Annotated in this window: 112 protein-coding genes, 2 tRNA genes, 2 rRNA genes and 3 pseudogenes (2 of these 119 cut by a window edge); 70 read left to right on the forward strand and 49 right to left on the reverse strand. The window is 61.7% G+C overall.

Going from position 1 to position 107,549, the window contains the following annotated elements; genetic code table 11:
* On the reverse strand, positions 1–621 hold the start of the coding sequence (locus tag ABEB22_RS03875) for an ABC transporter permease (protein WP_406870867.1). The gene continues 1,887 nt to the left of window position 1, outside the view; only the first 621 of its 2,508 coding nucleotides appear in the window; it begins with the start codon at positions 619–621; its stop codon lies beyond the left edge, outside the window.
* Positions 618–1,301, reverse strand: a complete 684-nt coding sequence (locus tag ABEB22_RS03880; RefSeq protein ID WP_406870868.1) for an ABC transporter ATP-binding protein — start codon at positions 1,299–1,301, stop codon at positions 618–620. Before ABEB22_RS03880 ends, ABEB22_RS03875 begins: the two co-directional genes overlap by 4 nt.
* Positions 1,302–1,416: 115 nt before the next feature.
* On the opposite strand from ABEB22_RS03880, the gene ABEB22_RS03885 reads away from it, so the two are divergent.
* Entirely contained in the window at positions 1,417–2,025 is a 609-nt protein-coding gene (locus ABEB22_RS03885; RefSeq protein ID WP_350936431.1) for an arylesterase, read from the forward strand.
* On the opposite strand, the gene ABEB22_RS03890 is transcribed toward ABEB22_RS03885, so the two are convergent.
* The 3 genes from ABEB22_RS03890 to hemC form a co-directional block, all read right to left on the reverse strand.
* Positions 2,013–3,242 carry a hypothetical protein gene (locus ABEB22_RS03890; RefSeq protein ID WP_406870869.1) on the reverse strand — a complete coding sequence of 410 codons (1,230 nt, stop codon included), beginning with the start codon at positions 3,240–3,242 and terminating at the stop codon, positions 2,013–2,015. The two genes, ABEB22_RS03885 and ABEB22_RS03890, sit on opposite strands and share 13 nt — an antisense overlap.
* A gap of 91 nt (positions 3,243–3,333) precedes the next feature.
* Positions 3,334–4,767 (reverse strand): FAD-binding oxidoreductase, encoded by a 1,434-nt coding sequence (locus ABEB22_RS03895; RefSeq protein ID WP_406870870.1) that lies wholly within the window; start codon positions 4,765–4,767, stop codon positions 3,334–3,336.
* A gap of 30 nt (positions 4,768–4,797) precedes the next feature.
* Positions 4,798–5,763, reverse strand: a complete 966-nt coding sequence (gene hemC / locus ABEB22_RS03900) for a hydroxymethylbilane synthase (protein WP_406870871.1) — start codon at positions 5,761–5,763, stop codon at positions 4,798–4,800.
* 130 nt (positions 5,764–5,893) lie between these two features.
* On the opposite strand from hemC, the gene hemE reads away from it, so the two are divergent.
* Together hemE and ABEB22_RS03910 are read left to right on the forward strand one after the other, a co-directional pair.
* A complete protein-coding gene (hemE, locus tag ABEB22_RS03905) occupies positions 5,894–6,925 on the forward strand; it encodes a uroporphyrinogen decarboxylase (protein ID WP_406870872.1) in 1,032 nt (343 codons plus the stop codon).
* Between the two features lie 78 nt (positions 6,926–7,003).
* Positions 7,004–7,171, forward strand: coding sequence for a hypothetical protein (locus ABEB22_RS03910; RefSeq protein ID WP_339114161.1), 168 nt, complete (start codon positions 7,004–7,006; stop codon positions 7,169–7,171).
* Positions 7,172–7,245: 74 nt separating this feature from the next.
* Here the strand turns inward: ABEB22_RS03910 and ABEB22_RS03915 are convergent, their stop codons facing one another.
* A complete protein-coding gene (locus ABEB22_RS03915; RefSeq protein ID WP_406870873.1) occupies positions 7,246–7,896 on the reverse strand; it encodes a GcrA family cell cycle regulator in 651 nt (216 codons plus the stop codon).
* Positions 7,897–8,170: 274 nt separating this feature from the next.
* On the opposite strand from ABEB22_RS03915, the gene ABEB22_RS03920 reads away from it, so the two are divergent.
* From ABEB22_RS03920 to rimO, 4 genes are all read left to right on the forward strand, one after another.
* The gene (locus tag ABEB22_RS03920) at positions 8,171–8,980 is read left to right on the forward strand and encodes an ABC transporter permease (RefSeq protein WP_406870874.1); all 810 of its coding nucleotides are present in this window, start codon (positions 8,171–8,173) and stop codon (positions 8,978–8,980) included.
* Positions 8,981–9,223: 243 nt separating this feature from the next.
* Positions 9,224–10,405 carry an aspartate aminotransferase family protein gene (locus ABEB22_RS03925; protein ID WP_406870875.1) on the forward strand — a complete coding sequence of 394 codons (1,182 nt, stop codon included), beginning with the start codon at positions 9,224–9,226 and terminating at the stop codon, positions 10,403–10,405.
* Between the two features lie 43 nt (positions 10,406–10,448).
* Positions 10,449–11,375: an ornithine carbamoyltransferase gene (argF, locus tag ABEB22_RS03930; protein WP_406870876.1), complete on the forward strand. Its 927-nt coding sequence runs from the start codon at positions 10,449–10,451 to the stop codon at positions 11,373–11,375.
* A 131-nt stretch (positions 11,376–11,506) separates the two neighbouring features.
* Positions 11,507–12,901, forward strand: coding sequence for a 30S ribosomal protein S12 methylthiotransferase RimO (gene rimO / locus ABEB22_RS03935; RefSeq protein WP_406870877.1), 1,395 nt, complete (start codon positions 11,507–11,509; stop codon positions 12,899–12,901).
* Between the two features lie 6 nt (positions 12,902–12,907).
* Here the strand turns inward: rimO and ABEB22_RS03940 are convergent, their stop codons facing one another.
* From ABEB22_RS03940 to ABEB22_RS03950, 3 genes are all read right to left on the reverse strand, one after another.
* Entirely contained in the window at positions 12,908–13,669 is a 762-nt protein-coding gene (locus tag ABEB22_RS03940) for an ion channel (RefSeq protein ID WP_339114155.1), read from the reverse strand.
* Positions 13,670–13,768: 99 nt separating this feature from the next.
* On the reverse strand, positions 13,769–13,993 hold the full coding sequence (locus ABEB22_RS03945; RefSeq protein WP_339114154.1) for a hypothetical protein: 225 nt from the start codon (positions 13,991–13,993) through the stop codon (positions 13,769–13,771).
* Between the two features lie 244 nt (positions 13,994–14,237).
* Entirely contained in the window at positions 14,238–14,780 is a 543-nt protein-coding gene (locus ABEB22_RS03950; protein WP_339114153.1) for a hypothetical protein, read from the reverse strand.
* A gap of 261 nt (positions 14,781–15,041) precedes the next feature.
* On the opposite strand from ABEB22_RS03950, the gene ettA reads away from it, so the two are divergent.
* Entirely contained in the window at positions 15,042–16,697 is a 1,656-nt protein-coding gene (ettA, locus tag ABEB22_RS03955; protein WP_339114152.1) for an energy-dependent translational throttle protein EttA, read from the forward strand.
* Between the two features lie 127 nt (positions 16,698–16,824).
* Here the strand turns inward: ettA and ABEB22_RS03960 are convergent, their stop codons facing one another.
* Entirely contained in the window at positions 16,825–17,520 is a 696-nt protein-coding gene (locus ABEB22_RS03960; RefSeq protein ID WP_406870878.1) for an outer membrane protein, read from the reverse strand.
* 270 nt (positions 17,521–17,790) lie between these two features.
* On the opposite strand from ABEB22_RS03960, the gene ABEB22_RS03965 reads away from it, so the two are divergent.
* Genes ABEB22_RS03965 through ABEB22_RS03990 form a run of 6 tightly spaced genes read left to right on the forward strand, consistent with a single transcriptional unit; the run spans position 17,791 to position 22,116 of the window.
* Positions 17,791–18,756, forward strand: coding sequence for an aspartate carbamoyltransferase catalytic subunit (locus ABEB22_RS03965; RefSeq protein ID WP_406870879.1), 966 nt, complete (start codon positions 17,791–17,793; stop codon positions 18,754–18,756).
* Positions 18,749–19,186: a hypothetical protein gene (locus ABEB22_RS03970; protein ID WP_339114149.1), complete on the forward strand. Its 438-nt coding sequence runs from the start codon at positions 18,749–18,751 to the stop codon at positions 19,184–19,186. Before ABEB22_RS03965 ends, ABEB22_RS03970 begins: the two co-directional genes overlap by 8 nt.
* Positions 19,183–19,746, forward strand: coding sequence for a hypothetical protein (locus ABEB22_RS03975; protein ID WP_339114148.1), 564 nt, complete (start codon positions 19,183–19,185; stop codon positions 19,744–19,746). Before ABEB22_RS03970 ends, ABEB22_RS03975 begins: the two co-directional genes overlap by 4 nt.
* Before the next feature lie 9 nt (positions 19,747–19,755).
* Complete coding sequence (gene pyrC / locus ABEB22_RS03980) at positions 19,756–21,039, forward strand: dihydroorotase (RefSeq protein WP_406870880.1); 1,284 nt, start codon at positions 19,756–19,758, stop codon at positions 21,037–21,039.
* Between the two features lie 12 nt (positions 21,040–21,051).
* The gene (gene plsY / locus ABEB22_RS03985) at positions 21,052–21,663 is read left to right on the forward strand and encodes a glycerol-3-phosphate 1-O-acyltransferase PlsY (protein WP_339114459.1); all 612 of its coding nucleotides are present in this window, start codon (positions 21,052–21,054) and stop codon (positions 21,661–21,663) included.
* A 51-nt stretch (positions 21,664–21,714) separates the two neighbouring features.
* Positions 21,715–22,116, forward strand: a complete 402-nt coding sequence (locus ABEB22_RS03990) for a DUF805 domain-containing protein (RefSeq protein WP_339114146.1) — start codon at positions 21,715–21,717, stop codon at positions 22,114–22,116.
* A gap of 74 nt (positions 22,117–22,190) precedes the next feature.
* On the opposite strand, the gene ABEB22_RS03995 is transcribed toward ABEB22_RS03990, so the two are convergent.
* On the reverse strand, positions 22,191–23,561 hold the full coding sequence (locus tag ABEB22_RS03995; RefSeq protein ID WP_339114145.1) for a glutamate--cysteine ligase: 1,371 nt from the start codon (positions 23,559–23,561) through the stop codon (positions 22,191–22,193).
* Positions 23,562–23,639: 78 nt separating this feature from the next.
* Complete coding sequence (locus ABEB22_RS04000; protein ID WP_339114144.1) at positions 23,640–24,140, reverse strand: hypothetical protein; 501 nt, start codon at positions 24,138–24,140, stop codon at positions 23,640–23,642.
* Positions 24,141–24,233: 93 nt separating this feature from the next.
* Here ABEB22_RS04000 and ABEB22_RS04005 point away from each other — a divergent pair, with 93 nt between their 5' ends.
* Positions 24,234–24,641, forward strand: coding sequence for an SRPBCC domain-containing protein (locus ABEB22_RS04005; protein ID WP_406870881.1), 408 nt, complete (start codon positions 24,234–24,236; stop codon positions 24,639–24,641).
* Here the strand turns inward: ABEB22_RS04005 and ABEB22_RS04010 are convergent.
* A complete protein-coding gene (locus tag ABEB22_RS04010; protein ID WP_406870882.1) occupies positions 24,638–25,384 on the reverse strand; it encodes an SDR family oxidoreductase in 747 nt (248 codons plus the stop codon). The genes ABEB22_RS04005 and ABEB22_RS04010 overlap by 4 nt on opposite strands.
* 100 nt (positions 25,385–25,484) lie before the next feature.
* Between ABEB22_RS04010 and ABEB22_RS04015 the strand changes: the two genes are divergently transcribed.
* The gene (locus tag ABEB22_RS04015; RefSeq protein ID WP_406870883.1) at positions 25,485–25,883 is read left to right on the forward strand and encodes a winged helix-turn-helix transcriptional regulator; all 399 of its coding nucleotides are present in this window, start codon (positions 25,485–25,487) and stop codon (positions 25,881–25,883) included.
* A 3-nt stretch (positions 25,884–25,886) separates the two neighbouring features.
* Here the strand turns inward: ABEB22_RS04015 and ABEB22_RS04020 are convergent, their stop codons facing one another.
* Positions 25,887–26,612 carry a 16S rRNA (uracil(1498)-N(3))-methyltransferase gene (locus tag ABEB22_RS04020; RefSeq protein WP_339114140.1) on the reverse strand — a complete coding sequence of 242 codons (726 nt, stop codon included), beginning with the start codon at positions 26,610–26,612 and terminating at the stop codon, positions 25,887–25,889.
* A gap of 11 nt (positions 26,613–26,623) precedes the next feature.
* On the opposite strand from ABEB22_RS04020, the gene ubiA reads away from it, so the two are divergent.
* The 4 genes from ubiA to ABEB22_RS04040 all read left to right on the forward strand — a co-directional run bounded on the left by ubiA (position 26,624) and on the right by ABEB22_RS04040 (position 30,595).
* Complete coding sequence (gene ubiA / locus ABEB22_RS04025) at positions 26,624–27,595, forward strand: 4-hydroxybenzoate octaprenyltransferase (protein WP_339114139.1); 972 nt, start codon at positions 26,624–26,626, stop codon at positions 27,593–27,595.
* 85 nt (positions 27,596–27,680) lie between these two features.
* On the forward strand, positions 27,681–29,690 hold the full coding sequence (locus tag ABEB22_RS04030; protein ID WP_406870884.1) for an OmpA family protein: 2,010 nt from the start codon (positions 27,681–27,683) through the stop codon (positions 29,688–29,690).
* A gap of 29 nt (positions 29,691–29,719) precedes the next feature.
* Positions 29,720–30,034 carry a hypothetical protein gene (locus ABEB22_RS04035; protein ID WP_350936477.1) on the forward strand — a complete coding sequence of 105 codons (315 nt, stop codon included), beginning with the start codon at positions 29,720–29,722 and terminating at the stop codon, positions 30,032–30,034.
* Positions 30,035–30,052: 18 nt separating this feature from the next.
* Positions 30,053–30,595: a GNAT family N-acetyltransferase gene (locus ABEB22_RS04040; protein ID WP_350936479.1), complete on the forward strand. Its 543-nt coding sequence runs from the start codon at positions 30,053–30,055 to the stop codon at positions 30,593–30,595.
* On the opposite strand, the gene fdhD is transcribed toward ABEB22_RS04040, so the two are convergent.
* On the reverse strand, positions 30,588–31,364 hold the full coding sequence (fdhD, locus tag ABEB22_RS04045; protein ID WP_350936481.1) for a formate dehydrogenase accessory sulfurtransferase FdhD: 777 nt from the start codon (positions 31,362–31,364) through the stop codon (positions 30,588–30,590). The genes ABEB22_RS04040 and fdhD overlap by 8 nt on opposite strands.
* 102 nt (positions 31,365–31,466) lie before the next feature.
* Between fdhD and ABEB22_RS04050 the strand changes: the two genes are divergently transcribed.
* The 9 genes from ABEB22_RS04050 (at position 31,467) to ABEB22_RS04090 (ending at position 38,864) form a co-directional block, all read left to right on the forward strand.
* Positions 31,467–32,306, forward strand: a complete 840-nt coding sequence (locus tag ABEB22_RS04050; RefSeq protein ID WP_339114135.1) for a S49 family peptidase — start codon at positions 31,467–31,469, stop codon at positions 32,304–32,306.
* 16 nt (positions 32,307–32,322) lie between these two features.
* Entirely contained in the window at positions 32,323–32,493 is a 171-nt protein-coding gene (locus ABEB22_RS04055) for a hypothetical protein (protein ID WP_406870885.1), read from the forward strand.
* A 10-nt stretch (positions 32,494–32,503) separates the two neighbouring features.
* Entirely contained in the window at positions 32,504–33,445 is a 942-nt protein-coding gene (locus ABEB22_RS04060) for a calcium/sodium antiporter (protein ID WP_406870886.1), read from the forward strand.
* A gap of 28 nt (positions 33,446–33,473) precedes the next feature.
* Positions 33,474–34,250: an SDR family oxidoreductase gene (locus ABEB22_RS04065; protein ID WP_406870887.1), complete on the forward strand. Its 777-nt coding sequence runs from the start codon at positions 33,474–33,476 to the stop codon at positions 34,248–34,250.
* Positions 34,251–34,588: 338 nt separating this feature from the next.
* The gene (gene uvrC, locus ABEB22_RS04070) at positions 34,589–36,457 is read left to right on the forward strand and encodes an excinuclease ABC subunit UvrC (RefSeq protein ID WP_350936489.1); all 1,869 of its coding nucleotides are present in this window, start codon (positions 34,589–34,591) and stop codon (positions 36,455–36,457) included.
* A gap of 32 nt (positions 36,458–36,489) precedes the next feature.
* Positions 36,490–37,512, forward strand: a complete 1,023-nt coding sequence (locus tag ABEB22_RS04075) for a lysine-2,3-aminomutase-like protein (protein ID WP_406871117.1) — start codon at positions 36,490–36,492, stop codon at positions 37,510–37,512.
* A gap of 41 nt (positions 37,513–37,553) precedes the next feature.
* On the forward strand, positions 37,554–38,177 hold the full coding sequence (gene pgsA, locus ABEB22_RS04080; protein WP_339114131.1) for a CDP-diacylglycerol--glycerol-3-phosphate 3-phosphatidyltransferase: 624 nt from the start codon (positions 37,554–37,556) through the stop codon (positions 38,175–38,177).
* A complete protein-coding gene (moaD, locus tag ABEB22_RS04085; RefSeq protein ID WP_339114130.1) occupies positions 38,174–38,425 on the forward strand; it encodes a molybdopterin converting factor subunit 1 in 252 nt (83 codons plus the stop codon). The genes pgsA and moaD overlap by 4 nt, the downstream gene beginning before the upstream one ends.
* 1 nt (position 38,426) lies before the next feature.
* Positions 38,427–38,864, forward strand: a complete 438-nt coding sequence (locus tag ABEB22_RS04090; RefSeq protein ID WP_406870888.1) for a molybdenum cofactor biosynthesis protein MoaE — start codon at positions 38,427–38,429, stop codon at positions 38,862–38,864.
* A gap of 144 nt (positions 38,865–39,008) precedes the next feature.
* Here the strand turns inward: ABEB22_RS04090 and ABEB22_RS04095 are convergent, their stop codons facing one another.
* Complete coding sequence (locus ABEB22_RS04095) at positions 39,009–40,085, reverse strand: NAD(P)/FAD-dependent oxidoreductase (protein ID WP_406870889.1); 1,077 nt, start codon at positions 40,083–40,085, stop codon at positions 39,009–39,011.
* Between the two features lie 68 nt (positions 40,086–40,153).
* Here ABEB22_RS04095 and mnmD point away from each other — a divergent pair, with 68 nt between their 5' ends.
* Both mnmD and ABEB22_RS04105 read left to right on the forward strand, forming a co-directional pair.
* Positions 40,154–40,837, forward strand: coding sequence for a tRNA (5-methylaminomethyl-2-thiouridine)(34)-methyltransferase MnmD (gene mnmD, locus ABEB22_RS04100; RefSeq protein WP_406870890.1), 684 nt, complete (start codon positions 40,154–40,156; stop codon positions 40,835–40,837).
* The gene (locus tag ABEB22_RS04105) at positions 40,837–41,742 is read left to right on the forward strand and encodes a DMT family transporter (RefSeq protein WP_339114126.1); all 906 of its coding nucleotides are present in this window, start codon (positions 40,837–40,839) and stop codon (positions 41,740–41,742) included. Before mnmD ends, ABEB22_RS04105 begins: the two co-directional genes overlap by 1 nt.
* On the opposite strand, the gene ABEB22_RS04110 is transcribed toward ABEB22_RS04105, so the two are convergent.
* Positions 41,743–43,707, reverse strand: a complete 1,965-nt coding sequence (locus ABEB22_RS04110) for a transglycosylase SLT domain-containing protein (protein ID WP_406870891.1) — start codon at positions 43,705–43,707, stop codon at positions 41,743–41,745.
* Positions 43,708–43,854: 147 nt separating this feature from the next.
* Between ABEB22_RS04110 and dapA the strand changes: the two genes are divergently transcribed.
* Positions 43,855–44,727, forward strand: coding sequence for a 4-hydroxy-tetrahydrodipicolinate synthase (gene dapA / locus ABEB22_RS04115; protein WP_339114124.1), 873 nt, complete (start codon positions 43,855–43,857; stop codon positions 44,725–44,727).
* Positions 44,728–44,776: 49 nt separating this feature from the next.
* Here the strand turns inward: dapA and ABEB22_RS04120 are convergent, their stop codons facing one another.
* The 7 genes from ABEB22_RS04120 to ABEB22_RS04150 all read right to left on the reverse strand — a co-directional run bounded on the left by ABEB22_RS04120 (position 44,777) and on the right by ABEB22_RS04150 (position 52,548).
* Complete coding sequence (locus tag ABEB22_RS04120; RefSeq protein ID WP_406870892.1) at positions 44,777–46,204, reverse strand: sulfotransferase; 1,428 nt, start codon at positions 46,202–46,204, stop codon at positions 44,777–44,779.
* 77 nt (positions 46,205–46,281) lie between these two features.
* Positions 46,282–46,782, reverse strand: a complete 501-nt coding sequence (locus ABEB22_RS04125; RefSeq protein WP_406870893.1) for a Na+/H+ antiporter subunit G — start codon at positions 46,780–46,782, stop codon at positions 46,282–46,284.
* An 8-nt stretch (positions 46,783–46,790) separates the two neighbouring features.
* Positions 46,791–47,060: a K+/H+ antiporter subunit F gene (locus ABEB22_RS04130; protein ID WP_339114121.1), complete on the reverse strand. Its 270-nt coding sequence runs from the start codon at positions 47,058–47,060 to the stop codon at positions 46,791–46,793.
* The gene (locus tag ABEB22_RS04135) at positions 47,057–47,548 is read right to left on the reverse strand and encodes a Na+/H+ antiporter subunit E (RefSeq protein WP_339114120.1); all 492 of its coding nucleotides are present in this window, start codon (positions 47,546–47,548) and stop codon (positions 47,057–47,059) included. The genes ABEB22_RS04130 and ABEB22_RS04135 overlap by 4 nt, the downstream gene beginning before the upstream one ends.
* Positions 47,549–47,561: 13 nt before the next feature.
* The gene (locus tag ABEB22_RS04140; protein ID WP_406870894.1) at positions 47,562–49,202 is read right to left on the reverse strand and encodes a monovalent cation/H+ antiporter subunit D; all 1,641 of its coding nucleotides are present in this window, start codon (positions 49,200–49,202) and stop codon (positions 47,562–47,564) included.
* Positions 49,202–49,543: a Na+/H+ antiporter subunit C gene (locus ABEB22_RS04145; protein ID WP_406870895.1), complete on the reverse strand. Its 342-nt coding sequence runs from the start codon at positions 49,541–49,543 to the stop codon at positions 49,202–49,204. The genes ABEB22_RS04140 and ABEB22_RS04145 overlap by 1 nt, the downstream gene beginning before the upstream one ends.
* On the reverse strand, positions 49,543–52,548 hold the full coding sequence (locus tag ABEB22_RS04150; RefSeq protein WP_406870896.1) for a monovalent cation/H+ antiporter subunit A: 3,006 nt from the start codon (positions 52,546–52,548) through the stop codon (positions 49,543–49,545). Before ABEB22_RS04150 ends, ABEB22_RS04145 begins: the two co-directional genes overlap by 1 nt.
* 406 nt (positions 52,549–52,954) lie before the next feature.
* On the opposite strand from ABEB22_RS04150, the gene ABEB22_RS04155 reads away from it, so the two are divergent.
* The 4 genes from ABEB22_RS04155 to ABEB22_RS04170 are packed head-to-tail and all read left to right on the forward strand — an operon-like array spanning position 52,955 to position 57,837.
* The gene (locus tag ABEB22_RS04155; protein WP_339114116.1) at positions 52,955–54,598 is read left to right on the forward strand and encodes a glucan biosynthesis protein G; all 1,644 of its coding nucleotides are present in this window, start codon (positions 52,955–52,957) and stop codon (positions 54,596–54,598) included.
* Positions 54,595–54,786 (forward strand): hypothetical protein, encoded by a 192-nt coding sequence (locus ABEB22_RS04160; RefSeq protein ID WP_406870897.1) that lies wholly within the window; start codon positions 54,595–54,597, stop codon positions 54,784–54,786. The genes ABEB22_RS04155 and ABEB22_RS04160 overlap by 4 nt, the downstream gene beginning before the upstream one ends.
* A gap of 20 nt (positions 54,787–54,806) precedes the next feature.
* Positions 54,807–56,588: a glucans biosynthesis glucosyltransferase MdoH gene (mdoH, locus tag ABEB22_RS04165; protein WP_406870898.1), complete on the forward strand. Its 1,782-nt coding sequence runs from the start codon at positions 54,807–54,809 to the stop codon at positions 56,586–56,588.
* Positions 56,581–57,837 carry an OpgC family protein gene (locus tag ABEB22_RS04170; RefSeq protein WP_406870899.1) on the forward strand — a complete coding sequence of 419 codons (1,257 nt, stop codon included), beginning with the start codon at positions 56,581–56,583 and terminating at the stop codon, positions 57,835–57,837. Before mdoH ends, ABEB22_RS04170 begins: the two co-directional genes overlap by 8 nt.
* A 73-nt stretch (positions 57,838–57,910) precedes the next feature.
* On the opposite strand, the gene ABEB22_RS04175 is transcribed toward ABEB22_RS04170, so the two are convergent.
* Positions 57,911–58,795 (reverse strand): LysR family transcriptional regulator, encoded by an 885-nt coding sequence (locus tag ABEB22_RS04175; RefSeq protein ID WP_339114112.1) that lies wholly within the window; start codon positions 58,793–58,795, stop codon positions 57,911–57,913.
* A 114-nt stretch (positions 58,796–58,909) separates the two neighbouring features.
* Between ABEB22_RS04175 and ABEB22_RS04180 the strand changes: the two genes are divergently transcribed.
* From ABEB22_RS04180 to ABEB22_RS04255, 16 genes are all read left to right on the forward strand, one after another.
* Positions 58,910–59,479, forward strand: a complete 570-nt coding sequence (locus ABEB22_RS04180) for an FMN-dependent NADH-azoreductase (protein WP_406870900.1) — start codon at positions 58,910–58,912, stop codon at positions 59,477–59,479.
* 70 nt (positions 59,480–59,549) lie between these two features.
* Positions 59,550–59,885, forward strand: coding sequence for an antibiotic biosynthesis monooxygenase (locus ABEB22_RS04185; protein ID WP_339114110.1), 336 nt, complete (start codon positions 59,550–59,552; stop codon positions 59,883–59,885).
* Between the two features lie 168 nt (positions 59,886–60,053).
* Positions 60,054–61,550, forward strand: coding sequence for a signal recognition particle protein (gene ffh, locus ABEB22_RS04190; RefSeq protein ID WP_406870901.1), 1,497 nt, complete (start codon positions 60,054–60,056; stop codon positions 61,548–61,550).
* Positions 61,550–62,062 carry a GNAT family N-acetyltransferase gene (locus ABEB22_RS04195; protein ID WP_339114108.1) on the forward strand — a complete coding sequence of 171 codons (513 nt, stop codon included), beginning with the start codon at positions 61,550–61,552 and terminating at the stop codon, positions 62,060–62,062. The genes ffh and ABEB22_RS04195 overlap by 1 nt, the downstream gene beginning before the upstream one ends.
* Positions 62,059–62,595: a GNAT family N-acetyltransferase gene (locus ABEB22_RS04200; protein ID WP_406870902.1), complete on the forward strand. Its 537-nt coding sequence runs from the start codon at positions 62,059–62,061 to the stop codon at positions 62,593–62,595. The genes ABEB22_RS04195 and ABEB22_RS04200 overlap by 4 nt, the downstream gene beginning before the upstream one ends.
* Complete coding sequence (locus ABEB22_RS04205) at positions 62,592–62,888, forward strand: chorismate mutase (RefSeq protein ID WP_339114106.1); 297 nt, start codon at positions 62,592–62,594, stop codon at positions 62,886–62,888. The genes ABEB22_RS04200 and ABEB22_RS04205 overlap by 4 nt, the downstream gene beginning before the upstream one ends.
* A 48-nt stretch (positions 62,889–62,936) precedes the next feature.
* On the forward strand, positions 62,937–63,299 hold the full coding sequence (gene rpsP / locus ABEB22_RS04210; RefSeq protein ID WP_339114105.1) for a 30S ribosomal protein S16: 363 nt from the start codon (positions 62,937–62,939) through the stop codon (positions 63,297–63,299).
* 2 nt (positions 63,300–63,301) lie between these two features.
* Entirely contained in the window at positions 63,302–63,943 is a 642-nt protein-coding gene (gene bluB, locus ABEB22_RS04215; protein ID WP_339114104.1) for a 5,6-dimethylbenzimidazole synthase, read from the forward strand.
* A 4-nt stretch (positions 63,944–63,947) separates the two neighbouring features.
* Positions 63,948–64,448, forward strand: coding sequence for a ribosome maturation factor RimM (gene rimM / locus ABEB22_RS04220; protein WP_339108363.1), 501 nt, complete (start codon positions 63,948–63,950; stop codon positions 64,446–64,448).
* A gap of 61 nt (positions 64,449–64,509) precedes the next feature.
* Positions 64,510–65,379 carry a tRNA (guanosine(37)-N1)-methyltransferase TrmD gene (gene trmD / locus ABEB22_RS04225; RefSeq protein WP_406871118.1) on the forward strand — a complete coding sequence of 290 codons (870 nt, stop codon included), beginning with the start codon at positions 64,510–64,512 and terminating at the stop codon, positions 65,377–65,379.
* A 3-nt stretch (positions 65,380–65,382) separates the two neighbouring features.
* Entirely contained in the window at positions 65,383–65,979 is a 597-nt protein-coding gene (locus tag ABEB22_RS04230; RefSeq protein WP_339114103.1) for an HAD-IA family hydrolase, read from the forward strand.
* A gap of 273 nt (positions 65,980–66,252) precedes the next feature.
* Positions 66,253–66,627, forward strand: a complete 375-nt coding sequence (gene rplS, locus ABEB22_RS04235) for a 50S ribosomal protein L19 (protein ID WP_339114102.1) — start codon at positions 66,253–66,255, stop codon at positions 66,625–66,627.
* A gap of 11 nt (positions 66,628–66,638) precedes the next feature.
* A complete protein-coding gene (gene rpmE / locus ABEB22_RS04240) occupies positions 66,639–66,860 on the forward strand; it encodes a 50S ribosomal protein L31 (protein WP_339114101.1) in 222 nt (73 codons plus the stop codon).
* A gap of 225 nt (positions 66,861–67,085) precedes the next feature.
* Positions 67,086–67,895, forward strand: a complete 810-nt coding sequence (locus ABEB22_RS04245) for a division plane positioning ATPase MipZ (protein ID WP_339114100.1) — start codon at positions 67,086–67,088, stop codon at positions 67,893–67,895.
* A 598-nt stretch (positions 67,896–68,493) separates the two neighbouring features.
* On the forward strand, positions 68,494–70,026 hold the full coding sequence (locus tag ABEB22_RS04250; RefSeq protein ID WP_406870903.1) for an acetyl-CoA hydrolase/transferase family protein: 1,533 nt from the start codon (positions 68,494–68,496) through the stop codon (positions 70,024–70,026).
* A gap of 60 nt (positions 70,027–70,086) precedes the next feature.
* Positions 70,087–70,692 (forward strand): exopolysaccharide biosynthesis protein, encoded by a 606-nt coding sequence (locus tag ABEB22_RS04255; protein ID WP_339114098.1) that lies wholly within the window; start codon positions 70,087–70,089, stop codon positions 70,690–70,692.
* On the opposite strand, the gene ABEB22_RS04260 is transcribed toward ABEB22_RS04255, so the two are convergent.
* From ABEB22_RS04260 to ABEB22_RS04270, 3 genes are read right to left on the reverse strand one after another with little or no spacing between them, the layout of a single operon-like run.
* The gene (locus ABEB22_RS04260; RefSeq protein WP_406870904.1) at positions 70,693–71,973 is read right to left on the reverse strand and encodes a TRAP transporter large permease; all 1,281 of its coding nucleotides are present in this window, start codon (positions 71,971–71,973) and stop codon (positions 70,693–70,695) included.
* A complete protein-coding gene (locus ABEB22_RS04265) occupies positions 71,973–72,515 on the reverse strand; it encodes a TRAP transporter small permease (protein WP_406870905.1) in 543 nt (180 codons plus the stop codon). The genes ABEB22_RS04260 and ABEB22_RS04265 overlap by 1 nt, the downstream gene beginning before the upstream one ends.
* Before the next feature lie 3 nt (positions 72,516–72,518).
* Positions 72,519–73,532 (reverse strand): TRAP transporter substrate-binding protein, encoded by a 1,014-nt coding sequence (locus ABEB22_RS04270; RefSeq protein WP_406870906.1) that lies wholly within the window; start codon positions 73,530–73,532, stop codon positions 72,519–72,521.
* A gap of 216 nt (positions 73,533–73,748) precedes the next feature.
* On the opposite strand from ABEB22_RS04270, the gene ABEB22_RS04275 reads away from it, so the two are divergent.
* The 4 genes from ABEB22_RS04275 (at position 73,749) to ABEB22_RS04290 (ending at position 76,842) form a co-directional block, all read left to right on the forward strand.
* Positions 73,749–73,838, forward strand: a tRNA-Ser gene (locus ABEB22_RS04275).
* 378 nt (positions 73,839–74,216) lie between these two features.
* On the forward strand, positions 74,217–74,414 hold the full coding sequence (locus tag ABEB22_RS04280; protein WP_406870907.1) for a helix-turn-helix transcriptional regulator: 198 nt from the start codon (positions 74,217–74,219) through the stop codon (positions 74,412–74,414).
* Between the two features lie 692 nt (positions 74,415–75,106).
* The gene (locus ABEB22_RS04285; protein WP_406870908.1) at positions 75,107–75,640 is read left to right on the forward strand and encodes a hypothetical protein; all 534 of its coding nucleotides are present in this window, start codon (positions 75,107–75,109) and stop codon (positions 75,638–75,640) included.
* A 230-nt stretch (positions 75,641–75,870) separates the two neighbouring features.
* Positions 75,871–76,842 carry an alpha/beta hydrolase family protein gene (locus ABEB22_RS04290; protein WP_406870909.1) on the forward strand — a complete coding sequence of 324 codons (972 nt, stop codon included), beginning with the start codon at positions 75,871–75,873 and terminating at the stop codon, positions 76,840–76,842.
* An 89-nt stretch (positions 76,843–76,931) separates the two neighbouring features.
* Here the strand turns inward: ABEB22_RS04290 and ABEB22_RS04295 are convergent.
* Positions 76,932–77,225, reverse strand: a pseudogene (locus ABEB22_RS04295) (transposase); the annotation flags it as partial.
* Between the two features lie 136 nt (positions 77,226–77,361).
* On the opposite strand from ABEB22_RS04295, the pseudogene ABEB22_RS04300 reads away from it, so the two are divergent.
* Positions 77,362–78,641: pseudogene (locus ABEB22_RS04300) on the forward strand (IS110 family transposase).
* A gap of 213 nt (positions 78,642–78,854) precedes the next feature.
* On the opposite strand, the pseudogene ABEB22_RS04305 reads toward ABEB22_RS04300, so the two are convergent.
* Positions 78,855–79,687 (reverse strand): annotated as a pseudogene (locus tag ABEB22_RS04305) (IS3 family transposase); the annotation flags it as partial.
* A gap of 100 nt (positions 79,688–79,787) precedes the next feature.
* On the opposite strand from ABEB22_RS04305, the gene ABEB22_RS04310 reads away from it, so the two are divergent.
* The gene (locus ABEB22_RS04310; protein WP_406871119.1) at positions 79,788–81,218 is read left to right on the forward strand and encodes a DUF3427 domain-containing protein; all 1,431 of its coding nucleotides are present in this window, start codon (positions 79,788–79,790) and stop codon (positions 81,216–81,218) included.
* 67 nt (positions 81,219–81,285) lie between these two features.
* Here the strand turns inward: ABEB22_RS04310 and ABEB22_RS04315 are convergent, their stop codons facing one another.
* From ABEB22_RS04315 to murI, 7 genes are all read right to left on the reverse strand, one after another.
* The gene (locus tag ABEB22_RS04315; protein ID WP_406870910.1) at positions 81,286–81,408 is read right to left on the reverse strand and encodes a hypothetical protein; all 123 of its coding nucleotides are present in this window, start codon (positions 81,406–81,408) and stop codon (positions 81,286–81,288) included.
* Positions 81,409–81,548: 140 nt separating this feature from the next.
* Positions 81,549–82,412: a tyrosine-type recombinase/integrase gene (locus ABEB22_RS04320; RefSeq protein ID WP_406870911.1), complete on the reverse strand. Its 864-nt coding sequence runs from the start codon at positions 82,410–82,412 to the stop codon at positions 81,549–81,551.
* 250 nt (positions 82,413–82,662) lie between these two features.
* Positions 82,663–83,139, reverse strand: coding sequence for a holin family protein (locus ABEB22_RS04325; protein ID WP_339114087.1), 477 nt, complete (start codon positions 83,137–83,139; stop codon positions 82,663–82,665).
* Positions 83,130–83,741 (reverse strand): holin-associated N-acetylmuramidase, encoded by a 612-nt coding sequence (locus tag ABEB22_RS04330; protein ID WP_339114086.1) that lies wholly within the window; start codon positions 83,739–83,741, stop codon positions 83,130–83,132. The genes ABEB22_RS04325 and ABEB22_RS04330 overlap by 10 nt, the downstream gene beginning before the upstream one ends.
* An 85-nt stretch (positions 83,742–83,826) precedes the next feature.
* Entirely contained in the window at positions 83,827–84,270 is a 444-nt protein-coding gene (gene ccmE / locus ABEB22_RS04335; RefSeq protein WP_339114085.1) for a cytochrome c maturation protein CcmE, read from the reverse strand.
* Positions 84,271–84,294: 24 nt separating this feature from the next.
* Positions 84,295–85,323 (reverse strand): N-acetyl-gamma-glutamyl-phosphate reductase, encoded by a 1,029-nt coding sequence (gene argC / locus ABEB22_RS04340; protein WP_406870912.1) that lies wholly within the window; start codon positions 85,321–85,323, stop codon positions 84,295–84,297.
* A gap of 147 nt (positions 85,324–85,470) precedes the next feature.
* Complete coding sequence (gene murI / locus ABEB22_RS04345; RefSeq protein WP_350939082.1) at positions 85,471–86,283, reverse strand: glutamate racemase; 813 nt, start codon at positions 86,281–86,283, stop codon at positions 85,471–85,473.
* 245 nt (positions 86,284–86,528) lie between these two features.
* On the opposite strand from murI, the gene ABEB22_RS04350 reads away from it, so the two are divergent.
* From ABEB22_RS04350 to grxD, 6 genes are all read left to right on the forward strand, one after another.
* Positions 86,529–87,431 (forward strand): LysR family transcriptional regulator, encoded by a 903-nt coding sequence (locus tag ABEB22_RS04350; protein ID WP_339114082.1) that lies wholly within the window; start codon positions 86,529–86,531, stop codon positions 87,429–87,431.
* Between the two features lie 413 nt (positions 87,432–87,844).
* Positions 87,845–88,471 carry a hypothetical protein gene (locus ABEB22_RS04355; protein WP_350939081.1) on the forward strand — a complete coding sequence of 209 codons (627 nt, stop codon included), beginning with the start codon at positions 87,845–87,847 and terminating at the stop codon, positions 88,469–88,471.
* A gap of 165 nt (positions 88,472–88,636) precedes the next feature.
* On the forward strand, positions 88,637–90,802 hold the full coding sequence (gene purL / locus ABEB22_RS04360) for a phosphoribosylformylglycinamidine synthase subunit PurL (protein ID WP_350939080.1): 2,166 nt from the start codon (positions 88,637–88,639) through the stop codon (positions 90,800–90,802).
* A gap of 179 nt (positions 90,803–90,981) precedes the next feature.
* Positions 90,982–91,998, forward strand: a complete 1,017-nt coding sequence (locus tag ABEB22_RS04365; protein ID WP_406870913.1) for an FUSC family protein — start codon at positions 90,982–90,984, stop codon at positions 91,996–91,998.
* A 72-nt stretch (positions 91,999–92,070) separates the two neighbouring features.
* Complete coding sequence (locus ABEB22_RS04370) at positions 92,071–92,313, forward strand: BolA/IbaG family iron-sulfur metabolism protein (RefSeq protein ID WP_339114078.1); 243 nt, start codon at positions 92,071–92,073, stop codon at positions 92,311–92,313.
* A gap of 170 nt (positions 92,314–92,483) precedes the next feature.
* The gene (grxD, locus tag ABEB22_RS04375) at positions 92,484–92,843 is read left to right on the forward strand and encodes a Grx4 family monothiol glutaredoxin (protein WP_339114077.1); all 360 of its coding nucleotides are present in this window, start codon (positions 92,484–92,486) and stop codon (positions 92,841–92,843) included.
* Between the two features lie 53 nt (positions 92,844–92,896).
* Here grxD and ABEB22_RS04380 read toward each other — a convergent pair whose 3' ends face one another.
* Positions 92,897–93,265 carry a hypothetical protein gene (locus tag ABEB22_RS04380; RefSeq protein ID WP_339114076.1) on the reverse strand — a complete coding sequence of 123 codons (369 nt, stop codon included), beginning with the start codon at positions 93,263–93,265 and terminating at the stop codon, positions 92,897–92,899.
* Between the two features lie 162 nt (positions 93,266–93,427).
* Here ABEB22_RS04380 and ABEB22_RS04385 point away from each other — a divergent pair, with 162 nt between their 5' ends.
* Positions 93,428–93,799 carry a hypothetical protein gene (locus tag ABEB22_RS04385; protein ID WP_406870914.1) on the forward strand — a complete coding sequence of 124 codons (372 nt, stop codon included), beginning with the start codon at positions 93,428–93,430 and terminating at the stop codon, positions 93,797–93,799.
* 15 nt (positions 93,800–93,814) lie between these two features.
* On the opposite strand, the gene ABEB22_RS04390 is transcribed toward ABEB22_RS04385, so the two are convergent.
* From ABEB22_RS04390 to ABEB22_RS04415, 6 genes are all read right to left on the reverse strand, one after another.
* Positions 93,815–94,447 carry a DUF1523 family protein gene (locus tag ABEB22_RS04390; protein ID WP_406870915.1) on the reverse strand — a complete coding sequence of 211 codons (633 nt, stop codon included), beginning with the start codon at positions 94,445–94,447 and terminating at the stop codon, positions 93,815–93,817.
* A gap of 107 nt (positions 94,448–94,554) precedes the next feature.
* Entirely contained in the window at positions 94,555–94,863 is a 309-nt protein-coding gene (locus ABEB22_RS04395; protein WP_339114073.1) for a hypothetical protein, read from the reverse strand.
* Between the two features lie 16 nt (positions 94,864–94,879).
* Positions 94,880–95,719 carry a pantoate--beta-alanine ligase gene (gene panC, locus ABEB22_RS04400; protein WP_406870916.1) on the reverse strand — a complete coding sequence of 280 codons (840 nt, stop codon included), beginning with the start codon at positions 95,717–95,719 and terminating at the stop codon, positions 94,880–94,882.
* Positions 95,716–96,540, reverse strand: a complete 825-nt coding sequence (panB, locus tag ABEB22_RS04405; protein ID WP_339114071.1) for a 3-methyl-2-oxobutanoate hydroxymethyltransferase — start codon at positions 96,538–96,540, stop codon at positions 95,716–95,718. The genes panC and panB overlap by 4 nt, the downstream gene beginning before the upstream one ends.
* A gap of 176 nt (positions 96,541–96,716) precedes the next feature.
* Positions 96,717–97,592: a L,D-transpeptidase gene (locus tag ABEB22_RS04410; protein ID WP_339114070.1), complete on the reverse strand. Its 876-nt coding sequence runs from the start codon at positions 97,590–97,592 to the stop codon at positions 96,717–96,719.
* Positions 97,593–97,918: 326 nt separating this feature from the next.
* Positions 97,919–100,081, reverse strand: a complete 2,163-nt coding sequence (locus ABEB22_RS04415; RefSeq protein WP_406871120.1) for an esterase-like activity of phytase family protein — start codon at positions 100,079–100,081, stop codon at positions 97,919–97,921.
* Positions 100,082–100,234: 153 nt separating this feature from the next.
* Between ABEB22_RS04415 and ABEB22_RS04420 the strand changes: the two genes are divergently transcribed.
* Positions 100,235–101,251, forward strand: coding sequence for a Hint domain-containing protein (locus ABEB22_RS04420; protein ID WP_406870917.1), 1,017 nt, complete (start codon positions 100,235–100,237; stop codon positions 101,249–101,251).
* A gap of 67 nt (positions 101,252–101,318) precedes the next feature.
* Here the strand turns inward: ABEB22_RS04420 and ABEB22_RS04425 are convergent, their stop codons facing one another.
* On the reverse strand, positions 101,319–102,080 hold the full coding sequence (locus tag ABEB22_RS04425; RefSeq protein ID WP_406870918.1) for a DUF1013 domain-containing protein: 762 nt from the start codon (positions 102,078–102,080) through the stop codon (positions 101,319–101,321).
* Between the two features lie 132 nt (positions 102,081–102,212).
* Between ABEB22_RS04425 and ABEB22_RS04430 the strand changes: the two genes are divergently transcribed.
* Positions 102,213–102,866, forward strand: a complete 654-nt coding sequence (locus ABEB22_RS04430; RefSeq protein WP_339114066.1) for a ribonuclease T2 — start codon at positions 102,213–102,215, stop codon at positions 102,864–102,866.
* Positions 102,867–102,950: 84 nt separating this feature from the next.
* Here ABEB22_RS04430 and rpsU read toward each other — a convergent pair whose 3' ends face one another.
* Entirely contained in the window at positions 102,951–103,157 is a 207-nt protein-coding gene (rpsU, locus tag ABEB22_RS04435) for a 30S ribosomal protein S21 (protein ID WP_083217574.1), read from the reverse strand.
* A 111-nt stretch (positions 103,158–103,268) separates the two neighbouring features.
* Here rpsU and ABEB22_RS04440 point away from each other — a divergent pair, with 111 nt between their 5' ends.
* From ABEB22_RS04440 to lpxK, 3 genes are read left to right on the forward strand one after another with little or no spacing between them, the layout of a single operon-like run.
* On the forward strand, positions 103,269–103,946 hold the full coding sequence (locus ABEB22_RS04440) for a COQ9 family protein (protein ID WP_406870919.1): 678 nt from the start codon (positions 103,269–103,271) through the stop codon (positions 103,944–103,946).
* A complete protein-coding gene (locus tag ABEB22_RS04445; protein ID WP_406870920.1) occupies positions 103,943–104,929 on the forward strand; it encodes an NAD(P)H-quinone oxidoreductase in 987 nt (328 codons plus the stop codon). Before ABEB22_RS04440 ends, ABEB22_RS04445 begins: the two co-directional genes overlap by 4 nt.
* Before the next feature lie 60 nt (positions 104,930–104,989).
* A complete protein-coding gene (gene lpxK, locus ABEB22_RS04450) occupies positions 104,990–105,967 on the forward strand; it encodes a tetraacyldisaccharide 4'-kinase (RefSeq protein WP_406871121.1) in 978 nt (325 codons plus the stop codon).
* Between the two features lie 71 nt (positions 105,968–106,038).
* On the opposite strand, the gene ABEB22_RS04455 is transcribed toward lpxK, so the two are convergent.
* The 3 genes from ABEB22_RS04455 to ABEB22_RS04465 form a co-directional block, all read right to left on the reverse strand.
* A tRNA-Met gene (locus tag ABEB22_RS04455) sits at positions 106,039–106,115 on the reverse strand.
* Between the two features lie 58 nt (positions 106,116–106,173).
* Positions 106,174–106,288: ribosomal RNA gene (gene rrf, locus ABEB22_RS04460) — 5S ribosomal RNA — on the reverse strand.
* A gap of 78 nt (positions 106,289–106,366) precedes the next feature.
* A 23S ribosomal RNA gene (locus ABEB22_RS04465) occupies positions 106,367–107,549 on the reverse strand; it runs 1,648 nt beyond the window's last position.

A 107,549-nucleotide genomic window follows, 5' to 3' on the forward strand; every position in this document is an offset into this window, starting at 1 on the left:
TGCCCCCGCATCCAAGAGCCGCGAGCCCTCCAGCGCCTTCGTGGCCACGATCACCGGCGGGCCGAGCGTGATCCCCGCCCCTGTCTCGTCGGGCGCACGGGCAAGCCGCGCCAGCATGCGCAACGCCACCCCGCCGATCTCGACCCGATCGCCCGGTTTCAAGCCCATCCGGTCCGCCAGAACGGGATCGATCAGGGCGCCATAGATCCCGTCCTGCGGGGTCTGGAGCTGATCCAGCGGCAGATCGGGCGCGGTTTCGACGGTCCCGTAAAGCGGATAGGCGCTATCGACCCCCTTCACCTGAATGAGCGCGGTCTGCAGGGCATCCCCCTCGCCGTGACGCAGCATGGAGCGGAAATCGATCACCTCGGAGACGCGGCTGGCGCGCTCCTCGATCCATTGGCGCTCAAGGGGCGTGGCGCGGCGATAGGTGAATTCCAGCTGCGCATCGCCCCCCAGAAGGGCCGTCCCCTGATCATGGAGCGCGGACTGGATCGCATGGCGCACCAGCCCCACCGAGGCAATCGCCGCCACTCCCAGCATCAGACACAGGAAAAACACGCGGAAGCCGCGCAAGCCGCTGCGCAGCTCGCGCCGCGCGATGGTCCATGACACGCTCATGCGCGGCTATCCGAGACAACGGTCCCGTCGCGCAGACCCACCACGCGGTCACAGCGCGCGGCCAGATCGGCAGCATGGGTGACCAGAATGAGCGTGGCACCATAATGGTCGCGCAGCCCGAACAGCAGGTCCATGATTTGCGCCCCCGTCTTGGCATCGAGATTGCCGGTGGGCTCGTCGGCCAAGAGGATCTCGGGGCGCGGGGCGAGCGCACGGGCCAAGGCCACACGCTGCTGCTCGCCGCCCGATAGCTCTGTCGGATGATGGTGCATCCGGTGGGAAAGCCCGACGGCGTCCAGCTCGGCCTTGGCGCGGGCAAAGGCATCGCGCGTCCCCGCGATCTCCAGAGGAAGCGCCACGTTTTCCAGTGCGGTCATCGTGGGAAGCAGGTGGAAATTCTGGAACACCACCCCCATGTGATTGCGACGGAAGCGTGCCAGAGCGTCTTCCTTCATCGCGCCCAGATCCTGACCGAGCGCCAAGACAGACCCCGATGTGGCGCGTTCGAGCCCGCCCATCACCATCAGAAGCGAGGATTTCCCCGACCCCGAAGGTCCCGTCATTCCAAGGCTTTGCCCGCGCTGGACGTCCAGTGAAATTCCGTTCAGGATCGAGACAGGCCCCGCATTGCCCTCCAGTTCCAGCTCCACACCCTTCATGGAAAGCACACTATCCGCCATGTCCATCCTGTCCCGCATCCGTTCTTTGCTGCCCCGTAAACCTCAAGATAGGCAGCCCGCGACATATCACAACCGCGCCAGCCAGCGAATTACCGCCCTCGGCCTCGGGCTTGCCTTGCTCGCTCTGCCCGCGCAGGGTCAGGCGGCCGAGAAAACGCTGCTGGCTTTCGGCGATAGCCTGACCCAAGGCTATGGCCTGCCCGATGGCGAAGGGCTGGTGCCGCAGCTTCAGGCATGGCTGAATGCGCATGGCGAGGATGTGACGATTATCAATGGCGGGGTTTCGGGCGATACAACGGCGGGCGGGCGCGCCCGTATCGACTGGTCGCTGACGCCCGAGGTGGATGCGGTGATGGTGGCGCTTGGCGGCAATGACATCCTGCGCGGGCTCGCGCCCGATCAGGCGAAGGCCAATCTGGACGCGATCCTGAAAGCAGTGACCGACAAGGATCTGCCGGTGCTGCTGGCGGGCGTGCCGGTGCCCGGCAATTACGGCGCGGCCTACCAGACGGCTTTCACCGCGATCTATCCCGATCTGGCGGCGAAATATGACGCGGTGCTGGTGCCCGACCTTCTGGCCCCGCTGGCCGAGGCGCAGCATGATGATGCCAAACGCGCGCAATATCTGCAGGGCGATGGCATCCACCCTTCGGCGGCGGGCGTGACGCTGGTGGTCGAGGCGCTGGGGCCGCAGGTGCTTGATCTGCTCGATCAGGTGGAGTGACGCCCCTGATAGCCGCCCGTGCGGCGGTCCATCACAAAAAGCGCCGTGGCGGCCAGGATCGCCAGGGCGGATCCGAGCATTGCGACAAACCCGTAGCCCGCCACAGCTGCGCCGATGGCAAAGACCGCCGCCCCCGAGACATCGCCGATGAGCTTTTGCAACGCCAGCAATGACGCCCCCGCCCCCGGACGCGAGGACAGGAGATCCTGCAGATAGGCCATCGGCTGGGTCAGGATGAACGCGCCTCCCAAGGCTCCGAAAACCGGCAGCACCCAGAGAAGCGGGCTCGACGCCAGCACCGGAATGAAGGCCAGATGCACGCAGTAGAGCACGGTGCCCACAAGGATCAGCGTGATCCGCGGCACCCGCATCGAGATCGCGGGCACCATCAGCATCAAGGGCACCTCGAGCCCCGCCGTGATCGCGGCATAGAGCGAGACATCGCCCGCGCCCCGTCCGGGCACCTGCGCGAAGACAAGCCCGATCAGCACCAGATAGAGCACCACGCCGCCATTGATCGCCCCCAGCGCCACGACGCGCACGAGGATGCGCCAATCGCCCATCTCCTGAAGCGACTGGCGGAAGGTCAGGCCGGATTTCGGATCAGGCCAGCGGGTTGCCCCGTCGCGCGGCCAGAAAAAGAAGGTCAGCACCAGAACGGCCAGCGCCAGACAGAGACAGACCGGATAGATGGTCATCAGATCGACGCCCGCGCCGAAGGCCAGCGACCAGATCGGCAGCACGCCCAGCCATGGCAGCGCGAAGAGCGCGCGCAGACTCGACTGGATCGCCTCGCGCTCGCGTTTGGGGTGGACCGAGGCTGCCAGCCGCCCCAGCGCGAACATCTGCCCGAAAAGCGTGGAGGAAAGCGGCACGAAGATCGCATGCGCCAGAACAAAGGTCACCGGGCCCGGATGCAGGGTCATCAGCCCCGAGCCCAGCGTCAGGAACACGCCAGAGACCAGTGCGATGGCGCGCCGGTTGGCCCGCTGGTCGGCGATAATCCCGAAGCCCACCGAGGTTGTCACCGCAATGACCGACGCCACCACGAGAATGCGCGAGTAGGCCCCGTCATCCAGCCCGAAGACCGTTACCGCGATGGTCGAGGCCTGCGGCAAAAGCGAGGCCACATGCGCACCGAACAGCACCATAAGGGCGGCGGTGAGCAGAAGCGCGGGATCTTTGACCAGCGGTTTATAGGCAGCAAGGACGGACATGGGATTCCTTTCGCATGTCCCCCCAATGCCCGTTCCTGAGCATGGCTGCAATCCCCTTGGCCGCAGGGCGGGCATTGCCGCCCTGCACAGATCAGGCTTCGGGCACCGTCTTGCCGGGATTGAGGATACCGAGCGGATCGAGGGCGGCCTTGATCGCGCGCATCGTGCGCAGCGCCACAGGATCCTTGTATTTCGCCATCGACCCCAGCTTCGACAGACCCACCCCATGCTCGGCCGAGAAACTGCCGCCCATGATCACCGCCTCGCGCGAGATCGCATCGCGGATCGGCGCGACGAAAGCTTTCTCCGAGGGATAGACGGTGTAATGCAGGTTGCCATCGCCCAGATGCCCGATCGCCATCATCCGCGCCTGCGGATCGAGGCGCGACACCTCGGCATTCATACGGTTCAACCATGGCTCGATCAGATCGAGGGGAAGCGACACATCGGTATCGACCAGCGGGTCCTCGTTGAGCGACACCTCGGCCGCCGATTCGCGCATCGTCCACAGGTAGCCGCGCTGCGCCTCCGAGGAGGCCACGACCGCATCGAGGATATCGCCCGCCTCGAGCGGCGCCTCAAGCAGATCCTCGAGCCGCGATTGCGGATTGTCGCCGGGCACGGTGGTCGCGATCTCCAGCAGGATATTCACCGGCGCGGGCGTGATCGGACAGGTCCAGTCGGGCTTGTATCTCGCCATCCGGTCGAAGAACAGATCGGGCAGATATTCATAGGCCTCGATCGCACCGCCCGTCCCCGTCTGGAGACGGTTCAGCAGGCTTAGCGCCTGCGGGAAACCGGGCAGCGCCAGAAGCGCCGTGGCACGGGCGGCGGGCTCGGGCACCAGATGCAGCACGGCCGCCGTGATCACGCCCAGCGTGCCTTCGGCTCCGATCATCAGATCGCGCAGGTCATAGCCCGTATTGTCCTTATGCAGCGCGGTCATAAGGTTCATCACCGCGCCATCGGCCATCACGACCTCGAGCCCCAGACAGAGCGCGCGGGCATTGCCATAGCGCACCACATTCGAGCCACCCGCATTGGTCGACAGGAACCCGCCGACCATGGCCGAGCCCTTCGCCCCGAAGCTCAGCGGGAACATCAGCCCCTCGCGGGCCACATTCTCGTGGATGGTCTGCAAGATCACCCCCGCCTCGACCGAGATGGTGCGGGCGGCAGGGTTGAAATCGCGGATCCGGTTCATGCGGGCCAGCGAAATCATCAGGCGGCCCTGCGCCTCATGCCCGCCATTGAGCCCCGTGCCACCCGACACGGGCACCACCGGCGTGCGGCTCTCGGAGGCCAGCCGCAGGATACCCGATACCTCTTCGGTGGTTGCGGGGCGCAACACGGCCAGCGGCGCCCAGTGGTAATGGCCGGTAAATTCGTCGCCATAGCCCGCCATATCGGCGCCGGTCAGCACATGATCGGCCCCCAGAAGATCGCGCAGACGGTCAAGCAGCATACCGGTTTCCATCAAGAAAGCGGGGGCCTTGCGCGCCCCCGTTACCATCTTACTATCCATTAGACGCGTCCCGTTGATGGAGGCAGCATCTTACGCGTCCTTCCAGTCGAAAAATCCTGCAGGTGCCTGATCGAGAAGCTTGCGTGCGATATCGACCCCCAGTTCTTGGGCATCCGACAGGCTGGCACGGCCCTCGGCGCGCAGGCATTCGGACCCGTCGGGACGCAGGATCTCGCCACGCATCCAGATCTCGGACCCCTCGATCAGCGCAAGACCCGCAATCGGCGTCTCGCAGGAGCCATCAAGAGTGGCGAGGAAGGCGCGCTCGGCATTCAGGCGCTGCTCGGTAGGAATATCGTGGATGGGCGACAGGAGCATGGCCGCACGCTCGTCACCCGTCCGGCGTTCGATCCCGATGGCCCCTTGGGCCACGGCGGGCAGCATCTCTTCGGGGTCGATGGCACCCGAGGCCAGCTCGGTCATGCCCAGACGGTTGAGGCCCGCCATCGCGAGGAAGGTGGCCTCTGCCACCCCATCGGCGAGCTTCTGGCGGCGCGTCTGCACATTGCCGCGGAACTCGACGAGCTTTAGATCGGGACGGCGATAAAGGAGCTGCGCACGGCGGCGCAGGCTCGACGTGCCCACGACAGCGCCCTCGGGCAGATCCCCGATACCGGCGGCCTTCAGAGACACGAAGGCATCGCGCACATCCTCGCGCGGCAGATAGGTGTCGAGGATCAGCCCTTCGGGCTGGACCGTCGGCATGTCCTTCATCGAGTGGATCGCGATATCGATCCGCCCCTCCAGCATCGCCTCCTCGATCTCCTTCGTGAAGAGGCCCTTGTTGCCGATCTCCTTGAGCGGCTTGTCGGAGGCGATCATCGCGCGGTCATCGCCGGTCGTCTTGATCACCACCACCTCGAAGGCGGCTTCGGGGAGGTCATGCGCCGCCATCAGGCGGGCACGGGTTTCATAGGCCTGAGCCAGTGCCAGCGGGCTGCCGCGGGTGCCAAGCTTCAAGGGCTGATCGGGAGAGGGCATCTGTGTCATGGCCATAGCCTTAGCCCCGCGCGTGCGCCCTTGCAAGAAGGCCCATGACAAAAGCCACTCGGGCTTTGTGCACAGCGCATAGCTTGACACGAACCCCCACAGCTTGTTCTAGAGAGCGCAACCAAGGAGTGACGAGATGGCCGACAAAACGATCCTGCGCGCCCTACGCGGCGAGCGCCTGCCCACCCCCCCGATCTGGATGATGCGGCAGGCAGGGCGTTACCTGCCGGAATACCGCGCCACCCGCGCCAAGGCGGGCGATTTCCTGTCGCTGTGCTACAACCCCGAACTGGCCGCCGAGGTTACGCTCCAGCCGATCCGCCGTTACGGGTTCGATGCGGCGATCCTGTTTGCCGATATTCTTCTTTTGCCGCAGGCGCTTGGCGCGGATCTGTGGTTTGTCACCGGCGAAGGCCCGCGGCTCTCGACGATTACCGGCCCCGAGGGGCTGCGCGGGCTGAAGACCCGTGACGATATCCACGAGGTGCTGAACCCCGTTTACGAGACGGTGAAAATCCTGTCGCAGGAACTGCCCAAGGAAACCACGCTGATCGGCTTTGCCGGTGCGCCATGGACGGTGGCCACCTATATGGTCGCCGGTCGCGGCACGCCCGATCAGGGCCCCGCGCATAAGCTGAAAGACGAGGACCGCGCCACATTTGCCGCCCTGATCGACCTGCTGACCGATGCGACCATCGAATATCTGTCCAAGCAGGTCGAGGCCGGTGCCGAGGTTGTGAAGCTCTTCGACAGCTGGGCAGGCTCGCTCAAGGGCGCGGATTTCGAGGAATTCGCCGTCAAGCCCGCCGCCCGCATCACCAAAGAGATGAAGGCCCGCTTCCCCGGCCTGCCGGTCATCGCCTTCCCGCGCGAAGCGGGCGAGGGCTATATCGGATTCCACCAGAAAACCGGTGCCGATTGCGTGGCCATCGACAATTCGGTCAGCCCCGAATGGGCGGCAGAGCATGTGCAGGTCTCGGGCTGCGTGCAGGGCAATCTGGCTTCGAGCCATATGGTCACCGGCGGTCAGGCATTGGTCGAGGAGACCCGCCATGTGGTCGAGGCTTTCCGCAACGGCCCGCATATCTTCAATCTGGGCCATGGCATCACCCCCGATGCCGATCCCGAGAATGTAGCCCTGATGATCGAGACCGTGCGCAGCATGTAAGAAACGCTCTTTAACGCGGGGGGAACCTTTTGGGCGTTCATGCGTCTAGCTTTCAATGTATTTGAAAGGATGATTGCGATGAAACTCGTGAAAATGACCCCTGCGATTGCCGTTCTCGCCCTGCTCGCCGCCTGCGGCCATAACGCGACCGAGCGCGCGGCGACCGGCGGTCTGGGCGGCGCATTGGTGGCAGGCCCTGCAGGCGCCGTGGTCGGCGGCACCGTGGGTGCAGCCACCGCGAACTGAAGCCACCACGCTCAGGACATGGAAAAACCCGCAACCGGAAGGCTGCGGGTTTTTCTTTTACAGGACGCCAAGGCTCAGCGGCGGCGGTCGCGGCGCGAGCTCATCGGCTGGAAGGCCACACCCACATGCGCCTCGCAATAGGGTTTGCCCGATTGGGTCGGCAGGCCGCAGAACCAGAAATCATCGGTCGCCGGATCGCCGATCGGCCATTTGCAGGTGCGCTCGGTCAGCTCCATCAGGGTGAGCTTCTTGGCATGTTTCTCGATCTCGCCTACGCGGGCCAGCGCCTCGGGACTGATCTCGTTGGCCGAGGGCTGCGGCGGGAGCGGCTGGCCTGCGGGAATGATCTGGCGGCGCATCGGTGCGGCCACGACCTCGTCAGCTGCCTCATCCGTGACGGGCTCCGCCTCTGGCTTGGGCGCGGGCTCGGGCGCGGGACGCGCGCCAGCCGCCGGAGCGGCGGGCTTGGGCGCGGGGCGTGCCGGTGCGGCAGCGGCGGGTTTCGGCTCGGGTTTCGGCTCCGGCGCGGGTTTCGCGGCAGGCGCTGCGGCGGCAGGGGCCGCGGCCTCGCTGGCGGCCGTGCGGTTCGAAAGGCCGAGACGGTGAACTTTGCCGATCACGGCGTTACGGGTCACCCCACCCAGTTCCTTTGCGATCTGGCTGGCAGACTGGCCCTCGGACCACATCTTTTTCAGAGTTTCGACGCGTTCATCGGTCCAGGACATGGGTTTCCTTTCGCTGTTCCGGTCCGGACGGGCCCAAGGTCACCCAAGGGTTTTCCGGCTCCGGAAGTTCAAGAGCCATGGATTTACCCCGCCATAGCCCCTTTTTCAAGATGCCAGAGCACGAGAAGCTGTGTTCTTGTGCAGATGCCGGACGCAGTGTGCCTTAGTTGCCCGAATGCCCTTTGGCCACTAGGTAGTGCACCGACGCAAAATGCCCGCCTGCGGGCGCGCGGCAGACGCAGGCAGGCCTATTGGATGAAGGACGACGACACAGATGAGCGCACAGGCAAAGAGCGAGATGGGCGTCAGACGCTTCGGGCGCGTGAACTGGCTGGGGCTCTACAGCCTTGCCCATCGCGAGAACCGCCGCTTCATGTCGGTCTGGCAGCAGACTGTTCTGGCTCCGCTGATCACGGCAGGGCTGTTTCTGGTGGTGTTCGCGCTGGCCTTCGGCAAGGGGCGCGCCGATGTGATGGGGGTGCCCTTCCTCGCCTTCCTCGCGCCGGGTATCCTTATGATGACGGTAATCCAGAACGCCTTCGCCAATACCTCCTCCTCGCTTGTGGTGGCCAAGATTCAGGGCAACATCGTGGATACGCTGATGCCGCCGCTGGCCCCGTGGGAGCTTCTGGTGGGCTTTCTGGCGGGTGCAATCGGCCGGTCGCTGCTTGTCGCGGCGGTGATCAGCGCGGGACTGTTTGTCTCTATCGGTCAGGGGATCGCGCATCCGCTCTGGGCACTTTTATTTGTGGTGCTGGGTGCCATGCTGATGGGGGGCCTGGGCCTTCTGGCCGCGACCATCGCCAATAAGTTCGACCAAATGGCGGCCTTCACCAATTTCGTCATCACGCCGCTCTCCTTCCTGTCGGGCACCTTCTATTCGGTCGAGGCCCTGCCCCCGTTCTTTCAGGCGCTCTCGCACTGGAACCCCGTCTTTTTCCTGATCGACGGCGCGCGCTACGGCTTCATCGGGGCATCGGATGCCTCGCCTTTGCAGGGCGTGGGGGTCATCGCGCTCTGGCTCTGCATCGTGCTGGGACTGGCATGGTACTGGTTCCGCGTGGGGTTCCGGCTGAAATCCTGAGCCGGATGACGAATCCAGATTTACAACGATGCGATCCGCGGCTAATTGGCGGGGCATGATCACAGGTTTTGACCATATCTCGCCTATCCGACGTCGCTGATTAGCGCCGATCCGCCCCGTGGCGGGTGATCTGACGTGGCCAATTGCCACACCCCTTCCTAAAACAGCTTTCAATCGGCCCCAGCCTTGACACCCCTCGGGGTTCGTCGCACCAAATGGGCCTTCCCTTATGGAGTTTGCACCATGATACCGTCCGTCCTGCCCACCTATAACCGCGCACCGCTGGCCTTCACCCGCGGATCGGGAAGCTGGCTCGAGACGGAGGATGGCAGCCGATATCTGGATATGGGCGCCGGTATCGCGGTAAATGTGCTGGGCCATGCCGCGCCGGAACTGGTCGAGGCGCTGACCGATCAGGCGCAGAAACTGTGGCATGTGTCGAACCTCTACCAGATCCCGCTGCAGCAGAAGCTGGCGGATATGCTGGTCGAGAATTCCTTTGCCGATACGGTCTTCTTTACCAACTCGGGCACCGAGGCAGCCGAGCTGGCCATCAAGATGGCGCGCAAATACTGGTATTCCAAAGGCGTGGACCGGACCGAGATCATCACCTTTGACGGCGCCTTCCATGGCCGCTCGACCGGTGCGATCTCGGCTGTGCCCCATGCCGAGAAGATGGTGAAGGGCTTTGGCCCCCTGCTGCCCGGGTTCACGCAGATCGCCTGGGGCGATCTGGATCTCATCAAATCGACCATCACCGACAAGACCGCCGCGATCTGGATCGAGCCCGTGCAGGGCGAGGGCGGCATCCGCCCGCTGCCCGAGGCGGATATGAAGGCATTGCGCGCGCTGTGTGACGAGACCGGCATCCTGTTGATCTTCGATGAGGTTCAATGTGGCGTGGCGCGGACCGGCAAGCTCTTTGCGCATGAATGGTCGGGAGTGACCCCCGATATCATGATGATGGCCAAGGGCATCGGCGGTGGTTTCCCGCTGGGCGGTGTGCTGGCCACCGAGGAGGCCGCCTCCGGCATGGTCGCGGGCACCCATGGCTCCACCTATGGCGGCAACCCGCTGGGCTGCGCGATCGGCGCCAAAGTCATCGAGATCGTCACTGATCCGGCCTTCCTCGATGCGGTCAACGCCAAGGCGGGCTTCATGCGCCAGAAGCTCGAAGGGCTCGTGGCCACCCATCCCGATATCTTCGAGGAGGTGCGCGGCATGGGCCTGATGCTGGGCCTGAAATGCAAGGTGCCCTGCGGCGATGTGGTGCAGGCGGCCTACGCCCAGCATCTGCTGAGCGTGCCCGCAGGCGATAATGTGCTGCGCCTGCTGCCCGCACTGAATATCTCGGAAGAGGATCTGAGCGAGGCAGTGAACCGTCTGGACCGCGCCGCCCAGAGCCTCGAGGCCAAAAGCAACTGACCCGAAAGACCCCGAGCCTTTCGGGAGACAGGAAGCAAGACCGATGAACCATTTCCTTGATATCCATAAAACCTCGCAGGCCGATCTCCGGGCCATGATCGATCAGGCGCGCGCCATGAAGGATGCCCGCCGCGGCCAGCCCAAGGGTATGGCCGATGCGGAAAAGCCGCTGAATGGCCATATGGTCGCGCTGATCTTCGAGAAACCCTCGACGCGGACCCGCGTGAGCTTCGATGTAGGGGTGCGCCAGATGGGCGGGCAGACGCTCGTGCTGTCGGGCTCGGACATGCAGCTTGGCCATGGCGAGACGATCGCCGATACCGCCCGTGTGCTGTCGCGCTATGTGGACCTGATCATGATCCGCACCTTCGAGGAAGAGACCCTTCTGGAGATGGCAGAATATGCCACCGTGCCGGTGATCAACGGCCTGACCAACCGCACCCATCCCTGCCAGATCATGGCCGATATCATGACCTTCGAGGAGCATCGCGGGCCGATCAAGGGCAAGAAGGTGGTCTGGTCGGGCGACGGCAACAATGTCTGCGCCTCCTTCATGCATGCGGCAGGCCAGTTCGGCTTCGATTTCACCTTTACCGGCCCGCAAACGCTCGACCCCGAGCGCGAGTGGGTCGATTTCGCGCGCAATATGGGCGTGAAATGCGAGATCGAGCGCGATCCGGTGAAGGCCGTCGAAGGGGCCGATCTGATCGTGACCGATACATGGGTCTCCATGCATGACCCCGAATCGGCCAAGGAGCGCCGCCATAACCAGCTGCGCCCCTATCAGGTCAACGCGGAGCTGATGAAACACGCCAATCCCGATGCACTCTTCATGCATTGCCTGCCCGCGCATCGCAATGACGAGGCCACCAGCGAGATCATGGACGGGCCGCATTCGGTGATCTTCGACGAGGCCGAGAACCGCCTGCATGCGCAAAAGGCCGTCATGCGCTACTGCTTGGGCAAGTAAACTGGCCCCCGAATAAACCGGCCTTCGGGCAAAAGACTTGCAGCATGCCCCCTCAAGGGAGTATCTGCAGCACAACAAAGGGCGGGCCTTGGCTCGCCCTTCGCATTAGCCACCATGACACGGGAAGCGACATGAGCCAGAACCCTCCGAACCTGCGGCCCGACCTTGCGCCCCGTATCCGCGTGGACGAGCCCGCACGCCCCGGCCAGCCGAAGATCGGCATGGTCAGCCTCGGCTGCCCCAAGGCGCTGGTGGATAGCGAGCGGATCTTGACCCGCCTGCGCGCCGAAGGCTATGCCATCAGCCCCGACTATACGGGCGCCGAAGCGGTCATCGTGAATACCTGCGGCTTTCTGGACAGCGCCAAGGCGGAAAGCCTTGAGGCCATTGGCGAGGCGCTGAAGGAAAACGGCAAGGTGATTGTCACCGGCTGTCTGGGCGCCGAGCCCGACTATATTACCGGCGTGCATCCCAAGGTGCTGGCCGTGACCGGCCCGCAGCAATTCGAGCAGGTGCTCGATGCCGTGCATGGCGCGGTCCCGCCCTCGCCCGACCCGTTCATCGACCTGATGCCCGCCCAGGGCGTGAAACTCACCCCGCGCCATTACAGCTATCTGAAAATCTCGGAAGGCTGTAACCACAAGTGCAAATTCTGCATCATCCCCGATATGCGCGGGCGTCTGGCCTCGCGTCCGGCGCATGCGATCCTGCGCGAAACCGAGAAACTTCTGGAGGCAGGTGTGCGCGAGATCCTGATGATCTCTCAGGATACCTCGGCCTATGGGCTCGACCGCAAGCATGACCTGAGCCCCTGGAAAGGCGGCGAGGTCCGCGCCCATATCACCGATCTGACCCGCGAGATGGGCAAGATGGTGAAGGACGCCGATGCGTGGCTGCGTCTGCATTATGTCTACCCCTATCCGCATGTGCGTGACCTGATCCCGCTGATGGCGGAGGGACTGGCCCTGCCCTATCTGGATATCCCCTTCCAGCATGCGCATCCCGATGTGCTCAAACGCATGGCGCGGCCCGCGGCCTCGGCCAAGACGCTGGACGAAATCGCCGCATGGCGGGCGGATTGCCCCGAGATCGTGCTGCGTTCGACCTTTATCGTGGGCTATCCCGGCGAGACGGAAGAAGAGTTCCAGTATCTCCTCGATTGGATGGACGAAGCGCAGCTCGACCGCGTTGGCTGTTTCCAGTATGAAAACGTCGATGGGGCGCGCTCCAACGACCTGCCCGACCATGTGGACCCCGAGGTCAAACAAGACCGCTGGAACCGCTTCATGGAGAAGGCACAGGAGATTTCTGAAGCCAAGCTGCAAGCCAAGGTCGGTACGCGGCAACAGGTGATCGTGGACGAGATCGACGAGGAAGGCGCCACCTGCCGCACCCGCGCCGATGCGCCCGAAATTGACGGCAACCTGTTTATCGACGAGGGGTTCGAGGCCCTGAGCGTGGGCGATATGGTCACCGTCGAGGTGGACGAGGCCTCCGATTACGACCTCTGGGGGCGGCTCGTCTGAGCCCCCTCAAAGCTGCCCTTCGGTGTCGATATGCACGGTCTCGCCGCAATGTTTGCAGTGGACGGCATCGGCATCATGCAGCTTCAGCCCGCAGGTCGGGCATTCATACCGCACCTTGACGGGCCGGAACAGCACCTGCGCGAGCCGCAAGAACAGCGTGACGCCGAAAATCATGATCGCAACCGAGATCATTCGCCCCCACTCGCCTTTGGGGGTGATATCGCCAAAACCGGTCGTGGTCAGCGTCGTCACGGTGAAATAGAGCGCATCGGCATAGTTGTTGATCTGGTCGTTGACCTTTTCCTGCGTGACATAGATGAGCCCCGTCATCACAAACAGGAACACCGCAAGGTTGATCGCGGCCAGCAGCACATCCTGATGTTTGCGGAAAAACGGCCAGTCCTGCCTGAGCCGCGAGAGCGTCTGGTAGGCGTGGAGCAGGCGTAGCGTGCGCAAGACCCGCAGGAAGCCCAACCCCTCCCCCGCCAGCGGCACGAGAAAGGACACCATCGCCACCAGATCGGCCAGTGTCGCGGTCTGGGTCCAGAACCTCCATTTTCGCGGAGCAATGGCGAAACGGGCCACAAAATCGGCGACGATCACCACACCGATCCCGATATCCAGAAGGGTGACAATCATCGTGCGCTCGATGAAGGAGGTCGCGATCACAAAGACCACCGTGGCGATATCGAAGGCAAGCAGAGTATAGCGGAAGCGATGGGCGCGGTCGCTATCGCCGTCATAGAGAGTGCGGAGGGTATCGAGCATCAGACAGGCCTATTGGTTGTGGCCCCAGTCATAGGGGATTTCCACAGCGGCTTTAAGGTTTAATCTGATCTAGCGGCCCTGTGCCGAAAGGCACGGATTTCAGGAATTCTGGTCGGTCGCGGCAGGTTGGGCATCCTGCGCCTCTTCGGCAAAATCGAGCGTCTTGAGGTCACGGGTAACGAATTCCATCCCGCCTGCCTTAAGGATCGCAGCGATCTGCGCATTGCGCGTCGCATCCTGCGCCATGACAGGGCCGGACAAGGTCACAGCGAATGTGGCCAGAACAGAAGATAGCACCAGCATTTTCATTGCAGACCCTTTCATATCAACAACTTGAAATAAACCAATCAGTTCAAACTGTCATAAAACTGATATATGCCTACCAGCCCTAAAAGGGAACCAAAGCGCGCTTAGAAACACTGTGCTGGCTTGCACAGCAGATGGGCAACGATGCGCATTATGGCCAATCAGGCGGCAGGCACCCGATTTATTCGCCCGATAATTCATCACACGGAAAAGTCGGCCTGCATATTGCAGGCCGACTTGAAACATCAACCGTCACAGATGCTTATTTATAGTTGTGTTGCGCGGTGATAAGGCCAGAGTCGCCATTGCCCACAACATTCGACATCATCAGGTTCAGTTGGGCATCGGTATAGTCGGCAGGGTTGACGCCAAGCTGGGCGGCGATCTGCGCCTTGCCCGGGGTTACGACACCTTTGGCACCCGGAACCATACGGTTATCATGGGCCTCGACGAAGGCCACGTTCTGCATGTTGTCACTGCGCAGCGCCGTGCTGACCGCCTCGAGTTCCCCCGTGGTGTAATTGCCCGGGTTCAGGCCGAGTTGCGCGGCAAGCTGTGCCGTGCCGGGGTTCACATCGGCCGGATGCTCGACCGCACGATCCTCGTGGTTGATGTAGTATCGAGCAGTGGTCACATCCCCGTTGCGCAGAGCGGTGTTGATCTGGCGGGCCTCGCTGTCGCTGTATTGCGACGCGTCGATCCCGTTACGGGCAAGCATCGGGTAGTTCAGCGGCGCGGCGGACGCCACACCGGCAGTTGCAGTCAGACCAATCAGGGCGGCGGCGGCAAATTTCGAAAGTTTCATAGCATTTCTCCAGTTTTCCTAGAGATCTCGGTCATTGGCTGAGTCATGTGGCTATGCCGGCCGGGGTCTCGTTCAGTTCATGAGGTTGATATAAAGGTTCGGATCGTAAGTTAAACGCAGTTAGTTAGCAGGCTAATGTGCGAAAACGCACCTTGACTCTTATAAGCCTGCTAACTACTTCGGTGCGCTTGCCCTCTTTTATCAAACGCCATTTCAGACTAGAAAGGCCGCCAAACCTGCCTCGAACCAAAGGGAATTCGCATGGCCTCCTACCAATTCGTCTACCATATGGATGGTGTCTCGAAGACCTATCCCGGTGGCAAGAAATGCTTTGAAAACATCCGCCTCAACTTCCTGCCCGGTGTGAAAATCGGTGTGGTCGGCGTCAACGGCGCGGGTAAATCCACGCTGCTGAAGATTATGGCCGGCATGGATAAGGACTTCCAGGGCGAAGCCTGGGCCGCGAAAGGAGCCAAGGTCGGCTACCTCGCGCAGGAGCCCGAGCTGAACGAAGAGAAGACCGTGCGCGAGAACGTGATGGAAGGCGTGGCCGCCAAAACCGCCAAGCTCGAGCGCTATAACGAGCTGGCGATGAACTATTCGGACGAGACCGCCGATGAAATGGCCCAGCTGCAGGACGAGATCGACGCGGAGAACCTGTGGGATATCGACAGTCAGGTCGATATCGCGCTCGAAGCCCTGCGCTGCCCGCCCGATGATGCCAATGTGTCGACCCTTTCGGGCGGTGAACGCCGCCGTGTGGCGCTGTGCAAGCTGCTCTTGGAAGCGCCCGATATGCTGCTGCTCGACGAGCCGACCAACCACCTCGATGCCGAAACCATCGCGTGGCTGCAAAAGCACCTGATCGAATACAAGGGCACCATCCTCTGCGTGACCCACGACCGTTACTTCCTCGACGATATCACCTCGTGGATCCTCGAGCTGGAACGCGGCCGCGGCATTCCGTGGGAAGGCAACTACTCGAGCTGGCTCGAGCAGAAAGCCAAGCGCATGGAGCAGGAAGCCCGCGAGGACAAGGCCAAGCAGAAGGTCCTCGAGAAAGAGCTCGAATGGATCCGCGCCGGTGCCAAGGCCCGTCAGGCGAAATCCAAGGCGCGTATCGCAGCCTACGAGAAGATGGCCGACGAGGGCGTCAAGGACCGTGTGGGCAAGGCGCAGATCGTCATCCCGAACGGCCCGCGTCTGGGCGGCAAGGTCTTCGAGGTCGAGAACCTGACCAAAGCCATGGGCGACAAGCTCCTGATCGAGAACCTGTCCTTCTCGCTGCCGCCGGGCGGCATCATGGGCGTCATCGGTCCGAACGGCGCAGGTAAATCCACGCTGATCAAGATGCTGACCGGCAATGAACAACCCGACGAGGGCACGATCAAGGTCGGCGAGACCGTGAAACTGTCCTATGTGGACCAGTCGCGCGATGCGCTCGACCCCAACAAGAACGTCTGGGAAGAGATCTCCGAGGGTGCCGAGATGATTGTGCTGGGCGATGCGCAGATCGCCTCGCGCGCCTATTGCGGGGCGTTCAACTTTAAAGGCGCCGACCAGCAGAAGAAAGTGGGCCTCTTGTCGGGCGGGGAACGTAACCGCGTCCACATGGCCAAGCTGCTGAAATCGGGCGGCAATGTGCTGCTCCTTGACGAACCGACCAACGACCTCGACGTGGAAACGCTGCAGGCGCTGGAAGCGGCTATCGAGGATTTTGCGGGTTCGGCCGTGATCATCTCGCACGACCGCTTCTTCCTTGACCGTCTGTGCACGCATATCCTCGCCTTCGAGGGCGAAGGCCATGTCGAGTTCTTCGAGGGCAACTTCGAGGATTACGAGGCCGACAAGATCCGCCGTCTCGGCCCCGATGCCGCCGAGCCCAAGCGCGTGAAACACAAGAAGTTCAGCCGTTAAGCTTTACGGGTTTCACGAACCATGCCACAAACCTCCGCATTGAGTTGCGGAGGTTTTCTTTTGGCGAGGGCCAAAAGAAAAGGCGGCCCGCATGGACCGCCCTCCCCTGACCATAGGCTCCCGAAAATCAGAAGCGGTAGTTCACACCGGCTTTGATCTGGTGCAGATCGGCTTCGACATTCCCCTCGGTATTGTCGATATCGCCGAAATCCGTGTAGGCGTATTCGCCATAGGCCGACCATTTGTCATTGATCAGATACTCGCCACCCAGACCGATGGTCACGCCGTCAAGATCCTCTTCCTCGCTGCCCAGACCATCGACCGAGGCTTCAAGCTTACCCCAGCTATAGCCAAGCAGGCCGTAGGCCATGAACTTGTCGTTGAACGCATAACCTGCGCGCGCGAAGATCGCGGCGACATTCTTGATCTCGAAATCCACATCTTCGCCAACAAACGCGTCATAGCCGTTCGCGAGACCCGATTTGTATTTGCCGAAGTTGTATTCGCCACCCAGTCCAAGCACCGTCTGGCCGAATTGCCAATCATAGCCTGCGCGCAGGGCAGCGCTTGCCCCATCGGGCTCGGCCAGAGTTTTGTCAGCGCCGAAAGCCTCCAGCAGGTCGCCGAGATCACCGGTCGCGTCAATGGATGCCGAACCATAGTTCACATTGCCACCGACATAGGCCCCCGACCAGTCAGCGACCGGTGCGACAACGGCCGTGGCCACCGGAGCGGCCTCAACGACGGGGGTCGTATAGCCGCCAGCAAAAGCGACGGTCGAGGACAGGGCCAGCGCGGCACCACCAAAAATAACGTATTTCATTCAAACTCTCCCAAGCCTGCTCCAAACCAGCAGGCCATCGCCCGATAACCGCAATCTATAAAAAGAGAAGATACCTCCACAAAAGGCTTATCATCCTGTGCTCGAAATGTCGCAATATTCAATCTCCGGCTGTGCAGGGACGGGCGCGGCATAGCGGCGGGACGGGCGTTACGGCTCTGTCCCGCCCCCCGATGGCCGTGATCCACTCTGGACGCAGCCGCTCCGATTTGCGATAAGCCCGCCAACATGGCGGGATAAGGAGTGGCTGCAATGGCGTTTCGGCAAAGGCACCTTCTGGGGATCGAGCATCTCTCTCAGGAAGATATTCTTACCGTTCTGGATCTGGCCGAGAAATATGTCGATCTGAACCGCCGCACGGTCAAGAAGACCGACGCGCTCGCCGGCATGACCCAGATCAACATGTTCTTCGAGAACTCGACCCGCACGCTGGCAAGCTTCGAGCTGGCCGGAAAACGTCTGGGTGCGGATGTGATGAACATGTCGATGCAGACCTCCTCGGTGAAAAAGGGCGAGACGCTGATCGACACGGCGCTGACGCTCAACGCGATGCATCCCGATCTGCTGGTCGTGCGCCACCAGAATTCGGGCGCGGTGGACCTTCTGGCGCAGAAGGTCGAGGCGGCAGTGCTCAATGCAGGCGACGGCAAACATGAACACCCGACGCAGGCGCTTCTGGATGCGCTGACCATCCGCCGCGAGAAAGGCCGCATCTCGCGACTGACCGTGGCCATCTGTGGCGATGTCACCCATAGCCGCGTGGCACGCTCGAACATGATCCTGCTGGGCAAGATGGAAAACCGTGTGCGTCTTGTAGGTCCGCCGACCCTGATGCCCGCAGGCGTGGCCGATCTGGGTGTCGAGGTCTGTGACGACATGCGTCAGGGACTGCAGGATGCCGATGTGGTCATGATGCTGCGGCTCCAGAAAGAGCGGATGGATGGCGGCTTCATCCCGTCGGAGCGCGAATATTTCCACCGCTACGGGCTTGATGCCGAGAAGCTCTCCTATGCCAAGCCCGATGCCATTGTCATGCATCCCGGCCCCATGAACCGTGGCGTCGAGATCGACGGCACCATCGCTGATGATATCAACCGCTCGGTCATTCAAGAACAGGTCGAGATGGGCGTGGCCGTGCGTCAGGCCTGCATGGACCTTCTGGCACGTAACCTGCGCGCCGAGCGGGGCCGTGCGCTTAGTGAAGGCACCTATGCCTGACACGCCCGATACGAGCCCTGACGAGACGCCCCTTGCCGCGTTCCGCGCGGATCGGCGGCGCTTTTTCTCGATCCAGATCTTCTGGGTGCTGACCACGCTCGCAGTGGCGCTGTTTGTCGGCAACCTGATCACCTCGGGCCAGAATCTTCTGGCGCTGATGGGGGTCGTGCTGATCGCGCAGGTTTTTGCGGTGATGATGGGCTATCGTCGGGTGTTTTCCGTGACATGGTATCTGACCGACCGGCGGCTGATCGGTCCGCGCGGGCGCTCGCTCCTGCTTCTGGAAATCCAGAAGCTGATCCCGTTTCTGGGCGATGTGCAGATCATCAATAATGATGGTCGCCGCTTCCGCATCGAGCATCTGGCCGATGCGAAAGAAGCCATCGCGCAGATCGAGGCCGCCCGCCAGAGGCGGGATGCCGCGCAATGAGCCCGATCCCGCGCATAACCACACCGCATTCGCGGCTGCATGCCCCGTGGAGCGGCCGGATTCCCACCGATGAGGCCGTGCTCTGGCAGGGGATGCGCATGGGATCGGTGCTGCATAACACGGCGCGGGGTCCAGCCGTGCTGCTGGCGATCGCGGTGCTCTGGACGGCCTTCTTTGCCACCACCCAGCGCGATCTGGAAGTGCCCGTGGTGTTCTCGGCGCTCGCGCTCGTCTGGCTGATCGGGCAAATCATCGCCATCCGCCGCAACCCGCATGCCGAGCGCTATCTGCTGACCGACCGTGCGGCCTATATTGCCACCGGCCCCGCCACAAATGCCAAGCTCTCGCGCTTCTCGCTCTTTGTCGATGACGATGCCGGGCGGCTTGATGACAATGACCCGCATTCGGTGCAGATCGGCACACGCCAGCGCCGCCCGCAATCCATGCGCATGGACGACATGCCCGTCCATGACGCCGTTCCCGCCTATTTCCACGATATTACAGACGCTGAAAAAGTCTCCGACCTGATCCGCCAGATCCGGGCAGGCCACAGCCAGTGAGGTGACCCCATGACCCTGTTTCTTGAAAATGCCCGCCTGATCGACCCCGAGGCCCTGACCGAGACCACGGGCAATCTGGTGATTGATGACGGCAAGATCGCCGCCATCGGGCAGATGTCCGCACCCAAAGGCGCCGAGGTGATCGATTGCGGTGGCAAATATCTGGCGCCGGGGATCGTGGATCTGGGCGTGAAAATCGGCGAGCCGGGCGAGCGTCACCGCGAGAGCTTCCGCACCGCAGGGCTTGCGGCTGCGGCAGGCGGGGTGACCACCGTGATCGCCCGCCCCGACACGACCCCCGCTATCGACAATCCCGAGACGCTGGAATTCGTGACGCGCCGCGCGGCACAGGCCCCCGTTCGCATCCACCATATGGCGGCGCTGACCAAGGGCCGCGAGGGCCGCGAGATGACGGAACTCGGTTTCCTGATGGATGCGGGCGCGCTGGCCTTTGGCGATGTGACCCATGTCAGCACCGATAACAAGGTGCTCTCGCGCGCCTTCACCTATGCGCGGTCGCTGGGCGCGCTGGTGGTCTGCCATCCGCAGGAGCCGGGGCTTTCCAAGGGCTCGGCCGTGACCTCCGGCAAATTCGCCTCGCTGCGCGGCCTGCCGGGTGTCTCGCCGATGGCCGAGCGGATGGGTCTCGAGCGGGATCTGGCCTTGGTCGAGATGACCGGCGTGCGCTACCATGCCGACCAGATCACCACCGCCCGCGCCCTGCCCGCGCTGACCCGCGCCAAACAGGCGGGTCTGGATGTGACGGCGGGGATCTCTATCCACCACCTGACGTTGAACGAGCTGGATGTGGGCGATTACCGGACCTTCTTCAAGGTAACCCCGCCGCTGCGCTCCGAAGAGGACCGCCTGGCGATGGTCGAGGCCGTGGCCGATGGCCATATCGATATCATCTGCTCGATGCACACGCCCGCCGATGAGGAATCCAAGCGCCTGCCCTTCGAGGAGGCCGCCTCCGGCGCCGTGGCGCTCGAGACCTTCATTCCGGCGGCGATGCGCCTTTATCACGCGGGCCATCTGAGCCTGCCGCAGCTCTTCCGCGCCATGTCGCTCAACCCTGCCAAACGTCTGGGCCTGCCGCAGGGCCGACTCGCCGAGGGAGCCCCCGCCGATCTCGTGCTCTTCGATCCGAATGCACCTTTCGTGCTCGACCGGTGGACATTGCAGTCGAAATCGAAGAATACCCCCTTTGACGGCCAGCGCATGGAGGGCAAGGTGCTGGCGACCTTCGTCGCAGGCGTCAAGGTCTTCGACCGCGCCAACCAGACCGCCTGATCAAAGAGGAGCATCCCGGTGACCGAACAGACCCCGGCCATTCTAGCCCTTGTGTCCCTGCTGGGATATCTTCTGGGCTCGATCCCCTTCGGTATCGTGATCACCCGCATGTTGGGTCTGGGCGATCTGCGCCAGATCGGCTCGGGCAATATCGGGGCGACCAATGTGCTGCGCACGGGTAACAAGCCCGCAGCCCTTGCCACGCTCCTGCTCGATTCGGGCAAAGGCGCGATTGCGGTGCTGCTGGTGCGTTATTTCATGGCCGATCCACTGGCCGCACAGCTGGCGGGGGGCTTTGCCTTCTTGGGCCATCTCTATCCGGTCTGGCTGAAATTCCGTGGCGGCAAGGGCGTGGCCACTTTCCTCGGCACGGTGCTGGCGCTTTATTGGCCGCTGGGTCTGGCGGCCTGCGGGATCTGGCTGCTGACGGCTCTGGCCACGCGCATCTCCTCGCTTTCGGCGCTGGTCTCGGCGGCGCTATCCGTGCCGCTGGCGCTGCTGATGGGCGAACGGCAGTTGATGCTGCTGCTGGCAATCCTTGCGGTGCTGATCTTCTGGCGCCACCGCGCCAATATCTCGCGTCTGGCACAAGGCACCGAGCCCAAGATCGGCAAGAAGGGCTGAGGGAACCTTGCGGGGGCCACCATCGTTGCCCCCGAAACCTATGAGGGACCGATGACATTCCAATCCGCGGTAAAAACCTGCCTGACCCAGAACTACGCCCGTTTTACGGGGCGCGCGCGCCGCGCCGAGTTCTGGTGGTTCGTGCTCTTTGTGCTCTTGGGCAATTTCCTCCTCAGCCTTGTGGACGGCGCGATCTTCGGCGGGCTTTCGATGGGCGCGGGCGAAGGCCATGCGTGGTTCATCTCCAATGGCGGGCCGCTCGAATTCCTGTTCTCGCTGGCGATCCTGATCCCGCTTCTGGCGGTCTCGGTGCGGCGGCTGCATGATATCGACCGTACGGGCTGGTGGCTCCTGCTGCATTTCCTGCCGCTCTTCGGCCAGATCATCCTGTTCATCTTCATGCTTGGCCGCACCCGCGAGGGGACGAACCGCTTCGGCCCCGAACCGCATTAAACGGCACGGTATCGACAAATGAAAAAGCGCGGGGTTACCCCCGCGCTTTGTGCATTCTTTGGTCCGGCAAAGGATCAGTAGCTGTACTCGCGATAGATCTTCGACAGATCGCCCTGCCATTCGCCGTGGTATTTTTCCAGAAGTTCATCGGCGGGCACGCGCCCCGTTTCGACGCTTTCTTCCAGCGCGTTGAGGAAATGGGTCTCGTCGGGCACCAGTCCGCCGGCACCGGGCTTGGCGCGGGCCTTGAGGCCGGATTGCGAGATCGCCACCGCTTCACGCGCCAGATCATGAAGTTTGATGCCGTTATACTCGCCCTGAAGCGCATCTTTCGCGGCGGCGCGACGCAGACCCTCGCGGGTCTCGTGATCCCAGCCCTTCACCAGATCCCATGCCGCATCCAGCGCAGACTGGTCATAGGTCAGCCCCACCCAGAAGGCAGGAAGCGCGCAAAGACGGCGCCACGGCCCCCCATCGGCCCCGCGCATCTCGATGAACTTCTTCACCCGCGCCTCGGGGAAGACGGTGGTCATATGGTCGGCCCAATCCGAAAGCGTGGGCTTCTCGCCCGGCAGCGCGGGCAGCTCGCCCTTCAGGAAGTCACGGAAAGACTGGCCCAGAGCATTGATATATTTGCCATCGCGATAGACGAAATACATAGGCACATCGAGGACATAATCGACCCAAGCCTGATAGCCGAAGCCCTCCTCGAACACGAAAGGCAGCATGCCGGTGCGCGCCTCGTCGAGGTTCTGCCAGACATTGGCGCGCCATGATTTGAACCCGTTGGGCTTACCATCGAGGAAGGGCGAATTGGCAAACAGCGCCGTGGCTACCGGCTGCAGCGACAGCGCCACGCGCATCTTCTGCACCATGTCGGCTTCGGAGGCGAAATCGAGATTCACCTGAACCGTGCAGGTCCGGTACATCATGGTTTTGCCCATGGTGCCGACACTATCCATATAGTCGGTCATCAGGCGGTAGCGGCCCTTGGGCATCATCGGCATCTCGGCCTCGCCCCATTGCGGCGCAGCCCCCAGCCCGATGAAACGCGCCCCGATCTTGTCGGCGATGCTCTGCACCTCGCGCAGGTGCTGGTTCACCTCGTCGCAGGTCTGGTGGATGGTCTCCAGAGGCGCGCCCGACAGTTCCAGCTGGCCACCCGGCTCGAGGCTGACATTGGCACCATTATGGGTCAGGCCGATGATATTGCCCTGCTCCTCGACCGGCGTCCAGCCATAGGTATCGCGCAGGCCTTCCAGCATTGCCTTGATGGAGCACGGCCCCTCATAGGGCAGCGGCTTCTGGGCCTTCTCGCAATAGCCGAACTTCTCGTGCTCGGTGCCGATACGCCAGTCATCCTTGGGCTTTTCGCCCTCGGCCATATATTCGGCAAGCTGTGCGAAATCTTCGATCGGGCCACCGCCCTGCTGCGGAATGGACATGGACGCTCCTAAATCTTGTGGCCCTTTGGAGGGCAAGAGGTGTGACGAATAGCGGGTCAAGTCAAGCGCAATGCGATCTCAGCCAGACGAGCGCTTCCACAAAACCTGTGCGGTCACGCGCCGATCCAATGCCGCAGAAATCGCGCGCATGTCGGTTCCGGGCAAGCTTGCATAGGCATCATAGAGTTGCGCAGCACCCGCCGCATCGACGGGGATCAGCAGGGCCTGCCCATCGGCGGTCTTGAGCCGCCAGAGATGGCGGCCGTTCAGATGCAAGAGCCGGATCTCGGCCAGATCGCGCAGCGCCACCTGTCCGCCCAGCAGCCGCCCCGCCCCGAAATAGCCGATCTGGCCTTCATCGATCTCCACCATACCGGGCGCCACCGCATCACGCGTAAAGCGCAGCCTGCGCCACGCCACCACCGCCCAGGCGACAGCCCCTGCCACCAGTGCCAGCCCGACAGGCAAAAGCACCCAGCCGCCCAGCCAGACAAGCCACAGCCCGGCCGCCAGCGGCACCAGCGCCAGTAGCACTTCGGAATGATGCGCAATCGCGCGACGCAACTCGGGACGGATCATGACAGGTCCTGATACACTCTTTGCGCAAACTCTTGCCCGCCTCCCCGCAGAATGCAACCATTTGCACCTAAAGCCCGTTCCGAGGAGATCCCAATGGACAAGCTGACCGTTCAGACGACCATCAACGCCGCGCCGGACGCGGTCTGGGCGGGCTATACAGAGCCCGCCCAGATCATGGAGTGGAATTTCGCCTCGCCCGACTGGCATTGCCCGCATTCCGAGGTCGATCTGCGGGTCGGCGGGCGGATGGTCTCGAAGATGGCCGCGAAAGACGGCAGCTTCGCCTTCGATTTCGGCGCGACCTTCACCGAGATCGCGCCGGAACGGCTGCTGGCGATCCGCCTCGATGACGGGCGCGAGGCGGTGACCGCTTTCGAGCCGGTGGCGGGGGGCACCCGCGTCACCACCCGCTTCGAGCCGGAGACCCAAAGCCCGCCCGCCATGCAGCAGATGGGCTGGCAGGCGATCTTGGAGAATTTCCGCCGCCATATGGAAGCCTAGCCATTGATGGCGGCAAAGGCTGCTGCAAACCGGCCCTCGCTCTCGGCAAAGCGCTGGAAATGCACACGCTCGACCAAAATCTCGTCGGGCACATCCGGGCGCTGCATCTGCCCGACCACCTCCGAGATGAAAGCGTCAAGCGGCAGGGCCGCCGCCACCTGCGACTGGCCCGGCGTCAGCTCGGTCGCCACCAGCGGCGGCGCGATCTCGTGCACGCGCACCGATGTGTCCCGCAGCTGGTGGCGCAGCGATTGCGACCACGAATGGATCGCGGCCTTGCTGGCCGAATAGAGCGGGGTCGTGGCTTTGGGCACGAAAGCCAGCCCCGAGGATACGGTGACCAGCGCGGCCCGAGGCTGCGCCCGCAGATGCGGCAAAAAACCTGCCGCCATTTCCACGGGGGCTGTCAGATTGGTGGCAATCACCCGATGGGCCACTTCGGTCGAGACCGGATCGCTTGTGTAATCCTCGGGCTCCATGATGCCCGCATTCAGGATCACCGTATCCAGATCGGGATGGTCGGCCAGCACCTGCGGCGCAAAGGCCGAAAGCGCCTGCGTGTCGGTCACATCCAGCTGGTAGCCCGCCATATCGGGATTGCGCTTCAGCATGGCGTTCAGGCTCTCCGCCTTGCGCCCCGTGATGATGATGCGGTTGCCCGCGGCCTGCAGTGCCTCGGCCAAAGCCTGACCGATGCCGGAATTACCGCCGGTGATGAGGATGGTGCGATGGGTAAAACTCATGGTTGGTCCTTTCCTGTTCTGGTGACAAGATGCGGCCCGTGCTATCCTTCCGAAAGAAGGCACCCAAAAGAATTATACTTACCCAAAAGAGAGTATGGACATGTCCGCCGACAAACTCCGCGCCGAGTTGAACGCCCTGCCCTGCGATCCGGCGGTGGACCGGCTGGTGGAAGAAATCATCGGACGCGTCGCCGATAAATGGACGATGCTGCTGATCGAGATCCTGACCGAGCATGACTGCGCCCGCTTTGGCGAGCTGTCGCGCGCCTGCACCGGCATCAGCCAGAAAATGCTGACCCAGACGCTGCGCGCGATGGAACGCGACGGGCTGGTGAGCCGCAAGGTCTATCCGGTCGTGCCGCCCAAGGTGGAATACCGGCTGACCGAGTTGGGGCTGGGCCTATCAAAAGCCTTCTGCGGCGTCTGGCTCTGGGCGGAGAAGAACTATGACACGATCGAGCGGGCGCGGAAGGATTTCGAGGCCCGCACGATCGACTAGCGATCAACCCCAATCCCCCAGCGCCGATTGCCACAAGGTGATTGCCGCGCAGACGGCGGTATCAGCGCGCAGGATGCGCGGGCCGAGGCTGACCGGCGTGACATAGTCGAGGCTGCGCAGCATATCGCGCTCGGCGGGCGAGAACCCGCCCTCGGGGCCGATGAGGATCGCCCAGGGTCCGGGGGCAAGCTGCGCCAGCGTCTCGGCCGGACCCACGAGGCTCTCGTCGCAAAAGAGGATACGCCGCGTCTCGTCCCACCCGCGCAGAAGCTGCATCAGGCTCTGCATCTCGTCGACGGGCGGCACGAAAGTGCCAAGGCATTGCTCGGCGGCCTCCATCGCATGGGCCTGCGCGCGGTCCTGCTTGATCCGGCCCGCATTGGTGAATTCGGTCTGCACCGGCAGGATACGGGCACAGCCCAGCTCGGTCGCCTTTTCGACGATAAAATCCGTCCGCTCTTTCTTGATCGGCGCAAAGAGCAGCCACAGATCGGGCGGGTCGAGCTGGGGGGCGGCCTGTTCGACACAGGTCAGTTCTCCGGCCTTCTTATGGGCGCGGGTGACGGTGGCGGTCCATTCGCCGTCGCGGCCGTTGAACAGCGCGATATGGCTGCCCTCCCCTTCGCGCATGACGCCGAAGAGATAATGCGATTGTTTATCGGTCAGGGCGATGACTTGCCCCTGACCCAGCGGATGATCTACATGAAGACGTATCTTGGCGCGTTGCATGGGGCAAATCTATGAGTAGTGGGCGGAAAACTCCAGAGGCAGACGGTATCGTCTATGATGCCTATGATGGCAACTGGGTCGATCATCACGCCCCCCGCCGCCTGCGTCCCCTGTTGCGGCTCAGCCGCGCCGACCGCCCGATCGGCACATGGCTGTTGCTGATGCCCTGCTTCTGGGGCATCGCGCTGGCGGCCAATGCAACGGGCGGATTTGTCTGGTGGGATCTGTGGCTGGTCATCGGTTGCACCATCGGCGCCTTCCTGATGCGCGGTGCGGGCTGCACATGGAACGACATCACCGACCGCCATTTCGACGGCGCGGTGGCGCGCACCCGCTCGCGCCCGATCCCCTCGGGCCAGATCACCGCAAAGGGCGCGCTGGTCTGGGCCGTGGTGCAATGCCTGGTCTCGCTCCTGATCCTGCTGACCTTCAATGCGCCCGCCATATGGCTGGGGGTGCTGTCGCTGGCGCCTGTGGCGATCTATCCCTTCGCGAAGCGTTTCACCTGGTGGCCGCAGGTCTTTCTGGGGCTTGCGTTCAACTGGGGCGCGCTCCTGGCATGGACCGCGCATACCGGCAGCCTCGGGCTGCCTGCCGTGCTCCTTTATATTGGCGGGATCAGCTGGACGCTCTTCTATGACACGATCTATGCCCATCAGGACAAGGAAGACGATGTGCTGATCGGGGTAAAATCCACCGCCCGCCTCTTTGCGGAGAAGACGCCGCAATATCTGCTGGGCTTCCTGATCATCGCCACGCTCCTGATGGTGGCCGCCGTATTGGTGGCGCTGCTGCCCAATGATCCTTCGGCCATCAAACTGGCGATTACCCTCATGGGGCCCGTGGTCTTTGCCGGCCATATGGGCTGGCAGCTGAAACAGCTCGATATCGACAATCCCGATCTCTGCCTGCGGCTTTTCCGCCGCGCACAGAAGGCAGGTCTGTTCGCTGCGCTGTTTTTCGCCGCTGGCGCGATTGTGTAAACCCTCATCGCCCCAAGCGGATTGCGGGAATCTCCCCTAACCCGTAAGCATCCCGCAACCTGAACGACACCGGAGAGCCCGCCTTATGCGAAGCAAGATCCTGACCGCCACAGCCTTTGGTGCCGCACTTGTCTGCGCGGCACTCGTGGCAGGTGGCTCGGCCACTGTGATCGAGAAGCGCACCCAGTCCGAGGTGCGCGTAGCCCTCGAGACCTCGGGACATGGCTGGGCCAAGGTCGCCACCGACGGGCTTCAGGTCCAGATCAGCGGCACCGCTCCCTCGGAGGCCGAACGCCTGCGGACCATGGCGGTGGTCTCGGGGATCGTCGATGCGACCCGTATCCGCGACAATACCGATGTGACCAAGATCGCCGATCTGACCGCGCCCGATTTCTCGCTCGAGATCCTGCGCAATGATGACGGGATCTCGCTGATCGGGCTGGTGCCCAGCTCGACCGACCGCAAGGCGCTGATGGACGAGGTGGCTTCCTTCACGCAGGGCGGCGAGGTGGTCGATATGCTCGACGAGGCCGATTATCCGGTGCCGGTGGGCTGGAACACCGCCTACCAGTTCGCCGTGGACACACTCGCCAGCCTGCCGCATTCGAAGATCTCGGTCGAGGCAGGCAAAGTGTCGGTCACTGCGATCACCTCCTCAAAGCGCGAGAAATCCGACATCGAGACGGCGCTCACCCGCCGCAAACCCGACGGGCTGGACCTGAGCTACAATATCTCGGCCCCGCGTCCGGTGATCACGCCCTTCACGCTGCGCTTCATCAAGGATGAGCAGGGCGCGCGGTTCGACGCCTGCTCGGCCGATACCGACCGTGCCAAGACCAAGATCCTGGCGGCTGCCAAAGCGGCGGGTGCCAGCGGCGATCTGGGCTGCACCGTGGGGATGGGCGTGCCCTCGACCGACTGGGCCGATGCGACCGCCATGGGCATCGCCGCGATCGGCCAGATGGGCGCGGGCACGATCACCTATTCCGATACCGATATCGCACTCGATGTGCCCGCCTCCGTCAGCAATGACGCGTTCGATCAGGCCGTGGCGGATCTGGAAACCAACCTTCCCGATGTCTTCTCGCTGCAATCGGTGCATGAGAAACCCAAGCAGGAACAGGCGCAGATCGCACAATTCTCCGCCTCGCGAGACGCCTCGGGCAAGATCAAGATCGGCGGACGGGTCAAGGATGCGACCCAGCGCGACATGATCGAGAACTATGCCCGCGCGCAGTTCGGCTCGAAAGGTGTCTCGGGCAGCACCCGTGTGGATGACGCCCTGCCCGCCGATTGGGGTGTGCGCACCATGGCGGGGCTTGCCGCGCTCGACCAGCTGAATACGGGGCAGATCACCGTGCGCCCCGATATCCTGCGCGTCTCGGGGATTTCGGGCAATGCACAGGCCAGCGACGAGATCTCGCGTTCGCTCTCCAAGGCGCTCGGCGAGGCTGCACGGATCGATCTGTCGGTGCGCTATGACCGCCGCCTCGATCCGGTTCTGGGCCTGCCCTCGGGCACGGAATGCGCCACCCGTCTCAACAATGTGCTCGCCAGCCAGAAGATCACCTTCGAGCCCGGCTCGGCCAAGATCGATGCCGACGGAGCCACCCCGATTGCCGCCCTCGCTAAAGCCTACCAGAATTGCGAGGATTACAAGCTGGAGGTCGATGGCCATACCGATAGCCAGGGCCGCGACCAGATGAACCTCTCGCTGTCGCAAGACCGTGCCAATGCCGTCTTGCAGGCGCTGGCCGACCGCGGCGTCTCGGTGCGCAACCTGACGGCCAAAGGCTTTGGCGAGACCCAGCCGATTGCCGATAACGGCACCGAAGCGGGCCGTGAGGCAAACCGCCGGATCGAGTTCACCCTGCTCGACGAGCAGCCGCTCGATACCGGCGAGACCCTGCCCGAAGCGACCGCCACCGCGACGGCTCCCATCGTCGAGGAAGCCGCCGAGGGCGAGGCGCAGGCCGATCAGGTCGGCGGCACACAGGATACCTCTGCCGATGCCGCGGTATCCGTGGCCCCTGCGGCGCAATCACCGGCCAAGCCGAAGCTGCGTCCGGCCGATCTCGATACTTCCAAGAAATGACCGGATGAAAGCCCGCGGGACCCTATGATATGAACAGAACCGAATTCGTTTTTGCCACAGCCATCATTCTTTTCATCGCCTTCTGCCTGGGATGGTTTGCCTGCTGGCTGCTGCACCGCCTGACCCGCGTGAGTAAAGCCGATATGGGCGAGTTGGAACAGATGGCCCATGCCCTGCACGAGGCCGAGGATACCCGCGAACGTGCCCTGGCCTATATCGAGCATCGCGAAGCGGAACTGACCAACCAGCTGCACCAGTCCGAAGCGGAGCTACGCGCCGCCATGGATGGTCTGCGCGATGCCCGCCGAGATGCGGAAGAGCTGCGCGCCAAACTCGACAGCTAAAGAACGCGGGCAGATCCCATGCGCTATTGCCTGCCCGAGACTTTCGCCACAGATCGCTATGCGCTCCGGCGCGTCCAGCCCGAGGATGCGCCTGCGATCTTTGAGGCTTATGTCCAAGACCCCGAAGTAACGCGCTTCGTTGGTTGGCGCCCGCATGGCGCACTGGCCGACACCCGCGCCTATCTCGCCAATTGCGGCAAGGAGTGGGACGCGGGTACGGGGTTTCCGGCGGTGGTCTTTGCCAAAGGCGCGCCCGGCGACCTCATGGGGCTCTTCCACCCGCATCTTCACCGGCACCGCGTCACTTACGGCTATGTTCTGCGCCGGAGCGCTTGGGGACAGGGCTGTGCCTCGGAAGTGCTGCGCTGGCTGGTGGATCACGCCCTTTCGCATCCTGATATTTTCCGTGCGGAGGCCTTTTGTGACAAGGATCACACGGCCTCGGCGCGCGTGATGGAAAAGGCGGGGCTGAGACGTGAGGGCGTGTTACGGCGCTATTTCCTGCATCCGAACATCTCCGATACGCCCCGCGATTGCTGGATGTATGCCAAGGTCAGATAGCGGTGTAATCAGCCCGACCCTCGGGCGCGTGGCGGGCCCGTGCGATCAACTGGAGCCCCGCCATACGCGCCTCCTCGACTGCCAGCCCCGTGGGGGCCGAGGGCGACACAATCGCGCCCGCCCCAATCATCGCGGCTTTTTGCACCAGATCCACCGAGATCCGCGAGGTCATGATGATAGCAGCTCCCTCGGGCACAGCTCCCACCGCCCCGATCAGCTTGTCGAGCGCGTTATGGCGTCCCACATCCTCGCGACAGAGCCGCAAACCACCCGCCACCCAGAGCCCCGCCGCATGGCAGGCGCGGGTCTCGTCCTGCAGCACCTGCGCCTCGCGCAGCGCGTCGAGCGCCTGCGCTGCCTCGGCAAGCCCCAGCACAGGCCGGTAGGCTCTGTGAGGCACCTCGCGCAGCGCCTGTGAAAGACTGTCGATGCCGCACAGCCCGCATCCTACCGGCCCCGCCATCGCGCGCCGCCTGTCGCGGAAGGCCGCGCCCGCCCTTGCAGGCAACCATGCCCGCGCCTCGATCCCGCGCGACTGGGGCACGATCTCGATGCCGGTCAGGCTCTCGCCCTGTGCGATGATCCCCTCGCTTACAGCAAATCCGCGCAGGAAATCCTCCAGATCGGCGGGGGTCGCCATCATCACGGCCTGTGTCACCCCGTCAAAGACCAGCGCCACCGGCACCTCTTCGATCAAAGGCTCGATCAGCGGCTCTGCGGCTCCGGTGGCACCTATGGCCAGAGTCTGCTGACGGATTGGCTGGATCATGCGGACCTCCCTGCCCTTCTGTGCGGGCGATTATGCGAAAACTTCACGAAAAGGACAGCGGCTTGCTTGTAGGGCTCTGTCCGAGGACTTACATCCCCCACCATGGATTTCAAAGCCCTTCTCCCCCTGCGGCGCAAAGAGCCGCGCGTCGCGCTGATCCGCCTGCAAGGGGCGATCGGCATCTCCCGTCCCGGATCTGCGGGGCTCTCGGATGCCTCGGTGGGCCCGCTGATCGAGCGCGCCTTCCGCAAGGCCAGACCCACGGCAGTGGCGCTGATCATCAACTCGCCCGGCGGATCGCCTGTGCAGAGCGCGCTGATCGCTTCCCGGATCCGGCGTCTGGCCGATGAAACCGGCGTGCCGGTCCATGCCTTCGTGGAGGATGTGGCCGCGTCGGGCGGCTACTGGCTGGCCTGTGCAGCGGATGATATCTGGACCGATCCGACCTCGGTCGTGGGCTCGATCGGGGTGATCTCCTCGGGTTTCGGCTTCGACCAGTTTATCGGGAAGCATGGCGTGGAGCGGCGCGTGCATACGGCGGGCGGCTCGAAAAGCTTCATGGACCCGTTCCGTCCTGAAAAGCCCGAAGATATCGACCGGCTGAAGGCTCTGTTGGAAGACATGCATGAAAGCTTCAAGGACCATGTGCGCGCCCGCCGCGGAACGCGCCTGACCACTGAACGCGATCTGTTCACCGGTGATGTCTGGACGGGCCGTCAGGCACTGGCCGAGGGCACCGGCCTGATTGACGGCCTCTCGCATGCGGTGCCCAAGCTCAAGGAGCTCTATGGCGAGAAGGTCCGGCTGATCCCCTTCACCCAGAAGAAATCCATCTTCAAGCGTTTCGGCGCCTCTTTCGGCAGCCAGATCGCGCAGGAGGCGGTCGGCGCGGCATTGCTCGAAGCAGAGGAACGCGCCCTCCGGGCCCGTTACGGGCTCTAGGATGCTTTTGAAGGTGATGGCGATCTTCCTGCTCGTCATGGCCGTTCTGGCCATGTTCGGCAGGCTGCGCCTTCCCAAAGGTCTGCCCGGCGCGAAGCGCCTTGGCAAGACACGCTGCCCCGATTGCGGGCGTCCCAAGATCGGCTCGGGGCGTTGCCCTTGTGGCCATCATTCTTCAAAAGGCTGAGGAGCCCTTCGTGCTGATAGATATCGCAATGGTTGTCGCGGGACTTGTCCTGCTTGTGTTCGCAGGCGACTGGCTGGTCAAGGGGGCGGTGAACCTGTCGCTCCGGCTCGGCATTCCAGCGTTGATCGTCAGCCTGACCGTCGTGGCCTTCGGCACGTCCGCGCCCGAGTTGCTGGTCTCGATCACGGCAGTCCTCAATGACAACCCTTCCATCGCGCTTGGCAATGTCATCGGCTCGAACACGGCCAATATCCTTCTGGTGCTGGGGCTTCCGGCGCTGATCTCTGTGATCCATACCCATACCCATGACACGCGCGAGAGCTATCTGATGATGCTGGGCTCGACCGTGCTGTTCATCGCGCTGGCCGTGACAGGGCCGATCACATGGTGGAAGGCTATGGTGCTGCTTGTGGCCATCGGCGCGATCCTGACCCGCCAGATCCTGCAGGCGCTCGGCCATCGCCGTGACCGCGATGACGAGGAGGTGGAAGGTGCCGAGGACAGCATCACCGGTCGCGCCATTGCGGTCTACATCATCCTCGGGCTGATCGGCCTGCCGATCGGCGCCAATCTTCTGGTTTCGGGCGCCTCCGATATTGCCAGCGCCATGGGCATCTCGGATGCGGTGATCGGGCTGACGCTGGTGGCGGTGGGCACCTCCCTGCCCGAGCTTGCCACCTCGATCTCGGCCGCCCTCAAGGGCCGTGCTGATGTCGCTCTGGGCAATGTCATCGGCTCCAATATCTTCAACCTGCTGTTCATTCTGGGCATCGCGGGGCTCTTCGGCACCATGCCGGTGCCGCCGGAAATGCTGCGCGTCGATCTCTGGGTCATGCTTGCAGCGACCCTCGTTCTCGGGCCATTCATCTTCTTCAGGAAATCGCTCGGCCGAATGACGGGCATCGCGTTCACACTGGCCTATATCGGCTATGTGGTGGCAATCGTCGCCTGATATCCTAAGCGTGCCGGAGGAGAAAACCATGCACAATGCCCTGATCACCGGCGGAGCCAGACGTCTGGGCCGCGCGATGGCTTTGACTTTGGCAGCCCGTGGCTGCAACGTGGCCATCCATTACCACGGCTCGGAAGCCGAAGCCGAGGACACGGCTCGGGCCTGCCGCGCCCATGGCGTGCGCGCGGTCACCCTGCAGGCCGATCTCCTGGACGAGGCTCAGGTGGTGCCGCTGCTGCCTGCGGCGACAAAGGCGCTCGGTGCCCCGATCGATCTGCTGGTCAACAATGCCTCCGTGTTCGAATATGACAATATCCACACGGCCACCCGCACGAGCTGGGACCGGCATATGGAATCCAATCTGCGCGCGCCCTATGTGCTGACGCAGGCCTTTGCCGAACAGGCCCCCAAGGCGGATCGCAGCGCGGGCGAGCCGCGTGCGCAGGCGATGGTGATCAATATGATCGACCAGCGGGTGCGCAAGCTGACGCCGGAATTCTCGACCTATACGCTGGCCAAGATGGGGCTCTGGGCACTGACCCGCACGGCGGCCATGGGGCTTGCCCCCGATATCCGCGTGAATGCTATCGGACCGGGGCCGACGCTGCAGGGCGGGCGCCAGACGCTCGAGCATTTCACCAAACAGCGCCAGTCCACCATCCTCGAACGCGGCTCCGACCCCGAGGATATCTGCGCGGCACTCACCTATCTGATGGACGCCAAATCGGTCACCGGACAGCTGATCTGCACCGATGGCGGACAACATCTGGGCTGGCAGACGCCGGACATATTGGGAACGGAATAATCACGCGCAAAACCGCGTTAATATTCGCCAGAGCCGCGCCTGCAAACGGTTACCAAAGTCCTAATCTTTTCAGCCTGTTACAGCAGTAAAATTATTTTTCCTTTGGATTCAAACGGCTACAAAAATGCACAAAAAACGGGCAAAGCAATGACATGCCAGTGTTACAAGGCAAATTCGTGCTTTCCCCGCGGATATCTACAAGCTTATCCACAAGAGTCGTGGAAAGTCTCCACTCTTGCTTTTCCCGAAAGGGGAGCGAAGAGATCAATAGAATCGGATGGTTAAAAAATCGGGGGTGAATGATTAACTCCCCTTAGGACAACCGGAACGAGGTTACCTTGAACGACAATGCACAGCCTGCCCCGTTGCGCGGCCATGATCTGATCGCCGATTATGTGAAACGTCTGGACTCATCGCCCGGCGTTTACCGGATGCTGAATGCCCAGAACGAGGTGCTCTATGTCGGCAAGGCCCGCAACCTGAAGGCGCGCGTGTCGAATTATGCGCGCCATTCGGGTCATTCGGCACGGATCGCGCGGATGATCTCGGAAACGCGCTTCATGATGTTCCTGACCACGCGCACCGAGACCGAGGCGCTGCTTCTGGAACAGAACCTCATCAAGCAGCTCAAGCCCCGCTACAACGTGCTCCTGCGCGACGACAAGAGCTTCCCCAATATCCTGATCCCCACCGACCATCCTTTCCCGATGATCACCAAGCATCGCGGGGCGCGCAAACAGAAGGGCTATTATTTCGGCCCCTTCGCCTCTGCGGGGGCGGTGAACCGCACGCTCAACCATCTCGAACGGGTGTTTTTGCTGCGCAACTGCTCGGACAGCCAGTTCTCGGGGCGCACGCGGCCCTGCCTGCAATACCAGATCAAACGCTGCGCGGCGCCCTGTGTCGGCAAGATCTCCGAAGCCGATTACGCCCAGCTCGTGGAGGATGCCAAGCGCTTCCTCGAGGGTAAAACCACCTCGATCCAGCGCGAGCTGGCCGAGCAGATGCAGGCTGCCTCCGAGGATATGGAGTTCGAGCGTGCCGCCGCGTTGCGCGACCGGATCAAGGCGCTAACCAATGTGCAGCAATCGCAGGGCATCAACCCGCGCGGCGTGGCCGAGGCGGATGTGGTGGCGCTGCATATGGAAGGCGGGCAGGCCTGCGTGCAGGTCTTCTTCATCCGTGCCAATCAAAGCTGGGGCAATCACGATTTCTACCCCAAGACGGGCTCGGGTGCCGATGAGGCAGAGGTGCTGGAGGCGTTTCTGGCGCAATTCTACGACAACCGTCCACCGCCCAAACAGATCCTGCTGTCGCATCCGATCGAGGATGAGGACCTGATGACGGAGGCGCTCTCCCAAAAGGCTGAGCGCAAAGTCGAGATTCTGGTCCCCAAGCGCGGCGAGAAGGCCGAGTTGGTGGAGAACGCCCATCGCAATGCCCGCGAGAGCCTTGGCCGGAAGATGTCGGAAAGCCAAGCACAGGCGAAACTGCTGAAGGGCGTGGCCGAGGCCTTTGCCCTGCCCAAGATCCCCGAGCGGATCGAGGTCTATGACAACTCCCATATTCAGGGCGCCCATGCCGTGGGCGGCATGATCGTGGCGGGGCCGGAAGGGTTCCTCAAAAGCCAGTATCGCAAATATAACATCAAGGATACCGAGGTCACTCCGGGCGATGACTTCGGCATGATGAAAGAGGTGCTGACGCGGCGCTTCCAGCGCCTTCTGAAGGAAGACCCCGAGCGCAAGACCGACGCCTGGCCCGACCTACTGCTGATCGATGGCGGCGCGGGGCAGGTCTCGGCGGTGCAGGAGATCATGGATGATCTGGGCGTGGCCGATGTGCCGATGGTCGGCGTGGCCAAGGGGATCGACCGCGATCAGGGCAAGGAGGAATTCTACCGCACGGGCCGCCCCGTCATGGCGCTGCCGCGGCAGGATCCGGTGCTCTATTACATCCAGCGCCTGCGCGACGAGGCCCACCGCTGGGCCATCGGCACCCATCGCGCCAAACGCGCCAAGGCCAATCTCGCCAATCCGCTGGATGAAATCCCGGGCATCGGCGCGACCCGCAAACGGGCGTTGCTGACGCATTTCGGCTCGGCCAAGGCGGTCAGCCGCGCAGGGCTGACCGACCTGATGGAGGTTCCGGGCATTTCCGAGGCCACCGCCGAGACCGTCTACAACTTCTTCAACGAGAAGGGTTGACCGATTGGCCGCCGGGGCGTAGCGCGCAGCCCATGACCCACGCGCTGACCACCCCCGATGATCTGGCCGCCGCCGGACTGAGTACCGAAGACCCTGCCCTACTGGCGCGGGTCGCACAGGAGTTCCGTATCCGCATCACGCCCGAGATGCAGATGGACGATCAGGCGATTGCCGCGCAATTCGTGCCGACAGCCGCCGAACTCACCACTCTTCCCGAAGAACTGGCCGACCCGATCGGCGATCAGGCGCATTCGCCGGTCAAAGGACTGACCCATCGCTATCCCGACCGCGTGATCTTGCACATCACCAAGACCTGCGATGTCTATTGCCGTTTCTGCTTCCGTCGCGAGACCGTGGGCGAGACCGGCCCGCTGCCACCTGCCCAACTGGATGCCGCGCTCGATTATATCGCCGCCACCCCTACCCTGCGCGAGGTGGTGTTGACAGGGGGCGACCCGCTGACCCTGTCGCCGCGCCGTCTGCGCGATATGCTGACGCGGCTCGATGCCATCCCGCATCTCGCGATGGTCCGCTTCCACACCCGCGTGCCGGTCGTGGCCCCCGAGCGTATCACCCCCGAGCTGACACAGCTGCTGGCCAGCCTGCGCCTTACGCCGTGGATGGTGCTGCATACCAACCACGCCGCCGAGCTGACCCCCAATGCCCGCGCAGCCCTTGCACGGCTTGTCGATGCGGGCATCCCAGTGATCTCGCAATCGGTTCTTCTGCGCGGGGTCAATGACAGCACGCAGGCGCTGGCCGACCTCTTCACCACGCTCTCGGCCCTGCGGGTGAAGCCCTATTACCTGCATCACTGCGATCTGGCCCGCGGCACCTCGCATTTCCGCACTACGATCGATGAGGGCCGCGCCCTGATGCGCGCCCTGCGCGGGCGGATTTCGGGTCATTGCCTGCCCACCTATGTGCTCGATATTCCGGGCGGCTTTGGCAAAGTGCCCGTCTCGGCCGAGTATTTTACGCAACAATCCTCGGGCCATTGGAAAGTCACCGATTGGCAAGGCCGGATTCACGACTATCTTGACCCCAAAAGGTGAAGCCCCTTCCCCTTCCTGAACGACGCGGTTAACTTGCCCCCATGACGTGGACCCTTCCCAATATCCTCACTGTATTGAGGCTCGTTGCCGCCCCCGGTGTTGCGGTGATGTTTTTGTATTTCAGCCGCCCCTGGGCGGATTTTCTGGCCCTTGCGCTATTCATCGTCGCGGCGATCACTGACTGGTTCGACGGCTATCTGGCCCGCTCCTGGGGCCAAGAGAGCAAATTCGGCGCGATGCTGGACCCCATCGCCGATAAGGCGATGGTGGTGATCGCGCTGGTGATCCTCACGGGGTATTCGGGGATGAACCCATGGCTCATCCTGCCGGTGACGGTCATCCTCTTCCGCGAGACATTCGTGGCAGGGCTGCGCGAGTTCCTCGGTACCGATTCCGGCAAGCTGAAAGTGACCAGACTCGCCAAATGGAAAACCACGGCGCAAATGGTGGCAATCGCCATCCTCTTCCTCGGCACAGGGCTGACCTATGTCGAAACGGGCCGCCCGCCGCGCGTGGGCGAGGGCGACCTGCCCACCGGCCTGACGCCCGCCGATCTGGCCACCCATGCAGGGATCGTGCTGATCTGGATCGCGGCCATCCTGACAGCGATCACCGGCTGGGACTATTTCCGCAAGGCACTACCCTATCTGAGAGGCCCGAAATGAAGCGCGAACTGGTCTATTTCGCATGGGTGCGCGAACGGATCGGCGCGGCCCGCGAAACCGTAGAGACAGAGGCGCAGACTGCGGCGGAACTGGTCGAGGAGCTGCGCACCCGCAGCGACTATCATGCCGCTGCCCTGGCCGATCTGACGGCGCTGCGTGTGGCGCTCGATCAAGAACTCTCCGATTTCGACACACCTCTTGGCGAGACTCGCGAAATTGCCTTCTTTCCGCCGATGACAGGAGGGTGACATGCGCGTTCTGGTGCAGGAGGCCCCGTTCGATCTGGGCGCAGAGCTGAAAGGGTTCGGCCATGGCGGCCGTGCGGGTGCCGTGGTCAGCTTCACAGGGATCGTGCGCGACGACACCGGCACGTTACAGGCACTGGAACTGGAACATTATCCCGGCATGACCGAACGCGCTTTAATCAAGATCGCCGAAGACGCGCAGACCCGCTGGGCGCTGACCAATGTGACCATCATCCACCGGATTGGCCGGCTGGAACCGGGCGACGAGATCATGATGGTGGCCACCGCCAGTCCCCATCGCAAGGCCGCTTTCGAGGCGGCCGACTATCTGATGGATTTCCTGAAATCCCGCGCGCCCTTCTGGAAAAAAGAGCATTTCGCCGATCGGAGCGAATGGGTCGCCGCGAAACAGAGCGACGAGGTCGCCCTAGATCGCTGGTAGAAGAGGGGGCTCTGCCCCCGTCGGGCCAAGGCCCGCCTCCCCCGGGATATTTATGGACGCTGGAAAACCGCTACTCCCAGCGTCCATAAATATCCTGGGGTGAATTCGGCGAAGCCGAAGAGGGGCAAAGCCCCTCCGCGTTCCTCAGAGATTATCCTCGACATGGAAGCCCTGAGGGATCTGCGTCCTGTTCTCGAGGATCAGATCGGCCATCACCTGCGCGACTTTGGGCGCCATGCCGAAGCCGATCTTGAACCCGCCATTGGCAATGAAATGCCCTGCACGGTCAGGCCAAGCGCCCAGCATCGGCGCACGGCTTTTGGCGCGGGGGCGTAGCCCTGCCCAGCGGTCCACGACTTCGGCTCCGGCCAGTTCGGGGCAGATCTGGCGGGTTCTGGCGATGAGCGCCTCCAGCTGATCGTCCGTCCTCTGGGGGTTGTCATACGCGCGCTCGGAGGTCGATCCAATTGCCACCGTTCCATTGGAATGCGGGATGATATGCAGACTTTCGGCATAGATTTGCGGCATGTCACCAGCGTCGAAGGCAAAGACCGCCGCCTGACCTTTTATCCCTGCGCCGACGTTCTTGCCCAGTTGCAGGCCCAGATCCTGCAGTCCTGCCGCGCCCGTTGCATGCAGCACGGGGCCTGTCTCTTCGGCCTCACCGATGAGGACCTCACCGCCGAGAGCAATAATCGCCCGTGCCAGTGCATCGCCTGCAGCCCTCGGGCAGGCGCGGGCGCTGAGGCTATCATGCACCACATATCCGCTGGGGCTTTCAAAGCCGAGGGGGCCGAACTCCCGCATTGGCACCACCTCCCAGACCGCCTTCCCCTGCCACAGCGTCTTCGCGTTCTCGCCGCGTTCTCTGGCGCGGACGATCTGAGCCTCGTCGGCCAGCGGCTGCAGGCGGCCGATCCTGGCATAGCCCGCATCCCCGCCACCGATCCGCGCGGCATCGGACCAGAACGCGTCCGCCATCAGCAGGCTTTCCAACTGGAACTGCTTCTTGGGATTCCAGTTCTCGGGCACATGGGGTGCAAGCGCCCCCACCGTGCCGCCCGAGGCACCGGCCCCGACGCCATGGATATCGATTACCCGCACCCGCGCGCCACGTCGCGCCATTTCGAAGGCGCAGGCAAGCCCGAAGACCCCCGCGCCCCGCACCGTGACCTGATCGCCGACATGGCTGACCGGATTGACCCTAAGCCCGCTTGTCATTGCCTTTGCCTTTCTGCATTGTCCCGCTCGGGCGTCCGGCGCCCTGTTGATCCAAGGCCCTACCCCGCATGACCCGCACTGACCAGAGTGAAGCTGACCTGACATGGCGCGACGAGGCCATTCCTGTGTCCTCGCGCTTCGATGATCCCTATTTCTCGCTCGGAAACGGGCTTGAGGAAACCCGCCATGTCTTTTTGCGCGGCAATGATCTGCCTGCGCGGGCGAAAGATGGCTTCCGGATTGCCGAACTGGGCTTCGGCACGGGGCTGAACCTGCTGGCCACGGCGCTGGCCTGCCCCGATGCGGCGCTGCACTATACCAGCTTCGAGGCATTTCCGATGTCCGCCGCCGAGATGGGCCGCGCGCTCGAGGCCTTCCCCGAGGCCCGCGCCATTGCCGATCCGCTGATCGAGGCCTGGGGGAAGGGGCAGACCGAGTTCACCTTGGGCAAAATCCAGGTGCGGATCCTCATGGAGGATGCCCGCGAGGCTCTGCCGCGATGGGAGGGCCGCGCCGACGCGTGGTATCTCGACGGGTTCTCGCCCGCCAAGAACCCCGAACTCTGGGGCGAGGATCTGATGGCCGAAGTGGGCCGCCATACGGCACAGGGCGGCACCTTCGCCACCTATACCGCCGCAGGTTTCGTGCGCCGCGCGCTGAAAGCTGCAGGGTTCGAGGTCGAGCGCGTCTCGGGCTTCGGCAATAAACGTCATATGTCACGCGGACAGCTCGTCCCGAAGGAATCCGCGTGATGGCCGTCCAGAACAATAACAAACTCGGGGCGATCCTGATCATCATCGTGACGATCGTCTTTGCGGCGCAGGATGCGATCTCGCGCCATCTGGCCGACACCTACAACACCTATATGGTCGTGATGATCCGCTTCTGGTTCTTTGCGCTTTTTGCGATCTGGCTTGCGGGGCGCAAGCAGGGCGGGCTGGCGCGCGCCATCCGCGCCCATCACCCGTGGATGCAGGCGATCCGTGCGATTTTCCTCGTGCTCGAAATCTATGTGATGATCGCGGCCTTCGTGATGCTGGGCCTGATCGAGACCCATGCCGTGTTCATCTGCTATCCGCTGATCGTGGCGGCCCTTTCCGGCCCCGTGCTGGGCGAGAAGGTTGGCTGGCGGCGATGGACCGCGATCGGCATCGGCTTTGTCGGCGTGCTGATCATCCTCAAACCCTCGGGGAATGTCTTCTCGCCGGCGGCGACCTTCCCCTTCCTGTGCGCAGTGATGTTTGCGGTCTACGGGCTCCTGACCCGCAAGGTCGCCGACAAGGACGATAGCAACACCTCGATCTTCTGGACTGCCGTCGGCGGGGCGATCATTTCCACCGTCGTCGGCATGTGGTTTTGGCAACCGATGTCCGGCCCCGACTGGATCTGGATGGCCATCCTCTGTGTCACCGGCGTTCTGGGCCATGCCCTGATGATCCGCGCCTACGAGATGGCCGAGGCCTCGGCCATCCAGCCCTTCAGCTATCTTCAGCTCGTCTGGGGCGCGATGATCGGCATGGCGGTCTTTGGCGATGTGCTGCGCACCAATGTGGCCATCGGCGCCTGCTTCGTGGTGCTGGCGGGGCTGTTCACGCTCTGGCGGCAGGCGCAGAAAAACATCGACCCCGTGCCGCCCGCGCCCACGGTGAAGCCCTGATCAGGGGCCGTCACCGCGTAGCTCCTGCGTGAAGGGCACGGGAGGTTCGCCCAACCGCGCACGATAGATCGGCAGGCTTTCGGAGACGCGCATGACATAGTTGCGCGTCTCGTCGAACGGGATCATCTCGACCCAGTCGACGACATCCGTGCCCGGCGCGCGCGGATCGCCCATCTCCTCGATCCATTGCCGCGACCGACCCGGCCCCGCATTATAGCCCGCCGCCACCAGCAGGGGCGAATTGCCGAAATCGTCGCGCAGCCCTTTGAGGTATTCCGACCCCAGCTGGATATTATAGGTGACATCCCTCGTCAGATCATCGGGGCGGTAGTCTACCCCTAGCTTTGCGGCCATCATCTTGGCGGTGCCGGGCATCAGCTGCATCAGGCCCCGTGCCCCCACATAAGACACGACCGTATGGTCGAACTCGCTCTCGCGCCGCGCGATCGACAGGGCAAGCTCTTCGGGCACGGCCAGATCATGGGTTCTCAGCTCGGGGATCGGAAAATAGCCCGCCACCAGAATGGTCCCGTTAAGAGCGGCACGTTTGGAAAGTTGCAGCGCCAGATGCGGGTCGCGCCATTCGAGTGCCAGATCAACCAGCCCCGGAATGCGGCTATCGTCGATATTCTCCTCATATTGCAGCACGAACCGCTCGGCCAACGGCTGATCTCCTGCCGCATGCAACAGAAGTGCTGCCTGAAACACCGAGCTTTGGTCATAGCCCCCCGCACGCCAGTCCGGCAGCGGATCGGGCTGCACCAGAGCGCGGTCCAGAGGCTTGCCGATCTTCTCCGAGGCCAGCAGCCCGTAATAGGCTGTCTGGTAGCGCGCCGCCGCCCCATAGGCCTGATCGGCCTCGGTCTTGCGCCCCAATGCCTCAAGCGCGCGCCCCCGCCAGTAATCGGCCCGCGATTGCGAGATCGGGCTGCCCACCGCCGCCGAGAGTGCCTGGAAGTGGCGCAGCGCCGTGGGGGCATCATCAAGCTTCAGCGCCGCAAACCCCGCCAGAAACTCCAGCTCGGCATAATCCGACCCGCCGGGTTTCAGATGGTGATTGGCGGCCTCGCGATAGGCGCGGTGGAAATCCCCCCGCCGCATGTCCCAACGCGCCATCCGTTTGCGCACATCGGCCCACATCTCGGGGTCGCCCAGTTTCTTGGCCGAGGACGACCAGCCGAGGATCAGCTCCGCCGCCCCGTCCTCAAGGCTCTTGCGCCAGCGCCAGACCGCACGATCCCGCGCAAGCCCGTAGGAATGCATCATATAGTCTGGCACCGCATCAACGAGCCCGTCCACCCCGTCGCGCCGCGCCTGCAGTGCTATACGGGCCTCGGCCACGGCCTTGGTGCCGGGCGGCACCAGATCCAGCATCCGCCGCGCCTGTGTCAGATCACCCCGGTCCAGCATCGCCTGCATCCGCCCGCCATTCGAGGGCGCGACCAACACACCATAGCGCTCCAGAAAGGCCTGCTGTTCGTCCGCGCTCAGATCCAGATGGCGCCATGCCCTCTCGGCTTCGGTCGCGGCGGATGTGCTCTCGCCCCTGGCTTGATAGGCCGCGATCAGCGCCAGCGATCCCGTGCCCGTCTGCGGCTTGTGCTGCGCGAAATAGGAGATCACCTGATCGGGGCTCACACCCTCGAGCTTGTCCTCGCCCTTGCGACGCAGCAGCGGCATACCCGGCCAGTCGGGTCTGCGGGCCGAGAAATCGGCATAGTCGCGGAAGCTGCCCTCGCCCGCGCGCAGCCGCTCCCATTCGATCAGATCAAAGCCCACCATGCCCGAATGGCGCGCCGCATCCTGTGCTGCCGGCCAGTCCTTCCGGTCGGCCAGTTCGAGCGCCTGCGCCAATGCCTCGCCAGCATCTCGAGGAGCGTCTTCGGCATGCACAACGTCCGGCAGGGCGCAAACCGCCCCGAATGTCAGAACGATCAGGCTGGCGAGAAGGGTCTTTCGATGCATGGGATCCTCTTTGCTTGGCCTCTTGTGTGCCATAGTGACAGGCCAGTGCAATTCACAAGTTGGCAAGAGCGCCAAGCTCGCATAATGTCCGCCCGATTTTAACCCGACGATTCCGTTCGGATACCCAACACTGCAAAGGAGCGTGTCATGTTCAAAGGGTCCTACCCCGCCCTCATCACGCCGTTCAAGGACGGCGAGCTGGATCTGGACGCGCTCAAGAAGATCGTCGACTGGCATGCCGATCAGGGCAGTCACGGTCTGGTGCCCGTAGGCACCACCGGCGAGTCGCCCACGCTCAGTCATGCCGAGCATAACACCGTCGTGGCCGAGGTCGTGAAGGTTGCCGCAGGGCGCATGAAGATCATCGCCGGTGCCGGCTCCAATTACACCCGCGAGGGGATCGAGCTGATCCAGCACGCGCAGGCCGCAGGCGCCGATGGCGCGCTGGTCGTGACGCCCTATTACAACAAGCCCACTCAGGCCGGTATGATCGCGCATTTCACCGCGATGCATGATGCCTCGAATATTCCGATCATCATCTACAACATCCCCGGCCGCTCGGTTGTGGATATGACGCCGGAAACCATGGGCGAACTGGCCAAGCTGCCGCGGATCGTCGGCGTGAAGGATGCCACTGGCGATCTGATGCGCGTGGCCAAGCAACGCATCACCTGCGGCAAGGACTTCCTGCAGCTGTCGGGCGAGGATGGCACGGCGCTCGGCTTCAACGCGATGGGCGGCGTCGGCTGCATCTCGGTCACCGCAAACGTGGCCCCGAAGCTCTGCTCCGAGTTCCAGAACGCCACACTGGCCGGTGACTGGGCCCGCGCGCTCGAGATCTCCGACAAGCTGATGCCACTGCATATCGCCATCTTCCTCGAACCGGGCGTCTGCGGCGCGAAATACGCAATGTCGCGTCTGGGGCTGTGCTCGGACGAGGTGCGCCTGCCGCTGGTCGGCCTGAGCGATGGCGTCAAGGCCCGTATCGACGAGGCGATGGAATTCGCAGGGCTTCTCTGAACCTCGCACGGAACGGCATCGAAGGCGCCCCCCGGGGCGCCTTTTTTCGTTAGGAGGCCTTGTTCAGGCGGGGCGCGGCTTGAGCATCACGCTCTTCCCACTCGGCGATCCAGTCCCGCCCCAATGCCTCGATCAAGGGCTGGAGATGGGCCTCGTAATGGCGCCAGCGCGCTACACCATCACGATTGATCCCGCGCCGCACCCGCAAATCGGAGGCCGTGCGCACGGCCCCTGCCGCGGCTTTCGGGTCGAAGCAGGCGCTCTGCATCTGCAGACCGATATGATCCAGAAGTTGTGGGATCTGCTGCTCGGGATAATCGATCAGCGCCTGCAGTGACTGAATGCGGAACACAGGCCCCAGCTTCTGCGCATAGTCCCGCATCGACTGGTCGGTGAGCTGGATCATATGAGCGATCCAGTCCAACCGTTCGCTGAATCCGTGACCATTGGCAAAATCGGTCATGAACAAAGACAGCCCCAGATCCAGCGGATGCCGGTCCAGCGCGATAAACCGCGCCTCGGGAAGCATGGCCCGCAACAGCCCCGCATGGGACAGATCGAGCGGCGTCTTGGACAGCAGGACCGGCGTCTCGACCCGCCGCTCGGTGATCCGCTGGCGATAGAGCGCCTCCAGATTTCGGACCAGCGGTTGTCCCGGCACGCCGAACCACTTCCAGTAATCCGCAACGAGCCGGCCGTTGGCCTGCTCGGACCGCATCAGATCCAGTATCGCAAGCCGGAAATCGGGCGCCTCGCCCAATGTAGAGACCTGATCATGGCGCAGGAGGATCTGTTCTGTCAGGGTCGTGCCCGAGCGCGGCAGACCACCGATAAAGACCATACGCGGCCCCTGCGCGGGCGGCGCCCCCGCCAGATCGGCCAGATCGGGACAGAATTCCAGCTGGTCGGCCAGACGCTGTTCGGTCACCAGCGGATCATAGCCGCGCATCTTGAGCGCATTGCCGCGGCTGTAATGGGCAAAGGCACGGTCATACTGCCCTTCGGCATCCTCGATCGCGGCAAGCGCGAATTCGGCGCTCACCCGCAGACGCGTGCTGGTGCTCTCGTCCTCGCAGGTGGCCTCGAGACGACGTGCCTCGCGGCCGGAGCTGGGAAAACGGCGCAACCGGTTGCGCCCGGATAACAGGCGGACATCCTCCGGTGCATAGAACAGGGCACGGTCATAGGCGGCAACCGCCTCGTCCACAGCGCCGAATGCCGTCAGGATCGCGGCGTAGATCCCCCATAGCGGAGCGCGATCCGCCCAGAGGGTCACCCCTTCCTGCGCCAGCTTACGGGCCTGTACATCCTGACCAAGCGCCCAGCTGCTGCGGATCGCCTGTAACATCAGATCTGGACTTGGTCCCTTCTGCGACCAGAGTGTCTCTATGCGCTGTAAGGCGGCCCGATGATCTCCATCGAGAACCGCTTTCGCGAGGGAGACATCCTCATCATAAAAGAGATCGGGTGTGTCCATCGTTATCGTCCAAAAATCAAGGGCAGACCATCGGCCTGCCCTCTATAATGATCACACCGATCTTTATTTAATATGAATCACTTCTGGTTGTCTTTGCCCTCGTCCACCGGATCGGTTCCGTCGACCTCACCCTCGTATTCGTCCTCGAGAATGGCCTTCTTACGCGCCTTCTCGGCGCGCTCCTTTTCGATCTCCACAGCTTCATCCAGCTCATGCGCCGCCGTATCGGACAGGGGCGTGTAGACCGCCCAGTCGCCCTCGGTGGGTTTGGGCAAGGTCTCGCGCGGAATGTTGCGCAGCATGATCGCCTTGGACAGGAAATGCGCGGTGATCGGCGCGGTCATGAAGAGGAAGAGCGTGATCATCAGCTCGTGCAGGGACAGCTCGCCCTTTTCCGCACCGAACCACACCATCGATGCGATCAGGCAGGCCCCCACCCCGAGCGTCGCCGTCATCGTGGGCGCATGAAGCCGCGTCATGGCATCGGGCAGTTTCACCAGCCCGAACGAGCCCACAAGCCCGAAGAAGCCACCGATGACCAGAAGCGCCGAGACAAGAATTTCCCAAAACAGTTCCATATCTTACCTCACTCGATCAGATCGCCGCGGAGAAGGAATTTGGCATAGGCCACCGTCGAGACGAAGCCCACCATGGCATAAAGGATAGAGGCCTCGAAGAAGATCGCGGTGCCTTCCCAGATCCCGAAACAGACAAACAGTCCGATTGCATTCACCGCCATCGTATCGAGCGCCAGAATACGGTCTGTCACGCCCGGCGATTTCACCACGCGATAGAGGTTGAACAGAAGCGCCAGCGCATAGCAGCCGATGGCGAAGATCAGAGCATAGGTGATCATTCGAAGATCTCCTTCAGGCGGGCCTCATAGCGGGATTTCATACCGTCGCGTGCGCCCTCTGGGTCGGTTTCATGCAGGCAATGGACAAGAAGCGAATGACCATCGGCCGACAGCTCCGCCGCAACCGTGCCCGGTGTCATGGTGATCGTGCCGGCGAAAACGGTGATCGCCTCTGGCGTGTGAAGGTCGAGCGGGATCGAGATCCAGACCGGCTTCAGATCGGCATTGCGCTTGAACAGGATGATCTTGGCGACCGAGATATTCGAGACCACGATATCCCATAGCACGATCAGCGCATATTCGATCATCTTCGGAATATTGCGCACGACGGGCCGGTCGGGCCAGTAGGGCGCGGTGACCCAAGGGATCACGATCCCGACGATAATGCCGAAGACCAGCGAGTTGAGCGTATAGGCATTGGCCAGCAGGAGCCACACCACCGTCAGAAGAACGGTCAGATGCGGATGCGGAAGGATGCGTCTAATCATGGTCTACCCCTCCTCAATGGCCGTCGATCACGGTGTGATCGGGCTCATAGGCACTGTCTTGCACATCATGGTCATCGCCATGCGGATGGGCACCGGCCTCCGCCGCCTCTTCGGCGCGCTGATAGGCCCCGTCCATCACTGCGGAGATATAGTTTTCGCGATTATAGAGCTGCGAGGACATGCCCTGAACATAGGTCGTGGCAGGCCCCGCGAAGACAGTCCACGCAACCAGCCCCGCCAGCAGCCCCCCCGTGGCCACAAAAGCCAATGCGGGCGAGCTGGCATCCTCGACGCCCAGACGCGGCGGGGTCTCGTCCTTGCTGTCCGGGGTCGCATAGCATTTCCAGAACACGGTCGAACCCGCCCGCGAGAAGCCCACGATTGCGATCAGCGAGGTGATCAGGATCGCCGCCCAGATCCACCATTGCCCGAAGGTCGCATGCAGGATCATCAGCTTGCCGAGGAAGCCCGAAAGCGGCGGCATACCGGCCATCCCGATCGCGGCCATGAAGAACATCGCGGCCAGCAGACCGTTCTGCGCGATCACCGGCTGCGGGATCAACTTCAGGCCGATGGCGCGGCGTTCCCTGACCATATCGGCCACAAGGAACAGCGCCGCCGCCACCAGCGTCGAATGGACCATATAGTAGAGCCCTGCCGCCGTGCCCTCTGGCGTGAATTGCGCAAAGGCCAACAGCATCGTGCCGACAGAGCCGATCACCGAGAAGGCCACGAGGCGCCCCAGATCGCGCGCGCCGAAAATGCCCACCATCCCGATGATCAGCGTCAGCGCCGCCGCAGGCAGCAGCACATCATGGGCCAGCGATCCCACAGCGCTATCGGGGGTAAAGACCAGCGTATAGATCCGGATGATCGCATAGATCCCGACCTTGGTCATGATCGCGAAGAGCGCAGCCACTGGACCCGGAGCATTGGAATAGGTGCCGGGAAGCCAGAACTGGAAGGGGACGATAGCGCCCTTGACAGCGAAGACGAGGATCATCAGTGCCGCGCCCACGCGCAGCAACGCCGCCTCGCCCACGGGCATCTGGGCCACTTTCTGCGCCAGATCGGCCATGTTCAGCGTGCCGGTCGTGGCATAGATCGTGCCGAGCGCGAACAGGAAGAGCGTGGAACCGGCAAGGTTATAGACCACATATTGCACGCCGGCCTTCAGCCGGTCACGCCCGCCCGCGTGGATCATCAACCCGTAGGAGGCAATCAAGAGCACTTCGAAGAAGACGAAAAGGTTGAAGGCATCGCCTGTCAGGAAGGCACCGTTGATGCCCATCATCTGGAACTGCAGCAGCGAATGGAAGTGCCAGCCGCGCTTGTCCCAGCCCGAGCCGATGGCATAGAGCGCGATCGCCAGCCCCAGCACCGAGGTCAGCACCAGCATCAGCGCCGAGAGCTGGTCGAGCACGAGGACGATCCCGAATGGGGCCTCCCATGCGCCAAGGCGGTAGACCTCCGGCACGCCCGAGGAGGCGCGCACCATCAGCGTGAGGGAGATCGCGACCAGCGCCAGCATCCCCACGATGGAGAACACCCGCTGGGCTGTGCGGTCGAACCGCATCCACAAGACGATCAGGGGTGCCAGAAAGGCCGGCAGCACCACGGGCGCGATAACGAGTTGATCAAAGAAGCCCAGCATCAGTCTTGTTTTTCCTTATCGTCATCGAGGTCGATATAGTCATCGCCCGCCTCGATGAAGGCGCCAAGCGCCAGCATCACCGTCACCGAGGTCATCCCGAAGCTGATCACGATAGCGGTCAGCACGAGGGCCTGCGGAATCGGGTCGGTATAGCTCGAGACGCCCTCCTGCAGGATCGGCGGCATATTCACCGCCAGACGCCCCGTCGCAAAGAGGAAGACGTTCACGGCATAAGACAGCATCGTCATGCCCAGAACCACCGGAAAGACCCTGAGCCGCAGGATCAGGTAGATCCCCGCCGCCGTCATCACGCCGATTGCGCTTGCAACCAAGGCTTCCATCAGTGGTCTCCCTCATTCTTGTTGGGCCCGTTTTGATTAGGCCTATCGGTCGCGCGCTCCATCAGGTGACGCTCCTCGAAACTGCCATCCTCGCGCCGTTCCAGCCAGCGCCGCGGCACGACCGATCCTTCAGGGAAGTTCTCGATACCGACCTCGGCCACGGTGCGTGCCTCGGGGCGTTCGGCCAGGATATGGGCCGCACGTTCCTCGGTCGGCAGGGCGGCACGCCGCGCCAGACGCGAGAGCCCGCCAAGGGCCAGAAGCACCGAGCCCACCACGCCCAAGAACACGCCGAGGTCGAAGCCCATAGCGGTCGCCAGCTCGAACTTGTCGAGGAACGGCAGTTTAAAATAGCCGAAATCGGAGGTCAGGAAGGGCATCCCGTTGAACCATGCGCCCACGCCGGTGATCCCTGCGGCCAGCACGCCCAGCCCGATCAGCTGGTGGTAATAGATCTTCTGCCGCGCCTGCGTCCATGCAAAGCCCGAGGAGATATATTGCATCACCAGCGCGATCGCGACGATCAGGCCGGCGATAAAGCCTCCGCCCGGCAGGTTATGCCCGCGCAGGAAGATGAACAGGCCGAAGACCAGCGCGATGGGCATCATCACACGGGTGGCGATCAGCATCATCATCGGGTGCTTGTCGCCTGCGCGCAGCATATCGGGGCGCCATGCGATCAGCTTGCGCGAGCCGGTGCCGTTCAGGAGCGCCTCGGTCAACGCAAAGATCACCAGCGCCGCGATCCCCAACACGGTGACCTCGCCATAGGTATCATAGCCACGGAAATCGACGAGGATCACGTTCACCACGTTATCGCCGCCCGCGAGGTTATAGCTATTGGCCAGATGGTATTCCGACATCGAGGGGAAGGCGAAATCGCGCATCATCAGCGCATAGATCAGAGAGCCTGTGCCAAGCCCCACGATCACCGAGAAGATCTTGTCGAAATGGCGCTTGAGATTGCTGGTTTCGGCCGCTGTGACCTTGGGCAGGAAATTGAGCGCCAAGAGCATCAGCACGGCGGTGACCACCTCGACCGAGATCTGGGTCAGCGCCAGATCGGGTGCCGAGAGATAGATGAAGCAGATCGACACGATCAGCCCCACGATCCCCACCAGAACGAGCGCGAGGAAGCGGTTGCGGTGGAAGGCCGCGACACAGATGGTCGCGGTGACCAGCATGATCCAACCGACCAGCGCCACGGGGCTGACGGGCAGCATCTCGCGGGTCTGCGGCCCTTGGCTGCCCGTGGTCCATGCCCAGAAGCCGATCGCCAGCGCCGCCGCCGAGAAGATCAGCAGATAGCGCGCCATCGAGCCGTTATGCAGGCCCGAGGTGAAAATCCGCGCAGCGCAGGCACAGCGCACCATGCCCCAGTCGAACATCGCCTTGGCATCGGGGCGCGGAACCGCGTCCCAGATCGCCCGCAGCGGTTTGAAGGCCGATAGCACGATGATGCCGCCGATCACCGCGATGACCGACATGATCAGCGCCGCATTCACCCCGTGCCAGATCGCCAGATGCAGATGCTCGTCGAGCGGCGCGCCGATCACGGCCTCCGAGACCATCGCCACGAACGGATCCATCAGGAAGGGGAAGCAGCCGATCAGCAGCACAAGGCAGGCGAGGAAAGCAGGGCTTGCCCACATGCCGAAGCCCGGGTCATGGGGTTTGTGCGGATAGTCGTCGCGCACCGGACCCATGAAGCCGTGCCAGATGAAGCGGAAGGAATAGGCCGCCGACAGGAGCGCCGCGATGGTGGCCAGCACGGGGATCAGCCACTCATTGCCCAGCCACGGGGTCTTGGCCGCCTCGTAGAGCATCAGCTCCTTCGACAGGAAGCCGTTGAATAACGGGATGCCCGCCATCGAGAGCGTCGCGATGGTGCCGATGGTGAAGGTCACCGGCATCAGCTTGCGCAAGCCACCAAGGCGCTTGAGATCGCGGGTATGGGCCTCGTGGTCGACGATACCCGCCGTCATGAAGAGCGCGGCCTTGAAGGTCGCGTGGTTAATGATGTGGAAGACACCGGCGATCACACCCGCCTGCGTGCCAAGCCCGAAGCAGAAGGTGATTAACCCCAGATGCGAGATGGTCGAATAGGCCAGAAGCCCCTTCATATCATCCTTGAAGATCGCGATCTTGGCGGCAATCAGCATTGTGACCAGCCCGACCGTCACCACAATGTAGAACCATTCCGGCGTCCCCGAGAGCACCGGCCAGAGCCGCGCCATCAGGAAGAGACCGGCTTTCACCATCGTGGCCGAGTGCAGGTAGGACGACACCGGCGTGGGCGCAGCCATCGCATGCGGCAACCAGAAATGGAACGGGAACTGCGCCGATTTCGTGAACGCCCCCAAAAGGATCAGGATCAGCGCCGGAAGATAGAGATCGGAGGACTGGATCGCGTCTTTCGCCGCAAGGATATCCGAGATCGTGTAACTGCCCGCGATATGGCCCAGCAGCATCATCCCCGCGATCATTGCAAGCCCGCCTGCCCCCGTGACGGTCAGCGCCATACGCGCGCCCTGACGCCCTTCGGGGAGGTGCTTCCAATAGCCGATCAGCAGGAAGGAGGACAGCGAGGTCAGTTCCCAGAAGATCAACAGAAGCAGGATGTTGTCGGACAGAACGATACCCACCATCGCGCCCTGAAAGAGCATCAGATAGGTGTAGAACTGGCCCGCCGGATCTTTCGAGGACAGATAATAGCGTGCGTAAAGGATCACCAGCAGCCCGATCCCGAGGATCAGCGTGGCAAAAAGCATTCCCAGCCCGTCGATCATGAATTCGACATTGAGGCCGAGCCACGGCATCCAGTCGATCTTCGTGCGGACCACCTCGCCCGCCATGACCTCCGGCAAATGCAAAAGCAGCCCCAGAAGCGCAAGGCCGGAGCAGATTGCAACCGATATCGCTGTGGTATTTCTTCCGGTGCGGATCAAGACGCCGGGAAGCAGCGCCCCCAGAAATGGCAAGACGGCAATTAAGGCTGGTGACATTGCTCTCCGGTCCGTTCAAGGCTTCGCGCACGGCCTGCCTGCGCGTGGAACGACCGGCAACGTGACTGATCAGGTTACCTTTAACTGCGAATTCCACCCCCTCATGTCAAGGGCAAGCGGGGCGAATCGAACACGGGCCTCTCACGAGGGTGTCATTCGCAGAAACCGACAGAAATTAACCTTTATGACGTGGTTAACAAGAAAACCCCTCGGTTTCGCCCGAGTTTTGGGCGGGTTTTCGCCACACCCCTACAGAAACAAGCGCAATTATGCGGAACAAAGCACAGTGCTTTGCTGTTCTGCACATTGAATATCAACCTCTATTGCACATCATATTGGTTCAAGAGTATGCCTCGGCGTAAGAGGTTCGCATCCTAGGGAACTTCCTGAGATTACTGGATAATACATGATTAAAACCGGCAAGCCCGCACATCGTTCTCCGAACCGCCGTCAGGTGATGGCCCATCTTGCCGCTGGCACGATGCTGGGTGGGGTATTGGCCGGTCGTCCGCTCTGGGCACAGGAGGCTACGCAGGCCCCCGCAGAGACGCAGGCCCCGCAGCCCGAACTGCCCCCCGCCGCCGAGACCAAGCCCTTCAGCTTCGACAGTCTGACCATCGAGATGCGCGAGGCGGCCAAGCAGGATGCCGTAGCCCCCCAGAAGGTGGACGGGTTCCTCTCGGAACTGGACTATGACGCTTATCGCATGATCCGCTTCAATCCAGAGCACGCGCGTTTTGCCGATGGCGACCACCCGCAATTCACGCTTCAGGCCTTCCATATGGGCTGGCTCTTCCGCGAGCCGGTACTGATCTACGAGATCAAGGACGGTCAGGCGCAGGCAATGACCTTCTCGACGGATGATTTCATCTACGAGCGTAAAGCCCGCGAGATTGTGCCTGAACATGCCCCACTTCCCGGGGTTGCTGGCTTCCGGCTGCATTATCCGCTCAACCGTCCCGATGTGCTCGATGAGTTGGTGGCCTTCCAGGGCGCCTCCTATTTCCGCGCGCTCGGGCGCAATTCGCAATACGGCCTGTCGGCCCGCGGCCTCGCCGTCAATACCGGCCTGTCGGTCGCAGAAGAATTCCCGCGCTTCCGCCGCTTCTGGGTGGAACGCCCTGCCGAAAACGCGCGGACCGTGACCGTCTACGCCGCGATGGACAGCGCCTCGCTGACCGGTGCCTACCGTTTCGTGATCACGCCCGGCGATGCGACCGTGATGGAGGTCACCGCGCGGCTGTTCCTGCGCAAGGATGTGCAGCAGCTCGGTGTGGCCCCGCTGACCTCGATGTTCCTCTATGCCGACCGTTCGCGCGACCGGTTCGACGATTTCCGTCCGCAGGTGCATGACAGCGACGGGCTGATGATCGTGAAAGCCAATGGCGAGCGCGTCTGGCGTCCGCTGGCCAATCCCGACCGGCTTGCCTCGAGCTATTTCAGCGAGACCGCGCCGAAAAGCTTCGGCCTCTACCAGCGCGACCGCGAGTTCGAACAGTATCAGGATGCTTGGGCCCGCTACGAGCGTCGCCCCTCCCTGAAGGTCGAGCCCACAAGCGATTGGGGTGATGGCATGGTCCGTCTGGTGGAGATTCCGTCGGAGGCGGAGGCCAATGACAATATCGTCGCGTTCTGGGTGCCCAAGGATGGCGCCAAAGCGGGACAGGAGCGGGAATTCTCCTATCGGCTCAGCTGGGGCGATCTGCCCCTTGATCCGAACGAGGACATCGCACATGTAAAGGAAACCTTCGCCGGTGCCGGCGGGGTTGCGGGCAGCAACGATAAGACCCGGAAGTTCGTTGTGGACTTCACAGGCGGGCGTATCGCGAATCTTCCGTCCGAGAAGGTTGAGGACCTGAAAGTCGTCAACACGATCAGCGGAGGGTCTATCACCAACCAGAGCTTCTCCAAGATCCCTGGCCATGACATTTGGCGCCTCGTGATGGATGTAGAAGCCGAAGAAGGCTCCACAGTGGAACTTACCGCCTACCTTGAGGGTTATGGTTCCAAGCAATCTGAAACATGGGCCTACCAATGGATCAAAGCATGACCGTAAATACCTCCCCCGCGGCGGTGGACGCCGTGAAGACTGAACCGCAGGACCTGATCATGGGCCCCTGCGCCCTTCCCGATGCGCCGATGGCAATGCCGGTGCAGGTGCTCGAACGCGAAGGCGCGGGCATCTGGCAGGCGCTGCTGGCCCTTCTGCCGCAGCCGATGCGCGCGCATCGCGGCTGATCGCTAGATAGGAAATCGAGATGACCGTTGGACGCCTGTTCCTCTGGGCTTTGCGCAGCATTGCCATTGCACTGAGCCTCGTGGCGGGCGGCGGTGCCTTCGTTCTGTTCCTCCAGTTCGGCTCGGCCGACGGTCTGGACGCGTTCGACGTCGTTCGTGCCGTTCTCATCCTGATTTCCACGCTCTGGCTGGCTTGGGGGGCCGTTCAGGCCCTGATCGGGCTGACCACCCGCGCCAAAGCGCCCGAATATGACCCGAGCGCCCCGATCAAGGGGCGCACGGTCGTTCTGATGCCGGTCTATAACGAGGACCCGCTCTATACCTTTACCCGCCTCGCCGCGATGGATGCCTCCCTGCAGGACGCCCAGACAAAGGCAGGCACTTCGGCCGAAGTGCATTTTGCCATTCTCTCCGACACCCGTAACGATCTGACCGCGCGCCGCGAGGAACTCCTCTTTGCCAAACTCGTCAAGGAACGTAAGGGAATGGGGCGGTATTATTACCGCCGCCGCGAAAACAACACCGGCAAGAAAGCCGGCAATATCGAGGATTTCATCACCCGTTCGGGCGGTGCCTATGACTTCGCTCTGATCCTTGATGCCGACAGCCTGATGGAAGGCGAAACTATCCTGCAGATGGCCCGCCGAATGGAAGCCGATCCACGGCTGGGCCTGTTGCAGACCCTGCCAAAGGTCATCCGTGCCCGCTCCTATTTCGGGCGTGCGATGCAGTTTTCCGCCGCCTTCTTCTCGCCCGTATTCGCGCGCGGCCTTGCGATGATGCAGGGGCGCACCGGTCCGTTCTGGGGCCATAACGCGATGGTGCGCACCCGTGCCTTTGCCGAGTGCTGCGGTCTGCCGACCCTGCGTGGCAAGCCCCCCTTTGGTGGCCATGTCATGAGCCATGACTATGTCGAGGCTGCGCTGCTGGCGCGTGGCGGCTGGACCGTCCGTCTGGATGACGATCTCGAGGGCTCTTTCGAGGAAGGCCCCGAGAATATCGTAGATCACGCCAAACGCGACCGCCGCTGGTGTCAGGGCAACCTCCAGCATACGCGTATCATCAACGCGCCCGACCTGCGGATGTGGTCGCGTTTCGTCTTCGCGCAAGGGATCATGGCCTATATCTCGCCGTTGTTCTGGCTGGCCTTCATCCTTGCCTCGGTCGGCGCGATGGCCTTTGTCGCTCCGCCCAACTACTTCCCCGAGCCCAACTGGCCCTTCCCCTATTTCCCGCCTTCGGAGGCGTCGAAAGCGATCGGTCTGTTCATCGGGATCATCGGCCTTCTGCTGCTGCCGAAACTGTTGATCGCGCTGCGCTCATGGGCCGACGGAACCTCGCGCGGTTTCGGGGGCGGGTTCAACGCGCTTGCCGGCACCGTCTGCGAGCTGCTGATCAGCTCGGTCAATGCCCCGATCCTCTTGATGTTCTCGACCCGCTCGGTGCTGCAAGTGATCTTCGGTGCGGATGGTGGCTGGCCCACCAACAACCGTGGCGACGGCACGCTGGGCTTGCGCGACGGGCTCAAGGCATCGTGGTGGATTGTGCTTATCGGCGCGCTTGGAATGTGCGCGATTTTCATGTATGCACCGGGGCTGTTCTGGTGGCTTTCGCCTGTTGGCATCCCGATGATTCTGGCGCCCTTCGTCATCTCTGTGACCTCGCGTACAGCCAAGGGGAATCTCTTCGGCACCCCTACAGAATATCATGCCGCCCCGATCATGGAGCTGCATGACCGGATTCTCAACAATTGGTCGGCTGAACCGGAGGCCTCGGCCATAGAGGAACAACAACATGCCTGAAACTCGGTCCGCGCGCGATCCGCGGCTGGATTTCTTCCGCGGCATCGCTCTGGCGATGATCTTCGTTAATCACATCCCCCACCAGATCTACGAGAATTTCACCTCGCGCAATTTCGGTCATTCCGATGCCGCCGAGGGCTTCGTCTTCATGTCCGGCCTTGCTGCCGCTCTGGCCTATGGTCCGAAGCTGGCCGAGGGGTTCAACCGCCAGAGCTTCGGCAAGATCTGGGGCCGGTCGTGGACGCTCTATATGACCCATCTGGTGATCACCTTCTGGGTCATCGCGATCTTCGCGGGTGGCGCATTGTTCTTCGGCGGTGACAAGCTGCTGGAAATGAACGCTTTCGGACCACTAGCCGAGCAGCCGCTGCAATGGCTCATCGGTCTGGCCTCCCTGACGCACCAGTTGGGCTATGTGAACATCCTGCCGATGTATGCGGTGCTGATGATCGCGGCCCCGTTTATGATCCGACTGTCGCAAACTGCGCCGTTGAAACTTCTGGCGATCTCGCTGGTGGTCTGGGCAAGCGCGGGCATGTTCCGCCTGAACTTCCCCAACTTCCCCTATGAGGGCGGCTGGTTCTTCAATCCGCTCTCTTGGCAGCTGATCTTCTGTATCGGCATCCTGACCGGCACGGCGATGCGGAGTGGCAAACGGTTTCTAGGTGTCCATAAGCCAGTGGTCATCACCGCGGCTCTCTGGCTCGTCTTCTCGGCGATCTGGGTCAACAACACCTGGATGCTGCAAAATCTCGGCCCCGCGCTTGGCAGTCTGAAGGACCATGGCGTGCCCTTCTTCCTCGTGACCTTCGACAAGACCTTCCTGTCATTGCCGCGTCTGCTGCATGTGCTGGCACTGGCCTATATCCTGTCGATGCCGTTCCTCGTGCCGCAGATCGCTGCATCGAAGGCGGCTGCGCCGTTGCGCCTGCTGGGCCGTAACGGGCTGAAGATCTTTGCCTTCGGGACCGTGCTGGCGATCTTTGCACAGGCGGTCAAGGTCGTGCATCCGGGCGGCTTCGTGCAAGATAGCGTTCTGGTGCTGGGCGGGCTGGGCCTGCTTTACGCCATCGCCTGGGTCTCGGAATGGATGCGCCGCAAACCCGCCAAGCGCGAGGCCCCTGCCGCGCGCGAGGAGACCCAGGGCGATCTCCGTCCCAGTGGCCCTGCCCTGTCGCTGCCGCGGCTCTCGCTGCCCTCGACCATTCCGGTCGTCCAGCCCGAGATCCCGCGCCGCGCCGAATACTGACGCGAAATGCTAAAGCAGAAAGGCCACGGAGCGATCCGTGGCCTTTTCCCTTGGCAGATCCTGTCAAGCGGAGTCACATCGGACGTGGGCTGCCGATCAGATCTTTCAACACTTTGAGAACCGCCTGCACCTTTGCCGTGCGGTGCAAATCGACATGGGTTACCAGCCACAGAGCCGATTCCCATTCGGGGCGCGGCGGCAGAACCTCGACCATCCGGCTATCGGAACAGCCCTCGTTATAGGGCACAAAGCCCAGACCAAGCCCCTGACGCACCGCAGCCAACTGGCTCTCGTGGTCATTGGCACGGAACACCACACATTCATCGGGCACCGCATTCGACATCCAGCGCCAGAAAGGCGCACGGCTGTCGCGCTGTTCAGGGCCGATGAAACGGTGCTGATCAAGCGTATCCTCGGTCGGCATTCCGAAACGCTCGATATAGCTCTTGCCCGCATAGAGCCCCGTGCGGTTGGCGCAGAGCTGCTGGACAACGTTATCGGGCTCGGTCGGGCGGTTGCCCGCACGGATGGCCACATGCGCCTCGCCATATTCCAGACGGAAGACGCGCTGGTCGGTCAGATAGCGCAGCTGCAATTTGGGATGATCCACCAGCATCTGCTCGAGCGCGGGGAGAATCAGGGTGGAAATCGTGGGCACCGAAGTCACGATCAACTCGCCCGAGACCTCCTCGCCCGCCCCCGCAATCCGTGCGGCCAGCTGGCTGAACTGGTCTTCTGTGGCCTGCCCTACCGCCAGAAGCTGGTGACCGGCCTCGGTGGGCGTATAGCCGCGCGGATGGCGCTGGAACAGCTTCGTGCCCAGCCGGTGCTCCAGCGCATCGACATGGCGGATCACCGTAGCATGGTGCACACCAAGCACTTCTGCGGCCCCCGACACCGTCCCCACGCGCGCGACCTGATAGGCCGTTCTGATTTCATCCCAGTTATCGAAACTCATGCTGTGCACCCGCGAACAAACTTCGTGCGATCATGCCAGTTGAGTTCGAGGTGGCAAGGGGCAATCCTGCGTCAGACTAAAAATTCCTCCCCCTTTCCTTTTATGGAGATCCCAATGTCCATTCTGCGCATCGACAGCTCGATCAAGGGCGACGCCTCCGTCACCCGCAAACTGACTGGTATGATCTGCGAAAAACTCGGTGGCGATGTCGTCACCCGTGACACCAGCAACCTTTCGCTGATCGACGGCGCATGGCTCGGCGCGGCCTATACCCCCGCCGAAAACCGCACGGCCGAGCAAAAAGAGCTGCTGAAAGTCTCCGACGAGCTGATCGCCGAGATCAAGGCCGCCGACGAGATCGTCATCGGCATGCCGCTCTACAACTTCGGCGTCACCGGCCCGCTGAAAGCATGGGTCGACATGATCTGCCGCGTTGGTGAAACCTTCCGCTACACCGAAGCCGGCCCCGAAGGTCTGGTGAACCCCAAACGCGTTTTCGTGGCCTATGCCTCGGGCGGCGTGCCGCAAGGCTCGGGTTATGATCTTGCATCGAGCTATCTCAAGCAGGTTCTGGCCTTCATCGGCCTGACCGATGTCACCTTTATCTCCGCCGAGGGCGTTGCCATGGGCGAAGCCGAAGCACTCGCGAAAGCCGAAGAGCAGATCAAAGGCCTTGCCGCCTGAGACCATCGCGCATAGCGTGCATCATAGGCCCGTAGCTTCGCGCTGCGGGCCTTTTTTATAAGGACCGCCCATGTCGACCTTTGCGCCGATGCCCGACCCGCCCTATCACGCGGTGATCTTTTCCTCGCAACTGGGGGCGGAAACCGCGGGCTATCATGAAATGGCCGAGCTTCTGGCGGATCTGGCCAGCAAACAGCCCGGCTATATCGGGGCCGAGTCGCTGCGTGACAGCCGCGGCTATGGCATCACTGTCAGCTACTGGCGCGACGCGCAGGCGGTGCTGGGCTGGAAACAGATTTCCACCCATCTGATGGCACAGAAGCTTGGCAAAGCCCGCTGGTATGACCATTACACGCTCAGGGTCGCACAGGTCGAACGCCACTATGAGGGCCCTGAGGGTCGCTAATCTGCCTTGCGCGGTTGACTCCGCACCCTTTTTTGACTAAGCCACCCAAGATTCCCCGGAGGACTAGCCCTCCGGTCCCCGCACACGGCGGGGATCGCCACCAGTCAGCGCGTTGCGCCCACTGGTGCGCTTGTCGTTTGTCTGATGCCCTTATGCAAGGAGGGAGCCATGTTCGAGAGCCTTTCAGATCGCCTTGGCGGTGTGTTCGACCGGCTGACCAAGCAGGGGGCATTGTCCGCTGATGACGTGAAGACCGCGCTGCGTGAAGTGCGCACTGCGCTCCTCGAGGCCGACGTGTCACTGCCGGTGGTGCGTTCCTTCGTGAAGGCCGTAGAGGCCAAGGCGACCGGCGCGGCCGTGACCAAATCCATCACCCCCGGCCAGCAGGTCGTGAAGATCGTCCATGACGAGCTAATCGCTATGCTTGCGGGTGATGATGAAACCGGTGCGCTGAAGATCGACAACCCGCCTGCGCCGATCCTGATGGTCGGTCTGCAGGGCTCGGGCAAGACCACCACCACCGCCAAACTCGCCCGCCGCCTGAAGGAGCGCGAGAAGAAACGCGTGCTGATGGCCTCGCTCGATATCTATCGCCCCGCGGCCATGGAACAGCTGGCGATTCTGGGCAACCAGATCGGCGTCGATACCCTGCCTATCGTGCAGGGCGAATCTGCCGTGCAGATTGCCAAACGTGCCAAGCAGCAGGCGATGCTGGGCGGCTATGACGTCTATATCCTCGATACCGCGGGCCGTCTGCATATCGATCAGGTGCTGATGTCCGAGGTCCAGCAGGTCCGCGACATCGCCAACCCGCGCGAGACGCTTCTGGTGGTCGACGGGCTGACCGGTCAGGTTGCCGTCGAGGTCGCGCAGGAATTCGAGGAAAAAGTCGGCATCTCCGGCGTGGTCCTAACCCGTATGGACGGCGATGGCCGCGGCGGTGCGGCGCTGTCGATGCGCGCGACCACCGGCAAGCCGATCCGCTTCGTCGGTCTGGGCGAGAAGATGGAAGCGCTCGAGACTTTCGAGGCCGAGCGTGTGGCGGGCCGTATCCTTGGCATGGGCGATATCGTCGCCCTCGTGGAAAAAGCGCAGGAGGTCTTCGAGAAAGAGGCCGCCGAGCGTATGATGAAGCGGTTCCAGAAGGGCCTCTTCAACATGAACGACCTCAAGTCCCAGCTCGAGCAGATGCAGAAAATGGGCGGCATGCAGGGCGTGATGTCGATGATGCCGGGCATGGGCAAGATGGCCAAGCAGGCCGAATCCGCCGGCTTCGACGACAAGATGATCCGTCGCCAGATCGCGCTGATCCAGTCGATGACCAAGGAAGAGCGCGCCAAGCCCGAGATGCTGAAAGCCTCGCGCAAGGAACGTATCGCCAAGGGTGCCGGCATGGATGTGGCCGAGCTGAACAAGCTTCTGAAGATGCAGCGCCAGATGGGCGACACCATGAAGAAGCTCGGCAAGATGAAGGGCGGCGCCCTGAAACGCGCGATGGCCGCGATGACCGGCAAATTCGGCGGTCTGCCGGCGGCGGGCGAGATGGATCCCGCCAAGATGGAAGAAGCCACCAAGATGCTGGGCCAGTCCCTGCCCAAGAACATGCCCGGTCTGGGTGGCATGGGCGGCCTCGGTGGCCTCGGAGGCTTTGGTAAGAAGAAATAATGGTCGCGCCCGTCCTTCATACAGAGCGCCTTACGCTACGTCCGCATGACATGTCGGATTTCCCCGCTTTTGCGGAGGTGATGAAATCTGCGCGGGCGGCCTATATGGGCGGGCCTCATGATGTGAAGGCGGCGTGGTTCCATTTTGCTTCCGATGTGGCGCAATGGGCGCTCAAGGGCTGCGGCGCGCTAGCCGTGGTGCGCAAATCCGACCGTCAGGTCGTGGGTCAGGTGGCGCTGAACGATCTGCCGCATTTTCCCGAGCGTGAACTGGGCTGGATCGCGTTCACGGGCTTCGAAGGTCAGGGCTATATGACCGAAGCCGCGCGCAAGATGCGCGATTTCGCGGCGCTCGAGCTGCACTGGAAACGCCCTCTGGTGAGCTATATCACGCCGGGCAATGCCCGTTCGGTCGCGCTGGCCGAGCGGATCGGCGCCACGCTTGACCGTGATGCGCTGCCTGCCGTGCCGGGGCAGCTGGTTTACCGCCATCCGATGGGAGGTCAGGCATGATCGCGCTGTCCCCCACCCCCGTGCTGCATAGCGCGCGCCTCGTGCTGCGCGCGCCCGCCGCCCATGATTACGCCCATTGGCTGGCCTTCCACAAAACGGACCGTCCGAGCTTCATCCGCGTCTCGGAGAGCTTCGACGAAGGGCTTGTCTGGCGCGCATGGGCTGCCGTGATCGGCCATTGGGTCATGAAGGGCTGGGGCCCGTTCGTGCTGACCACCCACGCAAGCGATCGTGGGCTGGGGCTCGTGGGCCCGTGGCAACCGCATGGCTGGCCCGAACCCGAGATCTTGTGGCAGATCTGGGACAATGCCCATGAGGGCAAAGGGTTTGCCGCCGAGGCCGCGCAGATAGTGCGTCGCCATCTTTATACCGATCTGGGCTGGAACAGCGTGACAAGCTATATCGCCCCCGCCAATGCCCGCTCGATCACCCTGGCCGAACGGCTTGGCTGCACGATTGATGCGACCGCCCAAGGCCCCGCAGGCAAGACCTGCCTCGTTTACCGCCATCCCAAGCCGGAGGACCTTGCATGAGTGATGCAACCGCCCGCGCCGCGGAGCTTCTGAAAGAGCATCGCGACAGTATCGACCGTCTGGATGCGGTGATGATCTATACGCTCGCCGAGCGCTTTGCCCAGACCCAGGCGGTCGGCAAGCTCAAAGCGGAACACGACCTTCCTCCCTCGGATCCCGACCGGGAGAAGACCCAGATCGCACGTCTGGAAAAACTGGCCGACGACAGCGGTCTCGACCCGGAATTCGCAAAGAAATTCCTGAATTTCGTGATCTCGGAAGTCATCCGGCATCACGAGCAGTTCCAAAAGTAACGGACCCCGAAACAGGTCCGACACCAGCCATTCAAAGGAGATCAACCCATGGCTATGAAAATCCGTCTCGCACGCGGTGGTTCCAAAAAGCGCCCCTTCTACGCAATCGTTGCTTCCGACTCGCGCATGCCGCGTGACGGCCGCTTCCTCGAGAAGCTCGGCACCTACAACCCGCTGCTGGCAAAAGACAGCGAAGAGCGCGTGAAAATGGACATGGAGCGCGTTCAGTACTGGCTGAGCAAAGGCGCGCAGCCGACCGACCGCGTTGCCCGCTTCCTCGAAAACGCCGGCGTTGTTGCCAAAACCGAGCGTAAGAACATGAAGAAAGCAGAGCCGGGCAAGAAAGCCCAAGAGCGTGCAAAAGAAAAAGCCGAGAAAGCCGCTGCTGCTGCAGAGGCATCCGAGGCCTGATCTTGGACGCGTTCAGCCCCGAGTTCCGCGAGGATCTGCACCGGTTGATGGCGTGGCGGCGCGATGTGCGCCGCTTCCGCACCGATCCGGTGCCGGACGATATCCTTGCACGGGGTCTGGACGCTTTCGCCCTCGCGCCCTCGGTCGGCCTGTCCGAACCGTGGCGCGTGGTCAATGTCGAAAGCGCCGCGGCCCGTGCTGCGGCGCTTTCCAATTTCCAGAGCGCCAATGCCGAGGCACTGGCCGCTTATCGCGCGGGTGGCGATATCGACCGCGCCACGCTCTACGCGGGGCTGAAGCTTTCGGGCATGCAGAAGGCGCCGGTGCAGCTGGCAGTGTTCTGCGACGATGCCACGACCAAAGGCGCCCGTCTGGGAGCCCGTTCGATGCCGGAGATGCGCGCCTATTCGGTGGTTGCGGCCATGACCATGATGTGGCTGGCGCTGCGTGCCGAGGGTGTGGGCATGGGCTGGGTCTCGATTCTGGACCCCGAGGCACTGGCGAAATCGCTCGATGTGCCTGACAGCTGGAAATTGATCGGTTATCTATGTATCGGCTGGCCTGAACAGGCGCAGCCTACGCCCGAGCTGGAACAGCTCGGCTGGGAGGCCCGCGAGGGGCTGGCCCGATTGGAACGGAGATGAGGCAATGACGGAACGGACCTGTGTGGGCGCAATTGCAGGGGCTTTCGGCGTCAAGGGCGAGGTGCGGCTGAAGAGCTTCTGCGCCGACCCGCTGGCCATTGCCGATTACGCACCACTTTATACCGAGGATGGCAAACGCGCCTTCGATCTGACCGATCTGCGCGCGATCAAGGGCGGCATCGGCGCCTATCTGAGCGGCGTCGAGACCAAGGAAGAGGCCGATGCGCTGAAGGGCGTCTCGCTCTGGGTGGACCGCGATATGCTGCCCCATCTTCCCGATGACGAATTCTACCATGCCGATCTGATCGGGCTGACCGTCGTGGATACCGGCGGCGCGGTGCTCGGATCGGTGCGGGCGGTGCAGAACTATGGCGCGGGTGATTTCCTCGAGATCACCACCGCAGGCGAAAGCCAGCCGCTTCTCCTGCCCTTCACCATGGCCGTCGTGCCCACGGTTGACCTGACCGCAGGCCGTATCGTGGCTGATCCGCCCGAAGACGTCTGAGACAATGAGTGATATTCCCGAAGAGACCCCGAAAAAAGGCGTGATGCGCCTTGGCAACCTGATGGGCGTTGATGCGCAGGCCGAGAATACGCCGCCCCGCGCGACCCGCTCGCATGGGCGGGTGTCGATCAGCGCGAGCCACCAGATCCGGTCCCTGATGGACGAGCCGGTGCAGCTGGCACGGGCGTGGAAAGCCAAGATCGTGACGCTCTTCCCCGATGCTTTTCCGGGCGTTCTGGGGCTATCGCTGACCGGAAAGGCCCGTGATCAGGGGTTATGGGGGCTTGATACGATCGATCTGCGCCGCTTTGGCGTGGGTAAGCACCGCAATGTCGACGACACGCCCGCAGGTGGCGGCGCGGGCATGGTGCTGCGCCCCGATGTAGTAGGTGCCGCCCTCAAGGAGGCCGCGCGTGGGGTGGACCCGAAGGCCGACTGGCCCGTGGTCTATATGTCGCCGCGCGGCAAGCGGTTTGATCAGGCCATGGCGCGGCGCTTTGCGGCGGCCGACGGGATGACCATTCTTTGCGGTCGCTTTGAAGGTGTGGACGAGCGCGTGCTGGAGCATTTCGGCATCGAGGAGGTCTCGATGGGCGATTTCGTTCTGACGGGGGGCGAATTACCGGCGCAAGCGATGATCGATGCGACCGTGCGCCTGTTACCGGGCGTTTTGGGCAATGCCGAATCGGCTGTGGAAGAGAGCCACTCCAACGGGCTTCTGGAGCACCCGCAATATACCCGCCCCGCCGAATGGGAAGGCCGCGCCATCCCAGACGTGCTGATGTCGGGCCATCACGGCCATATCGAGACGTGGCGCCGCGAGATGAGCGAGAAGATCACCGCCGAGCGCCGTCCCGATATGTGGGAGGCCCATCTGGCCAACACGCCCCGCAAGGCGCCCAAACGCAAGAAGGCTGATCGGAAGGACTAAGCCATGCGCTGCCTGATGCTGGATGTCGATGGGGTCATCGTAACGCATCGCAAAGGCGGCGCTTGGACCGACGGGTTGGCGCAGGATATGGGCATCCATCCCGATCGGCTCAAAGCGCTTCTGTTCCGCCAGCACTGGGAAGATATAGTGACGGGACGGGCCGATCTGCACGAGGTGCTGGAGGCCGTTCTACCGCATCTGACCCGCAGCCCTGATGCACGCGCCTTCATGGAATACTGGTTTTCGCATGATACATATCTGGATCAGGCCGTGCTGGCAGCCTGCGACACGTTGCGTCGCAGGGGCTGCCGGATCTATCTGGCCACAAACCAGGAGCACCACCGCGCACGCCATCTGATGCACGACAAGGGACTGGCAGACCATGTCGACGGCATGGTGTATTCTGCCGCTCTGGGCCTGCGCAAACCTGAAGCAGGGTTCTTTTCCCTCGCGGCACAGCAGGTTGGCTGCCCGCCTGACGGGCTGCTACTGGTCGATGATACCCGCGCCAATGTTACCGCCGCGCGGCGGGCCGGCTGGAAAGCCTGCCACTGGCGCCCCGATCGTGATCTGGTGACACTGGTCGAAAACGCCGATTAGGGCGCATTTGCTTTACCACACAGGCTATTCCGCGCTTGATCGGGACGGCATTTGGCCCTATAGCGCACAGGTCCGTGCCGGAATCGGTGACCGGACCTTTTTCGTTTGCCGCGCGGCGAAGGCTTCACCGCCCTAAAGCTGCATCCGGATCTGTACATAAAGGATGTCCTGTATCCTCCGGTGGGCGCATGAAGGCGGACCCGCGAAGACCCGGAGCTCTGAGGCGTGAAACCACCTTCACGGACACACCGTGAGTATATGAAAGGATATGCGATGAACCTGATCGCTCAACTCGAGGCGGAACAAATCGCCGGCCTCGGCAAAGACATTCCGGATTTCAAAGCCGGCGACACCGTTCGCGTTGGCTACAAAGTGACCGAAGGCACCCGTTCGCGCGTCCAGATGTATGAAGGCGTCTGCATCGCTCGCAAAGGCGGCGAAACGCTGGCTGCGTCGTTCACCGTCCGCAAGATCTCCTTCGGCGAAGGCGTGGAACGTGTATTCCCGCTCTACTCGACCAACATCGACTCGATCGAAGTCGTCCGTCGTGGTCGTGTGCGCCGTGCGAAACTGTACTACCTGCGTTCGCGTCGCGGTAAATCGGCCCGTATCGCCGAAGACACCAACTACAAACCCAAAAAAGCCTGAGGAGCGGTTCGATGAAAGCGGAAATCCATCCCGACTACCACACCATCACCATCAAGATGACCGATGGTACCTCCTACGAGACCCGCACGACCTGGGGCAAAGAGGGCGACACCATGACCCTCGATATCGACCCGACCTCGCACCCGGCATGGACCGGTGCAAGCTCGCGCCTGATGGACACCGGTGGTCGCGTGTCGAAGTTCAAGAACAAATACGCGGGTCTGGGCTTCTAATCCCCCTTGCGGTATTTACGAAGGGCGTGCCATCGGCGCGCCCTTTTGCATTTCGGCAAGCGGTCCTGGCCGGAAAGACGGGCGGGATGATGTAAGCGCACATCAGTTGCCCGCGCCTCTTCGCGCTTGGCAGCTCTCCTGCGCGTGACCGCTTTCCCCGCAGCACCTTACTGCCTATAGTCACGGCAGAGACATCACCCACAAGATGACGTGAGGACGGCGAAGTTGGCGCATATCATCGTGACTGGCAATGAAAAGGGCGGATCGGGAAAATCGACCACCTCCATGCATGTGGCAACCGCGCTTGTGCGCATGGGCTGGCGCGTGGGGGCGCTGGACCTCGACCTGCGCCAGAGGTCAATGGGGCGGTATGTGGAGAACCGCCGCGCCTTCATGGCCCGCGAAGGCGTAACCCTGCCCTGCCCGGATTACCGCGTGCTGCCCGAAATCGATCCGGCCAGCCTGCCCGCGGGCGAGAACCCTTATGACTACCGGCTCTCGGCGGCCGTGACAGAGCTGGAGGATATCTGTGATTTCATCCTGATCGACTGTCCCGGATCGCATACGCGCCTCAGTCAGGTGGCGCATTCGCTGGCCGATACGCTGATCACGCCGCTCAATGACAGTTTCATCGATTTCGACCTTCTGGCGCGGATCGATCCGAACACCTCGAAGGTCACCGGACCCTCGATCTATTCCGAGATGGTCTGGTCCGCTCGCCAGTTGCGGGCCCGCGCTGGTATGAAACCCATCGACTGGATCGTGCTGCGCAACCGGCTGGGCGCACAGCAGATGCACAACAAGCGCAAGGTGGGGGCCGCGCTCGAGCAGCTGTCCAAGCGGATCGGTTTCCGCGTTGCCCCGGGCTTCTCCGAGCGGGTGATCTTCCGCGAGCTGTTCCCGCGTGGAATTACCCTCCTCGATCTGAAGGATCTGGGCGTCGAGAACCTGAATATGTCCAATATCGCTGCGCGGCAGGAACTGCGCGACCTCCTGAAGGAGCTGAACCTTCCGGGCGTCGAGGTTGATTTCTGAGCACCTGCCGCGGCACACGCGCCATCAGACGATCCGAGGCACGAACGGCACCCGCTGATTGACCCGAAACGGCGAGATGGGGCAGTTATGACGGCGTTGGCGCCGCAGCCCCAGCTCAGCCAGCCGCATATCGACCCTGTCGTGACGACGCGCGGAACAAAAGAACAGTACGGACGGCAACCGGAATACAGATGACATGATATCCTCCTGTTATAGTAACCCTGCTCAATGTAACGCGATTCGCCTTAAACGCGAAAATATCATTAGATAAATTACTACGCTTCTTTGCGTCCGAAGAATGGTGCGACCGAGGCGGAGCATGGTTGGAAGATGACAGGATCAAGGCACGGCACGCCCTCCGGACCGTATATGGGGCGGCGGGGAACTGTGCCGGCATCTAGGCCAAAGCCCCGCAAGATTCAGGATTATCATAGGCATAGTATACATATGCATACAGCGCATAGCTGCCAGACTATGGACAATCACGGAGCATAAAGGAACTCTGGTTATGATAAGCTACCACCAAACGCTGGTCTGGGCGGGTGCCGAGGAGCCCCGCTGCAATTCGGCCCGAAGGTAGCACCTGAGGAGGACCCCAATGAGCTTTGATGTAAAAGTTAGTTCTTCACGCATTCGCAGTGATGTTTTCAAACAGAAAATCATGTCCGCCGAAGATGCCGCAGCCCTGATCGATCCGGGCGCCATCATCGGCATGTCGGGCTTTACCGGCTCGGGCTATCCCAAGGCCGTGCCGCAGGCACTGGCCGCCCGAATCGAAGCAGCCCATACCCGCGGCGAGCAGTTCAAAGTGTCCATCTGGACCGGCGCCTCTACCGGCCCCGAACTGGATGGCGCCTTGGCCAAGGCCAATGGCATCGACTTCCGCCTTCCCTTCAACTCCGACCCTATCGCGCGGGCGCAGATCAATAGCGGCCAGATGTCCTATTTTGACATCCACCTGAGCCAGGTTGCGCCGATGGCATGGGAAGGGTTTCTGGGCAAGCTCGATACCGCTGTGATCGAGATCTCCGGTATCACCGAGGACGGCCAGCTGATCCCGTCCTCCTCCGTCGGCAACAACAAGACGTGGCTCGAACTGGCCGACAAGATCATTCTCGAGGTCAACAGCTGGCAGACCGAGCTGCTGGACGGGATGCACGACATTTACTACGGCACCGCCCTGCCGCCCCATCGCAAACCGATCCCGATCCTGAAATCGGACGACCGGATCGGCCAGCCCTATTTCAACGTCGATCCGTCGAAAGTGGTGGCCGTGGTGCTCACCGACAGCCCCGACCGGAATGCCCCCTTCTCGCCGCCCGATGAGACGGCCAACGCTATTGCAGGCCATATTCTGGACTTCCTGAAATGGGAGGCCAAACGCGCGGGACTCCCCAACTCGCTCCTGCCGCTGCAATCGGGCGTGGGCAATGTGCCCAATGCCGTGATGTCCGGCCTGATCGACACGCCGTTCGAGAACATGACCGCCTTTACCGAGGTCATTCAGGACGGGATGCTGGATATGCTCGAGGCTGGCACTTTGCGCATGGCCTCGGCCACGGCCTTCTCGCTCTCGCCCGAAAAGGCCGAGTATTTCAATGATAACGCCGCCTTCTTCCGCGACAAGCTGCTGCTGCGCCAGCAGGATATCTCGAACAATCCCGAACTGGTGCGTCGTCTGGGCTGTATCGCGATGAACGGGCTGATCGAGGCGGATATTTATGGCAACGTCAACTCGACGCAGATCATGGGCTCGAAGATGCAGAACGGTATCGGCGGCTCGGGAGATTTCTCGCGCAATGCCTATGTGTCGATCTTCATGACGCCCTCCACGGCAAAAGGTGGCGCGATCTCGGCCATCGTGCCGATGGTCAGCCATACCGACCATATCAATCAGGATGTTCAGGTGATTGTGACCGAGCAGGGTCTGGCCGATCTGCGCGGGCTCTCGCCCAAACAGCGTGCCGAGAAGATCATCGAGACCTGCGCCCATCCCTATTATCGCCCCATGCTGCGCGACTATTACGAGCGTGCGAAAAAGGGCAGCTATGCGCAGCAGAGCCCGCATCTGCTGAATGAGGCGCTGAGCTGGCACCAGCGATTCATCGATACAGGCTCGATGAAGCCCTGAGGCACCCCTTCTCACTGGAACCAGATCACCTCTGCGGGGTTCACCCGCAGAGGTATTTTTATGCAGCACTCCAGCGACAACAATCATTCCGTCACCGATATCGTCCGCACCATCGACAGCCGCGCCCAAGGCGTGGACAGGCTGCGGATCGAGGATATTCTGGGCTCGCTCGGCGGGGCCTCTTTCGTGCCGGTGCTTCTGGTGCCTGCCCTCTTCGTGGTCAGCCCGCTTTCGGGCATCCCGCTCTTTTCCAGCGCCTGCGGTATCCTGATCGCGCTGATCTCGGCGCAGATGCTGCTCGGGCGGCGCCATCTCTGGCTGCCGGGTCTGCTGACCAACCGTCATATCGCTGGCGACAAACTGCGCAAGGCCACCGACAAACTGCAAGGCGTGGCACGGTGGATGGACAGCCACACCCGCGAACGGCTACGATTTTTCACCCATCGTCCCTTCCGCTGGGTGACGCAGGCGGCCTGCCTTCTCTGCGGGGCCGCCATGCCGTTTCTCGAACTGGTGCCCTTCAGCTCGTCGATCCTCGGCGTGGCCGTCACCCTTCTGGCGCTCTCTTTGCTGGTGCGCGACGGGCTGATCGCCCTGATCGGACTGTGCTTTATCGGGATGGCCGTGGGTGTGGGCTATTGGGCCATCAGCAGCGGTGTGGTCTGATCAGGTCAGCAAAAGCACGAGTGCGGGGAAAGCAATGATCAGCCCGATCCGCACGATATCCATCGCCACAAAGGGCACCAGCCCGCGGAAGATCGTGCCCAAGGCCACATCCGGCACCACCGAGCGCAGGACGAAGGCGTTCATCCCCACGGGCGGCGTGATATAGCTGATCTCGGTGATCACCACGACAAAGATCCCGAACCATATCACGTCGAACCCTTGGGCTGCCACGATCGGGTAGAAGACCGGCACGGTCAGCATGATCATCGAGAGCCCTTCAAGCATGCAGCCCAGCACCAGATAGATCACAAGAATGGCCAAGATCATCGCCATCGGGCTGTCACCAAAGACCGAGAGCCAGCTCTGGATATCACTCGTCATACCCGACATGTTGACATAATTGGTGAAACTCAGCGCACCGAAGAGGATGAAGAACATCATCGCCGTGGTCTTCATCGTGTCATAGAGCACGTTGACAAGCCCGCCCCACGAGAACTTGCCCGACCCGATCACCAGCAACAGCGCGCCTGCCGCGCCCATCCCGGCGCTCTCGGTGGGGGTGAAGACGCCCAGATAGATGCCGCCCATCACGAACACAAACAGCACCAGTGCCCCTGCCGTGCCTTTGAGCGCGCGGATACGGGCGCCCAGCGGCAGTTTATCCTCGATCGGAAGGTCGATCCCGCGCATCCGGATCGAGATCTTCACCGCCAGCGCATAGCCGATGATCCCGATGATCCCCGGAATGATGCCTGCCAGAAACAGCTTGCCGATATCCTGCTGCGTCATGATCCCGTAAAAGACCAAGATGACCGAGGGCGGGATCAGAATACCCAGCGTGCCACCGGCGGCAATGGAGGCCGTCGAGAGCCGGTCGGGATAGCCGAAACGCCGCATCGAGGGCAGCGAGATCCGCGTCATGGTGGCTGCTGTGGCCATGGACGAGCCGCAAACGGAGGAAAACGCCCCGCAGGCGATCACCGTGGCCATTGCCAGCCCGCCCTTCTTGTGGCGCAACCACGCATAGGCGGAATTGTAGAGTTCGGACGCGATGCCCGATTGCACCACGAAATTGCCCATCATCAAGAAGAGCGGCAGCACCGAGAGCGAGTAATCGCGCCCGTTGTCGAAAAACGCCGAGCCGATCAGCGACAGCGCGGCCGTCCAGCCGATGATCGTGGCCACGCCCACAAGCCCCACGCCCGCAAGCGCGAAGGCAATCGGCACACCGCCCAACAACAATGCGATAAGGATCGCCAGACCGACAGGCCAATGCTCCATCACCGCCCCCTGACCTGAAGACGGAACTGGCGGAGCGCGGCGACAAGCGTCAATACCACGCCCACCGCACAGCACAGCGCGCAGAGATAGCCCAGAGGCGCAATCGGCAAACGCAACGAATTGGTCGCCTCGCCATAGCTGGCTTTCTGCGCCGCATAGACCCAGATCCGCCACGAGACCACGCCCAGCACCACCGCCGAAAAGACCGACACCGCCAGCTCGCGCCATGGCTGGAGCCATGCGGGCAGCCGGTCGATCACCAGATCTACGGTCACATGGTCACGGTCGAAACAGACCGCAGGCAGGCCGAGGAAGATTACCGCACAGAGCAGCATCTCGGTCAGTTCGGTCGCCCCGATCAGCGGCGCGTTGAACAGATAGCGCCCGATGACATCCACCACCGTCAGCCCCATCATCGCCAGCAGCATCGCGCCGCATAATAGTCCCAGCGCCAACCGCGGGCCATTGCGCGGCACCACGGGCGCCTTGCGGCCCGAGGACGGATCCGTCTCGGGCACGCGCGGAAAATTGTCTCGGGTCACGGGTTACTCGGCCGTTTCTTTGGCAATCTCGGAGGTCAGGAACTCATAGGCCGCCTGCCCGTCGATACCGGTGCTGGAGGCCTCCTCGATCTTGGCATCCACCAGGGGCTGCAGTGCGGTTTTCCATGCGTCCATCTGCGCATCGGTTGCGGGCGTGATCGCGATCTTGCCTTCCATCGCCGCGCGGCCCTTCTCGTCGGCGGCATCCCACATCTGGCCCGCCTTGCGCGCCAGTGCCTCACCCGTCACCGAATTGATCTCGTCCTGCACTTCCGGCGAAAGCGCCTCCCATTTCGCCTTGTTCATGACGATATAGAAGGAGGTGTTATACAGCCCGCCATCGACGGCAATCGCCTTATCAAGCTGCGGAATCAGCTTGAAGAAATTCACCGATTCATAGGGGAAGGTGATGCCATCCGCCACGCCTTGGCTCAACAGCTCGTAGGATTTGGACGACGGTCCCTCGACCGGCACAGCACCCAGTTTCGAGACCACCTCATGCACGATGCCCCCGCCTACGCGGATCTTGCGCCCCTTGAGCACATCCACATCCGAGACATCGCCCTCCTTCAGGAAAACCTCGCCCGGACCATGGCTGAAAACGGCCAGCACATGGACATCATCATATTCGCCCGCATCCCGCAGCATGGTGTCGAAGGTGCGCCAGTAGGCAACCGAGATCGCCTCGGCAGAATTGCCCAGGAAAGGCAGCTCGACAATATTGGTGGTCTTGAACCGACCCGGATTATAGCCTTGCACCCCGAAGGTAATATCGGCCACCCCATTGACGGCGAAATCGAAATGCGCAGCGGGCGGCCCTAGTGGTGCCGGCAGGAGCGTGGCTTTCACCTCGCCATGGGTCGCTTCCTCGATCGCCTGCGTCATCGGCACGATCAGCTCCGAGACCAGCGGATGCGAGGGCGGAAGCCAGTTGGCGACGGTCAGAGTGGTCTGCGCCGCGACCGGCAAAGCGAGCGCCATGAATGCGGCAGAAGACAACAAAGCAAAACGGGTCATTGGCGGAACCTTCCTGTAACTATGCTCCGAATTTTCCCGATATTAGGCCCGCCCGATCACAAGATGGAAGGCATCCGCTCGCGAGTTCTTGAAGGTTGCGCCTTCCCTGCCACAAGCGCCCGCAAAATATGCAGGCGCATCGCGGTCAGGATCTTGTCAGCCCCACCGCAACCGATTAGACCCGCTCAGGCGCATGCGGCTTCGCTTCAGCGCTGCGGATGGGTGGCCGAGTGGTTTAAGGCTCTAGTCTTGAAAACTAGCGTGCGGGGAACCGTACCGTGGGTTCGAATCCCACCCCATCCGCCAATAAATCAGCACAAACATATGATTTTATTGAATTAAATCTGCGATTATCCCTACCGGCCCCCCACAATATTTACGATAAATCTCCACTGGCCATATCCTTTCAGATCGTTTTGATGAGGATCAGTCGAATTCATGTGGCACCATGCCCTCAGAATCGGCCAATCCCTTGGACACAAGATGTGACCGAGCGCCTACCTTAATAGGGGCGTCGTCATGTCTTATGACACCTAACAATTCAGCCTTTTCCCTACTCGAACTCGCGCGAAAGAGCCGTCTCGCGCCACGCCCCAGCCTAGCGCTGTAGCAGGTGCCAAATCGCGGCACATCACGCCTTCCGCACCGCAAGAAACCCGAAAGCAAGCCAACGCTGCTCTCCCTGTGGCCGAAGCGAGCCCGCGCTTTATCTCCGTGGGTGAAGTGGCCCAGCGCTATTCGGTTTCCGTGCGGACCATCTGCCGCTGGCTCAAGATCGATAAATTTCCGCAGCCCTACCGGTTTGGGTCCGGCATGACCCGCTGGGCAATTACGGATCTCGATGCGCATGATCTCCTGCGGGCACAGGAGCGCAAGCAATGAGCCGCAACTATACCAGTATCCGCCCGAAGCTTGATCGCGTTTACAGCTCGAGCAGGTGATCTCGCTCTACAGTATCTGTCGCAACACGTTGGGAAATTGGATCGCCAGCGGCCTACTCCCCCCCTGATGCAAATCAACCGCGCATTTTTCGTGACGCGGAACTCGCACGCTTCCATCAGGAGCGCGCTGGGATCAAGACACCGCTCCGGCGCGGCCAATTCAAGTGCATGAGCTGCAAGGCCCGTGTCTTCCCTGACCTCTCGACGCTCCGCTTTCTTGATGCCAAGACCGGCACCGCGTAGGCACTCGCGACCTGTCCGGACTGTGGCGGAGGGATCTCGAAGCTACTGAATAAGACGGATCGAGACGCTTTCGAAAACAGCCTCAATCCAATACGAGGCTCGTGGCGTTAGACGAAGGAAATGCCGACGCCCAAGCTGGTATTGCGCAAACTGAAGCCATCCTGTCGCCGCTCACCTCCGCGCCATCCGTCAGTTCGAGATCTATTGCGGGCTCAAGCTCTTTACCGACATCAGTAAAGGAGATGCTGCGGCTTGGCGCAACGCGGTGATAGCCGGGACTTGCGGGCGAATGCACTGGTTACCCTTCGTCCACGCCATGTCGATATGGAGAGGCGGTAAGTCCGCCACGACGGCACAGAGCTGCGCGCCAAAAACGGCAAGAGCTTTGTCATGAACTGGTTTCCTAGCACAGATGCCTTTCAAACCCTGCTGCTTACATGGCTTACCGACATGAACCGGATCGGCTTGGGACCGGAAGACGCACTGTTCCCTGATCTTGCAGATTTGCAACGAGCGCCCGAGCCAGACCGCCCACCGCTACGCCCCATGCAAATCGCTCGAGCCGCTACGGAAGCATTTTCGCTCGCGAGCAAACACGCAACAGAACCCTATTCGCCGCATTCGGTGCGCCATACCCTCGCCCAGCTCGGGGATCGCATCTGCCGCAATTCAGAAGAGCGCAAGGCTTGGTCCTTGAACCTTGGTCATAGCACGGACGAAAACACCTGGACCTATTACGGCAAAGTCCCAGATGTGCGCCGGAGCGAAATCTTCGGACTCCTCGAGAATGAGCACCCCGCCAGTTCGCCGGAGATAGAACTGATGCTGGCATATCACGAGCATAGCCTGATCTTGGGCGCGCCGGAGTTCAAGCAAGCCGAAAAGCTGGTCGAGCAGCGTCGAAAGGTGTTCAGAAAGAAATAGCAACATAACAGACAAGGACCGACGGTGTGACGATAGCACCTTCGGCCCCAAGCCGACACTCGTCCGAGTGGCCATGCTGGTCGCAGTTTCTCCATACCGGACATCTGTGGTATCCTTCAGCGAGATTTGGCACGCCAAGGTCAGCTCCCCGGACGGAGCGGTCATTGCCCGTTTTTAGTAAGGCCACAATAAAAGAACACAGTCTTTTGGTCCGCACGGGGAGTTCCGGAATGAAATTTGGTCTGTCTTTGATTCTTATCCTGCTCGCAGGGCCTTCTCTTTCTCAAACCGTTCCAGGACTTGCCCATCTCCTGGACACATCCGAAGACGCGCGCCCTCTGTCCGTGTCGATCTGGTATCCATCCGAGGCAAAAGCATCGACCTCTGTCGGTGGAAATCCCGTGTTCGAGGGGGTTGCAGCAGCACCAAATGCAGAGTTCACGCATAGCGCGCTCCCGCTGGTGATTGTGTCACATGGCGGCCTGCGATCCGCGACTGATTCAGGTGCCTGGCTCAGTTCCTCCATCGCTCGGGCAGGCTTTGTTGTGGCCGAAGTCAATGCACCGCACCCGGACAACGCGGCGGCTGCCCTGAACGAAATCTGGCAAAGACCCCGGGACATCCGCCGCGTGATTGACCTGGTGCTGGCCGATACGACTTGGGGGCCGCGAGTTAATGAAACCATGGTGTCAGTCGCTGGATTTGCACTTGGCGCGACCGCTGCCCTATCCGTTGGCGGGGCAGAGCTTGATGTCGCCAGCTACCTTCACTCTTGCGCGCCAGACAGGAAACAGCACGGACCGGATTGCGGGTGGTTCGCTGCCCAACGGGTCAACATGTCGGCCACCAATCCGGACAGCCTGGCCGGGATGGCGCGAGACCCCCGCGTGACTTCGGTAATAGCCATAAACCCGGAATATCCGGAAGACCTGGGCTCGGTGCCGGCGGATATTCGAAAGCTATCGATTTCCCTCGGCAAACCCGAGAGCACATCGGCTGATGGTCAGCAGACTCCGCCCTTTGTCGTGCCCCAAGCGTCGATATTCGATGCCTTCGCCGTTTGCACGCTCGCCGGACCAGAGATCCTAATGGAGGAAGAAGGTGATGCATCGATCTGTGGTGTCTCTTCGAACGCACGCCGGGCGATCCACCAGGACGTCTCCGACGCAGTCATATCCTTCCTGAATGGCGGAGCCAAATAAGCTGAAGCTGACGATCAGACCAGCCCTTAAGCCGCCGTTTACAAGAAGGTCTATCTGATCTGCCCCACTTTAGTGGTCCGGTTTAAAAGTTAGTGCATCGTGGGCCTTTGGTCTACTGGCACGATGCTTTCTGGTGCTGGTGGGCGATAGCCCAGCGAACTGTGCGGGCGCACCGAGTTGTAATGCTTGCGCCAGCGTTCGATGAGGATCTGAGCCTCTCTCAGCGTATAGAACACCTCTCCATCCAGTAACTCGTTGCGAAGTCTGGCGTTGAAGCTCTCCACATACCCATTCTCCCAGGGTGACCCCGGCTCGATATAGGCTGTTTTGGCCCCCACCGTCTCGATCCAGTTGCGCAGCTTGGTCGCGATGAATTCGGGGCCATAACACCTTCGGAATGTCGTTGATTTAGAGGCTATGATTGCCTGCGCAGCCCCCAAATTGCGCAGCAGGTGATCATAGCCGGGTCTCAGATCCCTACAGTGGTTTTGCACAACCACACCGCAAGGGAGACCGACTATGACCGATACGACTATTGCACAGGCTGAGCCTGTTTTGGTGGCGATTGATATCGCAAAGGCCCGCCATGAGGTTTTGATTGCTGTTCCGGGTAGAAAGCGGCGTCGCCGTTTGACAGTTCTGAACCAGCTCGACGACTTCAACCGATTGATCGCCGCACTCTCGGAGTATGACCATCCTGTCCGCGCAGCTTTTGAGGCTACGGGGAATTACCATCGCGCCTTAGCATACCGGCTCGGCACTGCTGGTTTCGACGTGAAGCTGGTGTCTTCGGTCGCATTGGCGCGCACCCGCGAAGCCTTGAGCAACAGCTGGGACAAGAACGATCCAAAGGACGCGCAGGTCATCCTGCATATGATGCAAATCGGGAACGAGCAATTCTACCACGACCCAATACTGCGCGGCACGAATGACCTTCAGGAGTTATCAAAGACGCACGACATCGTCTCGCGCTCGAAGACCGAGCTGTGGCATCGCATCTTGACCCACTATCTGCCCTTGTATTGGCCCGAGGCGGAACGCTTTCACCGCAGCACACGCAGCGACTGGTTCTTTGCCTTCCTCGAACGTTATCCCTCGCCGCACTTTATCTCTTCCATGGGCCAAGAGGCATTCATTGCCGATGCCTGGGAGGTTGTCGGCCGCAAGGTCTCAAAAAAACGTTTGCTTGCAGATATTTATCAGACCGCCAAATCATCGGTGGGCTTGCCCATTACGCCGGACTCAGATGCCGCGAGGATGTTCCGGTTGGTGTTGAGCGAAGGACGTAGCCTGATTGCCCAACGCAACGAGATTGAGGACCGCGCCGTTGAACTGCTCAAGACCAACGACGACTATCGGCTGCTGACATCTATCCCGGGGATCGGGCCGATCAATGCCCTGACCATCCTGGCAGAGGCTGGCGATCTGCGCCGCTTTCAGCATCACCGCCAATTTCTGAAGTTTTGTGGAATGGACCTTGCAACCATCCAATCCGGCGCATTCCGAGGCCAGACCAAGCTTTCCAAATACGGCAATGCCCGGCTACGACGGACACTTTGGATGGCGGGTCAGGTGGCCATCATGCAAAGGACCAACAGCTTCCGCGACAAGTTCGAGCGTTACATCGCCAAGGATCGGCAGAACACCCATTTGCGCCGCAAGGCGTATACCGCAATCGCCGCAAAAATGGCCCGCACCGTACATGGGATCATCAAACGCGGCGAACCCTATCGTCCCTTCTTTGAGGGATGATCGACAGCAGAAGGACCTTTCTCTGTAAGGGCCGTAGAGGCGAGTAATCGACCTCGTAGATAATGTTCAGGCCTTCTGCTCAACGACCCGAAGATCTCGTCTTAAGGACGGTGAGAGCCGCAAAAGCGTACTCTGTGTTTGTTATGGGAGAGACAGGTTGTTGACCGAAACGCCGAACTGACACACATTCAAACGTGCTGGAACGCTTCAGCATGACAATGATCTGATGCCAAATCAGCCAATTATTCCGCGCATAGGACGTTATCTGACCTGATAAACTCCGGCGGACCGCGAAGGATGAACAGGTCTGTCAGCGCGTCGATGACGTCGACTGAGTTGAGCTTGCGTTTAACACGGATCACCAGCACCTCCCGGGTGAATTCGTCAACGATATTGAGCATGCGGTAAGCCCGCCCGTCCGCTGTCCGGTCCTGGACGAAATCGTATGACCAGACGTGGTTTGGCCGCTCGGCCCGCAGCCGCACGCAGGAGCCATTCGCCAGCCAGAGCCGCCCGTTTTTCTTCTGCTTTTGCGGGACTTTAAGCCCCTCGCGTCGCCAAATGCGCTCGACCCGCTTGTGGTTGACGCACCATCCCGCCTGAACCAGAAGGCCCGTGATCTGGCGATAGCCATAGCGTCCGTATTGCCGTGCCAGTTCGGTGATATCGGCCGTCAAAAGAGCTTCATCCTGACGACCAACTGGGATCTTGCGCTGGGTCGACCGGTGCTGTCCAAGCGCCCGACAGGCGCGGCGTTCGGAGATGCCGAGTTCCTGCCGGATGTGGTCGATGCACTGGCGGCGACGCGAAGGGCTTAGAAGTTTCCCCGCGCCGCTTCCGTCAGGATCAGCTTGTCGAGCGTCAGATCCGACACGGCCCGTCTGAGCCGCGTATTCTCTTTCTCGAGCTCCTTCAGCCGCTTGAGCTGATCGCGGTCCATCCCGCCAAACTCACGACGCCAACGGTAATAGGTCTGTTGGGTTACGCCAATCTGGCGCACCGCATCTGCCAGTTTCGCGCCTTGACCCTGCAACACCTCAACCTGACGCAGCTTCATGACAATGTCTTCCGCCTTTTCGCGTTTGCCTGCCATCTAAGTAGTCCTCCATCATGCGGGATAAACTATCCCAAAAAGTGGACCACTTCAGCGGGGCAAGACCAAGCTCGCCACACAAGCTCGCGCCGAAAATGCGCTGGAGCAATTCCGCAAACGCGCCAGAGGCCCAGCCATCGGCTTTTGTTGCTCCAAGCATCACGCCGACTACATGGCGCAATTCTTCCGCGAAGCCGGGCTGCGGGCGGTGGCGGTGCATTCGGGCGACGCGTCCGCCCCGCGCGCCTCTTCGCTGACACAACTGGGCGCGGGCGAGCTGGATATCCTCTTTGCGGTCGATATGTTCAACGAAGGTGTCGACGTGCCTGAGATCGGCACCGTCCTGATGCTGCGTCCGACCGAGAGCGCGATCATCTGGCTGCAACAGCTGGGCCGCGGCTTGCGCAGGGTCGAGGGCAAGACCCTGCAAGTGATCGACTATATCGGGAACCACAGATCCTTCCTTACGAAAGTCGCGACGCTGACACGCGCGGGCAGTGGCGATCGCTCGATCACCCAGAAACTCGACGAATGGGAGCGCGGTGCTTTGGTGCTGCCGCCAGGTTGTGAGGTCACTTACGAGCTCGAAACCATCGATATCCTCCGTGCGCTCCTGAAACCGAAAGACGGCGCGAGCGAGCTCGAAGCCTTCTATCTGGAGTTCAGGGCACAGCAGGGCATCCGCCCACAAGCCATCGAGATGTTCCGCAACGGGTTCGATCCGCGGGCAACAGGGCATGGCGGCTGGTTCAATTTCGTGCGGGATATGGGCGATACATTACCCGAAGACGCCTTCACGACGCATGCCCGCCTTCTGGCAGATATCGAAAAGCCGAAGCGCTATGCGCCCGAGACACTCAAGGCGCTTGAGGCGATACTTGCCGGCATGCAGCCGACCGGCAGCACCGAAGCACTGGCCTTCGATCCGCATGTGAGGAACGGCCACAATGGCTGGCAGCTCGCCCGCCCCACGCGCGGTGCGGCGCTGCAAGACCTTGCCCAAGAGCTCATCGAGTGGCGGCTGGCAGAGGTGCCCGATACGCGGCCCGAGGCCGATGACGGCGCCACGCCATTTGTGCATCGCTCCAAAGGCTTGCAACTCTGGCAGCGTTATCTTGCCCCCGAGATCGCAGAAGCCTTCGGGGTCGCGTACAAGCAGAATGTCTGGCGCACCGGCATTCTCCCGATCCTCGAGAAAAACGCGCTCATTCTTTTGGCGAATGTCTCGACACAGGATCTTGTCTACGAGAACGGCTTCCTCGCGCCCGACCGCATGCGCTGGTTCAGCCAGAACCGCACGACGCAGGACGGCCGGCATGGCCGAATCATTTCGGGCAAAGAACGAGACACTGTCCATCTCTTTGTCCGCCGCGGCAACAAGCTGAACGGCAAGGTCAATCCATTCATCTACTGCGGCCAGCCGCGCTTCCTTGCGTGGGAGGGCGAAAAGCCGATCACGGTAACATGGCAACTGCCCGAACCCGTGCCGCTGGGGTTGCAAGCCGAGCTAGGCGTGCCGAAGGCCTTCTAACCGCAGAGAGCCTCCGTCCTCGCCCCCGTAGCCAGCGAGGAGACAACCAAGCCGTCCCACCACCATCTCATTGCCAGATAAAATCTGCCCAAGCCTGCTTCATCGCGCGACGCTGCTCCAGTTGATCCGTGCGGTGATAGGCCGCCTCAACAGCATTCGCGACAGAATGGGCCAAGGCGCGCTCGGCCATATCACGCGAATATCCGTTCTCCGATGCCCAATCTCGGAAGCTGGACCGGAACCCATGCGCCGTTGCGTAGCGACCTGGAACATCACTTTGGAACTATTGAAGGCGCAGAACCTTGGTCAAAGTCAGGTCGCTCATCTGCATCATAACGCGTGCCGAGAAGATCCAATCGCCACCAAGCCGCAAAGACGATTGGGCCGTAAGTAGATCAATCGCTTGTCGCGAGGGCGGAACACGATTCTGTTGCCCCCTTTCATCCGCTCGGCTGGAATGGTCCAGATGGCCGCATCAAAGTCAATCCCATCCCCAATTGCCCCGCGGACCTCTCCAGAACGCGCGGCCGTCAGGATGAGAAACAGGAGAGCTTGGCGACTGATAGAGAGCTTATTCTGACCAGTAAGGGTCGATATCAACTCGGGCATGTTGCGCCACGGTGCTGCCGGATGGTGCTGCACACGATCTGCGGTCCCACGCTGCTTGGGCAGTAGCGCCTTCATGGCTGAAAGCGGGTTCACATCACAAGAGCGATGCGCCACAGACCAAATCATGACGCTCTCGCACCGCTGCTTCACACGCTTTGCGGTTTCTTCTTTGTCGAGCCAGATCGGTTTAAGAACTTGCGCAAAATCACCGATGGTCAAGCTATTCACCTCGCGCGTCCCAGGCTTTGGGAGGACGTAAGCCTGTAGGGGTGAAATCCACTGATCACGGTGCTTGGCGTTGCGATATCCTGGCGCCAAGGTTTCAAACACTGCGCGAGAGGCCTCTTCAAAGCTGGGCATACGACGCGCCGCTTGCTCTTGCGCCAAACGCCGTTCTTCTATCGGGTCGAAGCCGTTGACGATCTGACCACGCGCCTCCATCGCCAGGCGGCGTGCATCAGCCAACCCATGTTCAGAGAAAATCCCCAGCCCCATATCGCGGCGCCTACCGGAAACCGGCGACTTGAACCGTAGCGTGAATTTTCCGGTCCCACTTTTCGCATTTGCCGAAATGTAGAGGCCCAACACACCTCCCACAGCGACCACCCTTCTTCAGGTTTGAGCCTCTTCGCTTGCGCATTGGTCAGCAACTCTCATGCCTCCGCCATACTTTCCAGCCCCACACGAAACACGGGATTGGATGATACGGGTTGAAACAGATTAAAACCGCTGCGTGAATATTTTCGTTTCATATCAGAAATATACGCGACAATTGAAGCCGAGATGATTTTATATGAAACGTTCATATGTCGCCCCCCCCCCTCCGCCATATACCCTACACCTTTTTCCATTCCTCCAGCGCAGGGTTGGACGGCACTGCCTCTGCCTTGGCCGCCGCTGGTGGCGTGGCCGGTTTGGGCGTGCGGAAGTAATGGGCCTCGCGGGCGCCGAAATAGAACCCCACGATCGCGGCAAGCAGCCACCAGAGCGGCTCCGGCACATAGGACAGTCCCACCATCCGCTCCGCAAAAGACTGCGGATTGACCATCGCATAGATGAAAAGCCCGAGCGTCCCGAGCGCAAGAAACGGGCGGGGCAGACGGTTAAGCCCGTTCACGAAACTGTCGAACCAGCAGGCGGGCTTGGCAGCGAATTCCTCGCCATAGGCACGCTGCGTCGCCGAGAAGGCCTCATGCGAGGCCTCCATCTTCTTGGTCGCGTTCACGTTGAAGATTTCGGCCATCTCGCTGGCCGCCTGACCGATGGCCGCCACGCCTCCCGAAGCGCCAAATACCTTACCAATCAACCCCATGCGGCCACCCTTGCGCGATGCTCGGCCTCACTCAGATGGAACCGCGCCGAGATGAACTCTTCAGAACGCGTGATCCATCCACCCTTGCGCCCCTTGCGGGTGGTGGCATATTTGCGGCTCGCCGGACGGCTATCCGCCAGTGAATAATAATAATTCCGGCGCGCAATCCCGTAAGCATCGGCGATCAGCTCGGGCGATTTGCGCGCAGCGGCCTGCGCGGCGGCCGCCGTCCGGGGCCCCAGAACCCCGTCGACACTGACCTCCTGGCCCATATCGTTCAGGAGCCGTTGCAGGATCTTCACCGCATTGCGGCCCGCATTCACATACATATCGAAAACGGAAGCCTGCAGCGCCTCCGGCAACTGCCCGAGACCGGGTTCGTCGAAATAATGGCGGATGAAGATATCGACGGCCTGCTCACGGGTCAGGCGGCGGACATCGGCCTCGGTGATCTTGCCGTCACGATCCAGATCCAGACCCAGGCGGCGCATGGTGTGAATCGTCACGCCATAATTGGTCGCACCGCCCGGGTCGGAGGGGTCATTCACATAGCCGCCTTCGCGGGCAACGATGGCTTCGGCAATCTCTCTAACATTGGGCATGGATTTCTCCCGATTGATCTATCGGGAGAAATCCTCACAGCCGGAGGTTAAGCACCGGCAGCCGCAACGTCCGCCGGCATCCGCATCAGCTTTTGGGCGGCTCGTAAACGCCCTGTTCCTTCAGTGCGTCAACCACTTCCTTGGGCATGTAATTCTCGTCATGCTTGGCAAGGATCTCGCTGGCCACGAAGACACCGTCTTCCATCTCGCCGGTGCCGACCATGCCCTGCCCTTCCTTGAAGAGATCGGGCAGGACGCCGTTGAAACGTGCGGGCACCGTGGCCCCCCCATCGGTCACCTCGAAATGGATGGTGCCATCGGGATCGCGCTTGATCGACCCGTCGGCGACCAGCCCGCCCAGACGAAACACCTCCCCCGGCTTGACCGGCTCGCTGGCCAGCTGCGAAGGCGCACGGAAATAATTGATCCCGTCGCGGAACGCATAGCCGATCATCGCGACCGCCACGACAAGCGCGACAGCGGCGGCAACCAGAACCTGAATGCGGCGTTTCTTCTTGAGGCTTTTCATCGCGTCCCCGTTTCTCCGCTCCCCTTACGGGAAGAGCGGTGCCAGCGTCAGGCCGGCCATTTCATCGTTACCAAGCATGAGGTTGGCGTTCTGCATCGCCTGCCCCGAAGAGCCTTTGCACAGGTTGTCGAGCGCCACGACCACCATCGCGCGGCCCGGAATACGGTCCGCACTCACACCGACATGCACATAGTTCGAACCGGCGATCGAGCGGGTCGAGGGCAGGCCACCAAAGGGCAGAGCCTCGATGAACGCCTCGGATGCATAACGGTCAGAGAGCGCCTTATAGACCGCCTGCGGATCGCCTTTCACATAGGCCGAAGCCAGAATACCGCGGTTCATCGGTGCCAAATGCGGGGTGAATTGCACCAGCACCGGACGACCGGCCAGCTTCGAGAATTCCTGATCGAATTCGCCTAAGTGGCGGTGTTTACCGCCCGCCGAGTAGGGATAGGTGCCGCCCGACAGCTCGGCATGCAGAAGGTTCTCCTTCAGCGAGCGCCCTGCCCCCGACACACCGTTTTTCAGATCCAGCAGAATGTCATCGAGATCGATCACTCCCGCCTCGATCAGCGGACGGATCGCATACTGTCCTGCCGCCGCGTTACAGCCCGTGCCCGCGCAAAGCCGCGCGTTGCGGATCTCGTCGCGGTAGAATTCGGTCAGGCCATAGACCGCCTCTTTCTGCATCTCCACGGCGCAATGCGGTTTGCCATACCATTTCTCGTATTCCGCCGGATCGCGCAGACGGAAATCGGCCGAGAGATCGACCACTTTCAGATCGAGCGGCAACTCGCGGATCACCTCCTGCGAGGTGGCATGCGGCAGCGCGCAGAAGGCCAGATCGACGCCGGAGAAATCGATCTCCTCGATTTTCACGAGAGCCGGAAGATTCAGATGGCGCAGATGCGGGAACACATCCCCCATCGCCATGCCTGCCTTGCGCTCGCCCGACAGCGCCACGATCTCCATGCTTGGATGGGTAGCGATCAGGCGGACAAGCTCGGCACCGGTATAGCCCGAGGCTCCGAGGATGGCGATTTTCTGGGTCATATGCGATCCTTTCAGCAGGTGATCCATGCAGGCAACAAGCCACGAAGACACCCCGAGCGGCACATCCGCGCGGTTTGATGCTGTTTTCTGCGCTCGGGCCCCTCGCGTCAAGCTGCCACGCGGGAAATTTACCAGCGCGGGTGGGCCTCAGGCCTGCTCGAACACCACCTTGCGGCGCAAGAAACGGGTCGCGTTATTGGCTACATGCGCCGGATCACCGGTGGTCAGGAATTTCGTCTCCGTGCCCGCGCCGATAAATTCGGGGCGACGCTCCAGGTAATCGGCCAGACTTTCGGCGACCAAATTGGCCTGACTATAGACCTTCACATCCGGTCCCAGCCCTTCCTGGAAGGCTTTCTGCATGATCGGGTAATGGGTGCAGCCCAGAATCGCCGCATCGGGGCGCGGCATCCGGCGGCGCAGTGCCTCCACATGGGATTTCACCAGCGCCTCGGCCAGAATGTCATCGCCATCCTCGATCGCATCAACCACGCCGCCACAGGGCTGCGCCTCGACATCGACACCGATCGCACGGAAGGCCAGCTCGCGCTGGAAGGCGCGGCTTGCAACGGTCGCGGGCGTGGCAAAGAGCGCCACATGTTTCACCTCGACCTCGCGCGGCGGCGAATTATCGCCCCACTGGCGCTCGGTCAGAGCCTCGATCAGCGGGACAAAAACCCCCAGAACACGCTTGTCCTTGGGCAGCCATGTCTCCTGCATCCGCTTGAGTGCCGCGGCGGACGCCGTATTGCACGCCAGAATGACCAGATCACATCCTTCGGCCCAGAGACGCTCGACCGCTGCGGTGGTCAGCTCGTAGATGTTATCGGCATCACGCACCCCGTAAGGCGCATTGGCGTTATCACCCAGATAGACGAAGGGCACGTCGGGCAGGCGCCGCGAGACCGCGTCCAGAACCGTCAGCCCGCCAAGACCACTATCGAAAATGCCGACCGCCATTGATATTCCTCCCGCTCTGCCCGCTGCGTCTTGCAGTTGTTTTACGCCTGCGCAAGCCCGGATGAAAAGACGTAATCATGCAAGGCACCGACAATCGACCAATTAACGGAACCGACCTAAAGGACACGGTTTTTCGATAGTTTGCAGCTGCGGCATCGTTTCCCTTGGAGAACCCCCTGCCCTGCCTTTAAAAGCATAGCTGTTATGCGTATATAGTAAGACGGACCAAGAAGGCAGAGGGCGCGATGGACTGGGACAAACTGCGAATCTTTCACGCGGTTGCGGATGCAGGGTCGCTGACCCATGCAGGCGATGCGCTGCATCTGTCGCAATCGGCCGTCAGCCGCCAGATCCGGTCGCTCGAGGAAATGCTCGGCACGACCCTTTTCCATCGACATGCGCGAGGGCTGATCCTGACCGAACAGGGCGAGCTTCTGTTTGATGCCACGTCCACCATGGCCAAGAAACTCGACGCCGCCTCCGCCCGCATCCGCGATTCGGAGGAAGAGGTCTATGGCGATCTGCGTGTCACCGCGACGACCGGTTTCGGCACGATGTGGCTCGCGCCGCGGCTTAACAAGCTTTACGATAAGTATCCCGAACTGAAGATCGACCTGATGCTCGAGGAGCGCGTGCTCGATCTGCCGATGCGTGAAGCCGATGTGGCGATCCGCATGAAAGAACCCGCACAGGCCGACCTGGTCCGCAAGCGCCTGCTCAATATCCGGATGCGTTTCTACGCGACCCCGCAATATCTGGAGCAGCACGGTCATCCGCAAACGCTGGAAGACCTGAAGAACCATCGGCTGATCTGTCAGAGCCCGTCTGTGCCGCAAGTCGCGGCAGGAGCCGCCTTGGCACAGCGCGCACTTGCCCATGAGATGCCCAACACCCTGACAGTGAACAACTATTTTGGAATCCTTCAGGCGGTTCTCAATCATGTAGGCATTGGTATCCTGCCCGATTACCTTACCGTCGATAATAATATCGAACGCGTGCTGCCCGATATCGATTCGAATGAGGTGCCGGTCTTCCTCGCCTATCCGGAAGAACTACGCCAATCACGCCGCGTGACGGCCTTCCGTGACTTCATTCAGGAAGAGATCCAAGCCTATCGCCGCATACAGGCAAACGACAACCAAAGCTAAACTACTGAAATAAAGCACATGTTCAGGCGCTCTCGCCGACACATGCCTTGGGCGCATAGCGGCTCTGCAAAAACTTTCTCAGAAATCCCTTGAACGGTTTATAAACTGCACATATTTGAGGCGCAGAGGCAGATGATTTGCGGAAACGCTCATCAGCTTCTACCTCCCTGTTGGACTATGGCCGAGCTCTGCTCGGCCTTTTTTTTGGGCCAAAATTCCAGACTATGGAATATGCCAGAGTCCAGAGGGCTAACCAGCCTGAAAAAACCGACACTGCGTCAAAGGGTTAGCGCCGTCACGTCAGGCGACTGGCAAAAAATCACGGATTTTCCGGAACTATCAGGCGGCTCTCTAAGTTGATTAGCCATGAACCGCAACGGTTGAAAAACACGACTTCCGATAGGAGCCACGCTATGAAAACCACTAACAAATTCCTGACCGGCACCATTCTGACCGCAACTATGGCATTGCCGATGGGCGCATTCGCCCAGTCCGCGCCGGATGCTGCAGATACGCAGGCCGATAGCCCTGCAGGCCTGATCGACTATAAAATGGGTATCGTCGAAATGCAAGACGGCTCGACCTCGGCGGATGCTGCCGCAGCCGCGACCGCGAGCATCAACCAGACCGGTGGCCCCGATGGTCGCAAGGGTCTGGCCGAGATCAAAACCGAAGCCAATTCCGGCGTAACGACGGCCAATGCAGGCACCATGGGCACCATGGAAGGCAACAACACCGAAGCCTCGGTGCCTGCCGAGTATGAGTACAAGAACGGCCTCGGTATCGCCGAGAGCAAGACCGCCGCGATGGACATGGGGTCGGCCATGTCGAGCGATGGCGAGAATATCGGCCAGATCGAGCGCGTTGAAAAAGGTGATGCAAGCGACACCGTCTACATTCGCATCTCGGACAAGCTTGATACGCCTGTCTCGATGTTCAAAGTCACCGTTCCCTCGTCGGATCTCGAGGATGGTATCGTGACCCTGCCGTGGACCCTTACCGGTCTCCTCAGCTCGCTTGAAGAGCAACAGGACGCCTGATTTCGGCAGCCTCACCCCTAGAAAGAGCCAGCCACGCGCTGGCTCTTTTCGTATTTCGTCCCCGAACACCGCATTTCGGGCGGCACTTGCGGCAGAAGAGGCCTTCCCCCAAGCCGCTCAATGTTCTAATGCATGCGCAACCGATGCGCCCGCCGGAGAACATTTATGACCGAACCCGCACTCACCCCCGACCTGATCGCCGCTCACGGGCTCTCGCCCGACGAATATGAGCGTATTCTGGAAATTATCGGGCGTGAACCGAGCTTCACCGAACTTGGCATCTTCTCGGCCATGTGGAACGAGCACTGCTCGTATAAATCATCCAAGAAATGGCTGCGCACACTGCATACCAAAGGCCCGCAGGTCATCTGCGGTCCGGGCGAGAATGCAGGCGTTGTGGACATTGGCGACGGTCAGGCGATCGTTTTCAAGATGGAAAGCCACAATCACCCCTCCTATATCGAGCCGCACCAAGGCGCGGCGACCGGCGTGGGCGGCATCCTGCGCGATGTCTTCACCATGGGTGCGCGCCCGATTGCCGCGATGGACAGCCTGTCGTTTGGCATGCCCTCGCACCCCAAGACCAACCATATCGTCAAGGGCGTGGTCGAAGGCGTGGGCTCCTATGGCAACTGCTTTGGCGTGCCGAATGTGGGCGGCGAAGTCCGCTTCCACCCCTCCTATAACGGCAACTGCCTCGTGAACGCTTTTGCTGCGGGTCTCGCGGATGCCGACAAGATTTTCTACTCGGCCGCATCCGGCATCGGCATGCCCGTCGTCTATCTGGGCGCCAAGACCGGCCGTGACGGTGTGGGTGGCGCAACCATGGCCTCCGCCGAATTCGACGACACAATCGAGGACAAGCGCCCGACCGTGCAAGTCGGCGACCCCTTCGTCGAGAAATGCCTGATGGAAGCCTGCCTCGAGCTGATGGCGTCGGGGTCGGTGATCTCGATTCAGGATATGGGGGCTGCCGGCCTCACCTGCTCGGCTGTGGAAATGGGCGACAAGGGCGGCCTCGGTATCCACCTCAAGCTGGAAAACGTTCCCCAGCGCGAGACCAATATGACCGCCTACGAGATGATGCTCTCGGAAAGCCAGGAGCGGATGCTCATGGTGCTCAAGCCCGAGAAAGAGGCCGAGGCCCGCGCCATCTTCGAGAAATGGGATCTGGACTTTGCCATCGTGGGCGAGACCATCGCCGAAGATCGCTTCCTGATCGAGCATAACGGCGCGATCAAAGCCGATCTGCCGCTGTCGAAACTGTCCTCGACCGCGCCCGAATATGACCGTCCGTGGGTCGAGACCCCGAAACCTGCTCCGGCCGCCGCCCTGCCCGCAATCGGCGCAATGGATGCGCTCAAGGCGCTGATCGGCTCGCCGAACTACGCGGCCAAGGATTGGGTCTTCGAGCAGTATGACACGCAGGTGATGGGCGACACCGTCCGCCGCCCCGGCATGGGCGCAGGCGTGGTGCGCATCCATGGCACACCGAAAGCCGTGGCCTTCACCGCCGATGTGACCCCGCGCTATGTCAAGGCCGATCCGTTCGAGGGTGGCAAACAAGCGGTCGCGGAAAACTTCCGCAATCTCTGTGCCGTGGGCGCACGCCCCTTGGCCACCACCGACAACCTCAACTTCGGCAACCCCGAGAAGCCCGAGATCATGGGTCAGTTCGTGGGCGCGATCAAAGGCATCGACGCAGCCGTGAAAGCGCTCGACATGCCGATCGTGTCGGGCAACGTCTCGCTTTATAACGAGACCGACGGTCAGGGCATCCTGCCGACGCCGACGATCTGCGCCGTGGGGCTCTTGGAAAACCTCGAGGACGAGCTGATCGCGGGTCTTCCGTCGGAGGGCGATATCGCACTGGTGATCGGAGCCACCAAAGGCCATCTGGACCAATCCGCGCTTGCCTTCGAGGCCTTTGGTATCGAAGCCGGTCAGGCACCGGAAGTCGATCTGGACGAAGAGCTGAAAAACGGCACCTTCCTGCGCGCCAACCGCAAATCGCTGACCTCGGCGACCGACCTTTCGGATGGTGGCTTGGCTCTGGCAGCCTTCGAGATGGCCGAAAGTGCCGCTCTGGGCGTCTCGCTGGACAGCGCCGAGATCGGCCTGCTCTTCGGCGAGGATCAGGCGCGCTATCTGGTCACCGCGACCGAAGCCGGCGCAAGCGCCCTTGAGGCCGCCGCTGCCAGCGCAGGCGTGACCATCGCCCGCGTCGGCCGCTTTGGAGGTGATACGGTCAGCTTCGGCGGCGACAAAGCCCCGCTTGCCGATCTGGCCAAGCTCTATCGCAGCACCTTTGCCGCAGCGATCAACGGCTGAGCCTTACAACAGAGCTGACAAAAAGGCCGCCTTCGGGCGGCCTTTTGCATATTCATAGTTCTGCGCGCCAGATCGGCGAGGGTGCGACACCAACGCACAGCCGAATACCCATGCCTGCCTTTTGCCCGCCACCCACCACCGCTATGATGCCCTAAACACAAGCAAAGCACTGATCTTCCATGCCCCAACTCACCGCAGATAGCGTCCTTCCCAAAGCGTTCAGACTGTTCATCGCCGCTCTGATCGCACTGAGCCTCTCCGAGCTTCTGGGCTTTCACAATACCTACTGGGCGGCAATGCCGGTCTTCGTTATCGCCCAACCTGTCCGTGAGGATATGCTGATCCGCGGGCTCTTGCGTGTGGCGGGAACGATCGCCGGTGCGGCCATTGGCATTCTGACCCTACTCTATCTGCATAACCCGCTCTCCATCGGGCTGGCCGTCGGTGCGACAGTCGCCATAGGCACCGGCATCGCCTACCGGATCGGCACGACCTATAGCTACGGCTTCACGCTCATGGCCTTCAGCTGCGGGGTGATCGTGATGCCCTCACTCGGGCTGGGCGCAGACGGCGTCACCCTGGCGCTCGAGCGGTTGTGGTCCACCCTGATCGGGGTGGCCTCCATCACGCTGGTTTCGTGGTATTTCACCCCAAGCCGCAACGGACCGGTGCCGCCGCGCCCCGTGCCCCACTCGACGCGCCAGATGCTGATGCGCATGGCCTTTGTCGGCGGGCTCTGCACGCTCACCACCACCGCCACCGGTCTTGCCCCGCATTTTGCCGTGATGTCGGCTGGGCTTGCGACCTCGGTCTTCTGCGCGGTGATCGGTTCGATGAACGACCCGCGCCCGATCATCCGCTGGCTGGTGCCCGGCGTTTTCATGGGCGTCTGCGCCGCCATCCTCTACCGGTTCATCATCAGCCAGTTCGGGCTGGATCACACCCAGAACTACATCCTCGCGATCATTTTCATCGCCATCGGCAGCCTGATCCGCGCCCATCCCAAGACGGCTGCACCGGGGCTCGATATCAATATGTGCTTCCTGCTGGCGGGCGAGGCAGGGGCGGTCGGGCATTCCTTCGAGCTGACCGCCTATGGCGCGTGCGGGTTGATTGCGGGCAACCTTCTGGTGGCAGGTGTGCTGCATCTGATCGCCTCGCTGCGCGACCGCGAGGGTAAATCCGCGCTAAGCTGAATGGGGGATGCCCCTTGCAGCGGCCCAACCCAAGGCTTAGTTTACAAGGGAAGCAGTAGGAGTGCCTATTTTATGCCCATGGAAGCCCAGGACATCGAACACCTGATCCGCGCGTCGTTCCCCGAGGCCCAGATCACCATCACCGACCTTGCCGGTGACGGGAACCACTGGGCCGCCGAGGTGATCGACGAATCCTTCCGCGGCAAGAACCGTGTGCAACAGCAACGTGCCGTCTATGCCGCCCTGAAGGGCGCGATGGACGGCCCGAATGGCGCTCTGCATGCGCTGGCGCTGACGACCAAAGCGCCGGACTAATCGCATCCCTTGCGCCATCACGGGTTTATGGATGGCGCGGGACACGGGTTTTATGGCATTCTACCGGCAATCTTAGACTGGACCGCCCGCCCCATGGGCGCCATGCCAGAACCTTGGCAAAACTCAGACATGGCCTGCCCCTCCGCAGCGCCCCAGAAAGGACCTTCGCCATGAGCGCGCAAGACCAGATCCAGAAAGACGTCACCGAAAACGACGTGGTGCTTTTCATGAAAGGCACCAAGGAAATGCCCCAATGCGGTTTCTCCAGCCGTGTCGCTGGCGTGCTGAACTTCATGGGGGTGAGCTATAAGGACATCAACGTCCTCGCTGATGCCGAGATCCGTCAAGGCATCAAGGACTTCTCCGACTGGCCGACCATCCCGCAGCTTTACGTCAAAGGCGAATTTGTCGGCGGCTGCGATATCGTGACCGAAATGACCCTCTCGGGCGAGCTGGACCAGCTCTTCGCCGATAAAGGCATAGCCTATAACAAGGACGCAGCAGACCAGATCCGCGCTGCAAACGCCTGATCCAGCAGCAAAATCATAAGAGAGCCCTGCCTGTCCCGCGGGGCTTTTTCGTGTCAGGCGGGATCCAGAAACGGGGTCTCGCGCCAAATCGCCAGGAGCTCTGCGCAGGTGACAACAGGTATCCCTTGCAGGGCCAATGCCTTCATCTCCAAAAGCAGAAGCGCTGCCAGCTTGTAGCCATGGCGCGCTGCATCCATCGAGGGGCTACTCGGGACAAAACTCTGCTCGATTTCGGTGGCGGCACGAGTCAGGGCGATCGCGATATCGGTCGGGTCCGCTTCTGGGCCCAGCTGCGCGAGTTCGGGCACCAGCCCGACCCATCCGGCTTCACGGGTCAGCAACGCATCCAGAGCATAGGCCAGAAGCCTGTCGGGCATCTGTTCTGCGACACTTTCTGTTCCCAATGCCGAATCGTCTTTCATCTACCCGCCATACCGTTAACGGCACCATCATATCAGATTATGTCCGCAACGTCGCAGAAAGAAAGTTCTGGACTTTGTGATCGTTCGAGCCAGTTGGTATTGTTTATTTGAAAACCCTTTTCTGCTATTCAACTGGGACCACAGCCCCATATGAGCAGAAAAATGCCCTATATTCCCCAAGCCCGTGAACTCGCGCTCGGCCTGTTCACCGCCATTTTCGCCATGATCATCTTTCAGGCCGCACGCGGCGCCGGCCAGTTGACGCCGCCGGAACTGGTGCTGCTGTCCACCGCGGCCGCCTGTGCCCTGCGTGGTTTTATCGCCAATTTGCGCGAGACCGTGGCCGCCCCGCTGCGTGCGGATTGCTGGCGCACCACGTTCATCTGCGCGGCGCTGACGACCAAGCTGGTCTGGGCCGAGGCCTTGACGCGCCATACCGATGGCGCGGTCACGGCGGCAAGCCTCGCGGCCATCCTGCTCGGCCTGACCCATAACCTGATCTGCCAGTCACGCGGCGCCATGCGCGGCAACTGAGACCGGAAGGGCGGGTTATTTCCCGCCCAGACGCCGCCTCAGCCGCGTCCAGAGCCCTTCGGCACGATCCTCGACACCATCCCAGGCCTCCTCCATATCCTCCAGCACCGGATCGATTGAACGGCGGCGGAACTGCTTCCACAACGCGCGCAGGAACAGGATCACGACCACGAGGAAAACCAGGATGATGATGTTCGCCCACGGGATGATCGTTGCATCCGGCCCCGAGACGACCTTGATTGCGACCGCATTCGGGTAGATCGAGATCCATTCATTCCGCCAGCCGTAATGGGTGATCGACACCCAGACCGGATCGGCCTTGGTCGAGATCAGATCCTGTGCCACCGCCTGCAGGTTCGAGCTGTCAAACTTGAAATAGGGCGGCCAGCGCCAGCCGGTATCCTCGTTACGATAGACCATCGGCCTGCCATTCGGGCGCTGGGTTTGGATGAAGAACACATCGCGGCTGCCTGCGGCCAGCGCGGTCTGGCTGGGTGACGCCCAGAAGATCGAGTGCTCGCCATAATCGATACGGCGGTTCTCGGTGCCGACGATGCGGACGATATCGTGCTGCGGCAGGGTGTAGTGGAAGAAGGCGAAACCCAGCAGCGCCAGCACTGCGAAAAAGCCCCATTTGAAATACCGCATCACAGCCTCATGTGTCGTTCATCAGATAGACGATAGAGATGACCACGCGCACCGGCAGAATAGAGACCAGCACCAGCAATCACTTGGGTAAACTGCGCCCCCCCCCCTCAGGACGCGCGCGAACCGCGCCACAGCTTGAGGGCCCGCAGGACCAGCCCCGACAGGAGCACGGGGATCAGCGCGACCACATAGGCACCCGCAAAGGTCTGCGCTGCGCTATGGTTGTTCTTGCACATATAGGTAGGGTCGGCCAGATGCAGCGGAAAGCCCGCGCCACACAGGGTCCCTGCCCCGTAGAAGACCGGCACCAGCGTAGCCAGCGGCACCAGCATCAAAAGCGTGGCAAAGGGACGTTTGGACAGCCAGCCGCCCATCGCGATGCACAGGATCAGGCCGAAAATCAGAAAGAAATTCATCAGGTCATTCCTCGGGTTACACGGCGATATTGTCGATCATGCGCACCTGACCAAGCGACAGAGCCACCAGCAGCCGCCCGTTCTCGGCAAATGCCTCAAGCGGCGCAAGGCTCTCGCCCGACCGGAAATCAAGATAATCTACCGCACCGAAACCTTTCGCGGCGAGTTCGGCGCGCGCTTCGGCGAGCGCGCTTTCCACGGCTTGTCCCGCGCGTAGTTTGGCAGCAACCTCCTGCAATATCCGGTGCAACTCTGGGGCAAGCGCGCGTTCCTCGGCGCTCAGGCGGACATTGCGCGAGGACATCGCGAGCCCGTCCTCCTCGCGGATGGTCGGACAGCCCACAACGGTGATTGGCAGATTGAGATCGCGCACCATGCGTTTGACCACCTGCAATTGTTGCCAGTCCTTCTCGCCGAAGAAGGCAGACCCTGCCTGTGTCATTCCGAACAGCTTGGCCACCACCGTGGCCATTCCGTCGAAATGGCCCGGACGATGCTCGCCCTCCATCGGAGCGGTCACACCGCTGACAGAAACGGTCGTGGCAAACCCGTCCGGATAGACCTCGGTCACATCAGGCGCAAAGAGCACATCGACCCCTGCCGCCTCCAGAAGCGCCAGATCGCGCTCCTCATGGCGGGGATATTTTGCCAGATCGTCGGTATTGTTGAACTGCATCGGGTTCACGAAAATCGTCACGATCACACGGTCCGACTGCGCCCGTGCGGTTTTCACAAGGCTCAGATGGCCATCATGCAGCGCACCCATGGTAGGCACCACGCCAACCAGCATCCCCGAGCGCTTCCACGCGGCCACTTTCTCCTGTAATTCCGTGGAGTTACGGATGACCAGCGTCATTTCTTCACCTCATCGGCAAACATATGTTCGGGTGCGGGAAACTGGCGCGCGCGCACCTCTGCCGCATAGGCAGCCACGGCTTGGCCCGCATCATCGCCCAGTTGCGCATAGCGTTTGACGAATTTCGGCTTGAACGCGGTGAAGAGGCCCAGCATGTCATCCACCACCAGAACCTGCCCGTCGCAGTTCACGCTGGCACCGATCCCGATCGTCGGCACGGCGATTTCCCGGGTGATCCGCTCGGACAGCCCCTGCGGCACTTTTTCGAGCGTGACGGCGAAGGCCCCTGCCTCTGCAACGGCCTTCGCATCGGCCATCAGCCGCGTGCCGGCATCTCCGCGCCCCTGCACCTTGTAGCCACCAAACACATTCACCGATTGCGGCGTCAGCCCGATATGGGCCACCACCGGAACGCCGCGCGCCACGAGGAAGCCGATCGTTTCGGCCATATGCACGCCGCCTTCCAGTTTCACCGCCTGTGCGCCGGTCTCGGCAAGGATACGGGCCGCGTTGCGGAATGCCTGCGCGGGGCTTTCCTCATAGGATCCGAAGGGCATATCGACCACGACACAGGCCGCATCGGACCCGCGCATCACGGCCTGCCCATGCAGGATCATCATCTCCATGGTCACGCCCAGAGTGCTCTCGAGCCCGTGCACCACCATGCCGAGGCTATCGCCAACCAGCACCAGATCGCAATGCGGATCCATGATACGGGCCATCGGCGTGGTATAGGCAGTCAGACAAACGATAGGGCTTTTGCCCTTCATTGCAGCGATATCGCTTGGCATCTTGCGCGAGATCTTTGCAGCGGCGCTCATGGGCGATCCTCCTTTGCCCTGCGCATCCTTTGGCGCAGGTGCCAGAGCAATAGCCCCCAAGTTGCGCAATTGCAAAGAAAAGAGGACAACCCTGCCCGCGCAAACCAAAGCGCGGCAGACCATCTGGCCTACCGCGCTTCGCCTTCCCCACCCAAGGGAAATTCCTATTTGGAGGTTCAGTTGCCGGACAACGCCGCGTCGCGCTCGGCCTCGGTGGTGGTCGCAGGGTAGATCTGCGCGTCAGCTTCCTCGGCAGCCTCGGCAGCCGCAACAGGGTCCTCGCCTGCCGCCTGCGCCTTGGCGGCGGCTACCGCGCGGTCATGCGCCTCGGCATCCGAGATCGCGGGATCCTCGATCTTGCCCTCGTCCCATGCCTTGGCATCCGCCTCGATGGCGGCAGTGTTAGAGGACGATACCACATAGCCCGAATGCAGCTGCGTGACGGGGCCTTCATATTCGAGGCTCTCGGCGAGGGTGCGGACCTTCACCTTGGTGCCGATCTCGGTCTCGTCGAACATGTCCATGATGTCCTGATTGAAGAACCGGATACAGCCCGCGGAGGTCGCCTTACCGATGGAGGATGGGTCCATCGTTCCATGCAGGCGGTAATAGGTATCGCGGCCATTCTTGTAGAGATAGAGCGCGCGCGCACCGAGCGGGTTTTCCAGACCACCCTTCAGACCACCGGCCAGCGGGCCGTAAAGATCGGGGTCGGTACGGATCATGTTATTTGTGGGCGTCCAGCTGGGATAGACTTCCTTACGGCGAATCGTTGCGGTCCCGGAGAAGCCCTTGCCGGCCTTGCCGACGGCCACACCCATGCGCATCGCGCGGCCGGGTTCCTTGATGTGATAGGCAAAGCGTGCATAGGGGTCGATCACAATGGTGCCGACGGGTTCGGGACCGTTGTAATCCACCCATTGGCGCCGATTGCGATCATTGAGATATTTGGCGGAAATCGCAGGTACGGTAATGTCGGGTTCCAGCTCGTCCTTGCGGGCGCGGTAGACGGCGGGCACAGAGGCCGTCGATACGGTAGGCGTCGGGGACATGCCATCATGTGGTTGTGCCGCACAACCGGCCAAAGCAATCAAACCCGCAGCCGCGATTACCGGCAAACGAAAACGAACAAGTGTAGTCGACACGACAGCAAATCCTTTCGGAACTTCTCTATATACCCTCACTTTACCGGGCAGATCGGCAAGCGTCGGGCAGACTGAAACCAGTTTTCAAAGCTCCAGTAAGCTGACAAGGCGCGAAACCTCAAGTCGGTTCCCTGTTCCACGAGAAAAAATAAGCCAGATTGCGAATAAACGACAACAGCACCGGAAATCCGGTGCTGTTGGGGTCACGAAATAGAGAGAACGGTTTTTTATGTTCAGCCCTGCGGGTCGATCTGCCCCAGAGGCAGGAACAGGGTCTCGCCAGAGCTATCATCGACACCGTCATTATCGGTCACGATATAGGTCAGCCCCTGCGCATCCATGGCCATCCCTTCCACCTTATCAACGACAAAGCCACCCGTAGACCGCAGATCGGGGATCAGATCACGGACCTCTTCCTTGGTCACGACCGGCAGCTCCCCGCCCAAGGGTGCGGGCTGCAGCTGGTCCAGCGCAACGCGGGTGATTTTCTTGATTCTGGCGTCTTGCGCGATCTGGTTATCACGCTCGATGAAATAGGCGTAATCTCCATGCACGGTGATTTCCGAAAGGCCGACCCAGCCCTTGCCCTTGGGGTCGAGCGGGTAATGCACCGCGCCCCACTCCTCGGTCTCGGTGTTATAGGCCACCAGTTTCACCAGCCCCGCAGGGTCATCGCCCCATTCACGCTGGGTCGCCATCCAGAGCGTATTACCGACTTTCGCCACGCCTTCAAAGCCGTAGCGGGTCGCCTGCGTGGCCAGTTCCGGCGGCAGACCGATCTGTTCCTCGATCTCGCCCTTGGCATCCACATGTAGCAAACCATGCGGGACCATCTTGGCCGCGTTACCCTCGGAGGCGAGCCAGAAGCCGCCCGCCCCATCCAGCGTGATCCCTTCGAGATCGGTGAGCTGCGCCGGCGCCCCGTTAAGGGTGATATCGATTGCGCCAGTGATCTGCGCGGGCTGCTGGCGGACATCGATGGTAAAGATCCGCGGCGCGGCCCCGTAGAAGCTGTCAGCCACGGCAAAGAGCTGCCCCTGCCCGCCTGCGGCCAGCCCCGAAAGCGCACCCCAGCCGATCAGCGGGTCGGTGCCTGCGGAGGTGATCATCGGATAGGCGGCGGGCTTGTCACTGCGCTCGTAGATCATCACATGGGCGGGGGCGTTACCATCCTCGCGCGCATCGGTCTCGTTGGCCGAGACCAGCAGATTGCGCTGCGGGATCGAGACATAGCCCTCCGGCCCGATCCCCGAGGGCAGCATCTGCAACAGCTCGGGCGCTGCGGGATCGGTCACGTCATAGACCCCCACAACCGAGCCCCGCTCGGACCCGATGAACAGAAGCGGCGTGCCGCCATAGATGTTGAATTCGACCGATTCAGGCTCGACGCCCTTCTTGCCCGCGCGTTTATCGGGGAAATGGCCGATGGCGGCGACAGCGCGCTCGAAGCTGTTGCCGCTGTCATAGACGATGGTGCCATCTTTCCTGAAAATTGTGAAGCCGCGCGAGCCACCCTTCCAGTCGCCCTCGTTGGCGGTCGCGAAATGGTCGTCGTCGATCCATTTCACGGCATCGGGCTCCCGTGGGATATCGCTCAGCGTGCCGGTAAACTCCAGTTTTCCGTCTTTCTTGGTATCGACGCCATCGAGCGAGACCTTGCCCGCCGAGAAATGGCTGGCCACCTTGCCATCCGCGCCGATCACGACGAGATGGTTGTTTTCCTGTAGCGTGACCACGATCTCGCCCGCTCTGTTCACATCGACGAATTCCGGTTCGGGATCGGTGCCGCCCACCTCCGCCAGACCGGTCAGGTCGATCTTCTGCAGGGCGTCGCAGGCCAGAGTGCCACCCCGCACGGGGATCTTCACCACGAAACCGGCGGGCATCTGCGGCAGACCGCCATCGCCCAATTCCTCGTCGCGTTCGTTCTCGATCGCCACGGTGACAAAGCTGCCATCCTTGGCCACCGCCACCGAATCCGGCTGGCCGCCCAGATCGCAGGTCGCAAGCTGCGTGCCTTGCGCCATGTCGATCACATGCATCTCGCCCGAGGGGCTGGTATAGCTCTCGGACGTATTCACACCCACAAATGCCGTCTGGCCGACGACTGCGACCGAGGTGGGTTCGCCCTCCATCGCGATCGTGCCTTTGGGCGCGGGATTGGCAGGGTCGGTAATATCGATCAGCCCGATCACGCCTAGCGGGCTGTCGGTATAGACGAGCGTATTGCCATCGGCACTCGCCGCGATGATCTCGGCAGAGGTCTCCTCATCGGCATTGTCGGCATTCGACATGACCGGAAAGGCGGCGATACGGTTGAAATTCATTTCGGCCAAGGCAGGCAGAGCGGTGGTCAGTGCCAGAACAGCACCCAGCGATAGTCGCAGCATGGAAATCTCCCCAGATATTTCCCCCTGCTTTCCAACGGAAAGGTAACGCCCGCGCGACCCGAGCGTGACGTTTCCGTGAAGCCATCCGCTCAGCCGGAATAAACCTTACCTAAAACAATCTGGCAGATACTGGGCGACAATCCGCAAACCGAGCATGCCATGGCCATTTTCGACCTCAACTTTTTTGACCTCAGTTATGCGTCCACCACTGCGGCGACCTTTGCGGATAATGGTGGCTATCAGTTCAATCTGGGCGTTGACACGATTACCCTCTCTCCGTCATCGACCAGCTCGCTTGTGCAGGTCGATGATGTCGACAACACGACCTTCGACGATGATAACACCACTCAGACTCTCGCCAATGACTACACTCTGAACGGCATATTCTACGCCGCTGGCACCGAGATCGAATCCGAATATGAAGTGACGGTGCAGGACAGTTTCGGCAATAACTATGTGCTGCAATTCGTCTCGCTCAACAATGATGCGTGGAACATCCAGGGCTTCATCATTCAGGGGACGCCGCCCCCCTATGGCGAGGCGCTGACGGTCGTCGGGCGACAGGACATGACCTATGGCAGCTATGCCTACTCCACCTCCACGCCCTCCTGTTTCGGGCCCAAAACACGCATCCTGATGGCCGATGGGCGCGAACGGCCGGCCGAGGCGCTCAGATCCGGCGACAGGCTACGGCTGGCCGATGGATCGGTGGCGCCTGTGATCATGGTCCTGCGCGCGCGCGTTCCGCTGGAAGCGGGCGGTAACAAGCGCCCGATCCGCATTCAGGCAAACGCGCTCGGAGAGGGGCTCCCCCGACAGGCGCTGATCCTTTCGGCCCAGCACCGTATCTATCTCACCGACGCCGATGCGCTCGCTCCGGCGGTCGCGTTTCTGCCGCGCCCCAAGGTCGGCCGGATCGCCCCGCTGTCAGAGCCCTATGTCCATATCGTGCTGCGGTGCCATTCCCTGATCGTCGCGAATGGCCTGCCCTGCGAGAGCTTCTGGCCCGGCCCGGTCGCGCTCTCGCTTTTGCCGGGGTTGGTTGCGCGGCGCATCAAGCGGATCATGGGGCAAGCCCCCACGCCCGCGAAGCCTTTGCTGCGGATGCGCAATGCGCAAGGGATGGTCCTGCAGGCGCTGGCGCGGGAACTCTCGATCACGCTGCCCCGTCTCTAGGAGGCCATATAAAAAAACCGCCACAGAAGATGTGGCGGTTTTCATATCCCGAAAAGGCAGCGCGGAATTAACGGCGCTCGTCCTCATCCTCATCATCCTCGCCATGCGGCAGGTTGAAGAAGCTGTCGGCGTCCGAATAATCGGCGGGCGATTTATCGTCTTCGGTCTCGTCCGATTTCGACAGCGAGAAGTTCTCGAGGCCCGCGATCGACGAGGGCAGACGCGGCTCGTCCGACATCTCGAGCGATTGCTCGGTCGACACCAGCTTGCGGCGCTCGTCATCGGTCATGACGCCCATCGCAGCGGCCTTCTTCGCGGCCTTCTGCACTTCCATATCCAGCTCGGTCTGGCGGCAAAGCCCCAGCGCGACCGGATCGATGGCGGTCATGTTCTGGATGTTCCAGTGCGTGCGCTCGCGGATCGAGGCAATCGTCGGCTTGGTGGTTCCCACGAGACGCGCGATCTGGGCATCCGCCAGCTCGGGGTGGAATTTCACCAGCCACAGGATCGCGTTCGGACGGTCCTGACGCTTGGATAGCGGCGTGTAGCGCGGGCCACGGCGCTTGTCCTCGCCAACGGCCGCCTTGTTGAATTTCAGCTTCAGCTTGTAGAGCGCGTCTTTCTCGCCCTTCTCGATCTCGCTGGCATCCAGCTGGCCATGCGCCACCGGGTCCTGACCCTTCACGCCTACCGCCACATCACCATCGGCGATGCCCTGGATCTCCAGCTCGTGCATACCGGTGAAGTCACCGATCTGCTTGAAGCTCAGCGTGGTATTGTCCACGAGCCACACGGCGGTCGCTCTTGCCATCAGGGGCTTGTTGGTCATCTCAGCCATCCTTTACAAATCTCTCCCGTGCCGAGAAACCGGCTGCGGGCGGGGATTCCCTGCGCCGCGATCCATTTCTGGTGGGGAATTGGAGCCGTATATACTCAAATCCACAGCTCGGGAAAAGAGAAAATGACGAAACTTCGCGCATTCCTGATGATCATGGCCCTGTCGGGGCTGGCTCTGCCCGCACGGGCCGAGGGCGAGAAGGCGGGGCAATTCGATTATTATGTGCTCGCGCTCAGCTGGTCCCCTACATGGTGTGCGCTGACCGGCGATGCCCGCAACTCGCCCCAATGCGACACGGCCCGCAACGGAGCGCATGATTTCGTCCTGCACGGGCTCTGGCCGCAAAACGAACAGGGCTGGCCCAGCTATTGCACCACACCCGCCCGCGATCCGTCCAAGCGCCAGACAGCCGCGATGGCCGATATCATGGGCACAACAGGGGCCGCATGGTATCAGTGGAAAAAGCACGGGCGCTGTTCGGGGCTCGGGGCGCAGGCCTATCTGGATCTGGCACGCCGCGCCTATGACGGCGTGGAAATCCCCGATGTGTTCGAAAAGCTTACCAAGGATGTCACCCTGCCCGCCCATGTGGTGGAGGAGGCCTTCCTCGAAGCCAATCCCGCGCTCACCGCGAATGGCGTGACGGTGACCTGTCAGGCAAACCGCATTCAGGAGGTCCGCATCTGTCTGGATAAGGATCTCTCGCCGCGCAGCTGCGGTGCCGATGTAATCCGCGATTGCACCCTGACGGATGCGCAGATGGACGGGATCCGCTGAGCCCGAGACACCAAAAAACCCCCAAGGAAACCGAGGGGGTTCAAGGTGCGGGCAAACCCGCCAGCTTTCTCAACACGTCGAAACTCAGAGAGCCCCTTCACGCTGTGCTTTTTTACGCGCCAGTTTACGGGCACGGCGAACGGCTTCCGCCTTCTCGCGCGCTTTCTTCACGGACGGCTTCTCGAAATGTTGCCGAAGCTTCATTTCACGGAAAACGCCTTCACGTTGAAGTTTCTTCTTCAGGGCACGAAGCGCCTGATCGACGTTGTTATCGCGAACGCTGACCTGCATGGTGTCACCACCTTCCTAAGTTAGAGTTGCATCGGTTTGCAGGAGCGCTTCATATAGCTATAAACCTTCCATTTGTCTACCACCTGAAAGGGGGCCCGAAAGGGAAAGGCCATGAAAAACGATCATCTCGACGTCGATCGCGCCAAGGCAGAGCTGCTGGAGGCCATCCTGCCGCATGTTCCCTTCGATGGTTGGGCCAAACCCGCCTTCGATATGGCGGTAAGTGATTCGGGTATAGATGCGGGTGTGGCGAAGCTGATCTGCCCGCGCGGCGCGATGGATCTGGCGGTGGAATATCATCGCCAAGGCGATCGCGCGATGGTGAAGGCGCTGGAGGAGGCCGACCTTGGCGAGATGAAATTCCGCGAGAAGGTTGCTTTTGCGCTGCGGGCAAGGCTGGAGGCAGTTGACCCCGAACTGGTGCGCCGCGGGGCGGCGCTTTTTGCACTGCCGCAAAATGCCGCCACCGGCACCAAACTCGTCTGGAATACCTGCGATCTGATCTGGACCGCCCTTGGCGACAGCTCCACGGATTATAACTGGTACACCAAGCGCATGACCCTGACCGGCGTCTACTCGGCCTCCGTGCTGTTCTGGATGGGCGATGAAAGCGAAGACCATGCCGAGACATGGGCCTTCATCGACCACCGCATTGGCGATGTCATGCAATTCGAGAAAGTGAAGGGCAGCGTCATGAAACTCCCCTTCCTCAAGACGATGCTGTCGGGCATCCGCGCGCCCAAGGGTTGCGACGACCTGCCCGGCCGCACGGAAAGGACAAACGAATGAGCCTCCCGCATGAAATGCAGGTGATGGAGATCACCCAATCCGGCGCTCCCGAGGTGCTGAAACCCGCCCATCGCGCGGTGCCCGTTCCGGGCTATGGCGAGATCCTGATCGAGGTGGCCTATGCGGGCGTCAACCGTCCCGATGCGCTGCAACGGGCCGGTCTCTACGACCCGCCGCCCGGTGCCTCCGACCTGCCCGGCCTCGAGGTCTCGGGCCGCGTGGCGGCCTGCGGACCGGGGGTCAGCGACTGGACGGTAGGAGATACGGTCTGCGCACTCGTGCCGGGTGGTGGCTATGCCGAATATGTCACCTGCCCTGCCGCCCATGCGCTGCCGGTGCCTTCAGGTCTGGACCTCCAGCTCGCGGCCTGCCTGCCCGAGACCTGTTTCACGGTCTGGTCCAATGTGGTGATGCGCGGCGGACTAAAGGGCGGCGAGCGGTTTCTGGTGCATGGCGGCTCGTCCGGTATCGGCACGACCGCGATCCAGATCGCGCGCGCCCTCGGCGCGACCGTTTATGCCACGGCAGGTTCGGAGGCCAAATGCGAGGCCTGCGCGGCATTGGGCGCCAAGGCCATCAACTACCGCGAAGAGGATTTCGTGAAGGTTCTGGCGGCGGATGGCGGTGCCGATCTGATCCTCGATATGGTGGGGGGCGACTATATCAAGCGCGATCTGAAGGCGCTTGCGATGGATGGCCGTCTGGTTTTCATCGCCTTCCTGCAAGGCCCCAAAGCCGAGATCAACTTCGCGCAGGTGATGACCCGCCGCCTGACGATCACCGGCTCAACCCTGCGCCCGCAGACAGACGCGCAAAAGGCCGCCATTGCTGCGGAGCTGCGCGAGAAGGTCTGGCCGATGGTCGAGACCGGCAAGCTGAAGGTGCTGTTGGATTCGACCTTCGAGCTGACAGAGGCGGCCAAGGCACATGCGCATATGGAAAGCTCGACCCATATCGGCAAGATTGTCCTGCGGGTAAAGTAACATGGCGCCAATTCTTTACGTCCCGCACTGCACAGCGTGCAACAGCTTGCGATCATTCTGATGCGTGCTCCGTTATTCTGGGAGTCCAAGCGCTCCCTATTGTCACTTGCTTTGTCCCCGCTCGGGTGCCTGACGGCCTATGCGACTTCTCGTCGCGTTTGTCGTGAGGGGTTGCGTTTGAATATTCCGGTTATCTGCGTTGGTAACATCAATGCGGGCGGGACGGGGAAGACGCCGACGGTTATGGCGGTTGTGCAGCTCCTTCAGGCACATGGACATGCTCCCCATATCGTATCGCGTGGTCATGGCGGGCGCCTTACCGGTCCTGTGCGGGTTGATGCGCGTGTGCATGATGCCTCGGCTGTCGGGGATGAGCCGCTTTTGTTGTCGTCCTTTGCGCCTGTCTGGGTGTCGAAGGACCGTGCGGCGGGCGGTGTTGCGGCCTGTGCTGCGGGGGCGGATGTGATTGTGCTTGATGACGGTCACCAGAACCCTGCGCTTGTGAAGGATCTGAGCATTGTGGTCGTGGATGCGGGTCGTGGTTTTGGGAACGGGCTTTGCCTTCCAGCGGGTCCTTTGCGGGAGCCTGTATCTGCGGGTCTATCGCGGGCTGATCTTGTTGTTTCGATCGGAGAGGCTGCGGCGCAAGAGCGTTTTGCGTCGCGTTGGGGCGCTTATCTTCCCTGCCCTCATTTTACTGGCCATCTGGCCCCGTTGCCGACGGGTATGGACTGGCGTGGATTGCGGTGTTTGGCGTTTGCGGGGATTGGTTATCCAGAGAAGTTTTTCGATACGCTACGAGGCTTGGGTGCGTCGGTTGTTCGGACGGAGTCACTTGGTGACCACCAGCCTTTCACGGCTGCGCTGTTGTCGCGTCTTTTGCATGATGCGCAGGCGGATGGTTTACAGCTTGTGACGACGGAGAAGGACGCTGCGCGTTTGCCTTCATCCTTGCGTGGTGAGGTGCTGACATTGCCTGTGCGTCTGGAGATTTTGCAGGCGGAGGCTCTTGATGCCCGTCTTCATTCGCTCTTCTGAGCGGATTTTCCGTTCTATTTTTGCTGTGTCAAGAATGCGCGAAGCCGCCTCTGATGAGACGGCTTTTTATTTGGTTGCGGGAGTAGGATTTGAACCTACGACCTTCAGGTTATGAGCCTGACGAGCTACCGGGCTGCTCCATCCCGCGTAAGGATGTGTCTGATTGGGGGGGTATCGTTATAGAGATGATTGACGCTCTTTATTAGGTTTGGCGGTGACCTACTCTCCCACGTCTTGAGACGCAGTACCATTGGCGTGTTGGCCCTTAACGGCCGGGTTCGGAATGGGACCGGGTGTATAGCCAGCGCTATGACCACCAAACCGAATAAAGAGCGTCCAAGTCAAGTTGTGTTCGTATGCATGATTTTGATCTGTAGGAGTGTCTGTCTACTACTGGATCAAATCAAGCCAATCGGGCAATTAGTACTGGTCAACTGAATGCATTACTGCACTTACATCTCCAGCCTATCGACGTGGTGGTCTTCCACGGCCCTCAAGGGATACCTAGTTTTGAAGGGGGCTTCCCGCTTAGATGCTTTCAGCGGTTATCCTGTCCGGACATAGCTACCCAGCACTACCGTTGGCACGATAACTGGTCCACCAGTGGTCCGTTCACCCCGGTCCTCTCGTACTAGGGGCAACTCTTCTCAAGTATCCTACACCCACGGCAGATAGGGACCGAACTGTCTCACGACGTTCTAAACCCAGCTCACGTACCTCTTTAAACGGCGAACAGCCGTACCCTTGGGACCTGCTCCAGCCCCAGGATGAGATGAGCCGACATCGAGGTGCCAAACGGTGCCGTCGATATGGACTCTTGGGCACCATCAGCCTGTTATCCCCAGAGTACCTTTTATCCGTTGAGCGATGGCCCTCCCACTTGGGACCACCGGATCACTATGGCCGACTTTCGTCTCTGCTCGACTTGTCAGTCTCGCAGTCAGGCAGGCTTTTGCCATTGCACTCAACGACCGATTTCCGACCGGTCTGAGCCCACCTTCGCGCGCCTCCGTTACTCTTTGGGAGGCGACCGCCCCAGTCAAACTACCCGCCACACAGGGTCCCGGATCCGGATAACGGACCGCGGTTAGACATCAAGAGTGCGAAGGGTGGTATCTCAAGGATGCCTCCACCGGAACTAGCGTTCCGGCTTCAAAGGCTACCACCTATCCTGCACATCACAATCCTGATGCCAGTGTGAAGCTGTAGTAAAGGTTCATGGGGTCTTTCCGTCTAACCGCGGGTAGTGTGCATCTTGACACACAGTTCAATTTCGCTGAGTCCACGTTTGAGACAGCGGGGAGATCGTTACGCCATTCGTGCAGGTCGGAACTTACCCGACAAGGAATTTCGCTACCTTAGGACCGTTATAGTTACGGCCGCCGTTTACCGGGGCTTCAATTCAGAGCTTGCACCCCTCCTTTTAACCTTCCGGCACCGGGCAGGCGTCAGACTGTATACGTCGCCTTACGGCTTCGCACAGCCCTGTGTTTTAAGTAAACAGTCGCCACCCCCTAGTTTGTGCCCCCCACCTATAGTTGCCTACAGATGGGGCCTCCTTCTCGCGAACTTACGGAGGCAT

This window comes from Thioclava sp. 'Guangxiensis', assembly GCF_045348365.1.
GTDB classification, from domain to species: Bacteria; Pseudomonadota; Alphaproteobacteria; order Rhodobacterales; family Rhodobacteraceae; genus Thioclava; species Thioclava kandeliae.

Bases quoted from the DNA above. Each gene is read 5' to 3' on its own strand.
- ABEB22_RS03895 (WP_406870870.1), bottom strand. From the start codon at position 4,767: ATGGATAGTAAGATGGTAACGGGGGCGCGCAAGGCCCCCGCTTTCTTG.
- ABEB22_RS04105 (WP_339114126.1), top strand. From the start codon at position 40,837: ATGGCCGTCCAGAACAATAACAAACTCGGGGCGATCCTGATCATCATC.
- mnmD (WP_406870890.1), top strand. From the start codon at position 40,154: ATGACCCGCACTGACCAGAGTGAAGCTGACCTGACATGGCGCGACGAG.
- ABEB22_RS04030 (WP_406870884.1), top strand. From the start codon at position 27,681: ATGCGAAGCAAGATCCTGACCGCCACAGCCTTTGGTGCCGCACTTGTC.
- argC (WP_406870912.1), bottom strand. From the start codon at position 85,323: ATGACCCAGAAAATCGCCATCCTCGGAGCCTCGGGCTATACCGGTGCC.
- ABEB22_RS04135 (WP_339114120.1), bottom strand. From the start codon at position 47,548: ATGATTAGACGCATCCTTCCGCATCCGCATCTGACCGTTCTTCTGACG.
- argF (WP_406870876.1), top strand. From the start codon at position 10,449: ATGAACCATTTCCTTGATATCCATAAAACCTCGCAGGCCGATCTCCGG.
- ABEB22_RS04050 (WP_339114135.1), top strand. From the start codon at position 31,467: ATGGATTTCAAAGCCCTTCTCCCCCTGCGGCGCAAAGAGCCGCGCGTC.
- ABEB22_RS04420 (WP_406870917.1), top strand. From the start codon at position 100,235: ATGGCCATTTTCGACCTCAACTTTTTTGACCTCAGTTATGCGTCCACC.
- ABEB22_RS04410 (WP_339114070.1), bottom strand. From the start codon at position 97,592: ATGTCCCCGACGCCTACCGTATCGACGGCCTCTGTGCCCGCCGTCTAC.
- rplS (WP_339114102.1), top strand. From the start codon at position 66,253: ATGAACCTGATCGCTCAACTCGAGGCGGAACAAATCGCCGGCCTCGGC.
- trmD (WP_406871118.1), top strand. From the start codon at position 64,510: ATGGGCGTTGATGCGCAGGCCGAGAATACGCCGCCCCGCGCGACCCGC.
- pgsA (WP_339114131.1), top strand. From the start codon at position 37,554: ATGACGTGGACCCTTCCCAATATCCTCACTGTATTGAGGCTCGTTGCC.
- ABEB22_RS04255 (WP_339114098.1), top strand. From the start codon at position 70,087: ATGCAGCACTCCAGCGACAACAATCATTCCGTCACCGATATCGTCCGC.
- fdhD (WP_350936481.1), bottom strand. From the start codon at position 31,364: ATGATCCAGCCAATCCGTCAGCAGACTCTGGCCATAGGTGCCACCGGA.
- ABEB22_RS04120 (WP_406870892.1), bottom strand. From the start codon at position 46,204: ATGGACACACCCGATCTCTTTTATGATGAGGATGTCTCCCTCGCGAAA.
- ABEB22_RS03910 (WP_339114161.1), top strand. From the start codon at position 7,004: ATGAAACTCGTGAAAATGACCCCTGCGATTGCCGTTCTCGCCCTGCTC.
- ffh (WP_406870901.1), top strand. From the start codon at position 60,054: ATGTTCGAGAGCCTTTCAGATCGCCTTGGCGGTGTGTTCGACCGGCTG.
- mdoH (WP_406870898.1), top strand. From the start codon at position 54,807: ATGACCGTTGGACGCCTGTTCCTCTGGGCTTTGCGCAGCATTGCCATT.
- ABEB22_RS03945 (WP_339114154.1), bottom strand. From the start codon at position 13,993: ATGAAAGGGTCTGCAATGAAAATGCTGGTGCTATCTTCTGTTCTGGCC.
- ABEB22_RS04185 (WP_339114110.1), top strand. From the start codon at position 59,550: ATGTCGACCTTTGCGCCGATGCCCGACCCGCCCTATCACGCGGTGATC.
- ABEB22_RS04425 (WP_406870918.1), bottom strand. From the start codon at position 102,080: ATGACCAACAAGCCCCTGATGGCAAGAGCGACCGCCGTGTGGCTCGTG.
- ABEB22_RS04075 (WP_406871117.1), top strand. From the start codon at position 36,490: ATGACCCACGCGCTGACCACCCCCGATGATCTGGCCGCCGCCGGACTG.
- ABEB22_RS04395 (WP_339114073.1), bottom strand. From the start codon at position 94,863: ATGAATTTCTTTCTGATTTTCGGCCTGATCCTGTGCATCGCGATGGGC.
- ABEB22_RS03925 (WP_406870875.1), top strand. From the start codon at position 9,224: ATGATACCGTCCGTCCTGCCCACCTATAACCGCGCACCGCTGGCCTTC.
- ABEB22_RS04315 (WP_406870910.1), bottom strand. From the start codon at position 81,408: ATGGCCGAGCGCGCCTTGGCCCATTCTGTCGCGAATGCTGTTGAGGCG.
- ABEB22_RS04005 (WP_406870881.1), top strand. From the start codon at position 24,234: ATGGACAAGCTGACCGTTCAGACGACCATCAACGCCGCGCCGGACGCG.
- ABEB22_RS04380 (WP_339114076.1), bottom strand. From the start codon at position 93,265: ATGAAAGACGATTCGGCATTGGGAACAGAAAGTGTCGCAGAACAGATG.
- ABEB22_RS04260 (WP_406870904.1), bottom strand. From the start codon at position 71,973: ATGGAGCATTGGCCTGTCGGTCTGGCGATCCTTATCGCATTGTTGTTG.
- murI (WP_350939082.1), bottom strand. From the start codon at position 86,283: ATGGCGGTCGGCATTTTCGATAGTGGTCTTGGCGGGCTGACGGTTCTG.
- ABEB22_RS04110 (WP_406870891.1), bottom strand. From the start codon at position 43,707: ATGCATCGAAAGACCCTTCTCGCCAGCCTGATCGTTCTGACATTCGGG.
- ABEB22_RS04365 (WP_406870913.1), top strand. From the start codon at position 90,982: ATGCCCCAACTCACCGCAGATAGCGTCCTTCCCAAAGCGTTCAGACTG.
- ABEB22_RS03915 (WP_406870873.1), bottom strand. From the start codon at position 7,896: ATGTCCTGGACCGATGAACGCGTCGAAACTCTGAAAAAGATGTGGTCC.
- ABEB22_RS04150 (WP_406870896.1), bottom strand. From the start codon at position 52,548: ATGTCACCAGCCTTAATTGCCGTCTTGCCATTTCTGGGGGCGCTGCTT.
- lpxK (WP_406871121.1), top strand. From the start codon at position 104,990: ATGCGTGCTCCGTTATTCTGGGAGTCCAAGCGCTCCCTATTGTCACTT.
- ccmE (WP_339114085.1), bottom strand. From the start codon at position 84,270: ATGAAAAGCCTCAAGAAGAAACGCCGCATTCAGGTTCTGGTTGCCGCC.
- rimM (WP_339108363.1), top strand. From the start codon at position 63,948: ATGACGGAACGGACCTGTGTGGGCGCAATTGCAGGGGCTTTCGGCGTC.
- hemE (WP_406870872.1), top strand. From the start codon at position 5,894: ATGGCCGACAAAACGATCCTGCGCGCCCTACGCGGCGAGCGCCTGCCC.
- ABEB22_RS03890 (WP_406870869.1), bottom strand. From the start codon at position 3,242: ATGTCCGTCCTTGCTGCCTATAAACCGCTGGTCAAAGATCCCGCGCTT.
- ABEB22_RS03975 (WP_339114148.1), top strand. From the start codon at position 19,183: ATGAGCCCGATCCCGCGCATAACCACACCGCATTCGCGGCTGCATGCC.
- ABEB22_RS04330 (WP_339114086.1), bottom strand. From the start codon at position 83,741: ATGCCCAATGTTAGAGAGATTGCCGAAGCCATCGTTGCCCGCGAAGGC.
- ABEB22_RS04440 (WP_406870919.1), top strand. From the start codon at position 103,269: ATGAAAAACGATCATCTCGACGTCGATCGCGCCAAGGCAGAGCTGCTG.
- ABEB22_RS04355 (WP_350939081.1), top strand. From the start codon at position 87,845: ATGAAAACCACTAACAAATTCCTGACCGGCACCATTCTGACCGCAACT.
- panC (WP_406870916.1), bottom strand. From the start codon at position 95,719: ATGACGCTGGTCATCCGTAACTCCACGGAATTACAGGAGAAAGTGGCC.
- ABEB22_RS04325 (WP_339114087.1), bottom strand. From the start codon at position 83,139: ATGGGGTTGATTGGTAAGGTATTTGGCGCTTCGGGAGGCGTGGCGGCC.
- ABEB22_RS04285 (WP_406870908.1), top strand. From the start codon at position 75,107: ATGAACTGGTTTCCTAGCACAGATGCCTTTCAAACCCTGCTGCTTACA.
- panB (WP_339114071.1), bottom strand. From the start codon at position 96,540: ATGAGCGCCGCTGCAAAGATCTCGCGCAAGATGCCAAGCGATATCGCT.
- ABEB22_RS03990 (WP_339114146.1), top strand. From the start codon at position 21,715: ATGACATTCCAATCCGCGGTAAAAACCTGCCTGACCCAGAACTACGCC.
- rpsU (WP_083217574.1), bottom strand. From the start codon at position 103,157: ATGCAGGTCAGCGTTCGCGATAACAACGTCGATCAGGCGCTTCGTGCC.
- ABEB22_RS04195 (WP_339114108.1), top strand. From the start codon at position 61,550: ATGGTCGCGCCCGTCCTTCATACAGAGCGCCTTACGCTACGTCCGCAT.
- moaD (WP_339114130.1), top strand. From the start codon at position 38,174: ATGAAGCGCGAACTGGTCTATTTCGCATGGGTGCGCGAACGGATCGGC.
- ABEB22_RS03920 (WP_406870874.1), top strand. From the start codon at position 8,171: ATGAGCGCACAGGCAAAGAGCGAGATGGGCGTCAGACGCTTCGGGCGC.
- ABEB22_RS04010 (WP_406870882.1), bottom strand. From the start codon at position 25,384: ATGAGTTTTACCCATCGCACCATCCTCATCACCGGCGGTAATTCCGGC.
- ABEB22_RS03970 (WP_339114149.1), top strand. From the start codon at position 18,749: ATGCCTGACACGCCCGATACGAGCCCTGACGAGACGCCCCTTGCCGCG.
- ABEB22_RS04055 (WP_406870885.1), top strand. From the start codon at position 32,323: ATGGCGATCTTCCTGCTCGTCATGGCCGTTCTGGCCATGTTCGGCAGG.
- ABEB22_RS04385 (WP_406870914.1), top strand. From the start codon at position 93,428: ATGCCCTATATTCCCCAAGCCCGTGAACTCGCGCTCGGCCTGTTCACC.
- dapA (WP_339114124.1), top strand. From the start codon at position 43,855: ATGTTCAAAGGGTCCTACCCCGCCCTCATCACGCCGTTCAAGGACGGC.
- hemC (WP_406870871.1), bottom strand. From the start codon at position 5,763: ATGGCCATGACACAGATGCCCTCTCCCGATCAGCCCTTGAAGCTTGGC.
- rpsP (WP_339114105.1), top strand. From the start codon at position 62,937: ATGGCTATGAAAATCCGTCTCGCACGCGGTGGTTCCAAAAAGCGCCCC.
- ubiA (WP_339114139.1), top strand. From the start codon at position 26,624: ATGAGTAGTGGGCGGAAAACTCCAGAGGCAGACGGTATCGTCTATGAT.
- ABEB22_RS04090 (WP_406870888.1), top strand. From the start codon at position 38,427: ATGCGCGTTCTGGTGCAGGAGGCCCCGTTCGATCTGGGCGCAGAGCTG.
- ABEB22_RS04140 (WP_406870894.1), bottom strand. From the start codon at position 49,202: ATGCTGGGCTTCTTTGATCAACTCGTTATCGCGCCCGTGGTGCTGCCG.
- ABEB22_RS04250 (WP_406870903.1), top strand. From the start codon at position 68,494: ATGAGCTTTGATGTAAAAGTTAGTTCTTCACGCATTCGCAGTGATGTT.
- ABEB22_RS04175 (WP_339114112.1), bottom strand. From the start codon at position 58,795: ATGAGTTTCGATAACTGGGATGAAATCAGAACGGCCTATCAGGTCGCG.
- ettA (WP_339114152.1), top strand. From the start codon at position 15,042: ATGGCCTCCTACCAATTCGTCTACCATATGGATGGTGTCTCGAAGACC.
- ABEB22_RS04015 (WP_406870883.1), top strand. From the start codon at position 25,485: ATGTCCGCCGACAAACTCCGCGCCGAGTTGAACGCCCTGCCCTGCGAT.
- ABEB22_RS03880 (WP_406870868.1), bottom strand. From the start codon at position 1,301: ATGGCGGATAGTGTGCTTTCCATGAAGGGTGTGGAGCTGGAACTGGAG.
- ABEB22_RS03960 (WP_406870878.1), bottom strand. From the start codon at position 17,520: ATGAAATACGTTATTTTTGGTGGTGCCGCGCTGGCCCTGTCCTCGACC.
- ABEB22_RS04350 (WP_339114082.1), top strand. From the start codon at position 86,529: ATGGACTGGGACAAACTGCGAATCTTTCACGCGGTTGCGGATGCAGGG.
- rimO (WP_406870877.1), top strand. From the start codon at position 11,507: ATGAGCCAGAACCCTCCGAACCTGCGGCCCGACCTTGCGCCCCGTATC.
- rpmE (WP_339114101.1), top strand. From the start codon at position 66,639: ATGAAAGCGGAAATCCATCCCGACTACCACACCATCACCATCAAGATG.
- ABEB22_RS04170 (WP_406870899.1), top strand. From the start codon at position 56,581: ATGCCTGAAACTCGGTCCGCGCGCGATCCGCGGCTGGATTTCTTCCGC.
- ABEB22_RS04390 (WP_406870915.1), bottom strand. From the start codon at position 94,447: ATGCGGTATTTCAAATGGGGCTTTTTCGCAGTGCTGGCGCTGCTGGGT.
- ABEB22_RS03950 (WP_339114153.1), bottom strand. From the start codon at position 14,780: ATGAAACTTTCGAAATTTGCCGCCGCCGCCCTGATTGGTCTGACTGCA.
- ABEB22_RS04035 (WP_350936477.1), top strand. From the start codon at position 29,720: ATGAACAGAACCGAATTCGTTTTTGCCACAGCCATCATTCTTTTCATC.
- grxD (WP_339114077.1), top strand. From the start codon at position 92,484: ATGAGCGCGCAAGACCAGATCCAGAAAGACGTCACCGAAAACGACGTG.
- ABEB22_RS04095 (WP_406870889.1), bottom strand. From the start codon at position 40,085: ATGACAAGCGGGCTTAGGGTCAATCCGGTCAGCCATGTCGGCGATCAG.
- ABEB22_RS04040 (WP_350936479.1), top strand. From the start codon at position 30,053: ATGCGCTATTGCCTGCCCGAGACTTTCGCCACAGATCGCTATGCGCTC.
- ABEB22_RS04065 (WP_406870887.1), top strand. From the start codon at position 33,474: ATGCACAATGCCCTGATCACCGGCGGAGCCAGACGTCTGGGCCGCGCG.
- ABEB22_RS04145 (WP_406870895.1), bottom strand. From the start codon at position 49,543: ATGGAAGCCTTGGTTGCAAGCGCAATCGGCGTGATGACGGCGGCGGGG.
- ABEB22_RS04180 (WP_406870900.1), top strand. From the start codon at position 58,910: ATGTCCATTCTGCGCATCGACAGCTCGATCAAGGGCGACGCCTCCGTC.
- ABEB22_RS03995 (WP_339114145.1), bottom strand. From the start codon at position 23,561: ATGTCCATTCCGCAGCAGGGCGGTGGCCCGATCGAAGATTTCGCACAG.
- ABEB22_RS04370 (WP_339114078.1), top strand. From the start codon at position 92,071: ATGCCCATGGAAGCCCAGGACATCGAACACCTGATCCGCGCGTCGTTC.
- ABEB22_RS04230 (WP_339114103.1), top strand. From the start codon at position 65,383: ATGCGCTGCCTGATGCTGGATGTCGATGGGGTCATCGTAACGCATCGC.
- ABEB22_RS03940 (WP_339114155.1), bottom strand. From the start codon at position 13,669: ATGCTCGATACCCTCCGCACTCTCTATGACGGCGATAGCGACCGCGCC.
- ABEB22_RS04130 (WP_339114121.1), bottom strand. From the start codon at position 47,060: ATGATCACCTATGCTCTGATCTTCGCCATCGGCTGCTATGCGCTGGCG.
- ABEB22_RS04290 (WP_406870909.1), top strand. From the start codon at position 75,871: ATGAAATTTGGTCTGTCTTTGATTCTTATCCTGCTCGCAGGGCCTTCT.
- ABEB22_RS04270 (WP_406870906.1), bottom strand. From the start codon at position 73,532: ATGACCCGTTTTGCTTTGTTGTCTTCTGCCGCATTCATGGCGCTCGCT.
- ABEB22_RS04205 (WP_339114106.1), top strand. From the start codon at position 62,592: ATGAGTGATGCAACCGCCCGCGCCGCGGAGCTTCTGAAAGAGCATCGC.
- ABEB22_RS04020 (WP_339114140.1), bottom strand. From the start codon at position 26,612: ATGCAACGCGCCAAGATACGTCTTCATGTAGATCATCCGCTGGGTCAG.
- ABEB22_RS03965 (WP_406870879.1), top strand. From the start codon at position 17,791: ATGGCGTTTCGGCAAAGGCACCTTCTGGGGATCGAGCATCTCTCTCAG.
- pyrC (WP_406870880.1), top strand. From the start codon at position 19,756: ATGACCCTGTTTCTTGAAAATGCCCGCCTGATCGACCCCGAGGCCCTG.
- ABEB22_RS04125 (WP_406870893.1), bottom strand. From the start codon at position 46,782: ATGGAACTGTTTTGGGAAATTCTTGTCTCGGCGCTTCTGGTCATCGGT.
- ABEB22_RS04200 (WP_406870902.1), top strand. From the start codon at position 62,059: ATGATCGCGCTGTCCCCCACCCCCGTGCTGCATAGCGCGCGCCTCGTG.
- ABEB22_RS04445 (WP_406870920.1), top strand. From the start codon at position 103,943: ATGAGCCTCCCGCATGAAATGCAGGTGATGGAGATCACCCAATCCGGC.
- ABEB22_RS04160 (WP_406870897.1), top strand. From the start codon at position 54,595: ATGACCGTAAATACCTCCCCCGCGGCGGTGGACGCCGTGAAGACTGAA.
- purL (WP_350939080.1), top strand. From the start codon at position 88,637: ATGACCGAACCCGCACTCACCCCCGACCTGATCGCCGCTCACGGGCTC.
- ABEB22_RS04430 (WP_339114066.1), top strand. From the start codon at position 102,213: ATGACGAAACTTCGCGCATTCCTGATGATCATGGCCCTGTCGGGGCTG.
- ABEB22_RS04155 (WP_339114116.1), top strand. From the start codon at position 52,955: ATGATTAAAACCGGCAAGCCCGCACATCGTTCTCCGAACCGCCGTCAG.
- ABEB22_RS04000 (WP_339114144.1), bottom strand. From the start codon at position 24,140: ATGATCCGTCCCGAGTTGCGTCGCGCGATTGCGCATCATTCCGAAGTG.